Raw genomic sequence first — 111384 nt, forward strand, 5'->3', positions numbered from 1 at the left:
CCGCCGCCCCCTCGGCGCCGGCCAGCGCGGGCTGCCCGAGCCTGACCAGCAGCGCCTCGGCCAGCCCCGCGCCGTCCTCCGGCTGAACGAGCGCGCCGACTCCCCCGGACACCAGCTCGGTGAGCCCGGGCACCGCGCAGGCGACCACGGGCCTGCCCGTGGCCAGGGCCTCGAGCGCGGTGAGCGGCAGGCCTTCCCAGCGCGAGGGCAGCACCACGACGTCGGCGGCGGCGTACCAGGGCCGGACGTCGGTCACGCCGCCGGCGAAGTGGACGCCGGGCACGGCCCGCGACCGCAGCGTGCGCAGCAGCGGGCCGTCGCCGACGATGGCCAGGCGGGCCCGCCCGTCGCGGGCGGCGACGCGCTGCCAGGCCGACAGCAGCAGGTCCTGGCCCTTCTGGCGGGTGACCCTGCCCACGCAGACCGCCAGCGGCGTGTCCTCGGCGATGCCGTGGCGGGCACGCGCCTCGGCTCGCTCCCGCGGACCGGCGGGCCTGAAGCGGCGCAGGTCCACGCCGTTGCGCACCACGACGAGGTCGCCGGGCACGCCGTGCCGCCTGGCCAGCGCCGCCTCGCCCTCGCCCACGCAGATCACCCGGTCGGCCCAGCGCGCGGCCAGCCGTTCCCAGGCCAGCGCGGCGGTGGCGACGGCGCCCCGGGCGGCCAGCCAGGACCAGCCGTGCGGCTGGAAGAGCGTGGGCACCCGGCCCCTGAGCGCCGCCCTGCCCGCCAGCCCGGCCTTGGACGAGTGCAGGTGCACCGCGTCGGGCCCGAACTCGCGCACGATCCGCCGCAACCGCGCCGCCTGGACGACGTCGCCGAGCCCGGGCGCGCGACCGGCCGCCCAGTCCAGCCGGGGCACGCCCAGCCGGTCCAGCTCGCCGGCCAGCGGGCCGGCCAGGAGATCGGGCGGCGGGCAGGCGACCGCGACCCGCCAGCCCCGCCGTGCCTGGTCGGCGGCGGCCATGGCCACGTACGCACCCACTCCGCCGTCCACCGGCTGCGTGACGTGCAGGACGCCCGGCCTCATCGCCATGCCGAGATCCTCCGCGCCAGGCGCGGGCAGCGCCTCTTCAGCAGTTCGCCGCCCGACCTGCGCACGCCCGCCATCGCGGCGTAGGCGGCCGCGCGGGTGCCGCGCCCGAGCAGCACCCGCCGGTTGACCACCGCCTCGGCCTCCCACCTGGCCTTGTGCGGCTCGGCGCCGCGCAGCATGCTGAGCACGGGCTTGCCCAGCCGGTGCGTCAGCGCCAGGTTGGTACGCAGCAGCATGGTGATCAGGTCGGCCCGGGCCCGCAGGTCCGGGTGGACCCCGTACAGGTAGCCGCCCACGAAGTCCTTGCCGATCACCGAGAAGTCGCAGGCCAGCAGCCGCCCGTCCACCCGGTACTCCCACAGCGCCGCGTGGTTCTCGGCCACCAGCGCCTGCGCGGCCCCGGCCAGGTGGTCGAGGAAGCGCGGCTGCGTGTGCTGGGTGTTGATCGCCCGGCTCTCCCACTGCATGGTGTGCAACCGCAGCAGCTCGGCCGTCGCCGCCCTGACCCGGTCCGCCTCGACCGCGGTCACCGACAGGTTCAGCGCGTCGAGCTTGCGCAGCGCGGCCCGCACGTGCTGGGCCCGGCGGCCCTGGAGCCCGGCCAGGACCTGCTCGATGGGGCGTCCGGGCAGCTGGAGGCAGGTGGAGGCGGGCAGCGTCCAGGCCCTGCCGTCCCAGATCTCGGCCAGGCGGCGGATCGCCGCGCCGGGCCGCGCCTCGGGCAGGTCGATGACGTCCCAGCCGGGCTGGGCGAGCAGCCCGGCGCGCAGCTCGCGCAGTCCCGCGTCGCCCTCGGAGTCGTCCACCACGATGTCGGTGAAGTCGGACTGCGCTCCCCCGACGGGTGTCAGCACCCGGCAGCCGAGCCGGTGCTCCAGCCTGAGCGGCGCCGCCGCGACCAGGCGTCCGTCCCGGTGCGCCAGGAACACCCGCAGCCGCCCCTGAGTGCCGTAGACCCGCCACCAGGAGCTGAGCCAGGCGTAGGTCTGGAACGGCGTGGCGGCCGAGCTGCGCGCGTACAGATCCGCCCATTCCGCCGACAACGCGGCCAGCTCCGCGCCCTCCCTGACGACCCGCAGCGTGAGCCCCGCGCGCGAGGTCCCCGGCCGGGCGGCCCTCATGCCGGCGCTCCGGTCAGCGCCGCCGGTTCAGGCCGCGCCTGGGGGCGGGCCTGCGGCGCGGCCAGCCGTACGAGGCCGGCCGCCAGGGCCGCCCCGCAGGCGCCGATGGCCACGCTGAGCAGCGGCAGCGGGGACGAGGGACGGAGCGGGGGCACCGCGGAGGCGAAGGGGGCCAGCCGCACGCGGGTGTCGGCGGCATGGGCGTTGGCGTAGGCGACCAGCCCGGCGGCCGCCCGGTTGACGCGGTCGGCGGCCTCCCGCGCGCCGGTCGCCACGGAGGTGAGCCGCACCAGCGGGGCGTCGGGCGAGGCCGCCGCCCGCAGGCTGTCCGGCTCGTCCGCGGCGCCGATGAGGAACCCGGGATGACTGGAGATCCGGGCGTAGGCGGCGGCGAAGCCGGCCGCCTGCGCCGGGTCGCCGCCGGCCACCACGACGTAGGCCTCGGCGGCGTAGACGGCGTCGCGGGCCAGCGCGTAGGCGGTCCCGCCCAGCGCCCCGAACGCCAGGGACAGCGGAAGCCACCATCGCACGAGCAGGCCCGTGATGCGGACCCAGGTCCATGTCATCGTCACTCCTCGGTGGGTGCGGCGCCCAGCAGGCGCAGGTAGAGCCGCTCCAGCTGGTCCGCCTGGCGGCGGACGTCGTAGAGCCGGACGGCTTCGGGCGGAGGCAGCCTGAGCGGCGGGCGGGCGGCGAGGCCGGACAGCTCCGCGGCGAGCCGGTCCGCCGCGACGCGTCGTGCTCCCGGGGCCGAGCCGGGCGGCAGATCCTCGACGGCCGGGCAGGTGTCGTACAGGACGGGCAGGCCGGACGCGAGCGCCTCGACGACGGCCACGCCGAACGTCTCCTCCACCGAGGGCGCGGCCAGCACGTCCATCGCCGACATCAGGGCACCGACGTCGGGCGACTCCCCCGCGAAGATCACCCTGTGCTCGGCCCCGGCCTCGCGGGCCAGCTCCCGCAGCCGCGGCTCGCAGGAGCCGGAGCCGACCAGGAGCAGGACCGCGTGTTCGAGCGGCGGCAGCGCCCTGATCAGCGTGTCGAAGCGCTTGCTCGGCTCCAGGCGGCCGACGCCGCCGATCACGAACGCGCTCTCGGGCAGGCCGAGCCGCTCCCGGGTGCGGCGGCGCAGGGCGGCGTCGAAGCCGAACGCCGCGCCGTCGACGCCGTTCGGGACCACCACGATGCGCGAGCGGGGCACGCCCCACCTCGACAGCCGGTCGGCCACGGTCGGCGAGACGGCCACGGTCAGGTGCCCGAGCAGCTCGCTGGCCAGGTACAGCGCCCTGATCGAGCGGGTCAGGCGGCGTCCCTCGACGTGCTCGCGCCCGATCGAATGCTCGGTCGCCACGATCGCCGGCACGTTCGCCAGCCGCGCGGCCAGCCTGCCGTACACGCAGGCCCGGTACAGATGGGTGTGCACCACGTCGTAGCGGCGCCCGCGCATGAGCCGGGCCAGCCGTCCGACGGCGCGCAGGTCCCGGTTGCCGCGCATGCCGACGTGGTGGACGGGCACGCCGGCGCGCTCGATGGCGTCCGCCACCACCCCGTGCCCGGTGAGCACCGCCACCTCGCACCGCGCCCGCAGGTACGGAAGCAGGGACCGCAGCTGCTGCTCCGCGCCGCCCGCGGCCAGGCCGGTGATGACGTGCAGGACCTTCACCAGCCCCACCGGACCCGGTGCCGCGCCCGCTTGGCGTGCAGCCGCAGCGCGCCGTCCCGCTCGCCCACGTACGTGCGCGGCAGCGCGTACGTCCCGGTGAGCTCGGACTTCCAGATGGCGCAGGCGTAGGAGTAGCCCGCCTCGCGGACGGCGTCCAGCTCGCGGGCGTTGACGTGCCCGTACGGGTAGCAGAACCCGTTCACCTGGCGGCCCAGCAGGTCCTCCAGCACCGCCTTGCTGCCGGCCACCTCCTGCCGGAGCTCGTCGTCGCGCAGCCCGGACAGCGAGTAGTGCCCGGCCGAGTGCGAGCCGATCTCCATGCCCTGCCGCGCGGCCCAGCGCAGGCCCTCGGCGTCCATGAGCCGCTTGCGCGGGGAGCCGGCGTCCCAGGCGTTGTGCTCGCCGATCAGGCCGGTGACCGCGAAGACCGTGGCCGTGAACCCGTGTTTGCGCAGGACGGGCACGACCTCGCTGAGGAAGTCGCCGTACCCGTCGTCGAAGGTGAGCCCGACCAGGCCGCGCGTGCTGCGGGCACGCGTGAGCTCCAGCATCGAGACCCCGGACAGGCCGCGCCGGGCCAGCCAGCGCATCTGCCGGGCGAAGCGGTCGGGCGAGACCGTGACATGAAGCGGGTCGCTGTCGTATTTGTCCACGGAGTGGTACATGAGCACCAGCGGCATGGCGGTCATGAGCGACCTCGCATCCTGATCAATTGGGTGATCTTGGTGGTGTCGGTGAGCGTGGCCGCGGCTCCCGAGAGGGCCGCGACGGCGCAGAAGGTGACGGCGATCGCGGCGCCGGTCGACGCCAGGACGATCGGCGGCGGCAGGCCCGCCAGCAGCGTCCGCGCGCCCCAGCCCGCGCCGGTGGCGGCCGCGGCGGCCAGCAGCAGGCCCCCGAGCGGGGCCGGCGCCATGTGGACGGGCAGGGCGACGCCCTGCCGCCGCAGTCCCGCGAGCAGCAGCGCGGCGGTCAGCGTGATCCCGGCCGCGTTCGCCGCGGCGATTCCCGTCACGCCCCACTCGGGGCGGGCCAGCACGACGGTCGCGGCCAGCCCAGCGCCCATCGCGAGAGCCGGGTACCAGGACGCGCGGGCGGTGCAGAAGTAGACGCGGCAGGCGACCCCGACCACGGCCTGGCCGAGCAGACCCAGCGCGTACACCCGCATGATCCGCGCGGTGGCGGCGGTGTCGGCCTCGGTGAACGCGCCGTACTGCAGCAGGAGGGCCACGACGTCCGGGGCGCAGACGAGCAGCGCCGCGGTGGCGAGCAGCACGATCGCCGAGGCGGAGACCAGGTCGTCGGCGAGCCTGCGCCGCGCCCGCGCGGTCTCGCCCGCGGCGAGGGCGCGGGCGAGCTGCGGGAAGCTCACCGTCGCCACGATCAGCGACAGGACCATCGGCACCTGGGCAATCTTCTGCGCGTAGTTGAGGTGCGAGATCGATCCTTCGGCGAGATTCGAGCCGACGAACCTCTCGACGAAGACCTGGCTCTGGCGGGCGAGCGTGAAGACCGCGATCGGCAGGAAGGCGCCGATCGGCAGCGGCACGCCGCGCGTGGGCCGCCGGGGCGGCCCGAAGCGCCGGACGAACGCCGGGGCCTGGGCCAGCACCATGCCCGCCCCGCCCGCGGCCACCCCGATCGCCGCCGCGTACGCGCCCTGGTCGCGCAGGGCCCACACGCAGGTGACGATCCCCAGGTTGTAGGCCACGTAGATGGCGGCCGGCGGCGCGAACGCCTGGTGCGCCCGCAACGCCGCGCTCAGATACCCCGCCAGCCCGAACGTCAGGATCGTCACCGACGCCACCCGCATGCAGTCCACGGCGAGGTCGGGCCGTCGGATCCCGGGGGCGAGCACGCCGACCAGCCACGGCGCGCCCGCGACGGCCAGCGCGGTCAGCGCCAGCAGCCCGAGACACAGGTACGGCAGCGTCGACGACACCAGGCCCCTCAGGTCGTCGCCCGCCTCCATGGCCCGGCTGAACAGCGGGACCAGCACGAACGCCATCGCCCCTTCGATCAGCAGGGGCGCGGCGGTCTCCGGGATCGTCCAGGCGACGAGGAAGGCGTCGGTGCCGGCGTCGGCGCCGAAGAAGCGGCCCATCAGCAGGTCGCGGACGAAGCCGAGCAGCGAGCCCAGCCCGGTCAGCAGGGCGGTGACGCCGACGGCCCGCGCCATGGGCGAGGTGGCCTGTGAGGTGGACGGGGTCATCGTGCCACGCCCAGCGCGGCCGGAGCCCCGCTCGCCCAGCCCGTCGACGACGGCCGGGCGACGAGCGACAGGACCAGCCCCAGGACGACGGACGTGACCACGGTCGAAGGCCCGCCGATGTCGCCGTAGAGGAAGTCGATGCTCTGCCAGGCCAGCAGCCCGGCCGCGGCGGGCACGGCCGCCCGCACGGCCCACCAGGCCATGGACCCGAAGCACGCGCACAGCGCGGCCAGCCCGAGCAGGCCCTGCTCGCTGAGCGTCAGCAGGTACATGTTGTGCGGGGAGAGCAGCGGCAGGCGCCGGAAGCCGTTCACCGGGTCGTCGGTGTCGCTGCCGGAGGACAGCTCGATCGGCGCGTAGGCGTCGCGCAGCTCAGCGAACCTGCGCGGCCCGGCCCCGGTCAGCGGGTGATCCAGCCAGATCCTCGTGGCGGTGAGCCACAGGCTGTAGCGGTCGCTCACCGACTGGTCGGGCTGCGAGACGGCGGAGGTGATGGAGGCCAGCCGCCGCCCCAGCAGGTCAGAGCCCGCGCCCGGGCCGAGGGCCAGCACGGTCGCCGCCGCGGCGCCGAGCAGGATCACCCTGGCCGCCAGCGCCCGGCTGTGCACGAAGAGCACGACCAGCGAAGCGCCCAGCAGGGCGAGCCAGGCGCCGCGGCTGAGCGACAGGGCGAGCGGCACGCAGAGCAGGCCGGCGGCCCCGAGCGCGGCGGCCCGGCGCCCGCCCCGCCAGGCCAGGCCGGCCGCCAGCAGGATGATCGCGCCGTAGCTGACCACGCTCGCCATGCCCATGACGTCGAGCGCGCCGAACGTGCCGACGGCCCGTACCCGCTCCCCGGCGTACGACGCGCCGGTGCCGGTGAGCGCCTGGACGCAGCCGACCAGGCCCTGCAGGGCGGCCGCCCCGGCGAGCGCCCCGCCCACGATCAGGGTGTCGGTACGGTCCCGGACCGCCACCAGGACGGCCAGCGGGACCAGCACGAACACCTGGAGGTACCTGACGTGGCCAGGCAGGCTCGCCAGGACGTCGGGGGAGGCCAGCATTGCGATCCCGGCCGCTCCCGCGACGGGAGCGAGCACCAGGGCCCGCGCGGGCACCACGGCGGAGACGACCGACAACGCCCGCGCGGGCACCACGGCGGAGGCGACCGCCAGGGCACGGGCGGACGGCACTGCAGGGCCGGGCAGCGGGCGTGTCGACCGGCTCGCGAGCACGAGGGTCGCCGCGATGGCGACCAGCAGGAGCGAGGCCAGGTCGGCGGCCGTCACCTGGACGCCCGAGGACGGGTCCTGGCGACCCGCCGGAAGGCAGGTCAGGAGCACGGTGGCGGCGGCCGCCAGACTGGGCCGCCGGCAGAGGGCGCGCATGTCTAGCCCCCGCCCGGCCGCAGCAGGGACCACACCGTCTGCAGCATGATCTTGAGATCGGCTCGAAGGGTCCATCCGTCGATGTAGTGGTTGTCGAACCGGGCGCGGTCCTCGATCGAGGTGTCACCGCGCAGCCCGTGGATCTGGGCCCAGCCGGTGATGCCGACCGGCATCCGGTGGCGCAGGCCGTAGCCCGGGACCGTCCGGGAGAACTTCTTGACGAAGTGCGGGCGTTCGGGCCGCGGGCCGACGATGCTCATGTCCCCTTTGAGAACGTTCCAGAGCTGGGGAAGCTCGTCGAAGGAGGCCTTGCGCAGCAGCCGGCCCACCGGCCCGATCCGGCTGTCGTGGGCGATGCTCCACAGGGTCTCGGACTCGTGCGCGTCCGCGGGCTTCAGCGTCCGGAGCTTGATCAGTTCGAGCGGCTCGCCCCGGTAGCCCACGCGCCGCTGCCGGAACAGCACCCCGGGGCCGGTCTCCACCCGGATCAGGGCCGCGCAGACCGCGAGGATCGGCGCGCTGACGACGAGGCCGGCCAGCGCGACCGCGATGTCCAGTGCCCGCTTCAGCGGCCAGGACAGGCCGCGCTGCGCCTCCGGGCGCATCCGCACGAGCGGGAAGCCGCGTACGTGCTCGCGCAGCGTCACGAAGTCGATGATGAGCTCTCCCAGGTCGGGCGCGAGGTAGACGTCGCAGCCGAGCGACCTCGCCGTCCTGGCGATCGACTGCTGGCCCTGCCCGGCGATGACCACCGCGCGCACCCCGTGGTTCTGGACGACGCGGACGACGTCGCCGGGCCTGCCGAGCACGGGGACGCACGGCTCCTCGCCGGGCGTCTCGTCCAGGAAGCCGAGCGGGAGCAGGCCGTACTCGGGGTAGGCGAGCAGATCCCGCGCCAGCCGGTGACCGTGCGCCCCCGCGCCGACCACCAGGGCGGGCACGGCCCTTCCGCGCCGGCGTGCCCTGCGGATCAGGAAATAGAGGACGCTTCTGCCGCACACGGCGAGAAAGGTGAAGAGCAGCGCGACCAGGACGACCACGATGAGCGACGCCGTCTCCCGGAAGGCGGCGAGCGCGCCCACGAGTCCCGCCCCGGCGAGCCAGAAGCCCCGGTCCAGACTGGAGGGCAGGACGCGCGGCGCGTACACGCGGCCGAGGCCGCATATCGCGACGACCAGGATTCCCGCGAGCGCGATGCGCGGCACCGCCTGGCCGGCGTTGGCCGCGGCGAACGCCATGCACAGCAGATCGATACAGATCAGGCCAAGTGGTTGGACAGCCTTCCAGAGCCTGGACCTCTGCTGCCCTCCCCACCGCCTGACCCAGCGGTGGCCCCCAACGCTAACAGCCACTACTTCTCCGGAAATAAGCTAGTTTGACTGGATCGACATGGAGATAGTCGATCTAATCCCCCCAAAAAGCCAATAGTCTCCCTTCGGGCAATTTGCAGCGCCATATTTACGTAGCAAGGTTTTTCCTACGGAATACGCGAACAATCGCCCAACGAAGCCTTGAGCGTAGTCGTGCGCCGCGCGGAAATCGAGAACGTTGCGGGCTGGAATCCCTTGTTGTCGCGCAAGATTTCATTGGTCCCGCGTTGGCGATATGGAGGTGGTTACCGGGTTTAGGGTCGGCTTTGGGTAGAGAGTCCGGATTGAGAGAGATGCTCCGGGTGGTGTCCGGATCCGGGGAGCCCGTTCGTCATGCTGGTGACAGCACGACACGCGAGGAGCGATCGATGAAGTACATGATGTTCGTCTGCACCGACGCCGAACCGGACACGGACTCGACCGGCAGCGAGGACATCGACAAGTGGGTGGCCGACAATGACAGCCGCGGCCGGCGGCTGGACGGCGACGCGCTGGGGCCGGTGTCGGCCGCCACGACGGTCCGCGTCCGCAACGGCGAGCTGCTGGTCTCCGACGGGCCGTTCGCCGAGACCAGGGAGGTGATCGTGGGCTACGACATCCTCGAGTGCGCCCATCTCGACGAGGCGATCGAGGTGGCGCGGGCGCACCCGATGGCCCGCTACGGGCGGCTGGAGCTGCGGCCGTTCGCCGGCCGGTGACGACGCGACGCGCGGCGCGCTCCCCCGCGGCGGCACAGCCCGCCGCGGGGGCGGGCGCGGCGGCACAACCCGTCGCGGGGGCGGGCGCGCAAACCGGCGCGCAAACCGGCGTGGCGGCCATCGCAGGGACCGGCGCGGGAGCCAGGGCCGGGACTGCCGCGGAGGTTGTCGCGGCGGTCGGCGCGGACGCCTGCACCCGGATCGTCGCCACCCTGATCCGCGTCACCGGCGACTGGACGCTCGCCGAGGACAGCGCCCAGGAGGCGCTCGCGCAGGCCCTGGAGAGGTGGCCGCGGGACGGCGTGCCGGACAACCCCGGCGGCTGGCTCATGACCGTGGCCCGCAACCGCGCCACCGACGTGCTGCGCCGCGCGTCCGTCGAGCGCCGCAAGCTGCACGAGCTGGCGGAGCTCCCGCCCACCGCCCCGGCCGCGGACGACCCGGAGGAGGAGGTCGTGGACGACCGCCTGCGGCTGATCTTCACCTGCTGCCACCCGGCGCTGGCCCTGGAGTCTCGCGTGGCGCTCACGCTGAGGACCGTCTGCGGGGTGCCGACCGCCGACATCGCGCGGGCGTTCCTGGTCCCCCACGCGACCATGACGCGGCGGCTGACCCGGGCCAAGACGAAGATCGCGGACGCGCGGATCCCGTACCTCGTCCCGAGCGGCCCGGCGCTGGCCGAGCGCCTGCCCGGCGTGCTGGCGGTCCTGTACGTGCTCTTCACCCGCGGCTACGACCCCGACGGCGAGCCCGGCTTCGCCGACGAGGCGGTCCGGCTGGCCCGCCTGCTCCACCAGCTGCTCCCTGACCAGTCCGAGGTGGCCGGACTGCTGGCGCTGTTGCTGTTCCAGCACTCCCGGCGCGAGGCCCGCCGCGACGGCCGGGGCAACCTGCTCACGCTCGACAAGCAGGATCGCGCCCGCTGGGACCGCGCGGCGATCCACGAAGGGCTGCGGACGCTGGCGGCGGCGCCGGCCGACGGCCCCTACGTCCTGCAGGCGCGCATCGCCGCCTGTCACGCGACCGCGCCGGAACCGGACGCGACGGACTGGCGGGCCATCGCCCGCTGGTACGACGAGCTCGTGGAGCTGCACCCTTCACCGGTGATCGCCCTCAACCGCGCGGTGGCCCACGGCTACGCGCACGGCCCGGCGGCCGGGCTGGCGCTGATCGACCAGGTGCTCGCCACCGGCGCGCTGAAGGACTATCCGCTGGCCGTCGCCGCGCAGGCCGACCTCACGGCCCGCCTCGGTCACCGCGACCACGCCGCCGCGCTGTTCCGCCGGGCGGCCGCCCTCGTCTCCCCCGGAGCCGAACGGCGCGCCCTCCTGGACCGCGCCGACGGCCTCACCTCCGGTTAGTGGCGCCACCGGGGATCGCCTGAGACGCTGAAGCATGGACATGAACCTCGTGGTGTCCGGCGCCGGGCGGGCCCTGGCGCTGGGCGGCAAAGCGGTGATGACGGTCAAGGAGGACGGCTCCCGCACCCGGGGAAACCTCATGGTCGCCGAGATGGTGATCCAGCCCGACTTCGGCGCGCCGCTCCAGCACCTCCATCGCGCTCACGAGGAGGCGTGGTTCGTGCTGGACGGCGAGATCGAGTTCACCTCCGGCACCCGCGTGGTGCGCGCCGGGGCGGGCGACTGGGTGCTCGTGCCGGTCGGCGTGCCGCACACGTTCGGCAACGCCGGCGACGTGCCGGCGCGATTCCTCGCCGTCATGACCCCCGACCTCTACCTCGGCTACTTCGACGAGCTGAGCCGGGCGATGGCCGGAGCGACGGGCAGGGCGACGGGCAGGGCGACGGGCAGGGCGACGGGCGGCGCGACCGGCGGCGCGACCGGCGGGGCGATGGGCGGCGCGACCGGCGGGGTCACGGACGAGGAGCGGGGCCGGATCTCGGCCGAGCTCATGGCCGCGTATCCGACGGAGGTCGTCGACCCGCTCGCCTGGGAGCGGGAGCACCGGCCCGGCTGAGCGTCACATGTAGTCCTTCTTGAGCAGGCGATCGAGCTTGATGCCCAGGTCGAGCAGCTCGGACCGCATGGCGTTGAACTCCTGCGCGATCTCGGCCCGGACGCTCGCGAACTCGTCGGCGATCTGCGTCGGGATGTAGTCCTCGTCATCCCCGGCGGCCACGGCGAGGTGGGTGTTGATCTCCCGCCGGATGGCCGCGATCTCGACGTCGACGGCCGCGAACTGCTCGATCGTCTCGGTGCGGGCCGTCGCCGTCTCGGCCTTCATGGCGGCGAGCTGCGTCTCCAGGCGCTTGGCGCGGTCGTTGATCTCACGGAGCAGGTCCAGCTCCCCGCCGCCCCCCGGCGTGGCGTCGCCGAGCCGGTCGCACGCCTCGAGCCCATCGACACGGAGCTTCAAGTCGTGAATCTCCGCCTGTACGTCCACGGGTTTACCTTTTCGCTTGCTGATGGTGCGGCCGTCCCCCTCGACGACCGCTTTCGGTCACCACATGGTTGCAGTCGGTGAGCAATTTTGGCCAGACCTCGACGAAATCGGGGCTGATTCTTTGCCGGGCGGGGTCAAGACGCTAGCGGCGGTCCTCGATCTCCCAGAGGTGGTCGATGACGTGCCAGGCGATGCGGCGCAGCGCGTAGCGGGGCGGCCAGCCGGTCGTCTGGGGCGGCTCCCAGGCGCGTGACAGCACGTCGGCCAGCTCCGTCCGCATCGCGTCCCGGTCGCCGGGCTCCTTGTAAGGCTTGTGCCGCACGTCCACCTTCCTGGCGAAGGCGCGCTCGGCCTCCTCGACGTGCCTGACGACCCCCGACAGGTCGCGGCCGCCTCCGCGCGGGCCCTTACGCAGGTCCTCGGGCGAGGTGGCGGCGGTCTCGTCGAACATGGCCCAGGCCGCCCGCAGGAGGGCGACCCCGCGGGCCGCCTCGGACGCCGGCAGGGGCTCCTGGTCCAGGTCGGGCACGGTGTACGGGGCACCGAAGTCCGTGATGTCGCTGCCCGGAACGCGGGCCACGACCACCGGGTCACCCGGCGAGAAGTCCAGCCCGGCCCGCGCGGCCACCGCGCCGTAGCGGGGGACGTAGTCCATGAGCAGGTCGAGGGCCGCCTCCTCGCCCTTGGCGACCCGGCACCAGCCGGGCCAGTCGAGCGAGCAGGCGAAGACCTTCTTCGGGCCAATCTCCAGGTAAACGCGGGTCATGGCGTCCAAGGGTGCCACCCGTACCTGTCAGAAGGGGTCAGGTTCAGATGAGGTCGATGAGGTCGGCGACCGAGTCGACCACCAGCGAGGGACGGTAGGGGAAGCGGTCGATCTCGTCGCGCTGGGTCACGCCCGTGAGGACCAGGATCGTGAACAGGCCCGCCTCCATGCCCGACACGATGTCGGTGTCCATGCGGTCGCCGATCATGGCGGTCGTCTCGCTGTGGCCCTCGATCTCGTTGAGCGCGCTGCGCATCATGCGGGGGTTCGGCTTGCCGACGAAGTAGGGGGCGACGCCGGTGGCCTTGGTGATGAGGGCGGCCACGGCGCCGCAGGCCGGCAGGGAGCCCTCGGTGGAGGGGCCGATGGGGTCAGGGTTGGTGGCGATGAAGCGGGCGCCGCCCTCGATGAGGCGGATGGCCCGGGTGATCTGCGTGAAGCTGTAGGTGCGGGTCTCCCCGAGCACGACGTAGTCGGGGTCGAGGTCGGTGAGCACGTAGCCGACCTCGTGCAGCGCCGTCGTCAGGCCCGCCTCGCCGATGACGTACGCCGAGCCGCCCGCGCGCTGGTCGTCGAGGAACTGGGCGGTGGCCAGGGCGGAGGTCCAGATGGACTCCGGGGGCACTTCCAGGCCCGCCCCGGCCAGGCGCGCCGACAGGTCGCGCTGAGTGTAGATCGAGTTGTTCGTCAGCACTCTGAACTTCTTGTCCGACTCTCTGAGCCGCTTGATGAATTCGTCCGCACCGGGGATCGGACGACCCTCGTGGACGAGAACGCCGTCCATGTCGGACAGCCAGGAGTCGATCCGTTTACGCTGAGTCACCCGGACATCGTACCGAGCGCGCCTTATCGACTTCCTGCCCGGTCGATGAACAATGTTCCTCATGTCCTTCACTGAATCCGCCCGTGACATGCGGGACGAGCTCATCCAGCTCAGGCACTCGTTGCACACCACCCCGGAGCTCGGCCTGCACCTGCCGCGCACGCAGGAGAAGGTCCTGGCCGCGCTGGACGGGCTGCCGCTGGAGGTGAGGACGGGCACCTCGCTCAGCTCCGTCACCGCCGTGCTGCGGGGCGGCCGGCCGGGACCGGCCGTGCTGCTGCGCGGGGACATGGACGCGCTTCCCGTGGCCGAGAAGAACGACCTGCCGTACGTCTCCCAATTGCCCGGCCAGATGCACGCGTGCGGCCACGATCTGCACACCGCGATGCTGGCGGGGGCGGCGCGGCTGCTGAGCGCGCGTCGGGAGGAGCTCGCCGGTGACGTCATCTTCATGTTCCAGCCGGGCGAGGAGGGTTTCGAGGGCGCCAAGCACATGATCGCCGAGGGGGTGCTCGACGCGGCGGGCGCGCGGCCCGTGGCCGCGTACGGGATGCATGTGGTGTCGGCGATGTTGCCGCCGGGGCTGTTCGCGTCGCGGCCGGGGCCGATCATGGCGGCGGCGGACACGTTCCTCGTGACGGTCAAGGGGCGCGGCGGGCACGGCTCCAGCCCGCACCGGTCGCTGGACCCGATCGCGGCGGGCTGCGAGATGGTGACGGCGCTGCAGACCATGGTGACCAGGGGGTTCGACGTGTTCGACCCGGTCGTGGTGACGGTGGGCAGCTTCCACGGCGGGTCGGCGGACAACGTGATCCCCGATGAGGCCAGGTTCGAGGCCACGGTGCGCACGTTCAGCAAGGACAACCGGACGAAGATCAAGCGCAGGCTGGTGGAGGTCGTGGAGGGCATCGCGGCGGCGCACGGGCTGGAGGTCGAGGCGTCGTTCGGGATGGGCTATCCGGTGACGGTGAACGACGACAGCGAGGCGGCGTTCGTGGGTAAGACGGCCGACGAGCTGTTCGGCCCGGGGCGGTATTTCGTGTCGCCGCAGCCCGTGATGGGTTCCGAGGACTTCTCGTACGTGCTGGAGGAGGTGCCTGGCGCGTTCGTGTTCCTGGGAGCCTGCCCGGCCGACCGCGACCCGGCCACGGCGCCCTACAACCACTCCCCCGAGGCCGTCTTCGACGACGCCGTCCTGGCCGACGGCGCCGCGCTCTACGCCACGCTCGCGCACGCCAGGCTGTCGTGACCATGCGGGCGTGGGTCGTGGCCGAGCCGGGGCCGATGGCGACGCGGCCGCTGGAGCCCGTCGAGCGGGACGTGCCCGAGCCGGGCCCCGGCGAGGTGCTGGTGCGGGTCGAGGCGTGCGGCGTGTGCCGTACCGACCTGCACCTGGCGGAGGGCGACCTCCTGCCGCGCCGGCCGCGGACCACGCCCGGCCATCAGGTCGTCGGGCGCGTCGAGGGCACGGGCGAGCGGGTGGGGGTGGCCTGGCTGCGCTCCACCTGCGGCGCGTGCAAATACTGCCTGAGGGGCATGGAGAACCTCTGCCCCTCCTCGGGCTACACGGGGTGGGACGCCGACGGCGGGTACGCCGAATACCTCACCGCGCCCCGCGACTACGTCTATCCGCTGCCCGGCGACGTGCCCGCCGAGCGGCTGGCGCCGCTGCTGTGCGCCGGGATCATCGGCTACCGGGCGCTGCTGCGCTGCGATCTGCCGCCGGGCGGGCGGCTGGGGATCTACGGGTTCGGCGCCTCCGCGCACCTGACCGCGCAGGCCGCCATCGCCCGGGGCGCGGTCGTGCACGCGGTGACCAGATCCGCGGCCTCCAGGGCGCTCGCGCTGGAGCTGGGAGCCGCCTCCGCCGGGGACGAACCGCCCGAGCCGCTGGACGCGGCCATCCTATTTGCGCCGGTAGGTACCCTGGTCCCAGCAGCGCTCGAAGCGCTCGACCGTGGCGGCACGCTGGCCATCGCCGGCATCCACCTGACTGACGTGCCCGTCCTGAACTACGACAGGCACCTCTTCCAGGAGCGCACACTCCGCAGCGTCACGGCCAACACCAGGGCCGATGGGCGCGCCTATCTGGAGCTGGCGCTGGCACACCCGCCACGCGTGGCGACGAGCCTCTACCCGTTCGGAGAGGCTGCCCAGGCGCTCACTGATCTGGCGAACGACCAGGTCAGAGGGGCTGCCGTCTTGGTAATGGAATGACGTTTTACTTGACGGCGCTTAGCTCCACTCCGCACACTGATGAAGGAAAGTTACATTAGCCTCACAACCTCTGGAGATTATTGACGCGAGTGAGGCACGATCGTAGTGTCCGGTCAATCCCTACAGAGATCTTCGACAGGTCCGAACACTCCCCGGAGCGGCAAATGAAACGACTGGCAGCGGTAGTCGCGTTGCTGGGCCTTGCCACCGCGACAGCGGCGTGCAGCGGTGGTTCCACCAACAGTTCCGGCGGCTCGGGCGGCGGGGGCGGGCTCTTCACCACGGTCGACGTGCTCAAGCCCGGCCTCGACGCGAGCGGCCCGGCCAACCCATGGGCGCCCAAGGGCAACTCTTTCCTGGGCTACAACGCGATGAAGCTGGGCTGGGTCAAGAACCACCTGACCGATCCCAACCAGTTCTACCCAGGTATCGCCGCCAGTTGGGAGGTCGCTCCCGACAACTCCTCGATCACCATCCACATCCAGCCGAACGCCAAGTGGTCCGACGGCAAGCCGGTGACGGCCGATGACGTCAAGCTCTCTCTCGGGCTGGCCTCCACCACCGGCAGCACCGCGTTCGCGGTCACGCCGGGCGCGGCGGGCGTGGCGTCCGACGTCCAGGTGGTCGACCAGAAGACCGTCAAGGTCTCCCAGGACATGAAGAACCCGAGCATGAAGTTCGCCCGCGGCATCATGGACAACTGGGTCGTGCCCGCGCACGTCTGGAGCAGCCTGCTGCCGGCCGACTTCTGGGACAAGCTGAAGGCCGCCAGGGAAACCGGCGCCGACGCCGACAAGGCCCGCGAGGAGATCCTCGCCATCGGCCAGAAGGTGCTCGCCTTCGCGCCGCCGAAGGACGTCTCCGCCGGCCCGTTCACGCTGGAGCGGGTGAACCCGGGCGAGGCCCTGCTGGTCAAGAACAAGAACTTCTACAACGCCGCGAACGTCGCGCCGGCGCAGGTGAAGCTCCTCAACTACAACGGCAACGAGCAGATCTGGAACTACCTGAGCGCCGGCAAGCTCGACCAGGCGGGCTTCACGGCCATGCCCACCGACGTCATGACCCGGATCAAGAACGCCCCCGGCTCCAACGTCATCAGGGGCTTCTCGCCGGTGGCCGTCGGCATGGCCTTCAACCAGTCGAAGAAACCGTACGACAACGTGCACGTGCGGCGCGGCCTGGCCTACCTGATCGACCGTGACCAGGTGACCAAGGTGGCCTCGCCCGAGGGCGGCACGCCTGCCGTGACGACCTCCGGCATCCACCAGAAGCCCGCCCAGGAGTGGATCGGCTCCGAGCTGGCCAGCCTGAACCCGTACAAGCACGACGTGGCCAAGGCGGAGGAGGAGTTCAAGGCGGCCGGTCTGAAGAAGACGGGCGGCAAGTGGACGCTGGCCGACGGCAAGCCGTGGAAGCTCACCATGCACGCGCCCGCGCCGTTCTCCGACTGGATCTCCGCCGAGGAGAACATCAAGAGCCAGCTCATCGCCGGCGGCGTGGACGCCGAGGTCGTGACCGTCGCCGACTTCCCCGTCTACCTGTCGGAGATAGCGGAAGGCAAGTACGACGTCGGCCTCTGGCTGATGGCGCTCGGCCCCGCGCCGTACGACATCTTCCAGCGCCTCTACGGCGCCTCCAACGGCTGGACCAACGTCGCCGGCAAGGTCGCGCACAGCGCGCCCGGCAAGGCCGGCAACTGGATGGGCAGCGCGGAGGAGATCGACGTCGAGGGCGTGGGCAAGGTCAACCCGGGCGAGCTCACGGCCAAGCTGAACGCGGCCACTCCCGAGCAGGCCAAGCCGATCATGGCGCAGCTCGCCAAGACGGCCAACCAGGACCTGCCGGCCATCCAGCTCTGGGACTACGTCAACACGCAGTTCACCAACACCAGCCGCTTCACCGGCTGGCCGGAGCAGGACAGTGACCTGCTCCGCCTGAACGCCGGCGTCTGGATCCAGCTGGGCCTCATCAAGGCGAAGCAGTAGAGAAAGAGCCTATGGTAGTCATCGCACGGCGACTCGCGGGCCACCTGGCCCGCGGGGTCGTCATGATCCTCGTCGTAGCCACGATCAGCTTCTTCATCGTCAGGAGCATCCCCGGCGACCCGGTGGCCGCGAACGTCCAGAAGCTGGTCCAGCAGGGCATGGATCAGCAGGCAGCCGAGCAGGCGACGCGCGTGCTCTACGGGTTCCAGCCCAGGGGCTCGCTGTGGGAGCAGTACACCCAGTACATGTCGGGCCTGCTCCGCTTCGACCTGGGCCAGTCGGTCACCCACGCGGGCGCGCCGGTCACCCAGGTGCTGGGCGAGGCGGCCAAGTGGACCGTTCTACCGGTGCTGGCGGGAACGCTGCTCAGCTTCCTGGTCGGCATCCTGATGGGCGTCTACGCGGCCATCAAGCGCTCGGGCAAGCTCGGCGACGTCCTGGCCATCTCGGGATCGCTGCTGCACGGCGTCCCGCAGTACGTGCTGGGGCTGCTGCTCAGCGCCGTCTTCGCGACGCTGATCCCGATCCTGCCGGCCGACGGGCCTGTGGACATCCTGTTCGAGCCCGGGTTCAACGCCGGCTACATCGGCTCGCTGGCCCAGCACGCGGTGCTGCCGGTGCTGACGTACGCGCTGGCGGCCTACGGCGGATGGATCCTGGCGATGAAGTCGAGCGTGGTGACGGTGCTCGGCGACGACTTCATCCTGGCGGCGGAGCTGCGCGGGATGAAGCGGTCGATCATCTTCCGCTACATCGCGCGCAACGCGATCCTGCCGCTGTTCACGATCCTCGCGCTGTCGCTCGGGCTGCTGCTCGGCGGCGCGGTGTTCATCGAGCGGATCTTCAACTATCCGGGACTCGGGCTGCTGCTGCTCGACAGCATCACCATGCGTGACTACGCGCTGATGGGCGGGGCGTTCCTGCTGATCACGGTGTCCATCATCGTGGCGAACATCCTCGCCGACCTGTTCTACTCCGCGATCGACCCGCGGGTCCGCAGCGGGGAGGAGGTGTCGTCATGAGTGTCCTGCTCGAGACCTCTTCGACCAGCGCCGCCATGCGCCGCAACTTCTGGGCGGGCGTCTGGCGGGTGATGAAGCGCAAGCCCAGCCGCATGGTGGGTGTGGCGCTCGTGCTCGGGTTCGTCTTCATGGGCGTGTTCGGGCCGATGTTCTATCCCGCGCAGCTGCCCCTCGACCCGACCCAGATCACCAGGCCGCCGAGCTGGCAGCACTGGCTCGGCACCGACGACCAGGGCAGGGACGTGGTCGCCCTGGTGGTCACCGGGTCGCGGTACGTGCTGCTGGCCGCCCTGGTGACCGCGGTCATCACCGTGGTCGTGGGCACCGGCATCGGGCTGTTCTCCGGCTTCAAGCGGGGCCGCTGGGACAACGTCCTCATGCGGCTCACCGACATGAAGCTGACCATCCCCGGCCTGCCGCTGCTGCTGGTGCTGTCCACGGTGTGGAAGTTCAGCAGCGCGATCCAGATGGGCCTGGTGCTGGGGCTGCTCGGCTGGGGCGGCGTGGCGCGGGCGGTGCGCTCGCAGACGCTGTCGCTGCGCGAGCGGGGCTTCATCGAGGCGGCGCGCGGGCTCGGCCTGCCCACCACGCACATCGTGGGCAAGGAACTGCTGCCGAGCATGGCGCCGTACATCGCGATGAACATGCTCATCGCGGTCACCGGCGGCGTCTACGCGCAGGTCGGCCTGTTCTTCCTGGGCGTGTTGCCGTACGAGTCGAACAACTGGGGGCAGATGCTCAACACGGCCGTGTTCCGTTCCGGCGCGCTCCAGGTGCCGAGCGCGCTGGGCTTCCTCATCGGGCCGCTGCTGGCGATCCTGTTGCTGACGCTGGCCATCGTGCTCGTGGTGGACGCCATGGACGAGATCTTCAACCCCCGGCTGCGGGAGGAGTAGCAGTGACCGAGCGAAACGAGGGCACCATCGGACACAGCACTCTGAGTCAGGTGTCCGGAGGCCACCTGACTCGGACAGCGCCGGGAGTGCGCATCGACGGCCTCACGGTCGTCTACAAGACCCCCGCGGGCGAGCTGCCCGCCGTCAGGGACGTCACCCTGACCCTGGAGCCGGGCACGATCACCGGCATCGTCGGCGAGTCCGGTTCGGGCAAGTCGACGATGGCCCTGTCGCTGCTCAACGCCGTCCAGCCGCCGGGCAGGATCGCGGCGGGCAGCGTCGAGATCGACGGGCTCGGCGACGTGGTCGGCATGAAGGGCGAGCACCTGCGCAAGGCCAGGGGCAAGCACATCGGGTACGTGTTCCAGGCCGCCCAGAACTCCCTGAACCCGCTCAAGACGGTCGGCAAGCAGCTGCTCGACCTGGGCCGCTCGCACGGCGTCGACGACCTGCGCGGCCTGGTGCGCGAGGCCAAGGAACTACTGGGCCGGATGGGCCTCGACGGGGCCCGGGTGCTCGACTCGCACCAGCACGAGCTGTCCGGCGGCATGCGCCAGCGGGTCGGCATCATGCTGGCGCTGGTCCTCAACGCCCACCTGGTGGTGCTGGACGAGCCGACGACCGCCCTCGACATGATCACTCAGGCCAACATCCTGAAGATCGTCCGCGAGGTGCACGCGGAGCGCGGCCTCACCACCCTCGTCATCACGCACGACATCGGCGTGGTGGCCGAGGTCGCCGACCGGCTGGCCGTCATGTACGGCGGGCGGCTGGTCGAGCAGGGCCCCACCAGGGAGGTTCTCGGCTCGCCGCGGCACCCGTACACCAGGGGCCTGATCCAGGCCATCCCCCGGCTCGTCGGCGACATCGACGAGGCCAGGGCGCTGCCCGGCCGGCCGCCGACGCTGGCGACCGTGCCGAAGGAGGGGTGCGTGTTCAGGGAGCGCTGCTCGCTGCGCATGGACGTGTGCGACACCGTCGACCCTCTGGCGGCCGGCGACGGGTCGCGGATCGTGGCCTGCCACGCCGTGACCGCGAACGTGAAGGAGCTCGCATGATCACTGGGACCGGCGTCGTCAAGACGTTCAAGCAGCGCGGCAAGATGCTGGGCGCCCGCGAGGTGCGTGCGCTGCGCGGCGTGGACTTCGCGATCCCGAAGGGCGGCGCGGCCTCGTTCATCGGCGAGTCCGGGTGCGGCAAGACCACGCTGGGCCGGATCATCGCCGGGCTGGAGACGTACGACGAGGGCGAGATCCTGATCGACGGCGTCTCCATGTCGCCGCTCAAGCCGAAGCAGCGCCAGCCGCACTTCCGCAAGATCCAGCTGATCCACCAGGACCCGTACTCGGCCCTGAACCCGACCAGGACCATCCACCAGACCCTGTTCGCCCCGCTGTCCCTGCGGGCCGGGCAGACCGGGCGGTCGCGGTCGTGGGTCGAGGAGCGGGCGGCCGAGGTGCTGTCGCTGGTGGGCCTCGACCCGGGCACGGTGCTGTCGCGCTACCCGCACCAGCTGTCCGGCGGCATGCGGCAGCGCGTGGTCATCGCCCGCGCGCTGACCGTCGACCCGGAGATGCTCGTCGCGGACGAGGCCGTATCGATGATCGACGTGTCGCTGCGGCTGGGCATCCTGGCGCTGCTGAAGGACCTGCGCGAGCGGCTCGGCGTGAGCGTGCTGTTCATCACGCACGACGTGGCCACCGCCCGCTACATCGGCGACGACGGCGAGCTGTACGTCATCTACCGCGGCCAGGTCGTCGAGCGCGGCGCGGTGGACACGGTCATCGCCGACCCCGTGCACCCGTACACGCAGTCGCTGCTGTCGGCGATCCCGGTGCTGCACGGGCTGGAGCAGCCCGGCGAGCAGCCGGTGACGCCGCTGGAGTCGCTGGACGAGAGCCAGGCGGACGAGGGCTGCCTGTTCGCCCGTCGCTGCCCGTTCAGGGGCGAGCGGTGCACGAGCGAGCGGCCGCTGCTGCAGCTGACCGAAGGGGTGCCGCAGGAGCACGCGTGCTTCTACCCCGAGCGCCGCAGCGTGATCGCCCGCCCGATGAGCGAGGTGTGATGTCCCACGCCGTGCGGGCCTTCATGCCCGCCGCAGGGTCCGCCACCGGGGCCGTTTCAGGGTCCGTCAGCGGGTCCGGGCTCGCCGAGGCGGCCGAGGTCGCCGCCGCCGCGCTGACGCTGGACGCCGCGGAGGCCGCCCGCCTGGTCGGCTACCTGTCGCGCCCGCCCGCGGAGCGGCGCTGGAGCGCGCTGGCCACCGACGGCGGCGTGGTGATGGCGTCCCTGTCGGCCACGGACCCGGCGGTCGGGCACATCGACCTGCTGGCCGTGCACCCCTCCGCGCAGGGGCGGGGGCGCGGGCGGGCGCTGGTGCGGGCCGCCGAGGAGTGGCTGAGGGGCCAGGGCGCGCGGCAGACGCGCTTCGCCGGCAACCCGCCGTGCTACCTCTGGCCGGGCATCGACGTACGCTACACCGCGGCCGCCTGCCTGGCCGAGAGCCTCGGCTACGAGCGCTACGACATCGCCTGGAACATGACGGCCGACCTGAGCACCGACCTGTCGGTGGAGGACGACCTGCCGCGGCTGGAGCGGTCCGGCGTGCGCGTGCACGCGGCCGGCGACACCGCGGACCACCCGGCCCGCGCGCACGTCGCCGCGTTCGTCCGGGAGCAGTGGAACGAGCGCTGGGCCTGGGAGGCCGCCCACGCGGCCGGCCTGCACTACGCCGAGCGCGACGGTCACGTCCTGGGCTTCGCCGCCTGGGGCGCCCGGCCGGGCTGGTTCGGGCCCATGGGGACCTCCCCGGACGCCCGCGGGCTCGGCGTCGGACGGGTGCTGCTGCGCAGGTGCCTGGCCGACCAGCGGGCCGCTGGACAGTCCAGCGCCCAGATCGGGTGGGTGGGGCCGTTGCGGTTCTACTCGCACGCCGTGGGCGCGCGAGCGGAACGCGTCTTCTGGCTCTACCGGCGCGATCTGGCGTGATGTCAGTCGTAGATGAGTCGTCCTTCCGGCTTTCCCGGCGGCGGGCAGAGGCCCCGGGGGTCCTCGCCGGCGTCCAGGCTGCGGGTCAGGGTGTCGGAGCCCCACAGGTGGTCCATGAACAGGTCGGGGCCCCACCAGCGCAGGTCGTCCGGGTAGAGGGTGCGGGCCACGTACAGCATGGACAGGCCCGTCAGGACGGGCCTGAACGCCTCGCGGTCGTGCACGTGGAGCTGGACGCCGCGCACGGCGACGCCCGCGTGCTTGTGGAAGGTGGGCGTGAACCACGCCTCCCTGAACCGCACGCCCGGCAGGTCCAGCGCGGCCAGCGCCGGGGCGAACCGCGCGTCCGCGTACGGGGCGCCGACCAGCTCGAACGGCCTGGTCGTGCCGCGCCCCTCGGAGAAGTTCGTGCCCTCGAAGAGGCCCGTGCCCGGGTAGACCAGCGCGGTGTCCGGGGTCGGCATGTTGACCGAGGGCATCACCCAGGGCAGCCCCGTCTCGGCGAACGTCATGTCGCGCCGCCAGCCCTCCATCTCGACCACGCGCAGGTCCACATCGAACCCGAACAGCCTGGCCAGCTCCCCCGCCGTCCTGCCGTGCCGGACCGGCAGCGGGAAGCGGCCCACGAAGCTCGCGAACGCCGGGTCGAGCTCCGGCCCCTCCTGGACGGTCCCGCCGAGCGGGTTGGGCCGGTCCAGGACCACGAATCTCAGCCCGAGCCGGGCGGCCGAGGCCATCAGGTCGTACATCGTCCAGACATAGGTGTAGAAGCGCGTGCCCACGTCGGCGATGTCGAACACCAGCGTGTCCACGCCCGACCCCGCGATCGTCCGGTCGAGCGCCTCGCCCTCGAGCTTGTGCGTGTCGAAGACCGGCAGCCCGGTCCTCTCGTCCACGGTGTCGGCCTCGCTGCCGGCCGCCTGGGCCGTGCCGCGCATGCCGTGCTCGGGGCCGAACAGGGCCGTCAGGTTCACGCCCGCGGCCAGCAGCGCGTCCGCGGTGGGAGTGAGATCGGGCAGGACTCCGGTGGGGTTCGTGATCAGGCCGAGGCGGGTTCCGCCCGCGAGTGCGGTATCCACGGCCAGCCGTTCGGCTCCGGTGCGTACGTGTGGCATGAAAGCCATTGTCTGAAAGATATTTACAAGTGTGAAGGAGAGGGTGGAAATTAGCGTCATGATTGATCCGCTACCCGAGCTGTCCACCGAGCAGAGCGATCCCCGCTACAGCCAGATCGACCGGCTGCCGACCGATCAGATCGCCCGGCTCATGAACCAGGCCGACGCCGCCGTGCCCGCCGCCGTCGCGGTGGCCATCCCGGCGATCTCGGCCGCCATCGACGCGATCTCCGCCAGGATGGCAGAGGGCGGCCGGCTGCTGTACGTCGGGGCCGGCACGTCGGGCCGGCTGGCCGTGCTCGACGCCAGTGAGTGCCCGCCCACGTTCGGCACCGATCCGTCACTGGTGCAGGGCATCATCGCGGGCGGGCCCGACGCGCTCACCCGGTCGGTCGAGGGAGCGGAGGACGACGCCGAGGCGGGCGCCGCCGCCTTGAAGGACCTGCAGGTGGGACCGCTCGACTCGGTGGTGGGCGTGTCCGCCAGCGGCCGGGCTCCTTTCGTCCTGGGCGCGCTGGCCGAGGCCGCCTCCCTGGGCGCGCTCACCGTCGGCCTGTCGTGCAACGACGGCGCGCCGCTGTCGGCCGCCGCCGAGCACGCGATCGAGGTGGTCGTCGGACCCGAGGTGGTGACCGGCTCGACCCGGCTCAAGGCGGGCACGGCCCAGAAGCTCGTGCTCAACATGATCTCCACGATCTCGATGGTCAAGCTCGGCCGGACCTACGGCAACAAGATGATCGAGATGTCGGCGATGAACAACAAGCTGGCCGGGCGCGCGCTGCGCATGGTCAGCGACATCACCGGCGCCGACCTGGAGACGGCCGAGACCGCGCTGGACGCGGCCGGCGGGCAGGCGAAGATCGCCGTGCTGATGATCCAGCACGGACTCGACGCGGAGGGGGCACGAGCGCTGCTGGAGTCGCACGGGGAGCGCCTCAGCGACGCGCTGAGCGGCTGAGGGGAACGGGGATGTCCGACCGGCTGGGGGCGGTCCTGGCGGGCGCGGTGCCGCGCGTGTGCCCGGCCGCGGTCGCGCTGATCGCCGTGGACGGCTCCGTGGCCGCCGCGGCCGCCACCGGCGAGCTCGTACGCTACGCCGACGCCGAGGGGACCCTGGCCGCGCAGCGCCCGCCCGCCGGCCGCGACTCGATCTTCGATCTGGCCTCGATCAGCAAGCTCTTCACCACGGCCGTGCTGCTCTCGCTGGCCGAGGAGGGCGCGGTCGGCCTGGACGAGCCGGTGGCCGCCTGGATACCGGGGCTGGACCCGAGGGCCACGCCGCGCCGCCTGCTCACGCACACGGCGGGTCTGCCCCCGACCCGCCGCATCGACCTGGAACTGCCGGGCGCGGACGCCTCCGAACGCATGGAGGCCATGCTGCGCACGCCGATCGCCCATCCGGTCGGCGGCCCGTACCTCTACAGTGACGTCGGCCTGGTCATCGCCGGCCGGGTCGCCGAGCTGGCCGGCGGCGCGCCGCTGGGCGCGCTGGTCCGCGCCCGGGTCACGGACGTGCTCGGCCTGCCCGACACCGGCTACCGGCCCGCCACGCCGTCACGGTCGGCCACGCTTCCAGGGCCGGCCACGCTTCCACGGGCCGCCGCGCTTTCGCGGGTGGCCGCGACCGAGTGGAAGCCGGAGCGGCCCGGGCCCGGCTGCGTGCGCGGGGAGGTGCACGACGAGACGGCGTACGCGCTGGGCGGCGTGGCGGGGCACGCGGGGCTGTTCGCCACGGCCGGGGACCTGCTGGCCTTCGGCGAGGCGCTGCGGCTGGCCGCGATCGGGCAGGGCGACGCCGTGCTGCGCCCGGAAAGCGTGGCCGAGATGCTGCGCGACCAGGGCGCCGAGGGGGCCGCCTTCCGCCACGGGCTGGGCGTGCGGATCGGCGATCCGGCCATCGTGGGGCCCCTGAGCGGGGCCTTCGGGCATTCCGGCTTCACCGGCACCTCGCTGGTGGTCGATCCGGCCCGCGGGCTGACCGTGGTGCTGCTGACGAACGCCGTCCACCCCGTACGGGGACGGGACGGCATCCGCGAGCTGCGCCACGCGGTGGCCGGGGAGGCGCTGCGGCTGCGCGAGCTGCAGCCCCTGACATAGCCTGCAGGTATGTCCGTCCAGCTGAACCACACCGTCGTGCAGGCGAAGGACAGGGACGAGACCGCCGCGTTCCTCGTGGACGTGCTCGGCCTGGAGCCCGCGCCCGTGTACGGGCCGTTCCGCGTCGTCTCGCTCGGCAACGACGTCTCGCTCGACGTCGTCCAGGCGGGTGAGGCCGTGGTGCCGCAGCATTACGCGTTCCTGGTCAGCGAGGAGGAGTTCGACCAGATCTGGGACCGGATCAAGAGCCGCGGCCTGACGTACTGGGCCGATCCGCACCACACGCAGCCGGAGCGGATCAACACCCACGACGGCGGCCGCGGCCTCTACTGGTCCGACCCCAACGGCCACAACCTGGAGATCATCACGGTCCCCTACGGCGGCTGGGGCCAGCGTTCCTGAGGAAGTCGTTCATCAGGGCGGGCATATGACGTCCGGCGGCTCCGGCGGCCGGCCGCGTCGCTCGTCCTCGCTCAGGTCGCGTCCGAGGACGTCGTCCCGATGACGCTGCCAGAGTGCGGGATCGAGCCGGAACAGCTCCACCCGCCCGCCGCCCACGGGGCTCCTCAACAGGGTCTTCCCCTCGTCTGCCGATGCCAGGAAGCCCTGCTTGTCCGCGAAGTCGTAGGACTCGATGTCGATGCGGCCGGCATCCGCCACGTTGATGAAAGGCTTCCAGCCCTCGGTACGGGCACCCGTGGGCGGCGCGGTCGGTGCGGGCCTGCTTCCAGGCGCCCGTGTCGGCGTCGATGATCCCGACCGCGCCCAGCGCCTTGCGCAGGGGCGTCCACCGCGGGAAGCTCTTGCCGCTGACCATGTCGCGCACGGTCGCCACGCCGGTGCCCGCCGCGGCGGCCACGTCCAGGTAGCCGCCCTCGAACTCCTCGGACAACCGGCGCAACACCGCGTGCAGGTCCGCACGACCGTTGATCCTGGCCGGGTCGACCATCAGCCCTTCCGCTGGAGGCGTCTTCCGGTTCGCCATGACGGCCACGATCCTCACCACGATCGGCGCGACCGTACTGATCCTTCAGGCTGCCGCCCGCATCCCGCCCGCCGTCACCGACCTCCTCCGCGCTTTCGTCCCCTTACGCGAGGCGCTACGCGAACTTCTGCGCCGACCGGACTCGACTCGGCGGCTACGCCCATGACCGCTCGCCGTCCTCCGGTCACCAGGCCACGCGTGGCGAGTCGCCCTCGCTCGGATGCTCGGCGACAGTGATCGGCACCGAAGTGGGCTCATCGCATCGGCGAAGCGTTACGCGATAACACGATTTAGTTGGGCTACATTATGCAGTCTTGACAGCATTTGACGTCAACGATAATTGTGGAGGCATTCGTCCAGCGGTTTACGGTCCTTTTCGTCGACACGACAGGGAGATTTTCTGCATGTCGGAATTCATCAACGTCCTCATCGCCATCGACGCGGAAACCATTCTCGAAAGGTTCGGCAGGAACAACGATCCGAACGGGCCGACGTCGATCCCCGACAGCAGCAACCTGATCTACATGACCACCAGGCAGAACCAGCTCGGGAGCACACCGGGCAGCGAGCTGACGATCAACGCCTCCCCCATGGACGTCATCAGGTGGCGCGAGACGACGCTGTCCCTGAACTCCGAGTACACCGGAATCCTCTACAAATTCAACTCCCTGGCCGGACAGGATCTGATCAGCACCCCCACGCCGAGGTCGGTGGTTCTCAGCGAGCCGCAGCCGAACAGTCACGACCCGCTGAATCCCACCACCCAGAAAATCAACAGCTATTACTGGGAGTGCGAGATCTTGGACACGGGGACGGTCACCTACAACTTCAGCTTCATGATTCTCAATCACAAGGGCGAGAAGCAGGGTTACTACTGCTGGGACCCCTTCATCAATATTCAGCCCTGACCCGCTCGGCGAGGCACTTGAGCGTGGGCCGTGGGTAAAGGCCGGCCACCCGCGCCGGGTCGCCGAGGCGGACGTGCGGCCAGGCCGAGCATGTCGCCATGAGGCCGCGCCGATGACGGCCGGGCCGCGTCGTGTGTCGCGGCGCAGGCCCGGTTGGCCGGGCGCGGGATCCCGTGTGCCCGGCCGCTCGCCCCCGGTGGTCGAGGTCGGTTCGCCGGCCGTGCACGCCGAGGCCGAACGCCTCCGCCGAGCGAACGCCTGACACCGGCAGGCGAGCTCCCCCGAACGCGCACCCCCGTGTCGGCCCGGCGCTCACACGCTCTTGGCCCCGATGCGCTTGATCCGGTGCCGGCAGTAGACGCAGGCGGTCGGCCGTGGCGGCGGGAATAAGGGCCGCCCGCAACGGGACCTATTGAGGAGGCCGCAGGATGGGGGCGGCGGATGGCGCGTCAGCTAGGGGGCCAGCGCCTCCAGTGCCTCCTCGGCGCGGCGCATCGCCTCCTTGGCGTCGAGCGTGACGAACTCGCGGTCGAAGTTGAGGTCGTGGAAGACGTCCGTGACGCCGCCGGCGGCCAGCGCGTCCACGTCGCTCCTGATCTTGTCGTACGGGCCCGTCAAGGGGCGGTCGCCGGCCTCCCGGACCTGCGTGACCCCGCGGCAGACGAAGCGGAACGCGGCCGCGTCGCGCCCCGACTCCGCCAGCGTCTCCTTGATCAGCCCCACCCGCCCGGCGATGGCGGCCAGGTCCTCCCTGCTGGAGCTCACCCACCCGTCGGCCAGCCGGGCGGCGCGGCGCAGCGCGACCTCGGCGGTGCCGCCCAGCAGGATCGGCGGCGGCCCCGGCACCGGCTTGGGGTCGATGTGGGAGGCCGGCACCCGGTAGAACTCGCCGCGGTGCTCGACCACGTCGTCGGCCCAGGCCTTGCGCAGCACCTCGACGAACTCCTCGCCCCTGCGTCCCCGCCGGTCCATGCCGGCGCCCGCCGCCTCGAACTCCTCCGGCAGCCAGCCCAGCCCGAGCCCCGCCGTGAGCCGCCCGCCGGACACGGTCTGGAGCGTGGCCAGCTGCTTGGCCAGCACGACCGGCTGCACGTACGCGTTGACGACGGCCACGCCGAGCCGGATCCGCTCCGTCACGCCCGCGAGGTGGGCCAGCGTGATCAGCGGGTCGTGCACGCTGCGGTACGTCGGCCCCATCGGGTGCCCGACCGGGTACAGCAGCCGCTGGAACGTCCACAGCTCGTGGTAGCCGAGCTCCTCCGCCCTCCTGGCGACGCGGCGCATGTTCTCGGGGGTCGCCCATGGGCCTGACTGGGGCACTGCGAAACCGATCCTCATGCCCTCTAGTCTGACCGACGTGAATCCGCGCCCTGTAGGAGCCTTCAACCTGCAAGGAAGAACGAGACGAGCCACCCACGCGCCCATTCCGCCGACATCCGCCGGGAGCTGGGTGAGGTTGGGGTGAGTGAACGTCCGGAGGCCGTTCACGTTGTAGAGGTCGGGGAAGACAGAGACCGGGCTGCTCACCGTGAAAGGGCCGGCTGCCGAACGTCGTATGCGGGAACGAGCGCGGTCAGCCAGATCACCCTGTCTTCCTGCTCGGCCAGCACCGGAGCCACAGGCGGAGAGAACCGCCATCCAGTCCCGTCGAACAGCTTGGCGTCGTTGCCAGTCTCGGCTGTCAGCCCACCCGTGATGCTGTAGACGGCCAGGCGGGATTGGCGAGATGGGACACCACGAGCTTCGCTCACCACTGGCACGCCCAGGTGCGTGATGCTCTTGCCTGATGGCAGGGCGGCCTTTGCGCACGCCATCTGCCGATCTAGCGAGGGCCGCCTGTCGGCCTGCTCGGGCAGGACGGTCGCGCACGTCAGCTTGGACAGGTCTTCACGCCGTAGCACGGCCGGAGCGGGCGACGGAGTGCCGCCGCCGCAGTTGATCGTGATGTCGTCGGCGTTGTTGATGATCGTCATGGATACTCCGAGTAGGTCGGGCCCTGGCCGGCAGACGGATCGCGGTGATGGTCTACCGCTGGTCCGGCGGCAGGTCCGGGCGTGCGGTGTGCTTGGCCACGTAACGGGACACGTACGCGATCAGGCCCGGCAGCAGCGGAATCGTCAGCGACTCCACCCAGTCGGGCAGCCACGCGATGAGGTCCAGGTCGGCGTTCACCGTCTGCAGGACGGCCAGGACCGCCGGCAGGGCCCGCTCGCGAATCCGTGGGTCAACTCATCGACCTGATGCCTCACAAGTCGTAGTCAGCCATGGACATATCAGTTACCGTCCCGAATGTGACCACCCCCGACGGGCCGACCGTTCGGCTGCCACCTCCCGCACCACCACCGGCCAGCACGCCATCAGCGCAGATGACTCCGAAGCGGGTGACAAGAACGTTCCGGAAGCTCGCCCGGGCTGCACCACAGCCAGCCCCGCTCCCACCACCGCCCCACCCAACACAACAACGCCTGCTACAGGGACGGAAAGCCCGGGTACCTCCGCCTACGCAAGAGGAGCTCAACGCCTTATCAGTGGAGAAACGGCAAGAATTGTACGACGCTCACCGGGAGAGGCCATGGCAGCGCCTCACCTCGCTCGGAGTACTGCTCGGACTGATCTTTACCGGTGGTGGCCTGATCTACACAGCCCGAACTTGGGAACAGGGCAGGAAACCCTCAGAGCCACCCAGCAGCAGCAGATTACAGACCGATACACGAAGGCCGTCGAACAGATCGGCTCAGACAAGTCGGTAGAGGTGAGGGTGGGGGGCCTGTATGCCCTAGAACGAATTGCCAAAGATTCCCCGGCAGATGCCGCGACTATTGCACAGGTTATGGTGGCGTTCATCTTAGGTCATGACAGAGAAGGAGAGACCAAGGCATCCCCGTCTCCAACTTCACCCAAGTCCGGATCCACACCTCTCTGGCGGCCTGGCGCCGACGTTTCTACTGCCGCGAGAGTACTTGGGATACTAAAAGCCCCTGGCCTGCCGGAACGCAGCCTTTCCACTGCCGACTTTGCAGGCGCAGATTGGGCCCGGGTAGATCTGCAGCATGCCTATCTGCCCAATGTGAGCCTATCTGGCGCGGACCTAACTGCCGCGGACCTCACTGGCACGAACCTATCTGGAGCCAACCTTATTTCCGCAGACCTGTCCGTTGCGAGCTTACAAACTGCAAATCTGGCCAACGCGGGCCTGAAAGGCACGAAATTTTTCTCCGCAGACCTAAAACACGCAGACTTGACCAATGCGAACCTGAACGCCGCAGACTTAACCTTTGCCGACCTGAAGGACGCGAACTTGACCGACGCCTTCCTGCTTGAGGCGACTTTGGGCGCCACCAATCTGAGAGGCGCAGACTTGACAGGCGCGAACCTGACCGGTGCAGACCTTACCGGCGCCGACCTGAGAGATGTCAAAGGCATCACACCGGAGCAAGTTCGAAAGGTTGCGATAACAGACAAAGATACCCATTTCTGAGTCGCCGCTCAGTCCATGCGCAGGAGCCTGGGCCACGTCTTCGGCCCACACTCGCCCTCTGCCTTCAGTCCGGCCACCTTCTGGAAGGCACGCAGCGCCTCCTCTAAAGGCTTCTCGAACACCGAATCGTCGATACCGCGCCAGGCCATAGCCGCGGGCGTGCAGCAAGTAGAACAGTGCCGTCACATCATCGACGAGGCACCGCACCGTCACCGCGGCGCCGTAGATCGGCCCATACGCGCCGTCCCCCTCGAACGGCTCGATCATGACCTCATGCCTGAGTAGCCAGTCAGGAGCATCAGGCATCACCAGGCCGTCGTGTCGAACGCGTACCCCGCCGACAGCAACCCTGCGGTATGCGGACGCGTCCGGCGCGTGCCGGGCCGGATCCGCCTCACCGCCACCGGCCCGCCCCAGCCGCACCGAACCGATCTGGATGTCCTTGAATGCGCTGGCCACACCGTACGGGTCGCCAGTCGCGATCATCCATGCGGCGTGCGCGCACGTCGCACGCATGATCGGCGTCCCGCTCCTTCAGGTCGGTCGGCATGTCCTGCTCGTCGGTGGCGTACATCGCGCCGATAAGCAGCTCGTCGATCCGTTCACTGGCGCGGGCCAACGACGCCTCGATCCCGTCCGGGGCAGTCTTGGCGGTGTAGGCCGCGTAGTCGCCGGCCGTCGCGTACACCACCACCACGCGAAATTTTGGAGTCAATGCAGCTTCGATCAGGCCACATTCAAAGGCGATGCCCAGTTCGGCAAATCGCACCACATGGACGAAGCCTCGTTCATGGAAAGCAACTTCGCCGGACGAACTTACTTCACAGAATCAACTTTTGAGCGTGGAACCCTCTGGATAGGAACGCAGAGACTCGCTTCGATGGGGTACATTTCTCGCGAAGAGCCATTTTCGACGGGGCAAGCTTCTTGAGCTTCACTCCTTTCCAAGAGGCAATGGCGGAGTGCTACAGCACATTACATCGTGAAGGGCTTTTCCGGTTGCGGACAGTGGAGCCCTGCTCGACGACGCCGAGCCAGCCGTGCTCACGCAGCCATCTGACCCAGCGCTTCACGGTCGCCTTGGACAGGCCAGTGCGCTCGCAGAAGCCAGCGATCGTCGGCCGGGAGCGCATGGTCGTCCAGTCAGTCACCCATGCGATCACCTGGGCGACGCGGAGCAGGTTGCCGTACCCGTCGTAGCGTAGGGCCGGCATGTCGGGGTCCTCTCGCAGGGCGCGCAGGAACGATTGCTGGTGGGGGGGACGGCGCATCCCGCGCGGCACGGACGCGAGGACGAGCGGGTTCGAGGGCGACAGGACTTCGGCCCCGCCAGCCTTCCGCGTCACTCCGGCACCCCTGCATAGGGAGCCGCGGGGGACGGCAAGATCGTTCCGCGCATATTCCGCGAGGGGCGGCACCCGCGGGCATCGACTGGCACACGATGGCACACGCCGAACATGGGCGGGCCGCCGTCACCGCGGGTCTGGTCGGGGGTTTGGTCCGATCCGTCGATCGCGTCCGGCGGCATGCACCGCCCATACCGCCGAATACTCTGTACGAGTGGGTCTGGAGGAGGAGCTGGCGGGGATCGCCGGGGCGTACGGAGGAGCGGGCGAGCCCGTGCTGCATCCGACGCGCACGGACGTCGTGGTGTTACGCAGGGGCGAGGTCGTGGTCAAGGCCCACTCGCGGCGCGACGACGTGGAGTCGTTGCGGATCCGGTTGCGGGGCGCGGCGTCGGCGGCGGTGACCGGCGTGATGCTGGCCCCGCTCGACCCCGAGGTGCTGTCGGTCGCGGGCCGCGCGGTGACGGTCTGGCCCGCCGGCCGCCCCGTCGCGCAGGAGGATCCGGACTCCGCGCCCTGGGAGGAGGGCGCCAGGCTGCTGGCCAGGCTGCACGCCGTCCCGCTCACCCTGCTGCCCGGCCTTCCCGCCGCCGGCGGGCCCGCGCGGGCCGCCAGGGCGGTGGGCCGGATGAGCGGCGACGGCCCGGTGGAGCAGCTCATCAGGCGGACCTTCAAGGAGCTGCCCGAGCCCGACCCGCTGCCCGGCCTGCTCACGCACGGCGACTGGCATCTGGGCCAGCTCGTCCACCGCGACCACTGGCTGCTCATCGACGTCGACGACCTGGGCGTCGGCGACCCGGCGTGGGACCTGGCCAGGCCCGCCGCCTGGTATGCCGCCGGGCTGCTCGATCCGGCCGTCTGGGAGCGGTTCCTGGGGGCCTACCTGGCCTCCGGCGGGCCCGCGCTCGGCCGGGGCGACGACCCGTGGCGGCGGCTCGACGTGCCCGCCAGGGCGCTGACCGTCCAGCTCGCCGCCGTGGCCGTGGTCAACGCCGAGCGCGACGGCCGGGAACTGGACGAGGTCGAACATTCGTTGGTCGAATCGTGCAACAGAATCGTCCGAGCGTGACGGGGTTGCGCGCGGTAGGTTTCAACCCTGAGACCTCGAAGCCAAGGAGAGCGACCTAGATGCAGTGCCCAAAGTGCCGCGGCAACATGCGGACCTATGAGCGCAACGGCGTTCACATCGAGCAGTGTGACAACTGCCGTGGGATCTTCCTCGACTACGGCGAGCTCGAGACCCTCACCCGGATGGAGTCCCAGTACCACACGTCTCCTCCTCCGCCCCCCGCCCCCGGCCCCGCCTGGGGCGCCCCGCACGGCGGCGGCCACTACGGCGGCCACCACCACCGGCAGCGCAGCTGGGTGGGCATGCTGTTCTCGACCTGACCGCGACGAAGGCCGCGCACCGGTGGGGGTGCGCGGCCTTCGTGCCGTTCCGCGGGGGTTCAGGGGGTGCGCGGTCAGCCCGGGAAGTCGTCGGGGTCCACGGGAGAGGTGCGGGCGTTACCGCCCGCGATCGCGTGCAGCGTGATCCGCCAGTCGTGCCAGCGGATCTGCGTAGCGGTGAACGTCGTCTTGAACTTCACCGACTTCTGGAACCTCTCGAAGCTGCAGTTGCGCGTGAACGACTTGATCTTGCCGTCCCAGTCCACGCCGTGCGTGAAGTAGACCTTGTAGCTGCCGTCGCGCACGCCCTTGACCTTGAACTTGGCGTTCTTGCGCACGTACACGCTGAACGACTTGCTCCCGCCCTTCATGATGGTCACCACGGCGTCGCGGGTGCCGCCGTTGTCGATCTCCAGCGAGCTGCGGCCGTTGAAGGTGGCCCTCTTGATGAACGAGCCGTTCTTCAGCCGCCGGGTCTGCTTCTTGCCGGCCTTCACGCTCACGACGTCGGCCGGGTAGTCGCCGGCGCTCTGCAGGGCCGCCCCCGCCTTGTCGAGCGCGGCCAGCTTGTCGTCGAGGTCGACGAGGACGGCCGAGGACGTGCACAGGTTCCGCGCGCCGACCTTGCCCGCAGTGGAGCCCAGCTCGCCGGCGAAGTCGCGCAGGCTGGCCACGTACGCGTCGTGCTGGGCCCGTACGGCGTCGGGCGGGGTGATGGCGCCCAGGGCGTCCGCCGCCCCGCTCAGCGCCTCCTCAGCGCGGCCGACGCGCTGATCCAGGGCCTTGACCCCGCGCGCGCCGGCCAGGGCGCTGATGGCGTCCGCCATCGACTTGTGCCTGCTCTGGAGCTCGCCCTTGTAGGCCTCGGCCGTGAGCGCGGCCGGGCTCGGGGTGCCCGCCACCGTGCCGCCGCCGGCGGGCACGCCGCCGCCGTTGCCGCCGGCGACCCCGCTGACCTTCGGCTCGCCTCCGGTCGGGGACGGTAACGCCGAGGAGCACGCGCCGAGCGTGAGGGTTGCCAGGGCGAGAACGCAGGAGATCAACCGGGGTCCAGCCACCTGTCACACTATCGTCCGATTGATCCCTGCCCGTCAATCAGGATTCGGACAGTCCGGCATTGCGATCCTGTCGCAGCCACCGGGTGATCCCGATCGTCTCCAGGAACGGCACGTCGTGGCTGGCCACGACGAGCGCCCCCCGGTAGGCGTTGAGCGCCTGGGAGAGCTGGCGGACGCTGGCCATGTCCAGGTTGTTCGTCGGCTCGTCGAGCAGGAGCAGTTGGGGCGGCGGCTCGGCCGACAGGAGCGCGGCCAGCGTCGCCCGGAAGCGCTCGCCTCCCGACAGCGTGCCGACGGCCTGGTTGACCCGCTCGCCCCTGAACAGGAAGCGCGCCAGGCGGGCCCGGACGTCGTTCACGGAGGCGGACGGGGCCACGGCCCGCACGTTGTCCACCACGCTCAGCGCGTCGTCCAGGAGGTCGAGGCGCTGCGGCAGGTACCGCACCGGGACGTGGGCGCCGTGCTCGACGATCCGCCCGAGCAGCGTGGTCTTGCCCGAGCCGTTGGGCCCCAGCAACGCGATCCGCTCGGGACCCCGCACCACCAACGTCTCCAGCACCACGCCGCCCGCCTCGACGCCGCCCACCTCGACGCCGCCCACCTCGACGCCGCCCACCTCGACGCCGCCCACCTCGGCGCCGCCCGCCTCGTTGCCGCCCGCCTTGACGCCGGCGTCGGGGGTGCCGCCGGCCTGCGGGGCGTGGCCCGGGGGCGGGGCGAGGGGGAGGGTCAGGACCGTGCGGCCCGCCGGGACCTCGGTGCCCGGCAGCTCGATGCGGATCTCCGCGTCGTCCCGCACCCCCTGCTCCGCCTCCGTCAGCCGCCCCCGCGCCTCCTCCAGCTTCTCGATGGCCAGGTTGCGCTGCTTGCCCGCCGTCACCTGGGCCTTCCGCTTGAGCGCGTTGGCGACGATCTTCGGCGCCTTCTTGTTCTCGAACGCCTTCCTGCCGGCCCGCGCGCTCCGCTCGATCCGGGTACGGGCCTCGATGAGCTCCCGCTGCTGCCGGCGGATCTCGCCTTCCGCGGTCCGTACCATCCGCTGGGCGGCCTCCTGCTCGGCGGCGACCTGCTCCTCATAGGCGCTCAGGTTGCCCCCGTACATGCGCACGGCGCCGTCGCGAAGCTCGGCGATCTGGTCCACCAGCTCCAGCAGCGCGCGGTCGTGGCTGACCACCACCAGCACCCCCGGCCAGGCGGCGACCGCGGCGTAGAGCCGCTCCCGCGCGTCGAGGTCGAGGTTGTTGGTGGGCTCGTCGAGCAGCAGCACCTCGGGCCGTTTCAGCAGCTGGGCGGCGAGCGCGACCATGATGGTCTCGCCGCCGGACAGCGTGCCGACCGTGCGGTCCAGGCCGACGTGGTCCAGCCCGAGCCGGTCGAGCTCCGCCCGGGCGCGCTCCTCGACGTCCCAGGCGTCGCCGACGGCCGCGAAGTGCTCCTCGGCCACGTCCCCGCTCTCGATGGCGTGCAGCGCGGCCCGCGTCGCGCTGATCTCCAGCAGGTCCGACACGGTACGGCGGGCGCCGAGCGGGACGTTCTGCGGCAGGTATCCGATCTCTCCGGACACGGACACGGATCCGGGCCGAGGGGCCAGCTCCCCCGCGATGATCTTCAGCAGGGTGGACTTGCCCGACCCGTTGATCCCGATGAGCCCGGTGCGTCCCGCCGGGAAGGCGGCGTCGAGCCCGTCGAGCACCTTGGTGCCGTCCGGCCAGCCGAAGGACACGTGATCTACGACAATGGAAAAAGACATAAGGCGGCTCCCGTCACAAAGATCGAAATTTCGTGACTTGGCGGGAATCACCGCAAACGCGCGCAGCACAAGCAGAGGATCAGGGGCGAAAGAGGATCGCCAAGAGGTCCAGGTGTGCGCGCATGCCCACGACAGGGCGGAACGGCGCGGTGCCCGCGACCTCAGATCCTCACGTCAACAGCCCCCACGGCTCGGCGATATGACGCCCAAAGGGTATGCGAAGGGTCGATCACCGCGCAAGGCCACGCGCCCGATGCGCCGCGACGTTGACCCTGTTCGCGCAGGCGGGCGAGCAGAACCGGCGCCGCCCGTTGCGGGAGGTGTCGACGAAGACGATCTCGCACCCGTCGCGGTCGCACCGCCCCAGCCGGTGCCTGCCCGCGAACGACATGGCCATGGCCAGCCCGCCGGCCGTCGTGTCCTTCGCCCTGGACACGACGTCCGCGCTGGGCTCGAAGAAGTGCAGGTGCGGCTCGCGCCCGTCGTGCGCGCTGACGTACGGCTTGGACGCGGTGACGTCGAGCAGATCGTTGATCAGCTTGATCTGCGTGTCCTGGTCCGGCTCCCCGAACACCGGCGACAGCCGCCCAGCCCACACCCGCAACTCCTCGGCCTGCTCGGCCGTGACGACGGTGCGGAGCAGGCGATGCTCGGTCAGCATCGCCTGCACCGACTCGGGACTGAAGTCGGTCGCGTTCACCAGCGCCGCCGCGAGGGCCGCCCCGTTGCCGCCGTAAGCGTTGAAATGCATAAGGCCATTACAGCAGATTGGAAACATGCACTCCGGACACCTGCACGACCCCCTGGCCCTGGCCGTCGTCTCCTCCCACCGCACCTCCGAGGGCACGGTCTCCTACCTGCGGTGTGCCTGCGGCGTGTGGGAGGTGCGCACCTCGGCCATGGTCGCCACCGTCCCGCCCCACCGCCGCAGCTGACGCACCGGGGCCCTGGCTGGATCGATCGCGGCTCAGCTCAGCCGGGACCGGTAGACCGCCCTGGCCTGTTCCAGCAGGGACACGTGGTCGCCGAACTGGTAGGTACCGGCCAGGCGGCCGTGCTGCCTGATCAGGTCCTCCAGCAGGTCGAGCCACTCCAGGCACCACTCGACGTCCTCCCGCCGGGCGACCCGCCGCCCGTCCACCTCCACGTAGACGGGGCTGGTCAGGGCGTACCCGGTGGAGGTCATGGTGCGGGGGTGCCGGTCGCACAGGACCTCGGCCATCACGTACGTGGACTCGTCCACCGTGAGGTCGGCCGTCGCGATCAGCGGCTCGTCGAGGGCCCGCCCGGGTTCGTTCGTCAGCCGCTCGGCCCCGGCCCGCACGCCCTCCGCCGTGCGGATGCGCACCGCCGCGGCCTCGGGACCGATGGCGGTGGCCGTGACGCGGACGCGCTGCCCCTTGCGGGCCTGGATCACCTGGCCCGGGCCGTGACCGGCCACGGTCAGCTCCAGCCAGGGGCCGGTGGTGGCGAACGTCCGGCCCGCGCGTACGGCCGCCGCGAACGACCTTGCGGTCAGCTCGCCCTCGACCTGGGCGTAGACGCGGGCCCAGCCGGGCGGGTTCGACTGGTTGTCGGAGCGGGTGAAGGAGATCATCGCGTCCGTGCCCGCGGTCACGGCGAGCCGGTTGCCCGCGCCGATCAGCCGCCGGTACACCGCCGCCGTGGACGGGATCGAGGCGTGCGTGAGCACGTCGAGGCTGTCCACGAGCCCGAGCGCGACGTCGGCGACCAACTCGCGGGCGGCGCAGTTGCGCCACACGGGCGACACGATGCCCTTGGGCGGGTCGCCGTCGCCGATCGGCGTGCGGAAGGGGTGGCTGTAGCCGACGAGCGCGCCGAGCCCGCGCAGCTCCCGCAGCCCGTCGGCGTTGGGCGGCCAGTCGGCGTCGCCCGCGAACCCGGTGTGGCAGCGACCCGGCGCGGCGCGCGGCGCGAACGCGTAGACGTGACCGAGCAGGTCGTTGCGGTATTCGACGCCCATCCTGGCCACGTGCGTGGCGTCGGACCACGGCAGGTCCACGTCCGTCCAGTGCTCCAGCGCCTCGCGGTCGTAGACGCGCCTGCCGGAGACGTTGGCCGCCAGGAGATTGAGCACGTGCAGGTCCTCGCCGTGCTGCGCCGCGGCGGCGTCCGCGGGCGCGCCGACGAGGTCTCCCGCCCAGTTGAGGTGTACGTGCATGTCGGCGCCGTACCAGCCGCGCGCCGCCGCGTCGTAGATGCGCCGCGGGGCGAGCTCGACCAGGCGCTCCTCGCCCGGCCGCGGTACGAGCTCCACCTTCGCCTCGCCGTACTCCATGCCCCTCGCGACCGTGATCGTCAGGGGCACGCAGGGCACCTCCAGGACGATGTCGTCGCCGTGGAAGTAGGGGCGGCCGTGGTAGTCGTACCGGTTGGGGGTGTCGTCCGGGAACCAGCCGCTGCCGTCCTCGCTCGTCACGCTCCACCGGCACGGCATCCCCGCCACCAGCCGCAGCCGGGCCGCCTGGGTGGGGCGCAGGAGGGTGTCCAGCTCGATCCGCACTCCGTCCACCGTGACCGAGCTGTCGTGGTCCACCTCCACCAGCCACGCGCCGCCGGGGTCGAGCCGCCGCTGCGTCTCGTCCACGCTGACCAGGCAGGCCTCGTCCCGCCCCGAGTCGATCAGCAGTGACATCCGCTCCTCGCCGCGTCCGGGCGGCGGCTCGGCGGGCGGGACGAACGGGAGCCTGCGCGTCCACCGCAGACCCTTCCTCGTGCGCCGGTTCGGGCGCGACGGGAGCAGCACCATCCGCGGCGTCCCTTCGAGCCGGACCTCCTCGGGCCCGACCCGCACGGCGGCGAGATGCCGGGGCAGCTCGCCGCCGAGGGTGTCGCGCAGGACCCTGTCGTAGTCGGGCTCGGCCAGGTGGGCCCCGAGCCGGTCGTGCGGCTCGCCGGGACGGCTCTCGGCGACCGCCTCGACGACCAGCCGCCAGAACCGGTCGTACAGCGCGACCGGCAGCACCCTGCGTCTGGCGAAGAACTTCACGTAGTGACTCCTCCGCTCCTTGAAGCAAGCAGCTTCTCGCTAAGCCGCTTGCGCAGCCTCACGAAGGGCAAGCCCTGCCCTCAAGATGTTGATCGCCGCGTTCACGTCGGCGTGGCGCAAAACCCGCACGCCGTACATCGGAAGACGGCCTGGGCGACACGGTTCTCCTTCGCGCAGTGCCCGCAGCGCGAGCAGGTACGGGAGGTGTTGGCCACCGTCACCGTCCTTGGGCCACTCGACCGTGTCGAACCGGCCCCGCCCCTTGAAACGCGGGAAGCCTGGGGCGTGCCCGGCTTTGACGCGGGCGAAGAACGCCCGGTACGCCTTGTCCAGCCTGCGCAGCGTGGCCTGCTGGGAGGAGAACGACCACCGGCCCTGACCGTCGGGGTCGTCGGCGCGGATGTGCTTCAGCTCCGCCGGCTGCTCGCCGTAGCGCACCCTCACCCCGGCTTTGCGGTAGGCCGTACGGCGGTGTTCGAGAGCCGCGTTGTACAGCTCCCGGTGGTCTTGCAGGCACTGCGCGAGCGCGGCGGCCTGCTTGCTGGTGGGGCGCAGCAGGAACTTGAACGACCTGCGCACACCCCACCCCCCACGCTCGGTAACGAGACCACCACGGTATCGCCCTGCACCGGCAAAACCCGGAAGGACATTTGTGACCCGCGGACCTGACAGGTCAAGGCACGCTCGGGCCTTGGCGGCCCTCCCGCTCCCGATTCCCCCGTCGCCTGAAGACGACGGTTTCCTCGGGAGACTCTGATGGATCTCCGGCTCACCCCAGGTGATGCCGTGCTCGGCCAGCAGCCGCCCGTACTCCTCCAACGCCCCCGCCACGCTTTCGGGCAGCACTGGCTCGGCACACATACGCGCCCCTCCCTGTCGCTCGCGCGTCATCGTGACATGGGTCACGGAAGGCAAGCCCTTGAGGGGAGTGCCAGGGATCGGAAACCTTCTCCTGCGGTAGAAGATTTGTACTTCCGAGTATTCCGTTAGGCGCACTGAATACGGCAGAAAGCGCTCTACCGCGATTTTCGGCTCGCCGGCATGTGTCCCTTGCTGGAGCAGTCGAGGGCGGTCTATCGGTCCCGGCTGGGCTGAGGCGCGAAGCCCCGGGCATCGCCGCTTCTGGCCGCACGTGTTAAGTTTTGGCCATGCGGTCAAAAAATGAGCCGGACGGCCAGAAGCGGCGGTCGTTCATCGAGGAGGCCAGGCGCGCGCAGATCGTGGCGTCGGCCGTGGAGGTGATCGCCGACGTCGGGTTCGCCCAGGCGTCCCTTGCGCGCATCGCCAAGCACGCGGGCATCAGCAAAGGCGTCATCTCCTACCACTTCGCCGGCAAGGACGAACTGATGGAGGAGGTCGTCACCCGCGCCTACACGGAGGCCGCCGATCATGTGATGGCCGCGATGGAGGGCGTGGAGGGGGCCGGCGCGCTGCTGCGGACGTACTTCGTCGCCAACGCCGCGCACATGCGCAAGCACCGCTCGAAGATCCTGGCGCTCGGCGAGATCTTCAACAACCTGCGCACCGCCGACGGCAAGCCCCGCTACGGCGTGCACACCAGCGAGGAGATCTACCGGGCACTGGAGATGATCTTCCGCCTCGGACAGCGCACCGGCGAGTTCAGGGACTTCGACCTCCGCGTCATGTCCGTCTCGGTGTCGGCCGCCCTGGACAGCATGTTCGGCTACTGGGCCGCCTATCCCGACCACGACCTCGACGCGCACGCGCGCGAACTCGCCGACCTCTTCGAAAGGGCATGCAGGAGATGAAGACCGAGCCGCGGACCCGGCTCCACTCGATCGACAACCTGCGGATCGTGCTGACCGCGCTGGTGGTGGCCCACCACGCCGCGGTAACCTACGGGAACATCCCCCTGTGGTTCTACACCGAGCCCGCCAAGGACCCGTCAGGGCAGGCGCTCGACATCCTGGTGGTGTTCAACCAGGCGTTCTTCATGGGGTTCTTCTTCCTCATCTCGGGCTTCTTCACCCCCGGCTCCTACGACCGCAAGGGCTCGCGCGCCTTCGTGCGGGACCGGCTGGTGCGGCTGGGCGTCCCGCTGCTCGTCTTCCTCGTCCTGCTGCGGCCGCTGGTGAACTTCGGCGGGCTCGCGCAGCGCCCGGACATGCCGTACTGGATGTACTACCTGGGCTCGTGGGACCCGGGGCCCATGTGGTTCGCCGAGGTGCTGATCGTCTTCGCGCTGGCGTACGCGTGGTGGCGCCGCCGGCGGCCGGCGCCCGACCCCAACCCCGCGCCGCTGCGGCTGCGGTCGGTCGTGCTGTTCGTCCTCGGACTGTCCCTCGCCACGGTCCTGTGGCGCTTCCGGGTGCCGACCGGCACGTACGTGCCGGTGCTCGGGCTGCCGACGCCGAACTACCTGCCGCAGTACGCGGCCATGTTCGTGCTCGGGTGCGTGGCCTTCAGGCGCGGGTGGTTCGAGACGCTGCCCGCGCGGGCGGGGTCCCTCGGGTTCGTCGTGGCGGGTGTGTCGAGCGCCGTGCTGGTGCCGCTCTCGTCCATGACCAGCGGGACGGTCAGCTCGGCCGTGACAGCCGTCTGGGAGTCCACCTTCGCGGTCTGCATGATCATCGGGCTGACGGTGCTCTTCAGGGAGCGGTTCGCCGCGCAGGGGTCGCGCGGGAGGTTCCTGTCCGACCACGCCTTCACCGTCTACATCGTCCACCCGCTCGTGCTGGTCGCCGTCGGCTACGCGCTGCGCCCGCTGGAGGCGATCGCGGTCGTCAAGTTCGCGATCATGCTGGTGGTGGCGCTGCCGCTGTGCTGGTCGCTGGCGTACCTGGTGCGGTCGCTGCCGGGGGCGAAGCGGGTCCTGTGAGCATCTTCGGGAGCGGGGCGGCGCGGCCGTCGCGGACGCACACGTACGTGACCGTGCCGACGGCCACCAGCTCGTCCCCGCGCCGCATCGTGAACGTCATCGTGATCGACGTGGTGCCCACCCTGGCGGGCGCGCTCTCCACGGCCAGCACGTCGCCGAGGCGGGCGGGCGCGTGGTGCTCGCACCCGCTCGCCTTGACCACCAGGTCGGCGCCCTCCCGCCGGAGCCGGTCGTAGCCGCCGCGGGCCCCGATCCAGTCGAGGAACGCGTCCTCGATGTACTCGTAGTAACGGGAGGCGTGCATCATGGCCTGGGCGTCGCAGTGCCTCGGCCGCACCGGCAGGTGGGAGATCATGGCGGGAGCGGTCACCCGTCGTAGAAGGAGTCGAGGGTCTTGCCGTGGCGCTCCTCGACGGCCTTGCGCTTGATCTTGAGGCTGGCCGTCAGCTCGCCCGTCTCCACGGTGAAGTCCTCGGCCAGGATCGCGAACTTCTTGACCGTGGCGTAGCTGGCCTCGCCGGCGTTGACCTGGTCGATGGCCCGCCCGACCTCCTCGCGCACGCGCGGATGCTCGCGCAGCTCCTCGGGGTCGGACGGCAGCCCCTCGGCCTGGGCCCACGGCTTGACCACGTCCATGTCGAGGGTGACGAGCGCCGTGACGTAGTTGCGCCGGTCGCCGTGCACGAAGACGTGCGAGGCGTACGGGCAGGCCGCCTTGATCCGGCCCTCCAGGTACGTGGGGGCGACGTACTTGCCGCCCGAGGTCTTGATCAGCTCCTTCTTGCGGTCGGTGATGCGCAGCCGCCCGGCCTCGTCGAGTTCGCCGATGTCGCCGGTGTGCAGCCAGCCGTCTTCCAGCGCCCCGCCCGTCTCCTCGGGCAGCCCGTGGTAGCCGCGCATGATGCCGCGCCCGCCGATGAGGATCTCGCCGTCGTCGGCGATGCGGACCTCGGTGCCCGGCAGCGGCGGACCGACCGTGCCGAACTTCACCGACTCCGGCCGGTTGAGGAAGCTGCCCGCCGACGACTCGGTCAGCCCGTACCCCTCCAGGATGGTCAGTCCCGCCGCGTCGAAGAACTCGGCGATGTCCTGCGAGAGCGGGGCGGCGCCGGAGATGAAGAAGCGGATCCGGCCGCCGAACCGGTCGCGGAGCTTGGCGAAGACGAGGCGGTCTGCCAGGGAGTGCTCGATCCGGGTGGTGACCGGGATGTCCGCCCCGCGCTGGCGGGCCCTGACGACCCGGATGCCGGTCTGCTTCGCCCAGTCGAAGATGCGCAGCTTGATCCCGCCCTCGCGGCGCACCGTGGCCACGACCGTGTTGTGGATCTTCTCGAAGATGCGCGGCGCGGCGGCCATGAACGTCGGCTTGAGCACGCCGAGGTTCTCGGCGATCTTGTCGAGGCGGCCGTCGATCGCGGTCGCCACGCCGATGTCGATCATGACCACCTCCAGCAGCTTGCCGAACGAGTGCGACAGCGGCAGCCACAGGAAGTGCAGGTCGGACTCGGAGATCATGCCGAGCTCGCGGACCGCCTGCGAGACGTAGAGCCAGTTGTCGTGGGTCAGCTCCACGCCCTTGGGGCGGCCGGTGGTGCCGGAGGTGTAGATGAGGGTGGCCAGGTCGTCCTGGGCGATGGCGTCCACCATGGCGTCGTAGTCGCCCTCGCCGCTGAGGGAGGCGAGGGTGACCACCCAGCCGTCGTCGCTGGGCGAGCCGTCGATGACCACGACGCGGGTGACGTCGGGCAGCTCCTTCTGGACTGATCTGAGCTTGGCGACCTGGTCGTCGTTCTCGGCGATGACGATCGTGCTGCCGGAGTCGGTGATGACGAACGCCGACTCGGCCGCCGTGTTGGACGGGTAGATGGTGGTCGTGGCCGCTCCGGTCGCCAGCACCGCGAGGTCGGCCAGGATCCACTCGAAGCGGGTCGAGCAGAGGATCGACACGCGCTTGCCGGGCCCCGCCCCCAGCCCGGCCAGGCCCAGGGCGAGCCCGCGCACGCGTTCGCCCACCTCGCGCCACGACAGGGAGGCCCAGCCGTCGTCCGAGGGGAATCGGTACGCCTCGGCGTCGGGGGTCGCCGCGATCCGGTCGCGCAGCAGGGACGGAATGCTGGCCATGCCTGAACCTCCTGGACGGTGTTGACGCCGACTCTAAAAGCAATCCCGCCATTTGGGATAGACCAGCGCGCCGCGTGCCGTCCGTCTCAGGGGCGTTTGAAGGCGGACAGGAGCCGGTCGGCGGCGAGCGCGGGCGTCAGCTCGCCCGCCAGGACCTCCCGCTCGACCTCCTCCGTGATCGCCGCGACCTCGGGGTCGTTGCGCAGCTCGGACAGCAGCCGCTCCCGCACCAGCGTCCACGTCCACCCGACCTGCTGCCTGCGGCGCTTGGCGGCCAGGTCGATCGACTCCTGGTGGCTCAGCACGTTCGCCCAGAGCTTGTCCAGCCCGTCGCCGGTGAGCCCGCTGCACGTGAGCACCGGCGGCGGCGTGGAGTCGGAGCGGAGCATGCGCAGCGCGCCCGCCAGCTCGCGCGCGGCCTTCCTGGCGGGCAGCTCGTGCTCGCCGTCGGCCTTGTTGACCGCGATGACGTCCGCGAGCTCCAGCACGCCCTTCTTGATGCCCTGGAGCTGGTCGCCGGTGCGGGCCAGCGTGAGCAGCAGGAACGTGTCCACCATGTCGGCCACCGCGGTCTCCGACTGGCCCACGCCGACGGTCTCGACCAGCACGACGTCGAAGCCGGCGGCCTCCACGACGACCATGGCCTCCCTGGTCGCCTTGGTGACCCCGCCCAGGGTGCCGGAGGTGGGCGAGGGGCGGATGAAGGCGGCGGGGTCGACCGACAGGCGGGCCATGCGGGTCTTGTCGCCGAGGATGCTGCCGCCCGTCCTGGTGGAGGAGGGGTCGACGGCCAGCACGGCCACCTTGTGGCCCTGCGCGGTCAGCATCGTCCCGAGCGCGTCGATGAACGTGGACTTCCCCACGCCGGGCACGCCGGAGATCCCCACCCGGCGCGCGTGGCCGGCCAGCGGGGTGAGCTCGACGAGCAGGCGCTGCGCCAGGACGTTGTGGTCGGGCCTGGTCGACTCGACCAGCGTGATCGCGCGGGCGATCCACGTACGGGACCCGGCCCGTACGCCTCGGGCGTAGTCCTCCAGCGAGTGCACCCGGCTTACCCCTTTCTTCCCAGTTGATCAGTTAATCTCTGACAAGTCTTGACTTTTGCCAGTAGGGTGCTGGAGTTCTGATCTCAGCCGTCACAGGAGTCACTCCCCTCATGCCCAACGTCGAACCCCTCCGCGAGGGCGACCCGGCAACGGTGGGACCCTACCGGCTGGTCGGTCGGCTCGGCGCGGGCGGCCACGGTGTCGTCTACCTCGGCCAGGCCCGCAACGGCACCCCGGTCGCCGTCAAGGTGCTGCGCGAGGGGCTCGCCGTCGGCGGCCGCCTCGCCACGGAGATCGCCGCCGCGCGCAAGGTCGAGCCCTTCTGTCTCGCGCAGGTGCTCGACGCCTCGACCAGCGGCAGGCCGTACATCGTGTCCGAGTACGTGGACGGACCCTCGCTCGAGCAGGTCGGCCGGCTCGGCGGGGCGGAGCTGCAGCGGCTCGCCGTGGCGACCGCGACCGCGCTGGACGCCATCCACCAGGCCGGCGTCGTCCACGGGGACTTCAAGCCGGCGAACGTCCTGATCGGGCCCGACGGGCCGCAGGTGGTGGACTTCGGCATCGCCGGGGCGCTCGGCACCGGCGTGAAGGCGACCGGCACCTTCGTCGGCACACCCGCGTACATGGCGCCCGAGCAGCTCGCCGGGAAGGCGGCGGGGGCGGCGGCGGACGTGTTCGCGTGGGCGTCGGTGATGGTGTCCGCGGCCACGGGGGTGCCGCCGTTCGGGGACGACTCGCTGCCCGCGGTGATCAACCGCATCCTCAAGGACGAGCCGCGCATGGGCGAGCTGCGCGGGCCGGTACGCGAGATCCTGCTGGCCTGCATGGCCAAGGATCCGGACTCCCGCCCCGCGATGCGCGACGTGCTGCTGCGGCTGACCGCGCCGTCCCGCCGGCAGACGGCCCCGCACCAGACCCAGCCGCACAGGCCCGACCCGCCGCTGGCGGCCTGGCAGGACACGCCCGACGCGACCCTCGACCAGGACACGCCACCGCGCCGGACCCGCGCCCAGGAGCCGGCCGCGGACCAGCCCGCGGCCCCGCTGCCGCGCAGGACCTCGCGCCAGGGCCACGGCACCGACCCCCAGCCCCTCGGCCGGCCCGTGGCGGGGCAGCCCGCTCCGCCCGTGCACCCCGCCGGCCAGAACCCGCACTTCGGCCAGGGCACGCCCGCGCACCTCGACCAAGGAGCGGCCGCACACCAGCAGGCCGCACACCAGCAGGCCGCACACCAGCAGGCCGCACACCAGCAGGCCGCGCACCAGCAGGCCGCGCCTCATGGGCAGGGCTCGATCGGGCAGCACGGCCAGGGGCCGGGGACGTTCCCGATGGCGGCTCCGGTGGAGGCCGCGGCTCCGGCCGCCTTCCCGCACCACGCGCCCGCCGAGCCGCAGCCGGGGTTGCCGCCCGCCGAAGGGCCGGGCGAGCGGCCGGGCGCCGAGCAGGTGGTGGCCGAGCCGTCGGTGGCCCAGCACTCGGCGCTGGTCGACCTCCTCGTGCCGGGCGAGCCGCAGGCCCCGCCGCCCCAGGCGCCCGGGCCGCCGCGGCGGCCCGGGCGGCGGCGGGCGAAGAACGTGCTCATCACGGGCGTCGCCGGCGTGTCCGTGCTGGCGCTGGCCGGCGCCATCATGTGGCTCACCCCCACCACGCCCACCCCCAAGGCCAAGAACGTCGCCGACGTGAGCAGCGCGCCCACCACTGAGGCGGCGAGCACGCCCACGACGCGCCCGAGGCGCTCGCGTACCCCCAGGCCCAGCCCGCAGACCGAGGGCACGCCGAGCAACGTCCCGACCACCGATCCGACGACGGGAGCGACGGCGGATCCGACGGCCGGTGCCACGCCCGCCGCCGGCCGGCTCAGGCTCGTCTACGTCCGCCCGGGCGGCGCCAGGGACGGCGACTGCTGGACCGGCGGCGAGGTCACGCTCCAGGCGCTGGTGCAGCGCACGGGCCAGCCGGTGAACTTCCGCTACACCTGGTACATCGACAGCGTCGCCGTGGGCCGCTCGTCGGCGCTCGTCACCGAGAACGGCCAGCGCTTCCTGACCTCGCCGCAGAGCCTCAAGAGCACGGGCGGCGTCCATCGCGTCACGCTCCGGATCACGTCCCCGATCGCCACCCAGCGGACGATCTCCGTCACGATGTGCGACCGGGGAACTTACTGACGGTTCCTCAGCTGGTCCAGCAGGTCGAGGGCGGCGTCGGCGATCACCGTGCCGGGCGGGAAGATCGCGGCGGCGCCCGCGGCCCGCAGCTCGTCGTGGTCGCCGGGCGGGATGACGCCGCCGACCACGATCATGACGTCGCCGGCGTCGAGGTCGGCCAGCGCCCGGCGCAGCGCGGGCACCAGCGTCAGGTGCCCGGCGGCCAGCGACGACACGCCCACGATGTGCACGTCGGCCTCGACCGCCTGTCTGGCGACCTCCTCCGGCGTCTGGAACAGCGGGCCGACGTCCACGTCGAAGCCGAGGTCGGCGAACGCGGTGGCGATCACCTTCTGGCCGCGGTCGTGCCCGTCCTGGCCCATCTTGGCCACCAGGATGCGCGGGCGGCGGCCCTCGGCCCGCTCGAAGTCGGCGCACGCCCGGCGGGCGCGCTCGATGTTGGCGGAGGGTCCTGACTCGTCGCGATACACCCCAGAGATGGTACGTACCTGCTCGGCGTGCCGGCCGAACACCCGTTCCAGCGCGTCGGAGATCTCGCCGACGGTCGCCTTGGCCCTGGCGGCGTCGACGGCCAGCTTGAGCAGGTTGTGCTCCAGGCCCGGCGCGGGGTTGTCGGCGGCCTTGGTGAGCGCGTCGAGCGCGCGCTGCACGGCGCCGGGGTCGCGTTCGGCCCTGAGCCGGGCCAGCTTGTCGAGCTGCTGGGCGCGTACGGCGCTGTTGTCGACCTTGAGCACCTCGACGGCCTCGTCGCTCTCGGCGCGGTACTTGTTGACGCCGATCACCGGCTGGCGGCCCGAGTCGATGCGGGCCTGTGTACGGGCGGCCGCCTCCTCGATGCGGAGCTTGGGCAGGCCCGCCTCGATGGCCCTGGCCATGCCGCCGGCGGCCTCGACCTCCTGGATGTGGGCCCAGGCGCGTTCGGCGAGGTCGTGGGTGAGGCGCTCGACGTAGTAGGAGCCGCCCCACGGGTCGATCACCTTGGTCGTGCCCGACTCCTGCTGGATGAGGAGCTGGGTGTTGCGGGCGATGCGGGCGGAGAAGTCAGTGGGCAGCGCGAGCGCCTCGTCGAGGGCGTTGGTGTGCAGGGACTGCGTGTGGCCCTGGGTGGCGGCCATGGCCTCGAGGCAGGTGCGGGCCACGTTGTTGAAGACGTCCTGCGCGGTCAGCGACCAGCCGGAGGTCTGGGAGTGCGTACGGAGACTCAGCGATTTCGGATTTTTCGCGTTAAATCCAGAAACCAGCTTGGCCCACAGCAGCCGGGCGGCCCTGAGCTTGGCGACCTCCATGAAGAAGTTCATGCCGATGCACCAGAAGAACGACAACCGCGGCGCGAACCGGTCGACGTCCATCCCGGCGGCGACCCCTGCCCGCAGGTATTCGACGCCGTCGGCCAGCGTGTAGGCCAGCTCCAGGTCGCAGGTCGCCCCGGCCTCCTGGATGTGGTAACCAGAAATGCTGATGGAGTTGAATTTCGGCATCTTCTCGCTCGTATAAGCGAAAATATCCGAAATAATCCGCATCGACGGCGCCGGGGGATAAATGTAGGTGTTGCGGACCATGAACTCTTTGAGGATGTCGTTCTGGATGGTCCCCGCGAGCTGCTCCGGCGCGACACCCTGCTCCTCGGCCGCCACGATGTAGAGCGCGAGGACGGGCAGCACGGCGCCGTTCATGGTCATCGACACCGACATGCGGTCGAGCGGGATGCCGTCGAACAGCTGCCGCATGTCGTAGATGGAGTCGATCGCCACCCCGGCCATGCCCACGTCGCCGGCCACGCGCGGGTGGTCGGAGTCGTAGCCCCGGTGCGTGGCCAGGTCGAAGGCCACCGACAGCCCCTTCTGCCCGGCGGCGAGGTTGCGCCGGTAGAAGGCGTTGGAGTCCTCGGCCGTGGAGAAGCCCGCGTACTGGCGGATGGTCCAGGGCTGGTTGACGTACATGGTGGGGTACGGGCCGCGCAGGTAGGGCGCCACGCCCGGATAGGTGCGCAGGAAGTCGATGCCCTCGAGGTCGTGGGCCGTGTAGAGCGGCTTGACCCCGATGCCCTCCGGCGTCTCCCACACCTCACCGGCGTGCTGCGGCGCCCGCGGCCCGTCCTTGGGCAGGGCGTTGAGCGGGATGCCGGAGAAGTCCGGGATCATCGGGTCACCTCCAGGTCGTCGAAGGTCTCGCGGAGCACGGCCAGCGCGTCGCAGCCCGCGTAGAGGTTTCCGTCCACGCCTTCGTACTCCCCCTTCCCCGCCAGCCAGACTTTCCTCGCACCGGCCTTGCGCAGGGCGGTGGCGACGGCGGCGGCGTGTTGGGCGTAGAGCTTGTCGGTCGAGCACAGGCAGGCGACGGGGGCGCCGCTCACGGCGAAGGCGGTGGCGATCTGCTCGGGATCGGCCCCGGGACCGGCGGTCTCGGTGTCCAGCCCGCCCGCCTGGAACAGGTTGGCGGCGAACGCGGCCCGCGCGGTGTGGGCGGCCACAGGCCCGATCGTGGCGAGGAACACCGTGGGCCGCTCGGGCTGCGCGTCGGCCAGATCGCGCAGGGCCTCGAACTCCTCGGCGTAGCGGACCCGGGGCAGGCCGCCCGTCTCGGAGGCGGCCTGCGCGGGCGTGGGCGGGCGTACCGGCTTCTCGTGCACGTCGGGGAACTCGCTCACGCCCGTGATGGGGAAGCGGCGGTGGGCGACGTCGTCGGCGCGGCGGGCGCGGGTGGCGGCGATCCGGTCAGAAACGAGCCCGGTGGCCCGGGTGATCCCGCCCGCCGCCTCGATCTCCTGGAACCAGGCCCAGGCGCGTTCGGCGAGGTCGGCGGTGCGGCGCTCGACGTACCAGGAGCCGCCGGCGGGGTCGATGACGCGCCCGAGGCCCGACTCCTCCAGCAGCAGCGCCTGCGTGTTGCGGGCGATGCGCCGCGAGAAGGCGTCCGGCAGCCCGAGGCAGGCGTCGAACGGCTGCACCGTGACCGCGTGCGCGCCGCCGACGCCGGCGGCGAAGCAGGCCAGGGTGGTGCGCAGCATGTTCACCCAGGGGTCGCGGGCGGTCATCATGGCCGAGCTGGTCACCGCGTGCTGCCGCTGCCCGCCGGGGCCACCGAAGCCGGGGCCGCCGGGGCCGGCGTCAGCGCCGCACACCTCGGCGACCCTGGCCCACAGCCGGCGGGCCGCGCGCAGCTTGGCGATGGTGGCGAACTGGTCGGCGGTGGCGGCGTACCGGAACTCGATCTGCCCTAGCGCTTGCTCAACAGAGAGCCCGCCGTCCGTGAGCGCCCGCAGCTCGGCGACGCCCTGGGCGATCGAGCAGCCCAGCTCCTCGGCGTCGCTGCCGCCCGCGTCGTGGTACAGGGTGGCGTCGACGGTCACGGCCCCGAGCCCGGGGAACCCGTCGACGCAGCGCCGGGCCAGCTCCAGCCCCGGGCCGTCCACCGCGGAGGCGCCCAGGTTGCCCCGCACCGCGCTCCCGCGCCCGAACAGGACCTCGGCGGCCTCGCGTACCCGCTGCCCGGCCTCCAGCACGACCGGCGCCAGGTCGAGGTAGACGTCCTTGAGCACGGCGCCCAGCCGGTCCACCGGGATCGCGTCGTCCCCGACCACGAGCCACAGCGAGGTGACCCCGTTCTCCAGGTCGGCCAGCACCGCCTCGGGGTCGGCCACGGCGTGCCGCTGGCGCACCTCCCAACCGGGAGTGCCGCGGGCCCCGCGCACGTAGGGGGCCTCGCCGGGCAGCCCGGGATCGCCGGGCAGGTCGTCCAGGTCGTAGAGCGGCGCGACCGTCACCCCGTCGTAGGTGGCGGTGGACAGCGCCTCCTCCGGCGCCTCCGTCTCGATGCCCGACTTGCGGAGGACCTCGACCGCCAGCGCCCGCCAGCCGTCTCGCGAGATGGACTCGAACCCCGTGGCCAGTTCCATGGTCGGATACTAGGCGGAGCCACGAAGGCGCGGTAACCCCGGGGCCACCCCAGGCTCGGTGTGTCGCCGACCCCGGTCGACCCCAGATTCAGGACGCGGGTGACTCCCACGCCAGCCGCCACGTCAGGGGCCCCACGATCCCGTCGTCCTCGATGCCCTGCCGCCGCTGGAACTTGCGGCACGCCTCGCGCGACCCGGCGCCGTAGGCGCCGTCCACGGCCAGGTCGAAGCCGCGTTTGCGCATCTGCGCCTGCCAGGTGCGCACGTCCTCGCCGTACATGACCGGCGGATACTTCAGCAGCCGCCCGGGGAACGGCGGCGTCGCCGGCTCCGTGGGCGGGGTCCCGCCGGGCCGGGGCGCGCCCCGCCGGATCCAGTCGTAGAGCGGGTCGCCGGGACAGTCGGTCGAGTAGCCGTCGCGGTGCCCCTTGATCTCCTTGCCCGCGCGGCCCTTGTCGCGCAGGTACTGGACCGCGTCCAGGATCGCGTGCAGCACCCCGTCGGGCGGCTGGACGAGCCCCGCGTTGCCCACGAGCCCCAGCACCGCGTAGTGGCCGGCGTTGAGCCCCGGGCCGTTGGCGGCGGGCAGGTGGTGGAGCCCCCGGCCCTCGAACACCTTGCGGTGCGGGCAGGCGACCATGGTGTTGCCGGTGAAGTAGACCGTCCCCTCCCGGCGGGCCAGCCAGCTCTGGTTCTCGGTCCGGGGACACCAGATCCGGCCGCGGTAGGTCTCCTTCCGGATTCTCAGGGCCGGCCGGGGCATGACGGACTGCTGCCGCCGGATCGTGGTCAGCCACATGCCCGTCTCGGGCAGGCGGCTCATGGCCGCTCCCGACCCCGACAGCAGCGCGGCGAACATGAACGCCTCCGCCGCCGCCCGGTCCTCGCGCGCGAGCCGGTCGCGCCCGGCGTCGCCCGCCGTCAGGGAGGTCTCCAGGAACAGGGCGAGCTGGGCCCGGGACAGCGACAGGAGGAAGTCGTACGCCGGCACCCCGCCGGGCGCCACCTCGATCAGCTGCCGTCCGGCGTCGGCAGGGAGCAGGAACCGGACGAGATCGTCCTTGACCGCCTCCCTCCATCGGGACGCGCCCAGGGCGGGAGGGCCGAAGACCCCGTGCAGCGCCGCGCGGATGCGCATGAGATGCGCCGGGTCGCGCCGCGACCGGTGGATCGCGACACCGCCGGCGTCCGACTCGCCCTCGGCCGAGAACCACGCGACCAGCTCCACGAAGGCGTCCGACCACTTCGGCTCGGCCGGCAGGTCGGCGCAGGGCGCCGCGACCGGGATGCGGTCGCGGTGACCGATGGTCTCGGTGGTCACCCACAGGCGCCGCGTGCCCTCCCCCACCTGGCGCTCCACGGGCCAGCGGTGATGGGGAGTGGTCAGGGAGGAGTGGGCGGGCCCCTCCATGCGGATCATCTCCCGCTCCATCGCGGGGAACACGCACACTTCCAGCACGGGCTGCCACTCGGACATGCCCGTGTCGTGGTCCAGCGTGAGCGCGACGTCGCCCGCGCTCAGGTCCCGGTACGACTTCCACCCCTGCCGGGTGAGGAGCTCGGTCTCCTCGTCGACGCAGTAGCCGATGTCGATCCAGCCGTTGTCGTCCATGTGGAACGCCTGGATCGACCGCACCAGCGCGACACACCCGCTGTGGTCGGAGACGATGCCGGGCTCGACTCTGCCGCCCGTGTAGTGGACCTTCACTCCCTTGGTGGAGTCGAGCTGCGTGTAGTCGCCGCGCGGCGAGCGGGCGTTCCAGTCTTTGCGTAACACCAGGTCGATGGCCACGGTGAGCTCCGAGAGTCGCTGTCGAGACCACCGAGCGTAACGCGGAGCATGCGGACAGGTCCTGAAGTTGGGTGATTTGACCTAGGGTCTGATCACCCGTCTGTCCGTCACGATCGCGGTGATGAGATCGTGCGGCGTCACGTCGAAGGCCGGGTTCAACGCCCGGGTGCCCTCAGGCGCCACGCGTACACCTCTGACCGTCACCACCTCCTCCGCCCCTCTGTCCTCGATCTCGATGTGCTCGCCGGAGGGGGTGTTGTGGTCGATCGTGGACTCGGGCGCGACCACCACGAACGGCACCCCGGCGCGCTCCGCGCCGAGCGCCAGGGCGTACGAGCCGATCTTGTTGGCGGTGTCGCCGTTGGCGGCGATGCGGTCGGCGCCGATGAGCACCGCGTCCACCTCGCCCTTGGCCAGCAGGTACGGCCCCGCGGAGTCGGCGATGAGCCGGTGCGGCGCGCCCATCCTGGCCAGCTCCCAGGTGGTGAGCCGGGCGCCCTGCAGCAGCGGGCGGGTCTCCAGCGCGAGCACCTCCTCCAGCCGCCCGCGCTCGTGGAGCGTCTGCACGACGCCGAGCGCGGTGCCGCGTTCGACGGCGGCCAGCCCGCCGGTGTTGCACACGGTCATGATCCGCAGCCGGTCGCCTTCGAGCAGGTCGGCCCCGCGCTCCCCCATGGCCACGCAGGCGGCGATGTCGTCGTCACGCACGCGCAACGCGGCCGCGAGCACGGCCTCGCGGCCCTCCCGCAGGTGGGCGGCGGCCCGGTCGACGCCCCAGGCGAGGTTGACGGCGGTGGGCCGGGCGGCGCGGAGCCTGGCGATCTGCGCGGGGTCGCCGTCGGCCAGCACCACGCCGAGCGCCCCCGCCACGCCGAGCGCGGGCGCTCCGCGCACGGCCAGCCGCCGGATGGCATCCACCAGTTCGTCCACGGTGTGGATGCGCAGCATCAGGCACTTGTCGGGCAGCAGTGTCTGGTCGACGAGCTCGACGGCGCCGTCCACCCAGTCAATGGTCCTCACACGGCAAACTGTACGTTTTCAGCGCTCGGCGAGGACGATCACCGAGTCGCCCTTGTTCAGCACGATGGGCTCGGACTTGTCAGGGTTGAGGACGATGCCATAGTGCGGCGGGTCGTTGCGCGCCAGGGCGTTGCGGTAGCCGATGGCGGTCTCGCCCCTGCGCCTGGCCGATTCCACGACCGTGGAGAAGTGCACGCGCGTCCCCGTCTTGACGTAGGAGGCGGCGGGCCGGGGGTAGATCTCCGAGCCGCGCGAGTCGAACAGGTAGCCGAACACGTCCGCCAGGTGCCGGTTCTCGGCGAGCTGGGCGAGCAGCAGGCCGATGACGGTGTCGCTGATCACGATGTCGTCGGCCTCGGTGACCTCGGCCAGGGCCCGGTTGTTCTCGTCGTGCATCTCGCTGACGATCGAGTAGTGCTCGCCGAGCGTGCTCTGCATGTCGCGCAGCTGCAGCAGCGTCATGAGCGTGCGCGTGTCGGCGTGGTGGGCGGCGAAGCGGTCGTCGGAGAGCACGATGACGTGCTGGAAGAGGCCGACCCCGAGCGACTCCAGCGCGTACCTGTCGGTGGTGTCGCAGTCCTTGACGTTCACGGTGAGGTTGCGCAGGCCCGCCAGGCCGGTGCCGGCCTTGGGGTGGTCGGCGGCGACCTCCAGCACCGAGCCGGGCGCCACGTAGCCGTCGAGGTAGCGGACGATCTGCTCGGCCCGGCCGTTCCAGTTGAGCAGGAGCGTGCGCTCGGCCTCGGTGGGCGGCGCCTGCGCCTCGACGATGGCGGACTCCTCCATGGACGGCTTGCCGGCGGCCAGGCGGACGTGGGAGTCGTCGTGGGCGATGACGATGACCTCGTCGTCGGCGTTGATGACGGTGTCCATGGGCGGGTTCAGCACGACGCCGGTCGGCCGGCGCAGGCCGATGACTGAGGCGGTCTGGTAGGCGTGCAGCGCATCGCCGTACGTGACGCCGACGAGCTTCTTGGGCGTGCGCAGGTAGATCTCGCCGCCGTCGAAGTTCAGCAGGTCCATGCAGACGACGGACATGCCCGACTGGCGCGAGGACTGCACGATGAGCCGGGAGGCGGTGTCGTCGGAGTCGACGAGGTGCACGTCCTCGCCGCCGGCCAGGCGGGCGGCGGCGATGTTGCGGCTGGAGGTGAGCCCGGCGACCACCGGCGGGTGGACGCCGCGGCGCTTGGCCAGCGCGAGCAGGATCTTGATCACGTGCGCGTCCGGGTCCTCGCCCTCGGGCGAGAGCACGACGACCGAGCGGGCGGTGGCCAGGTTCATCAGCGCCAGGTCGCGCGGCTCCGTGGGCCGCCCCGTGCGGCAGACCAGCCGGGTCCTGCCGAGGTCTCCGACGGCCTCGCGGATGTCGTCCTCCATGGTCAGCTTGTCGCGTTCGGCCAGCACGGCGATGACCGAGCCCTTCTGGCTGGCGTGCGCCTTGACCAGCTCGGCCACGATCGTGAACACCTGGTCCGACCAGCCGAGCACCACCGTGTGGCCGGACTCGACGATCCGCGAGCGCCCCCTGCGCAGGCGGTCCACCTTCTGCTTGAGCCCGTTGGACAGCAGGCCGACGAGCATGCTGACGATGAACAGGCCGCCGATCGACCCGGCGAACATCACGGCCATGTACGCGGTCGAGCCCTTGTCGCTGGCGAGCTTGCCAGGGTTCAGCGCGTGCATGAGCGAGATCCAGAGCACATGTCCGGGGCCGTTCACGCCGTCGGGCTCGTTCGGCGCCAGCCAGAGCGTGAGCCCGGCCACGACGACGATCAGCCCCACCGACACCATGGCCAGCCAGCCGATCAACGAGGCGGTCCCCCTGGACATGGTGTTGTCGAACCAGTAACGCGTCCGCTCACGGAACGTCGCCTTCGACACTTCCCCGATACCTCCGCTTAAGGTGTGATTTGGCCAACGCCCCAAGGTACCGGTGGATCTTCACCAGCGCATGAAGACCGGTGAGGTATCGGGTCATCGCGAGCCCCCTGCGACCGGACGACCCGCCCGAGCGCGGGCGACCGGCGGACGCGGGCCAGGCCGGCGCGCCACCCGGACGGGCGCCCTCGACAGGAGCCGGCCGATACGCCGAATTTTCTGCAAAACCCTTCGACATGTGACGGCTGGACGCTGGATCATTAACGTTATGTCTGTGATGAGGGAGGTGCCGTTCCCCAGCCGGGAGTCTTCAGAGCTCCCCATGAACATCTGGATCGACGACGCCGACTCCGCCATCGACGTCATCGACGCGCTGGCGCTGTCGCCGTTCGCGACGGGCGCGCAGCCGTGGTCACGTCTGGCCAATCTGGAGCGCGTACGCCCTGACGCCCCGCTGAGCCCCGCCGAGGGCCGCCTGCTGCGCACGGCGCGGGTCGAGGACGGCTCGGAGTCGCGGCTCATCGCCGGCGAGGGCTGGACCCTGCGCGTCGTGCGCCACCGCAACCGCACGGCCACCGTCAGCGTCACGGCCGTGGACGAGGAGCTGGCCAAGAGCGTGCTCGCGGAGAGCATCGAGGGCGCCGAAGAGGCCATGCCGGAGGTGGACCACGTCGAGATGGGCTTCTGGTGGCGTGGCATGCACGGCGGCACGCGCTCGGAGAAGCCGATCACGGCCCAGCCCTGGGACGAGATCAACAAGAACTACTCGGCCAAGGTCCGCCCGGCGCTCGACCGGCTGATGTCGATCACCCCCGACGACGTCAACGGCCGCCTGATCTTGCTGCACGGCGAGCCGGGCACCGGCAAGACCACGCTGCTGCGCACGCTGGCCAAGCAGTGGCACGACTGGTGCCAGGTCGACTGCGTGCTCGACCCCGAGCGGCTGTTCAACGAGCCGGGCTACCTGATGGAGGTGGCCGTCGGCTACGACTCCGACGAGGACACGCAGCGCTGGCGGCTGCTCGTCCTGGAGGACTGCGACGAGCTGATCAGCTCGGGCGCCAAGGCCCAGGCGGGCCAGGGGCTCTCGCGCCTGCTCAACCTGACCGACGGCCTGCTCGGCCAGGGCCGGGACGTCCTGGTGGCGATCACCACCAACGAGGACCTCGCCCGCCTCCACCCGGCCGTCGTCCGCCCCGGCCGCTGCCTGGCGCAGGTGGAGGTCGGGCCGCTGAGCAAGGAGGAGGCCGTCGCGTGGCTGGGCTCCTCCACCGGGGTGAGCACGTCGGGCGCGACGCTGGCGCAGCTGTACGCCCTGCGCGCGGGCCGCGCGTTCACCCCGCAGCCGGGCGACGAGTCCACGGGCCTCTACCTCTGACCGGCGCGCCGGCCAGAGGCGGTCATGTGGTGGTCACGTGGCGGTCACGTCAGGTAGGTGTGCAGGCGGCGGGCCTCGCGGACGAAGTTGTTCGACGCCCGCCGCCCGGCGATCTCCGCCACGCAGGGCACCGGCCCGCGCGCTCCGGCCCACCGGGCGGCGCGCAGCGCGAACGCGAGCACCTGCGTGTGCCGGGTGTGCGGCCGCTCCTCCGGCCCCGGCAGGAACACGGGCAGGAACCCGGTCATGATCCGCCACACCTCCCACTGCGCTCCCTGCTCGGCCGCGCTCTCCAGGGTCTCGAGGACCGGGCCGGGCTTGAGCCACGTCCTGCGCAGCAGCAGCCCGAGCTGCCGGCCGATCCCTTCGGCGTCCTCGTCGCCGCGGGCCGCCAGGTCCACCAGCAGGCGCGCCCGCACCACGGGCAGCTTCGACCAGGACGGGTCGGCCAGGAAGAACGCCAGCACGAGCGCCATCCCCTCGCCCCACGGACCGCCGGCCAGCGCGAGGGCGTACGCCTCGGGCGGCCTGGCTCCCTGCGTCGGCCACCCGTACAGCAGGTGCGGGACGAGGTGCAGCGCGACGACCTCCCGGTCGGACGGCATCACGTACGGCCACCACGGCAGCAGCTCGCCCTGACCTTTCCGCCGCCGGCCGGGCTCGGTGAGCAGCTCGTCGACCAGCGGCAGTCCTGTCGGCGCCACCCGGATCCTGGGCGCCAGATCGGGGGTCCGGGTATCGGCCGCCTCCCGGTCGTCGCGGTATTCGCCGCCGGGATCCAGCCGCCCGGAGGCGAGCCAGCCGACCTCCGTGACCGGCTCGGGGCGTCCGCCGTCCATCCACCGGGCCGCCGCCCGCCCCGCCTCCGAGGTGAGCCGCCGCGCCCGCGCCACCACCTCGGGCGCCACCTCGCGCGGCAGCCGCAGCAGCGCCTGCTGCAGGTCCGCCGGCAGGGCCTCGACACCGCGTCGCTCGTAGCCCGCCAGCCGCGCCACGAGCTCCCCGGCGTCCACGTGCCCGGTGCCCTCGGTGGGCTCGGCCAGCAGGTACGGCGGGAGGGCGCCGGCCTGGAGCGCCGAGTGGACCTCGGCCCAGCGCCGCAGCAGGAACAGGTGCGGCGCCGACACCGAGCCGGCCCGGGGCAGCCCGCCAGCCATGGAGCCGCCCGTCAGGATCAGCCGGGCGATCTCCTCGCACCATTGCCATACGTCCAGCCACGGCCGTTCGTGCGAGCGGGTGCCCAGCCGCCACTCCGACAGCCTCGCCACGAGCCCGTCCCGGTCGTCGTGGTGCAGGCGTACGACGCCCGCCAGCCACAGCTCCGCGGATTCCCATCCGCCCCCGCAGGGCCCCAGCTCCACGGGCGCCGTCACCGGCCCGGGGAACGCCTCGGCGAAGCGCGGCGCCGGCAGCGGGGCGGGTGTGAAGGGCTCGGGGGGCTCCTCGGCGGCCTCCCCGCCGAACACCGCCACGAGGGTCTCCCCGAGCTGGTGCGGCAGCAGCCCGAAGGAGTCGCGCAGGGACTGCGCCCCCACCGGCGTGAACCGCTTGGCGTGCTTGACCGCCATCCGCACCGCCCGGCCCTGCACATCGGCGGACTCGCAGGCGAACGCGTACCCCAGCGCGGGCGCGAGCTCGTCGAGGTCGCCCGGCCAGGCGCGGGCGACGGCGTCGAGCCAGGTCAGCCCGGCCGTCACCAGCTTGCGCTCCGGCCGGAACAGCAGCGCCCGCAGCGCCTCCGACACGTCCGCGGGGTCCAGGTGGTCGAGCCCGCGCAGGTGGCGCAGCGCCATCTCCGCGACGGGTCCCGGCGCGGCGGGCAGCAGCCGCAGGTAGTCGGGGGCGTGCTTGCTCACCTCGTCCGGGGTCGGCTGGAGCAGCTCGTGCAGGTGGACGAAGAAGCGCAGGTCGGCGGCCTCGCCACCGCGCAGGAACCGCCGTACGCATCCGTCGAGCAGCAGGTCGCGGCGGCCCTGACCGGCCAGCTTCGCCAGCGCGGCCAGCCAGGTGCCGCCTGTCAGCGGCTCCGGGCGCTCGCCGCGCAGGACCGCGCCCACGCCCTCCGCCTCGAACAGCCGGGGCAGGAGGTGGTCGAGCAGCGGGTCCTCGCGCTCGGGCGGCCGGCGCACCCAGGCCACCACGAGGGGGTCGTGCTCCGGCGGGACCACGCCGGTGCGGCGCAGCATGGCCAGGGCGAGCCTGTCCATCTCGTCCGAGCGGCGGCGCCGGCGGGGAGCCGGGCGCAGCCGTAGGGCGGCGCGGGTGGCGAAGTCCTCCTGCCACGCGGCCGGGCGGGTGGACAGGACGCGTTGGAGGATCTCCGTGGTGGCGATGCTCACCTCCCGGCGGTCCTGGAACTCGCGGCGGTTGAGCCAGGCCACGACGGCCGCCGCGCCGCCGATGGTGGCCGCGCCCGCGACCCGCAGGGAGTCGACCCAGTTCTCCTCGCGCTCGTGCGGCCAGGGCGGGTTCCAGGGGGTGTTCCACTCCCAGCGCTCGTACTCGTGCACGGTGCGGCCGGCGCGCTCGGCCCGGCGCACGTGCTCGCGCCAGGCGGCCTCGCTCTCGCGCTCCCTCCTGGTGATGCGCTCCAGCTGCCGGTCCTCGGCCCGCCGCTCGGCCACGGCGATGTGGGCGGGGAGCAGGGCGGCCACCTCACGGCGTTCGCGCTCGCCGAGGGCGAGCACGCGCTCGGCGACCCGCTGCGGGTCGCCGGTGTCGAGGGCCGCCACCACCGTCTCCCATGCGGTCATGGAGCGACCTCTACGGCGACGCGGGCGACGATCCTGGCGGCCAGCACGTGCTTGCACGGCCCGCGCGAGCCGCGGTGGTCGAACCACCACTGGCACGTGCACTCGCCCTCGGCGATCCGCACCCGCCGCACCCCGCCGTCGGTCGTCACCTCGGCGCTCTCCCCGAGCAGCCGTACGGCGCCGGAGTCGACCAGCGCGCGGGCGGCCGTCAGCCGGGGGTTGAGCTGGGCGACCTGGTCCCTGTCGTAGGGCAGCTCGCGGTGGAAGTGGGCCGCCTCGTGCAGGTCGTAGCCGACGCGCCCGGCCGTGCCGAGCTGGGTGAGCGCGGCGCGTACGCGTTCGAGCGGAAGCCCGGACCGGTCGGCGAGCAGCCCCAGCTCGACCGTGGGCTCGAAGTTGAGCAGCATGCCCACCACGTCGGCGTCGTCCGCGGCCTCGTCGGTGGCCAGGTCGGACAGCACCGCCCCCTCGCCGGAGAACCCGCGCCACGGCTCGGGCGAGACGGCCAGCGTGTAACGCATGCCGGGCAGCTCCAGCTCCCACCCACTGGCCGTGGAGGAGCCGTCGGCCGGCCCGTAGACCCGCAGCGCCTTGGCGAACCTGAGCAGCGGCAGCAGCGTGGCCACCCGCCCGGTGCCCGACAGGCAGACCCCGCCGCGCGCCGGGCCGGAGGCCACGCGCAGGTCGCGGCCTGAGGGGACGGCCCAGACGGTGGAGCGGGCGCCCTTCGGCAGCGAGCGCAGGAAGCGCACGGCGTGCGGCCCGGCCAGCTCGGCCCGCAGGTCCCAGCCGGACGCGATCACCTGCACCTCGGCGAACCCGCGCAGCCACCGCGACGGCAGCGGCACCTTCTTCTCCACGACCGCGCCGTCGAGCGTGGTGACCGTCAGCTCGTCGGGGCCGACGCCCAGGTGGAGCGGGTCCCGGCCGCCCACCCTGGCCAGGGACTCGCGCAGCGGGCCGTTGACGTCGACGTTGGTGGTGCCCCGGTCGAGCACGTCGCCGTCGAGCTCCAGCACGTCCAGGCGGGCGTAGACGCCGCCGCACGCCGAGAACGACTCGAACCGCAGCCGCCCGCCGTCGCACGTCACCACCGGGTCGCGGGTCCAGCCCGGCCTGGGCTGGTGGTAGCGGGCGAGCGCGACGTCCGCCACCGCCAGCAGCCCGGCCGCGGCCGGCGCCGCGTGGGTGAGCAGCCCGCTGAAGAAGCGCGGGTGCGTCTGCGGCCCCGATAACGCCATGCCACCGGAGGTCGAGAGACCGAGCCTGCCGTCGGTGAGCGTGGAGGGACCCGCATAGGAATATGCCTGTACCGCCTGAGTCATGCCCCGAACCATAGAGATCACCACCGACACAAAATGGGGCCGGTACGTAAACCATCCGATGTGCGACACAGGGTGCGAAACCACAATATGGCTGGTGCTCACCGTCGATCTGGTCCGCGTCGCCTTCGCCCGCTTCGCCGTACCCGCGGGTCCACCGTGGGCAGGCTCGCGGGCAGGCTCGCGGGCAGGCTCGCGGGCAGGCTCGTGGGCGAGTGCGGAGCAGCGGATCGGGTTCCCGGCGACCCAGCTCATACCTTCGTGGACCGCGCGCACCGCGCCGGGCTCGTGGATCGAGGTGTCGCTCCGGGCCAGGACCGAGCGGGGCGATCTCACCAAGTGGTACGTCATGGGCCACTGGTCGGAGCACGGCACCCCCCGCACCTCGGTGCCCGGCCAGGGCGACGAGGACGGGGACGTGGCGGTGGACACGTTCGTGGCCCGGCGGCCGGTCGTGGCCTACCAGGTGCGGGTCGCGGCCTACGGCGCGGACGCGCGGGTGACCGGGCTGGGCGTGATGGCCTCGGCCGTGCCGCGCCGTCCGGTCGCGCCGAGCCCCTTCGGCGCCGCCGGAGCGGTGGAGCTGGCGGTGCCCGCGTACTCCCAGCACGCGCACGCCGGGCACCATCCGCAGTGGGACGGCGGCGGCGTCAACTGGTGCAGCCCGGCCTCGGTGGCCATGGTGCTGGGCTACTGGGGCCGCGGTCCCGGCCCGGCCGAGCTGGCCTGGGTGGGGGACGGCGACCCGGCCCCGGCCGTGGATCACGCGGCCATGGGCACGTACGACGAGAGCTACCAGGGCACCGGCAACTGGCCGTTCAACGTGGCGTACGCGGGGCGCTACGGCCTGGCCGGGTTCGTGACGCGGCTGCGGTCGGCGGTGGAGCTGGAGGCGTTCGTGCGGGCGGGCGTCCCGGTGATCACGTCGCAGTCGTTCAAGGCGGCCGAGCTGCCCGGCTCCTGCTACTCCACCAGCGGGCACATCCTGGTCGTCACCGGTTTCACCGTCGAGGGCGACGTCGTCGTCAACGATCCCGCGGCTCCGGACGACGCCTCGGTTCGAAGGGTGTATCCGCGGGCAGCGTTCGAGAACGTATGGCTCAGGGGCTCGGGCAGCGGGGGCATCGCGTACATCCTTCACCCGCCTGACCATCCACTTCCCCCATGTACGAATGGCAATTGGTGACTTGATGAGCATTCGACCGATCGACGTGGCCCGTACCGACGGCGGCCCGCAGTGGGTGGAGGCGGTGGCCACGCCCTCCGGTGTCGAGGTCTGGTGGGACGAGCCACGCCCGGCCGAGGGCGGGCGCCGCTGCGTGGTCCGCCGCCTCCCGGACGGCACCCGCGTGGACGCCCTGCCGCCGGGCTGGAACGCGCGCAACCGGGTGATCGAGTACGGCGGGCGCTCCTGGCGTCCGCTCCCGGTAGGCGGGCTCGTCTTCACGAACTGGGCCGACCAGCGCCTCTACCGTCTCGCCCCCGGCGAGGGGGCGGAGCCGGTGGCGATCACGCCCGAGGGGCCGTACCGCTACGCGGACCTCTACCTCCCGCCCGGGCGGGACGAGGTGTGGGCGGTCCGGGAGACGGACGGCGTGCGCGACCTGGTGGCGGTGCCCCTGGACGGCGGCCCGGTCACGGTGATCGTCAAGGCCCAGCACTTCCTGATGAACCCCCGCCTGTCCCCCGATGGGCGCCACGTCGCCTGGATCGGCTGGGACCACCCGAACATGCCCTGGGACGGCACCGAGCTGTGCGTGGCCCCGCTGCGCGAGGACGGCACGGCGGGCGCGTACCGCGTGGTCGCCGGAGGCCCCGAGGAGTCGGTGGCCCAGGCCGAGTGGCGCGACCGCGGCAGCCTGTACGCCGTGACCGACCCCACCGGCTGGTGGAACGTCCACCTCGTCCCCCTCGACGGCTCCCCCGCCACGAACCTCACCCCGATCGAGCAGGAGTTCGGCGCCGCCGCGTGGAAGCCGGGCATGTCGTACCTGGCCATCACGGACACGGGCGAGCTCGCTGTCGTGTACGGCACGCCGGACCTGCGCCGCCTGGGCGTCCTGAACCCGGAGACCGGCGACATCAGGGACATCGGCGGCACGGCCACCTACTGGTCCTCGACCGTGTCGGTCGCGGGCGGCAAGGTGGCGGCCGTGGGCGCGACCCCGTACACGCCGCTGGAGGTCACCCTCGTCGACCTCGCCGACGGCACCCACGAGGTCGTTTCGCCGCGCAAGCCGCTGCCGGATCGAGACCTGCTCCCCACCCCCGAGGCGGTGGCCATCGAGGGCGTGCACACGCACCTCTACCCGCCGTCGGGCGGCCGGAGCGGCCCGAACCCGTACGTGATCTTCGTGCACGGCGGCCCGACCGGCAACCTCCCGGTCGTGCTCGACCTGGAGATCGCGTACTTCACCAGCCGAGGGCTCGGTGTGGCCGTGGTCAACTACGGCGGATCGACCGGGTACGGCCGCGCCTACCGCGAGCGGCTGCGCCACCAGTGGGGCGTCGTGGACGTGCAGGACTGCGCCAAGGTGGCGCGCGGCCTGGTCGAGATGGGCAGGGCCGACGCCGCGAAGATCGCCATCCGCGGCGGCAGCGCCGGAGGCTGGACGACGGTGGCGGCGCTCGTGCACAGCGACGTGTTCGCGGGCGGGGTCGCGCACTACGCGATCACCGACCCGGAGAGCTGGGCGGCCGAGACACACGACTTCGAGTCCCGCTACCTGGACGGCCTGGTGGGCCCGCTGCCCGAGACCCGCGACCGCTACACCGAGCGCTCACCGCTCCTGAACGCCTACCGCGCCTCGGGCCCGTGCCTCATGCTGCACGGCCTGGAGGACGCGATCGTGGACGTGAGCCAGGCCGAGCGGTTCACCGCCGAACTGGACAAACATGGCAAAGAGTGGGCCTTGATCACCTACCCCGGCGAGCAGCACGGCTGGCGCAGGGAGGAGACTATCGTCTCGGCGCTGGAGGCCGAGCTGGCCTTCTACGGGCTGATCTTCGGCATGGAGACTCCCGAGGTGCCGCCTTTGACACTGAAGGGGAGAGCGTGAAAAGCGTTGCCGAGATCTGCTCGGATCTGATCAGGTTCGACACCACCAACCCGGGCTCGGGCGAGCGGCCGGCGGCGGAATACGTCGCCACGCTGCTGGCCGACGCGGGGATCGAGCCGGTGGTGTTCGAGTCGGCTCCGAAGCGGACCACCGTCGTGGCCAGGATCGACGGCGACTCCCCTGACGCGCTGCTGATCCACGGCCACCTGGACGTGGTGCCCGCGGATCCGGCCGAGTGGCAGCTGCACCCGTTCTCGGGGGAGATCGTGGACGGCTGCGTGTACGGGCGCGGCGCGGTCGACATGAAGGGCTCGTGCTCGATGACCCTCGCGGCCGTGCTCGACCTGGCCGCCCGCGGCGTGCGCCCGAAGCGTGACCTGGTGCTGGCGTTCCTGGCGGACGAGGAGGCGACGGGCGACTACGGCTCGCGGCACGCCGTCACCGAGCACCGGGAGCTGTTCGACGGCGTCACGGAGGCCATCAGCGAGTCCGGCGGCTTCAGCGTGGCCTCCGGCGAGCACCGGGTCTACCCGATCGCCGTCGGCGAGCGCGGCACCGCCTGGATGAAGCTCACCGCGCACGGCGTGGCCGGGCACGGCTCGCGCCCGCCGGTGGACAACCCGGTCGCCACGCTGGTGCACGCCCTGTCGCGGGTGGCCTCCCACCAGTGGCCCGTACGCCTGACGCCGTCGGTGGCCGCCCTCCTCCAGAGCCTGTCGGAGATCACCGGCCAGGAGATCGACCTCGACCGCCTCGACGCGGAGGCCGCCCGGCTCGGCCCGCTGGGCGGCCTGTTCAAGAGCCAGATCCGCAACTCGGCGAACCCGACGATGCTCGACGCCGGATACAAGGTGAACGTGGTGCCCTCGACCGCCGAGGCGCACGTGGACGGGCGCTACCTGCCGGGGCTGCAGGAGGAGTTCCTGGAGACGATCGACGCGCTGCTCGGGCCGAAGATCACCCGCGAGTTCGTCAACCTGGAGGACGCGCCCGACGCGCCGTACCCGTCGGCGTTCTTCGACACGCTGGCGGGCGCGCTGGTGGCCGAGGACCCGTTCGCCCGGCCGGTGCCGTACGTGATGGCCGGCGGCACGGACGCGAAGTCCTTTGCCAGGATCGGCATCAAGGGGTACGGCTTCGCGCCCCTCATGCTCCGGCCGGACCTGGACTACTTCGGGATGTTCCACGGCAAGGACGAGCGGGTGCCGGTAGAGGGGCTCGAATTCGGCACCCGGGTACTCACCCGACTGCTCGCCTAACCCCTGGGCGGCCCGAACCACGTGGTGAGCGCGTCGGCGACCCCGTCGCGCCCGCCCGCCCACGCGACGTAGCCGTCGGGGCGCACCAGCAGCACCTCCGCGTCCCCGGCGCCGGGCAGGGCCGAGGGGACCGCGTGCGCCACCCGTACGCGGTCGCGGTGGCCCGCCATAGCGGCGTCGAGCTCACCCCCACCGGGCTCTCCCCCACTGGGCCCGCCCTCGCCGGGCCCGCCCGAGAGGGCCAGCGCGAGGCCGCGCCCGTCCCGCAGCAGTTCGGCCAGTGGGACCCCGGGGACCGCCGCCAGGCGCGGGGCGAAGCGGCCGACCAGGGGGTGCGCCGAGCCGGGCGCGTAGTCCACGTCCGTCCCGTCGGCCATCCCCGTGAAGTGCCGCTTGGCCTCCGGCAGCTCGATCACCTCCGCCAGCACCTCCCGCAAGGCGTCCACCTGCGGCCTGGGCCGCATCAGCGCCACCTGGGCCCGGGTGTTGCGCAGCACCCGGGCCGCCACCGGGTGCCGTTCGGCGGTGTAGGTGTCCAGCAGCGCCTCGGGCGCGCGCCCCCGGGCCACCAGGGCCAGCTTCCACCCGAGGTTGACCGCGTCCTGCAGCCCCAGGTTGAGCCCCTGGCCGCCGATCGGCGAGTGCACGTGCGCCGCGTCCCCCGCCAGCAGCACCCGCCCCATGCGGTACGTGCCCGCGTGCCGGGTGTTGTCGCTGTACCGGATGCCGGTCTCCAGCCGCTTGACCACCACGTCGTGCCCCGTCACCCGCCGCAGGCTGCCCTCCAGCTCCTCGGCCGTCATCGGCGCGTCCCGCTCGCCGGGCCCGCCGTCGAACTCGATGGTGGCGATCTCCCCCGGCACCAGGGACAGGTTCACCAGCCCGCCGGGGTGGCGCAGGGACGACGTCACGGCCTCGGCGGAGGCCAGTTCGGCCACGGCGGTCCGCCCCGTCATGGTCGGCGGCGTCCCCTCGAACGCGAACCCCGACCGCTTGCGCACCAGGCTCCGCCCGCCGTCGCACCCCACGAGGTAGGCGGCCCGTACCGTCCGCCCGTCGGCGAGCTTGGCGACGGCGGCGGACTCCTCCTGCGCGACGTCACTGACCGCGCACCCCTGCCGGATCCGCACCCCCATCCCGGCGGCCCGCTCGGCCAGGACGGCCTCCAGCCGGTCCTGCCTGAGCATGAGGTATTCGGCGTCGCCGGCCTCGCCCAGCAGCGGCAGCCCGCTGAAGTGCCCTCTGATCAGCCCCTGCCGGAGCAGTTCCACCATCATGGCGACCAGGTCGGCCCCGGCGGGCTCCCGGCGCGCGGCCAGCTCGTCGAGCATCGCCCACTGCTCGCCCGCCACCGGCTCGACCAGGTCACGCAGGGCCAGCGACTGCACCGTGCGCGCGTTGAGCGAGCGCAGGCCGAGGCTGCGCGTCCGCCGCTCCTCGCCCGTCGCCGCCTCCAGGACCAGCGGGTCGGCCCCGCCCAGCTTGAGCTCGCACGCCAGCAGCAGCCCGACGGGCCCGCCACCGACGACGATCACATCGGTCATCTCCGCTCCTCTACTTACGTCGTAAGCTTACGCAGTAAGTAGAACACATACACCGTAAGCTTTGTCAATCGGGAAAGGAGCACCGGATGGCACGACGGGAGCCGCTGAACAGGGAGAGGGTCCTGGACGCGGCCCTGGAACTGGCCGACAAGGAGGGCCTGGAGGGCCTGACCATGCGACGGCTGGCCAAGGCGCTCGGCGTCGAGGCGATGTCCCTCTACAACCACGTCTCGAACAAGGCCGACATCCTCGACGGCGTGGCCGAGCGGGTGTTCGAGCAGGTCGAGCGGCCGGACCCGGCGCTGCCCTGGCAGGAGCAGGTGCGCGAGCTGGCGCTGAGCATGTACCGGGTGTTCAGCCGCCATCCGGCGGTGCCGCTCGCGCTGGTCACCGACCAGTCCAACCCGACCTCCGTACGGGCGCTGGAGCCGCTCGACGCGCTGGTGGGGGCGCTGTTCCGGGCGGGGTTCGACGAACTGGGCGCGTGGCGGGGCCTGACCGCCGTGAACAGCCTGGTGTTCGGGTCGCTGGTGCTGTCCACGGGCGGGTTCACCGGCGACTCCGGCGTGCACGCGGGCGAGCAGGGCGTCAGCGCGTACGTACGCGAGATGGATCCGGTACGCCTGCCGCATTTCAGCAGGCTGCTGCGGAGCACCCGGGAGGGCGTGGACCCGCCGGCGGACTTCGCGCAGGCCCTGGACATGCTGATCCACGGCCTGGAAGAAGAGGCCCCCGACTAGTGGAACAAAGCATTCCGTTCTGCTATGCTGAAAGCACCACGAAAGGGGGCTCACCAATGAGCGACACCACTGTAAGCGGCTGGGACATCCTCGACGGCTCGCACGAGGCGCTGCGCAAGGTCGTCGGCGCCGTGCCGGCCGGGGCCTGGCACCTGCCCACGCCCTGCGCGGCCTGGAACGTCACCCAGGTCCTCCAGCACGCGGCCGGCGACCAGATCGGCTTCGCCGCCGCGCTGACCGGCGAGCCCGGCCCCGCGTTCAACCCGTTCGAGCCGTCGGGCGAGCCGGAGGCGGACCCGTCGGCCTTCACCGAGGAGGCGCTGGTCCGCTCCGCCCGGGCGTGGGCGGGCGTCGACCGGGGCGCCGCGGAGGTGCCGACGCCGGTGCCGCCGCACAAGATGTCGCCGTGGTCCGGCTCGACGGCGTGCGCGCTGGACGCCGCCGTGCACGCCTGGGACATCGCGGTCGCGACCGGCCAGGCCTCGCCGCTCACCCCGGAGCTGGCCAGGCCCCTGCTGAAGGTGGCCATGGAGATCGTCGAGCCGCTGCGCGCCTGGGGCGCGTACGCCCCGGCGCTGGGCTCGGAGCCGGGCGACGACGACGTGGCGGCGCTCCTGCGCTACCTCGGCCGCGACCCGCGCTGGACCCCCTCCGCCTGACGGCCCGGGATCAGGAGAACTTCGACTTCGGGCGCTCCTGGAGCTCGCCGTCCACGTAGATGTCGAGCTTCTCGTTGTAGAACGCGATCAATCCGGCGACCTTCGCGCTCTCCGGCAGCGGCGTGCGGTACGACCAGGCCAGGTCCTTCTGGCCGTTGACCGTCCAGTATTCAGCCGTGCCCTTGTAGGGGCAGTGGGTGGCGGTGTCGGTGTGTTCCAGCAGGTCGAGCCGTACGTCCGTCTTCGGCAGGTAGTAGCGGGCGGGCAGGCCCGTCTCGAAGAGGATGCGCGGGCTGCGGGAGTCGGCCACGGTCACGCCGTCCACCTCGACCCGCACGTGGCGGGAGCTCGGCAGGATGTCCACCCGCGTGTACGGGTCACGCGGGTGGAAGTAGACCTCCTCGTCCTCCTCGAACCAGGCGTCCATGGCGTCCCACTCGAAGCGGACGTGGCCGCGGATCTGCTCCAGCGGCGAGTCGGGATAGACGAGCGCGGCGTCGGCCGCCTCCGCCGTGCCCGAGGTGACGGTGTGGACCAGGCCGTCTCCCCTGCTCGGGGAGTGCTTGGCCGCGCCGGTGGCCTTGAGCGCGGACTCGTCCACGTCGGCCGGCGGGAAATAGTAGGTGGGGTAGTACGGGACCTCCCACACCAGGAGGGCGGAGGTGGAGTCGGCCACCACCCGGCCGCCGAGATAGGTCCTCACACGCTTGGCCGTGGGCTCGACGCGTACCCGGCCGCGGTTCGTGACATCCATGTCAGCGGCAACCCCGGACGCGGCAGCGCTATTCCGGCCCTGCGTGCGGGGCTCAGCTCAGTCCGAACGCGGCCAGCGTCGCCCACGTCGCGGCCGTGCCGACCACCGCTCCGACGACGACCTGGGGCCAGGTGTGGTGCGCGAGCCGTACGCGTGCCCAGCACACCAGCGCGACCACGGCGGCTCCGGCGATCGCGGCCGGCCAGGCGGGCAGGACGTGGGCGAACACGACGACCGTGCCCGCCGAGACGGCGGCGTGAAAGGAGATCTTCCAGCGCAGCGTCACCGGCACGGTGACGGCCAGCGCGACCAGCATCGCGGTCACGGTGGCGACGAGCAGCGTCGGCGCGCCCATCACCACCAGCAGCGCCAGCGCGACCAGCACGGCCGCCACGGCGGCGAGCAGGGGGCCGGTGCGGCGGGCGCGGTCCACGATGTGGTGGGAGTCGAGGCGGCCCGCGCGCACGCCGACCGCGATCACCGCCGCCGGCACGCCCCCGCAGATCGCCGAGGCCACCAGCCCCCATGCGGCGCCGCCCCAGCCCTGGGCCAGCAGGCCGACGACGGGCGGCATGAGGATCACCAGCACTTGGGGTGCCAGCAGGTTCGTCACGCGCTTCGCCACCAGGTCGGCTGTCATGCCACGGAAGCGTAGTCGATCATGCCCTGCCACCCGCTCCCGCCCGTCCCACCCGCCCCACTGTCACCGGTGCGGCACCGTTCGCCGCGCGGGCCGCATCCGGGGGCGGCCCGTGTAGAAGGCGGGGCGCTTGGTGGCCCGGGTTGTCAGCCCTTGCCGGCCGCGTTCACGATCCGGGTGGTGGAGCGGCCGGGGATGGAGGCCATCTCCCAGCACTCGGCCCCCAGGATCGCCGCGGCGGCGGCGCGGGCGCCCGCGTGCGGGTCGCCGGCCGTGTGCGCCAGCGCCCCCGGCCGCATCGGCTCCAGCAGGTCGATGTAGTCCTCCGGCCCGTGCGCCTCCGGCGGCCCCGTCACGATGAACACGCCGGTCACGAAGCGGAGCGCGGCCAGCACCTCGGCCCGCTCCTCCGCCGGGTTGAGCGGGCGGCTCGGCCCCTTCCAGGCGCGCACCCGGGGATCGTCCTCGACGCCGACGACCAGCGGCAGGCCGCGATCGGCGACCGCGCCCAGGTAGCGCACGTGGCCCACGTGCAGGATGTCGAAGAAGCCAGTCACGACCGCCGCCCCCGCCCGGTCGTACGGCTGCACCCAGACGGCCTCCAGGCTGCTCACGCGACCTCCCACGCTCTCCCCTATGGCCTAGACGACTCGTCGATCGCAGCGTACTCGGTCGGCGTCCGCGGTCGTGCAGCCGACCTCGGGCAAGGTCATTCCTACCTTTTCGCGATAATCTCCGGCCCACCACCGGCGCGTCTCATAACGTCACCGGATTTGGGGGAGGTCGCCGTGGCACCGCCGGACTTTCACAGCGTCGACGGAGGCGACTCCCGTGATCTCGTGGCCCGGCTCCCGGGCGTGCCGTCGCAGGTGGCCAGGGCCCGGGGGCTCGTGACGGCCGCGCTCGGCCGCGACCACCCCCTGTACGACGACGCGGCCCTGCTCACCAGCGAACTGGCCACGAACGCGATCCTGCACACCAGGTCCGGGGCGGGCGGTTCGTTCACGGTGACCGTGAGCAGCTCGGAGACGGCGGTGCGGGTGCTCGTGTCGGACGCGGGGTCCGACGGGCCGCCGTGCGTGTGCCGTACGAGCGCGCAGTCCACCAGCGGACGGGGCCTGCCGCTGATCGAGGCGCTCAGCCACCGCTGGGGCTTCACCCGCGAGGACGGCACGACCACGGTCTGGTTCGAGCTCCTGTGGTCGCACCTCTCGGCGGGGATGGCCGTCTGACTAGACGTCGAGGCGGCACAGGCCCTCGGCCAGGGCCTTGGTGGTCAGGCGGGTACGGCTGTCGCAGCCGAGCTTGGCGAAGATGTGCTCCAGATGGGTCGTCACCGTGCGGACGCTCAGCACCAGCGCGGCGGCGATCTGCGGGTTGGAGTCGCCGGCCGCCACCCGGGTGAGCACGTCCACCTCGCGCCCCGTCAGGTCGTACGGCAGCGGGCACGGCCGCTCGGCCACGACCGCGCCCTGGAGCGCCCCCTGGAACCCGACCCCGGCCCTGAGCAGCCGTAACTCGTGCCAGCGCCCCTCGCGGTCGAGCCAGAGCCCGTGCCTGCTCAGCTCCCGCGAGTCGATGAACGCCCGGGCGAACGCGGCCATCGCCGGATCCTCCCGCAGCACGGCCGACTCCTCGTGACCCGGCACCTCGCGCCGCGTCCCGACCCGGTCGAAGGCGACCGCCCGGAAGTCCGGCGGCAGCCCGACCGGGTCGATCACGCACCTGGTCAGGTCGGTGACGTGGGCGAGCATCGGGCTGATCGCGACGACCAGCGCGCCCGTGAGCCGGGGAAAGGAGTCCTTCGTGGCCAGGTGCAGCAGCCCCGTGTAGCGGCCCTCGCTCAGGAACAGCGGCGCCGTCAGCCCCGCCCGCCAGCCGTAGGGGGCGAGGTGGCGCCGGAAGTAGCGCTCGGTGTCCGGCTCCGGCATGACCACCGGCGCGCGGGTGGCGATGGCCCTGCGGCACGCCTCCAGCCCCGCGTATTCCTCGGCCGCGTCGTGGTCGATGCGCGGGTGGCCGTCGGACACGACGCTGTGGTGCCGCCCCGTGGCCGGATCGAACGCGACGAACTCGTACGCGTCCACCGGGACCACCCGGCGCAGCGCCGACATCGCCGCGTGGGCGCCGCCGCTGCCCGCGACCTGGTAGCCGACCTCGGCGAACGCCTGGAGCTGGCGGAAGTCCAGGGTGATCTCGGCCACTGAGCCTTTATATCATTTGCCAAACCTTGAGGCCGTCTTGAAACTTTTTTTCACGAGCGGCCGGAGGCCCCGGTGAGGGGCACGCGGCGGCCGACCAGGCACCAAGGATCGGGGCGCCGTACGGGCTCGCCGCGGGGCCGGGCGAGGTGGCGAGCGGATTCGCGACCGGTGTTCCGGAGCTAGGAAATCGAAAAGATAACGGCCTCTTCCCTCCGCGCGTTACCGGCTCGTAAAGTCCGCTGCAACGCCGTGTCGGGGGAGGATGTGTCTTGACCGAGCTGAGCGACCGTGAGGCCGAGCTTGTTTCCGCGCACGAACAGGAACGCCCCGCGCGGCAACTCGGCGGGCCTCTACGGCTCGGCGTGTGGATCGTGGGCGGATTGCTTTCGGTTTATTCGCTGGTGGTGGTGTTCCGGCCGGTAGAGGCATTGGAACACCGGATGACGTTCCTGGCGGTGGCGCTGCCGCTGGTCTTCCTCTGCTACCGGTCGGGCTGGTCGTCATCCGTGGCACGGCTGTTCCGGCGCGGCGCCGCGGCGAGCCCGCCCCCCGAGACGCCGGCGGAGGACGACCCGCTCGCGGGCGTGTCGAGGGCCGTGGCGCACCCGGAGGGGACGCGGCGATCCGAGCGGCCGACCGTGGCCGACTGGCTGCTCGCCGCCGCCTCGCTGGCCGTGCTGGTCTATCCGCTGCTCGACATCGACGGGTTCCGCAACCGGGGCTCCGGCGCCGCGCTGACGGACCTCGACATCGTGGCGGGCCTGGCGCTGACGGTGCTGCTCCTGGAGGCGGTACGGCGTACCGTCGGCTGGTCCCTGACCATCATCTGCGTCATTTTCCTGATTTATGCCTATTACGGTGCGTATTTGCCGATTGACTGGACTATCGGGCACCGGGGCTTCGACCTCGGCCAAATCGTGTCCCAGCTCTACACCGGCACCGAGGGCTTCTTCGGCGTCCCCATGCAAGTGGCCGCCAGTTACATCATCCTTTTCACGATTTACGGCGCCGTGCTCGACTATTCGGGCGCGAGCAAGTTCTTCATCGACCTGAGCTTCGCCGCCTTCCGCAAGTCCCGCGCCGCCCCCGGCCGCACCGTCACCACGGCCGGCTTCCTGCTCGGCACCGTGTCGGGCTCCGGCGTGGCCACCACGGTCAGCCTGGGCAGCGTCGCCTGGCCGGTGCTGCGGCGGGCCGGCTACCCGAAGGAGCCGGCGGGCGGCATCCTCGCGGCCGGCGGCATCGGCGCCATCCTGTCGCCGCCCACGCTGGGCGCGGCGGCGTTCATCATCGCCGAGTACCTGAGGGTCAGCTACCTCGAGGTGCTCCTGTACGCGACGATCCCCACGCTGCTCTACTACCTGGGCATCTTCCTGGCCATCGAGATCGACTCGCGCCGCTTCAGCACCCACGCCGTGCAGGTGGACGCGCCCAAGGCGGGCAAGCTGCTGCTGCGCTTCGGCTACCACTTCAGCTCGCTCATCCTCATCATCGTGCTGATGGCGCTGGACCGCTCGGCGTTCCAGTCGGTGGTGATCGCCACCGCCATCGCGTTCGCGCTGTCGTTCCTCGACCCGCGGCACCGCATGGGCCTCAAGCGCACCGGGCAGGCGCTGGCCAAGGGCACGCTGGAGGTGCTGCCGGTGACCGCGGTCTGCGCGGCGGCGGGCATCATCGTCGGCGTCATCACGCAGACCGGCCTCGGCCTGAACCTCAGCGCGATCATCGTGGACTTCGCCGCGGGCAACCTCGTGCTGACCACGGTCATGTCCGGCATCGCGGTCATGCTGCTGGGCCTGGCCGTGCCGGTGACCGCGAGCTTCATCATCGCCGCGGTGATCATCGGCCCGGCGCTCACGACGCTCGGGGTGACGCAGGCCGAGGCGTACATGTTCGTCTTCTACTACGCGGTGCTGTCGGAGGTGAGCCCGCCCACGGCGCTGTCCGCGGTCGCGGCGGCCGCGATCACCGGCGGCAACACGTACAAGACGATGATGATGACCTGGCGCTACACGCTGCCGGCGTTCCTGGTGCCGTTCGCCTTCGTGCTGACGCCCAACGGGCAGGCGCTGCTCGGGCAGGGGCCGATCGCCACCGTGCTGCTGATGACGGCCGTCTCGGCCGTCGCCGTGGCGGCCCTCGCGCTGGCTACCGGCGGCATGAGCGGATGGCCCGAGCGCGTGCTCGCCGCGATCGCCGCGGTGCTGCTGCTCTTCCTCGAACCCGTTCCCATCGTCGCCGGTCTGGCCGTCCTGGCCGTGGCCGGAGCCGTGCACCTCGTCAGAAGTAGGAGAAGGGACCCAGCGTGAAGCGGATCTTTGCGATAGTGGCCGTCGCCGTCCTGACCGCGGCCGGCTGCGGCGGAGGTGGCGCGGGCGGCTCCGGCAACCGGCTGTCGATCGCCACGGGCGGCACGACGGGCGTCTATTACGTGTACGGCGGCGGCCTGGCCAAGCTGCTGTCGGCCAACATCCCCAACACCCAGGCCACGGCGTCGGTCACCTCGGCCTCCGTCGAGAACATCAAGCTGCTGGCCTCCGGCAAGGCCGACATCGGCTTCTCCCAGTCCGACACGGCGGCCGACGCGGTCAACGGCAAGGACACCTTCACCGCGAAGCAGCCCATCAAGGCCATCGCTCGCATCTACGACAACTACACGCAGCTCGTGATCGCGCCCGGCGTCAGGGCGGCCAAGGTGGCCGACCTGAGGGGCAAGCGCGTCTCGCTCGGCCCGGCCAACTCCGGCACCCAGGTCGTGGCCAGGCGGGTCCTGCAGGCGGCCGGCATCAACCCGGACAACGACATCACCAAGCAGCAGCTGTCGATCAACGAGTCGGTGCAGGCCGTCAAGGACGGCACGATCGACGCGTTCTTCTGGGTCGGCGGCCTGCCCACGGCCGGCATCACCGACCTGGCCACGAGCAAGCCGGACGTGAAGGTGCTCGACACGAGCGACGTGCTGACGACCATGCAGTCGACATACGGCCAGCAGTACGTCGGCCTCGACGTGGACCTGTCCGTCTACAAGCTGTCCGGCTCGATCAAGACCGTCGGCATCGCGAACGTGCTGCTGGTGCCCGACAAGATGAGCGACCAGCTCGCCTACGACATCACCAAGACGCTGTTCGAGAAGAAGGCCGAGCTCGCGGCCGTGCACCCGGAGGCCAGGAAGCTCGACCTCATGCTGGGCCAGCAGGTGGCGCCGGTCGAGCTGCACCCCGGCGCGGCGCGCTACTACAAGGAAAAGGGCTGACGAGGCTGCTCGCGGCCCTCGCGGCGGTGGCGGCGCTCTGCTCCGGCGGGAGCGCCGGACGCCTCACCGTGAACGGCCTGCCCGTCGTCGCGGGCGCCTTCTCGATCGGGTACGTGCACTCGATCTACAAGGCGCCCTCCGCGGAGGTGTTCACCGTGGAGGGCCGCCGGTTCACCATGCGGGCGGTCGTCTCGACCAACGAGAGCGTCCTGGAGTACTACGCGCTCGACGGGACGCGGGTGCGGACCCCGGAGGGCACGTGGGTGCTGCGCCTGGCCACGCCCGCCACGTACGAGGAGTTGTCGCTGCTCACCACGTCGATCGGCCGCCGGACCCTCATCTCGGGCGGCCGCTGCCTGCCCCTGTTTCCCGCGGACGGCGCCGCGCGGGTGCGGCTGGCCCTGGAGGAGCGGCCGGACGCGCACGGCGGGCCCTGCCGCCCGCCCTACGACCTGGCCGCGCTGCGCTGGGCCCCGAAGGCGCTCACAGCCAGTCCTTCTTCTTGAACACCACGTACAGACACGCGGACACGCCGGCCACCAGCATCGTGGAGATCCAGAATCCCCACGGCTGGCCCTCGCCCGGGTAGGGCACGTTCTGCCCGTAGTAGCCGGTGATCAAGGTGGGCACGGCGATGATCGCGGCCCAGCTGGTGAGCCGCTTCATGATCTCGTTCAGCCGGAAGCCCTGCTGGGCGAGGCGGGTCTCGCGGACGTTCGCGAGCATGTCGCGGATGGTCTCCACCCATTCCGCCACGCGCAGCACGTGGTCGTTGACGTCCTCGTAGTAGGGGGCCATGGCGGGCTCGGCGATGAAGTCCTGGTCGCGGTGGAGCAGGGTGCCGACCACCTCGCGCATCGGCATCGAGATCTTGCGGAGCCGGGCGGTGTTCTTGCGCAGCTCGTACATCCTGCGCTGCAGCGCCCTGCCGTCATGGGGCCCGTCCTCGTCGAACAGCGACTCCTCCAGCGCCTCCGCCTGCGCGTCGAGGTCCTGCACCAGGTCGAACTGGCTGTCGACCACGTAGTCGAGCAGGCCGTGCAGCAGGAACGACACGCCGTGGCCGGCCAGCCGGGTGTTGGCGTCCCAGCGTTTGACCACGTCGCGGATGTCGAAGTGGTCGTTCTCGCGGACGGTGACCAGGGCGTTCCTGGTAACGAAGATGTTCACCTCGACGGGGTCGAGCTGCCCCTCGTCGAAGTGCACCCCATAAACAGTGAGAAACAAGTGATTGTCGTATATATCGACCTTCGGCCGCTGATGGTCGGACAGCACGTCCTCGACCGCCAGCTCGTGCAGCCCCAGCTCCTCGCTGATCACGCCGAGGTCGGCGGGCGAGGGGCAGCACAGGTCGAACCAGACCGTGTTGCCGGGATCCTCCACATAGTCGGAGACCTCCTCGATCGGGAAGTCTTCCTTTTCGAGGACGCCGTTCCTGTACAGACGTGTGTGCACTAGCCGAGTCTGGCAAATCGCCTCGCGTTACGCACAGCCGCTCCCCCAGGGTCGTTGTTGAAGTAGACGTAGGCGTCCGGCCAGCCCGCCTCGCGCACGCGTCTCGCCCACGTCTTCAGCGCGGTGTCGCCGTACGACCAGTGGGACGGCCCCTCGTGCATGCGCACGTAACCCCACTCCGCGGTGCGCCAGAGCGGGCTCTGCGGCTTGCCCAGCCGGTCGGCCCAGCACAGCGCGGCCTCGTGCGCGCTCAGGAGTTCCCGGACCTCCTCCGTCCACCACGACTCGTGCCGCGGCTCCACGGCCACCCGCACGCCGGCGGGGAAGCAGCGCAGGCACCGGTCGAGCCGGTCCACGTCGACCTTCAGGGTGGGCGGCAGCTGCAGCAGGATCGGCCCGAGCTTGTCCTTCAGCTCCGAGGCGCGGCTCATCAGGCGCTCCACCGGCTCCTCGGGGTCGGCCAGCCGCTTGATGTGGGTCAGGAACCTGCTGGCCTTGACCGCCATCACGAACCCGTCCGGCGTGCGCTCCCGCCAGGCCGCGAACGTCTCGGGGCTCGGCAGCCGGTAGAAGGCGTTGTTGCTCTCGACGGTCGGGAACTCCGCCGCGTACTCCTCCAGCCAGAGCCGCAGCGGGACCTTCTCCGGATAGAGCACTCCGCGCCAGTCCTTGTACTGCCACCCTGAGGTGCCCACCAGCCACGACATGCTTTACGCCTACCCAGCGGGCCGGGGTGCAGTACTGTCTTCAGCCAAGGAGGACGTTTACTTCGATGGGCGCCAATCACGCGCATCCCCCCAGCTCCCGGCGTACGGTGATGGCCGGTCTGGCCGTGCTGGTGCCGCTGGCGATCATCACCCTGGCCGGCCTGCTGTGGCTCTGGCCCGACGGGACGGTGAGCACCGGCACCGCCGGATCCGGCGAGCAGTCCAGCGTGCAGCGGGTGACCGGGACGGTCACCGGGATCACGCTCAAGAAGTGCCCCGCCGTCACGGACGGCGCGCCCCAGCCCGACCCAGCCACCTGCGGCAACGCCGACGTCCGCGTGGAGGGCGGCCAGACCGTCACGCTCCGGCTGCCCAGCGGGCCCGGGGCCCAGCACTTCGCCGCGGGCGACGACGTGATCCTGCTGCGCGACGCGGACGGCAACCACCAGATCTCCGACCACGACCGGTCGACGCCGCTGTGGCTGTTCGGGGCGGCCTTCGCCCTGGCGGTCATCGCCTTCGGCCGCTGGCGGGGGGTGACGGCGCTGGTGGGGCTGGCGGTGACGTTCGTGCTGCTGCTGACGTTCGTCATCCCCGGCATCCTGGAGGGCGAGCCGCCGCTGCTGGTGGCCATCGTGGGGGCCTCGGCGATCATGCTGCTGGTCCTCTATCTCACGCACGGCTTCTCGCTGGCCACGTCGATGGCCGTGCTGGGCACGCTGGCCAGCCTGGCGCTGACGGGCCTGCTGTCGTACGGCGCTCTGGGGTTCGCCCGGCTCAACGGCATCACCGACGACAGCGCGCTGGCGCTGGACATGAGCCTGAAGATCGACACGCAGGGCCTGCTGCTGGCCAGCATCATCATCGGCGCGCTGGGCGTGCTGGACGACGTCACGGTCACGCAGGCCGTCACGGTGGCCGAGCTGGCCCATGCCAACCCCTCGTACGGCTTCGCCCGCCTCTACCGGGCGGCCGGCCGCATCGGCCGGGCGCACATAGCGTCGGTGATCAACACGATCATCCTGGCGTACGCGGGGGCGTCGCTGCCGCTGCTGCTGCTGTTCAGCATCGGGCAGCAGCCGCTGGGCGAGGTGCTGACGACGCCGGTCATCGCCCAGGAGATCGTCCGCAGCATCGTCGGCACGCTGGGGCTCATCGCCGCCGTGCCCATCACCACGGCGCTCGCGGCCCTGACTGCCTCCCGTCACCACCCGGAGGAGGACGCCCAGAAGCCTGCCGCCCGTCAGGACGCGGCGGAGAGCTTCTTCACGCCGCACGCCCACCAGCACGGCCCCGCCCAACCTCCAGCTGAGCGCCCGGCCCGGCACCGCCGCCGGGCGAGCACCTGAGCGCGGCCGCCCGTCAGAGGGCCTCGGCGCTCCCGTCCACCCGCAGCTTGCGCCGGGCCCGCTCGTAGAACGTGGTGCCCAGCCGCACGACCTTCGCCGCCCCCGGCCACGCGGCCACGGTGACGGTGTCTCCGGGGCACAGGTGGGCCACCACGGCCCCGTCGACCTCCACCGCCAGCCGCCCGCTGGTGGGCAGCACCTCCAGCGTGACCTCCTCGTCGGCGGGCAGCACCAGCGCCCGGTTGAACGACGAATGGGCGGCGGCGGGCACCACCAGCACCGCCTCCACCCGGGGCGAGACGATGGGCCCGCCGGCCGAGAAGCTGTAGGCGGTCGAGCCGGTGGTGGTCGCCACGATCACCGCGTCGGCCGCGTAGCGCACGAAGTCGCTGCCCGCCGCAGTCACGGAGATCGCGGCCAGCCCTTCCCCGGGGATCCGGACCAGCGCGATGTCGTTGAACGCGGTCACGTCCTTGCCGAAGAGCCGGCTCTTGATCGCCATGCGCGGCTCGATCGTGTAGCGGTGGTCGTCGATGGCCGACAGCGTGCCGGCCAGCTCGTCAACGTCGATCTCGGCCAGGAAGCCGAGCTTGCCGAGGTTGACCCCCAGGATGGGCGTGGGCCGGCCGGCCAGCAGCCGCATGGTCCGCAGCATCGTGCCGTCGCCGCCCAGCCCGACCAGCAGGTCGGCCCGCTCGACGAGGGCGTCGGCGTCCACGGGCACGGCGGTGCAGTCGATCCGCCCCACTTCCTCGGGCAGTCCGAGCACGGTGGCGCCCTTGTCAGCGGCCCAGCGCAGGATGGTGTCTATCGCCTTCTTGGAGTCGCGCTGGGGATGCAACACCAGCCCGACCGTACCGACCATGCCCATGAGGCCAACACTAGGCCAGCCGCCATGGGCCGGTCGGCATGGACCCTGCAGAATTGGACTCTGCAGTAATGGACCCTGCAGTAATGGACCCTGCAGAAAGGGACGCTGCCGAATCCGTCAGCGGACGAGGCAGGGCCGCTTCGGGTCGAAGACCCAGTCCTTCACCAGATACCGCATGGCCACGGCGTCGTCGCGGGCGCCGAGTCCGTGGCGGAGGTAGAGCTCGTGGGCCTCGGCCAGGGCCGCGCGGTCGAGCTCGACGCCGAGCCCGGGGGTCGTCGGCACCTCGATCGCGCCGTCCGTGATCCGGAACGGGCTGGTCGTGAGGGCCTGGCCGTCCTGCCAGATCCAGTGCGTGTCCAGCGCCGTGATCTCCCCCGGGGCAGCCGCTCCGACGTGCGTGAACATCGCCAGCGAGATGTCGAAGTGGTTGTTGGAGTGAGAGCCCCAGGTCAGCCCGAAGTCGTGGCAGAGCTGGGCGACGCGGACGGACCCGGCCATGGTCCAGAAGTGCGGGTCGGCCAGCGGGATGTCCACCGCGCCCGCGCGTACGGCGTGGGCCATCTCCCGCCAGTCGGTGGCGATCATGTTCGTCGCGGTGGGCAGCCCGGTGGCCCGCCGGAACTCGGCCATCGTCTCCCGGCTGGAGAAGCGGCCCTCGGCCCCGCACGGGTCCTCGGCGTAGGCCAGGACGCCGCCCAGCCCCCGGCACAGCCGTACGGCGTCGGCGAGCAGCCAGCCGCCGTTGGGGTCGAGGGTGATGCGGGCCTCGGGGAAGCGGCGGGCCAGCGCCGTGACCGCCTCGATCTCCTCCTCGCCCGTCAGCACCCCGCCCTTGAGCTTGAAGTCGGCGAAGCCGTAACGCTCCTGGGCGGCCTCGGCCAGCGCGACCACCGCGTCGGGCGTGAGCGCCTCCTGGCGGCGCAGCCGGGACCAGCGGTCCTCGCCCGCGTCGTCCACCCGGTAGGGCAGGTCCGTCCTGCCCGGGTCGCCGACGTAGAAGAGGTAGCCCAGCATCGGCACCCGGTCCCGCTGGCGGCCCTCGCCGAGCAGGTCGGCCACCGGCAGGCCCAGGTACTGGCCGTGCAGGTCGAGCAGGGTGGACTCCAGGCCGGTGACCGCGTGCACAGTGGTGCGCAGGTCGAAGGTCTGGGCGCCGCGCCCGCCCGCGTCGCGGTCGGCGAACCGCTCGGACACCGACCGCAGCAGGCTCCGGTACCGGGCCACGGGCTCGCCGGCCAGCAGCGCGCCCGCCTCCTCGACGGTCCGCCGGATCGCCTCGCCGCCGGGCACCTCGCCGAGGCCGGTGCGCCCGTCGGAGTCGGTGGTGATGACGACGTTGCGGGTGAAGAACGGGCCGTGGGCGCCGCTGAGGTTGAGCAGCATGCTGTCGTACCCGGCCACCGGGACGACCTCGACGCGCTGGATGGTGGGAGACATGGGAACCTAGCTGATCTTGTTGATGAGGGCGGTCAGCTCGGCCTGCTCGCCGTCGGTGAGGTTCTGCAGCGGCGGCCGGACGGGGCCGGCCGGGCGCCCGACGGCGGCCAGGCCCGCCTTGATGATCGAGACGGCGTACCCCTTCTGCCTGTCGCGGATGTCCAGGTACGGGATCAGGAACTCCTTGATCCGCCGGTAGACGGCGTCGCGGTTCTGGGCGCGCACGTCGGCGTAGAAGTCGAGCGCGTACTGCGGGACGAAGTTGAAGATCGCCGAGGAGTAGGTGCTCATGCCGAGCTGCAGCAGCGGCAGCGCGAACGTCTCGGCCGTGGGCAGGCCGCCGATGTAGGTCAGGCGGTCGCCGACGGTGGCATAGATGCGCGTGAGGTGCTCGATGCTGCCGACGCCGTCCTTGAACCCGACGAGGTTGGGGTTGCGGTCGGCCAGAGCCTCGACGGCGCGGTCGTGCAGGATCGCGTTGGCCCGGCTGTAGACGATCACGCCGAGGTTGGTGGCGCGGCACACCGCGGAGACGTGCTCCACCAGGCCCGCCTGCCCGGCCTCGGTGAGGTAGGGGGGCATGAGCAGCAGCCCGTCGGCCCCGGCGGCCTCGGCGGCCTGGGCCTGCGCGACGGCGTTCGCGGTGCCGCCGGTGGCGGGGGCCACGACCGGCAGCCTGCCGTTCACCTCGCCGACCGCCGCCCGCACCACCTGGTCGATCTCGGCGGGGGTCAGCGAGAAGCCCTCGCCGGTGCCGCCCGCGGCGAACAGACCGGCCACGGGGTACGCGCTCAACCAGGACAGGTGGTCACGGTAACCCGCCTCGTCGAACTCCAGCTCCTGCGTGAAATGGGTGACAGGGAACGACAGCAGGCCGCTCTTGAGCTGGGCGGCGAGCTCCTGGGGCGAGAAATTCGGCATGAACGTCCTCTGTTGACACGCGGCCCGTGGGATCCCCCGCACCGCCGGTAAAGGTTGATGCCGTCAGGCTAGGAACAAGGGTGGATTCCTGTCCAAGCCCGATTCTGTATCTGGCGATACCGAACGAGCATCGTTCCGCCCGGGGCCGGGCAGCAGCTCCAGGACCCGCCACAGCGCGGGGTTGGTGGAGCCGTGGTCCCAGATGACGTGCAGCTCCACCGGCTTGCCCGCGACGCCGTCCCCTTCGTCGAGCGGGTCGCCGCCGCCCCGCACCAGGTCGCAGAAGACGATGCCGTCGATGCCGAGCGAGCGGGCGCTGGCCGGCGCCAGCGCCACGCCGCGGCCGGCGGCCACGAGCAGGGCGGCGGTGAGGATCTGGTGCACCTGCTGCTCGATCCTGGGGTGGGCGTTGGTGAGGAAGCGGATGGTCAGCTCGTGGAAGTAACGCGACTGCACGGGGTTGTAGCTGATGACCGGCAGGCCGTCGAAGTCGTCGGGTGCGAGCGGCCGGCCCAGGTCGGCCAGCGGATGGCCGAGGGGGACCACGGCGCACAGCGGCTCGCGGTAGACCACGCGGGAGCCGAGCGTGGCGATGTCGAAGGGCGGGCGGGCCAGGCCCAGGTCGAGCTCGCCGCGCAGGATGCCGTCCACCTGCCCGGCGGTCACCCGCTCGTGGAGGATGACGTCGATCTCCGGCAGCTGCTCCGTCAGACGGCGCAGGATCGTGCCGAGCATGCTGATGGCCGAGACGGCGGTGAAGCCGAGCCGTACGGTGCCCGTGGCGCCCTTGGCGATGCGGCGCGCCCGGTCGCCGGCGGTGTCGACGAGCGAGAGCATGCGCCGCGCGTCCTCCAGGAAGCCGCGGCCGGCGTCGGTGAGCACGACGCGGCGGTTGTCGCGTTCCAGAAGGGTCACGCCGATCGAGCGCTCCAGCTTCTGGATGTGGCGGCTGAGCGGCGGCTGCGTCATGCGGAGCCGATCAGCGGCCCGGCCGAAGTGGAGCTCCTCGGCCACCGCCACGAATGCCCGGATCTGATCCAGTGTTAGCATGATGCTCGCAGAGTATCACCTGATACCGAATTGAGCCTGGACAGGCATCGAGGCAGGTCCATAGTCTCCGGAGACTACAGAGCGGAAACAACCCCGTAACCTCCATAGACGCCGCTCGCATTTAAGGAGAAGTCCATGCCGACATCACGGATGACCCGCCGCCGCATTCTCGCGGGTGTCATCGGCGGCGCCGCCGCGCTCGCGCTGACGGCGTGCGGCGGCGTCAAGACCACGTCCTCCGGCGGCGGTGGCGGTAAATATCCGACGGGCAACATCGAGTTCAGCGTCGGCGCGTCCGCGGGCGGCTCCACCGACCTCATCACCCGGGCGCTGGCCCAGGGCATGGGCAAGGAGCTCGGCGTCTCCGCCCCGGTGCTCAACAAGCCCGGCGCGAACGGCGCGCTCAACGCCAAGGAGCTCCAGGCCGCGAAGCCCGACGGCTACAAGATCGCCGTCCAGAACGCGTCCCTGTTCACCATCACGCCGCTCACGGTCTCCCCCGCCGAGGCCACGAAGATCGACTCGTTCGACGTCATCACCGGCGTCTCGCGTGACGACTACGTCATGGCGACCAACTCCCAGTCCGGCTACAAGTCCATCGAGGACATGAAGAAGGCCGGCAAGACCATCCGCTACGGCACGACCGGCGTCGGCACGGGCGCCCAGCTCGCCTCCGCGCTGACCTTCAAGACCGCCGGCATCGAGGCCACGGCCGTGCCCTTCGACGGCGGCGCCCCCGCGCTGACCGCCCTGCTGGGCAACCAGGTGGACGTCTCCACCATGCAGATCGGCGAGGCCATCGAGAACATCAAGGCCGGCAAGCTCGTCCCGCTCGCGGTCTTCTCGGACAAGCGCATCCCCTACCTGCCGGACGTGAAGACGGCCAAGGAGCAGGGCTTCGACGTCCTGGTGACGCAGTACCGCTTCCTGACCGCGCCCAAGGGCACGCCCGAGGACGTCAAGGCCCGCCTGCTGGAGGCGGCGAAGAAGACGTTCGCCACGCCGGAGTACAAGAAGTTCAACGAGGACAACTCGCTCACCCCGATGGAGGTCTCCCCGCAGGAGGTGCTCTCTTCCCTGCAGAAGGACACCGCCACGTACAAGGAGCAGCTGAGCAAGTACGGCATCAGCCTGGCCGGATAGTCCCAAGGAGCGAGCATGTCCATGTCTGACCCTCTTGAGGCTGGCCCTCTCGAGTCCGGCCCTCTTGAGGAGGTCGCCGACGACACCCGGCCACCGCACGCCGGCCCTCTCTCGCAGATCTCGGCGGCCCTGGTGGCGCTGGCGGTCGGAGTCGCCGGGGCGATCGGCTCCCTCGCGCTCGGGCTCGGCCGCCTGACCCAGCCGGGCCCCGGCCTGTGGCCGTTCGCCATCAGCGTCGTCATCGTGGTGCTGTCGGCGGTGCTCGTGTTCACCGGCCGCAGGCTCGAGGACACCGAGCGCTTCTCCAAGGCGAGCCTGCTCACCGCTGCCGGCCTGGTGACGCTCATCCTGCTGGCCTGGCTGCTGCCGCTGATCGGCTTCGAGATCCCCTCCCTGCTGCTGGTGTTCGTCTGGCTGCGCTGGCTGGGCAAAGAGTCGTGGCGCACCTCCATCGTGGTCAGCGTGTTGACGGTGGCGGCGTTCTACCTGCTCTTCGTCGTGCTGCTCCAGGTCCCGCTCCCGCGCCTCATCTGAGAAGACCCCATGGACATCTCCCCCATCCTCAACGGCTTCGGCGTCGTCCTGGAGCCGGCCAACCTGCTCTACTGCCTCATCGGCGTGATCATCGGCATGCTCATCGGCGTGCTGCCCGGGCTCGGGCCCGGCGCGACGATCGCCATCCTGCTGCCGATCACGTACGGCATCGGGCCGGTCTCCGCGATCATCATGCTGGCCGGCATCTTCTACGGCGCCCAGTACGGCGGGACCATCACCTCGGTCCTGCTCCGCCTCCCCGGCGAGGCGTCCTCCGTCGTCACCGTCTTTGACGGGTTCGCCCTGGCCAGACAGGGCAAGGCGGGCACCGCACTGGGCATCGCCGCCATCGGCTCCTTCGTCGGCGGCACCGTCTCGATCGTCGGCCTGACGCTGCTGGCCCCGATCGTCGCCGGCTTCGCCCTCGACTTCGGGCCGCCCGAGTACGCGGCGCTGGGCGTGCTCGGCGTGCTGCTGATCTCCTCGGTCGGCAACGGCAACAAGCTCAAGGCGATCATCGCGGCCTGCGTCGGCCTGCTCATCGCGACCGTCGGCCGCGACACCTTCACCGGCGCCGAGCGGTTCACCTTCGACAGCCTGAACCTCGCCGAGGGCATCGACTTCATCCCGATCGCCATGGGCCTGTTCGGCCTCAGCGAGATCCTCTACAACCTCGAGGAGCGGCACAACCAGGTGCACGCGCCGGCCAAGGTCGGCAACGTGTGGCCGTCGCGCCAGGACCTCGGCCAGGCCAGGGGCGCGATCGGGCGCGGCTCGCTCATCGGGTTCGTGCTGGGCGTCCTGCCCGGCGGCGGCGCGGTGCTGTCCTCGCTGGCGGCGTACGCCTTCGAGAAGCGCCGCGCCAAGCAGCCCGAACGCTTCGGCAAGGGCGCCGTCGAGGGCGTGGCCGCCCCCGAGACCGCCAACAACGCCGCCGCCACGTCGTCGTTCATCCCGCTGCTGACGCTCGGCATCCCGGCGAACGCGACGATGGCGCTGATGTTCGGGGCGCTGCTCATCCAGGGCATCCAGCCGGGGCCGCAGCTCGTCACCGAGCACCCCGACGTCTTCTGGGGCGTCATCAACTCGATGTACATCGGCAACATCCTGCTGCTCATCATGAGCATCCCGATGGTCGGCGTCTTCGTGAAGATCCTGCGCGTGCGCCCCGCCATCCTGGCCCCGATCACGGTGCTCATCACGCTGCTCGGCGCGTACACCGTGAACAACAACGTCTACGACATCTTCCTGGTCATCGCCTTCGGCCTGCTGGGCTACCTGATGAAGAAGTTCGGGTTCGAGCCCGGGCCGCTGGTGCTCGCGTTCGTCCTCGGATCGATGATCGAGAACTCGTCGCGGCAGGCGCTGCTCATCTTCGGCGGCGACCCGACCGGCTTCTTCACCCGCCCGATCTCCGGCACGGTGCTCGCCCTGGTGGTCGTCGTCGCCTTCCTGCCGCTCATCCGCAAAGCCGTACGCCGCAAGACCGCCGCCGCGGACCGCGTTCCAGTTGAGGAGAAGACGCCATGACGATCCTCGTCGGTTACCTGCCCACCCCCGAGGGCGAGGCCGCGGTCGACGCGGGCCTGCGCGAGGGCGCGCTGCGCTCCGAGCGCGTGATCATCGTGAACTCCCCGCGCCGCGGCGCCCCCGTCGACGAGCACAAGATCGACGACGACGCCTCGGCCGCGCTGCTCGCCCGGGCGCGGGCCGCCGGCGTGGAGGCGGAGGTACGCCAGCCGCTCCACGACGACGACCTGCCGGAGACGTTCGAGGAGCTCGTCAAGGAGACGGGCGGCACGCTCATCGTCATCGGGCTGCGGCACCGGTCGCTGGTGGGCAAGTTCATCCTGGGCAGCGAGGCGCAGCGCATCCTCATGGAGGCCAGCGTGCCGGTGCTGACGGTGAAGGCACCCCGATGAGCTTTCAGGACGGCGGGCGGATCAGCCGCGTCTCGGTCACGCCGGTCGCCTTCCGCGACCCGCCCCTCCTCAACGTCGTCGGCGTCCACCAGCCGTTCGTGCTGCGCGCGATCGTCCAGGCGCACACCGACTCGGGGCTGGTGGGGCTGGGCGAGACGTACGCCGACCAGGCCCACCTCGACCGGCTCGACGCCGTGGCCGCCGCGCTGCCCGGCCTGGACGTCTTCGACGCCCACGGGCTGCGCCGCGTCGTCGAGGAGACGCTCGGCCGCTCCACCGGCGGCGCGGGCGCGAGCTTCGGCGGCATGCTCGAGGTCTCCAGCGCCGTGGACACCGTGGCGGCGCCGTTCGAGGTGGCGCTGCTCGACCTGCAGGGCAAGACGCTCGGCCGGCCGGTGAGCGACCTGCTCGGCGGCGCCGTACGCGACCGGGTGCCGTTCTCGGCGTACCTGTTCTACAAGTGGGCGGGCCACCCGGGCCAGGACGAGGACTCGTGGGGCGAGGGCGTCACGCCCGAGCAGATGGTCGCCCAGGCCCGGCGGATGGTCGACGAGTACGGCTTCACCGCCATCAAGCTCAAGGGCGGCGTCTTCGAGCCCGGCCACGAGGTCGAGACCGTCGAGGCGCTGGCCGCCGCCTTCCCGGACCACGCCCTGCGCATCGACCCCAACGGGGCCTGGACCGTGGACACCTCGATCAAGGTGGCGCACCGGCTGGCCGGGGTCCTGGAGTACCTCGAGGACCCCACGCCCGGCATCGACGGCATGGCGCAGGTCGCCAAGCACACCGACCTGCCCCTGGCCACGAACATGTGCGTCATCGCCTTCGAGCACCTCAAGCCCGCCGTCGCCGCCGACGCCGTGCAGGTCGTCCTCTCGGACCACCACCTGTGGGGCGGCCTGCGCCGCTCGGCCCTGCTGGGGGGCATCTGCGAGACGTTCGGGATGGGGCTGTCGATGCACTCCAACTCCCACCTCGGGGTGAGCCTGGCCGCGATGACCCACCTGGCCGCCGCGACCCCGAACCTCACCTACGCCTGCGACACCCACTACCCCTGGAAGACCGAGGAGGTCATCAGGGCGGGGGTGCTGGAGTTCCGCGACGGCAGCGTGGCCGTGCCCGCCGGGCCGGGGCTCGGCGTGGAACTGGACGAGGACGCCCTGGGGGCCCTGCACGAGCAGTACGTACGGTGCGGGCAGCGGGGGCGCGAGGACACGGCGTACATGCGCACGGTCGAACCCGGCTTCACCCCCAACACGGCCCGCTGGTAACCCGACACCCACCGACCCTGGAGACGGGGCCCGGCGGGCCTGCCTGCCCCCAGGCCCACGAGTCGGGACACCCGCACATCACGGCCCGCCCGCAACGGATCCCGAAAGCGGGCCCCAAGCCGGGCAGCCGCAATCACGTCACCGGCCCGCCCGCAACCGCCCACCACGGATCCCGAAAGCGGGCGGCGCAAGCCGGACAGCCGCAACCACATCACCGGCCCGCCGGCAACCGCCCACCATGGAGCCCGCGGGTCGGGACAGCCGCAGCCGCACCACTCGCAGGTCCCGCCCCTACCGAGCCTGCGACCGACCCGGGACACACGCGCCACCCACGGCCCGTCGCGCCCGCAGAGGCCCGCTACGGAGCCTGGAGGCGGGCGCGCGAGTTGGACAGGTGCAGCCGCATCGCGGCCCGCGCCGCCGCGGCGTCCCGGTCGGCGATGGCGCGGTAGATGTTCTCGTGCTCCAGCGTCACCCGCGTGAGGTGGGTGGCGTTGGACACCGAGTACGCGTGCTCCAACCGGGTCCGCGGCAGCATGATCACCATGGGCCCGAACGACGCCAGCAGGTCGGAGTAGAACCGGTTGCCCGAGGCCAGCGCGATCTTGAGATGGAACTGGAAGTCGGCCTCGACGGCGCTGCTGGGCTGCTCGCCCGAGCGCCCGAGGTCGACCAGGGCCCGCTCGATGGCCTTCAGCTGCAGGTCGGTGCGGCGCTCGGCGGCCAGCCCCGCCGACTCCGACTCGACGCCGATCCGGAAGTCGATCATGTCGAGGACATCGCGATGGGTGCGGATCTGAGAGGGCTCCACCGAGAAGGCCGTGGAGGCGGGCAACGCCAGCACGAACGAGCCGCGCCCCTGGAACGTCTCGACCAGCCCGGCCGCCTGGAGCCGCGAGATGGCCTCGCGGACCACCGTACGGCTCACGCCGAACTCCTCGACGAGCGAGGACTCGGTCGGCAGCTTCTGGCCGGGCTCGATCTCACCGGCGAGGATGCGCTCCTTGAGCCGTTCGACGAGCTCATGCGCGAGCCCGCGCCCGCTGTCGCGGTCGAGCCTCTGATCTGGCGGCACGGCTGACAACCTACCCGGCGTCCGCGCGGAACTCGACCCGACCGAGTCCCCCGCCCGCAACCGCACCGAACTCGACCTGATCAGAGCGCCGGACACCAACCGCACCCGACTCGACCCGACCGGACCGCCCGCCCGCGGCCGCACCGTACTCGACCTGCTCGGACCGCCCGCCCGCGGCCGCACCGTACTCGACCTGCTCGGACCGCCCGCCCGCGGCCGCACCGTACTCGACTTGGTCGAGCCGCCAGGCCGTCGCCGCGTCGGCGAGGGTGAGGCCGAGCCCGGGGCGGTCCGGGACGCGCATGCGCCCTCCCTCGATCTCCAGCCGCTCCTCGAACAGGGGCGACAGCCACTCGATGTGCTCCACCCAGGACTCGCGCGGGTAAGCCGCGGCCAGGTGGACGTGGATCTCCATCACGAAGTGCGGCGCGACCTGCAGGTGCGCGTGATCGGCCAGCGCGGCGACCTTGAGGTAGGGCGTGATGCCGCCCACCCGCGGCACGTCGGGCTGCAGGAAGCCGACGGCGCGGAGGTCGATGAGCCGCACGAGGTCGGGCACGCTGGAGAGCATCTCACCGGTGGCGATGGGCGTGTCGAGGGCCGCGGCCAGCTGCGCGTGCCCCTCGGCGTCGTAGGCGTCCAGCGGCTCCTCGATCCAGACCAGCCCGAGCTCCTCCACCGCCCGCCCGAACCGCAAAGCCGTCGGCCGGTCCCACTGCTGGTTGGCGTCCACCATCAGCGGCACGTCGTCACCGAGGTGCTCGCGCACCGCGGCCAGCCGCCGCAGGTCCTCCTTGGTGTCGGGCTGGCCCACCTTGATCTTGATCCCGCCGATGCCGTCCTTGAGCGACTGGGTGGCGCGGGCCTTGACCTCCTCGATCGGCGCGTGCAGGAAGCCGCCGGAGGTGTTGTACGTGCGGACCGAGTCGCGATAGGACCCCAGCAGCTTGGCCAGCGGCAACCCCGCCCGCTTCGCCTTCAGGTCCCACAGCGCGACGTCGACCGCGGCCAGCGCCTGCGTGGCGACACCGGACCGACCGACCGACGCCCCCGCCCACAGCAGCATGTCGTACAACCTGCCGATGTCGGACGGATCCCGGCCGAGGAGGAGCTGCCCCACCTCTTTCGCGTGGGCGAAGTGCGCGCGGCAGCCCGCCCGCGTCGTGTACGAGAACCCGAGCCCCGCCAGCCCGTCGTCCGTCGTGATCTCGCAGGTCAGCACGTCGATCTGGGACAGGGGCCGCTGGCGCCCCGTGGCGACCTTGGCGTCGCTCACCGGACGCGCCAGCGGCACGGCGTAATGGCCGAACCGCACCGACGCGACGCGGTCACCCATCGCTCTCAGGCCTTCCCGAACTCGACGCTGTCCACGGTCCACTCGCGGCACTGCTCGCTGAGCGTGAACCCGAGCCCCGGCCGGTCGGGGACGATCATGCGGCCGTCGCGGGTCTCGAGCCGCTCGTTGAACAGCGGGTTGAGCCATTCGAAGTGCTCGACCCAGGGCTCGCGCGGGTAGGCGGCGGCCAGGTGGAGGTGGATCTCCATGGCGAAGTGCGGCGCCAGCTGCAGCCCCGCGTGGTCGGCGAGGGTGGCCAGGCGCAGGAAGGGCGTGATGCCGCCGACGCGCGGGGCGTCCGGCTGGATGATGTCGGCGGCGCGGGCCTCGATGAGGCGGACGTGCTCGGCGACACTGGAGAGCATCTCGCCGGTGGCGATGGGCGTGTCGAGGGCCGCGGCCAGCTGCGCGTGCCCCTCGGCGTCGTAGGCGTCCAGCGGCTCCTCGATCCAGACCAGCCCGAGCTCCTCCACCGCCCGCCCGAACCGCAAAGCCGTCGGCCGGTCCCACTGCTGGTTGGCGTCCACCATCAGCGGCACGTCGTCACCGAGGTGCTCGCGCACCGCGGCCAGCCGCCGCAGGTCCTCCTTGGTGTCGGGCTGGCCCACCTTGATCTTGATCCCGCCGATGCCGTCCTTGAGCGACTGGGTGGCGCGGGCCTTGACCTCCTCGATCGGCGCGTGCAGGAAGCCGCCGGAGGTGTTGTACGTGCGGACCGAGTCGCGATAGGACCCCAGCAGCTTGGCCAGCGGCAACCCCGCCCGCTTCGCCTTCAGGTCCCACAGCGCGACGTCGACCGCGGCCAGCGCCTGCGTGGCGACACCGGACCGGCCGACGGAGGCGCCCGCCCACAGCAGGGTGTCGTACACCTTGCCGATGTCGGAGGGGTCCTGGCCGATCAGGTTGTCGCCGACCTCCTTGGCGTGGGCGTACTGCGCGGGCCCGCCCGCCCTCTTGGAGTAGCTGAACCCGGTGCCCTCGTGACCGTCCTCGGTCGTGATCTCGGCGAAGAGGAAGGCGATCTCGGTCATCGGCTTCTGCCGCCCGGTGAGCACCTTGGCGTCGCTGACGGGGACGTCGAGCGGGAGCGTGACGGAGGAGAGCGAGACGTGGCGGATGCGGTCGGCGGCCATGGGCGGTCCAAGAGGCTAGGCGGCGATGTTGTCAGTCATCATACGAAGCCATCATTCGTATGACAACCTGACCTCAGTCCGTCGCTGACCATGACAGCGTCTCCACGGATCTCCGATACCGTCGAGTGCATGCGGCTTCACGTGGGATGCGCGATGTGGACTCATGCGCGCTGGCAAGGCCGGTTCCTCCCCGGCCACCTCCCGCCCGGCGAGCGCCTGCGCTCGTACGCGACCTGGTGCGACGCGGTGGAAGGCAACACCACCTTCTACGCGACCCCCACGCGCGCCACGGTGGAGTCGTGGGCCGGGCAGACCGCCCCCGACTTCCGCATGGTCGTCAAGCTCCCCAAGCCCATCACCCACGAGCACCGCCTGACCGGCGCCGACGAGCACCTCCACGCCTTCCTGGACGCGATCGAGCCGCTGGGCCCGCGAGCCCACGCGCTCTGGATCCAGTTGCCCGGCTCCTTCTCACCGGCCGACCTCGGCACCCTCGCGAGGTTCCTGCACCGGCTCCCCCGCTCCCACAGGTACGCCGTCGAGGTCCGCCACCGCGCCTTCTTCGAGGACGAGCGGTCCGAACTGCTCCTGGAGCGCGTCCTCGCGACCGGGGACGCCGAGTGGGTCCCGTTCGACACCACGACGCTCTTCCAGAGCCCGCCGACCAGCGACGCCGAGCGCGACGCGTGGACAAAGAAGCCCCGCGTGCCCCGCCGCACGCGCGCCCTCACCGGCCACCCGATCGTCCGCTACCTGGGCCGCGACGCCGAGGCCCGCACCGCCGAGGGCTGGCGGCCGTGGCTGGACACGGTCACGGAATGGCTGCGGGAGGGCCGCTCCCCCACGTTCTTCGTCCACACGCCGGACAACGCCGACGCGCCGAAGCTGGCCCGCGACTTCCACGAGGCCGTACGCGCCCGCCTCCCCGGCCTGACCCCGCTCCCCGAACCCGAGCCCGCGGACCCGCTGACCCTTTTCTGACGGCTGGCGTGGCCGGCTCGGTGGGGACCCGCCGTCTTTCTCCTCGGTCGCCTTTTACGAAACGGTCGCCTTTCACGAAAATCGGCGCCGCGACGGCCTGTCGCCCGCCGACGTCCTTCGCGCCGCGCGACGATGGATGCGCTCGACGTCCAGCGGGAGCCTCAGCAGGAGAGCACCCGACCGGCCGGGTGGGCGGCTTGCCGCCACATCGGACGCTGACGGGAGGAGGGCCCATGGAGGACGCCGCCACGATCGAACTCGCCGACCGCCTGCTCGCCGAGCTGCCCGCGCTGCTCAACCCCGGAGAAGTGGCCGCCACGGCCGAAGAGCTGTCCGCCCTGATCGAACGGGGGCGCGACGGCGAGCCGGTGGACGAGGAGTTCCTCGGCTTCCTGCACCGCCACCCGTCCCTTCACGGGCGCGCCACCGAGCTGGCCGGCAGCGAACGCGACCTCGGCCTGCAGCCACCCCCGGGTCCCGGCCGCGCGCCCATGCCGCCCCGGTACGTCTGCCCGCGGGACGGCTACGAGTGGTTCCGCCTCGACCTGGCCGAACCCGTCCCCGCCTGCCCCAACGACGGCACGCCCCTGGTCCGCGACCACGAGGGCGGGACGAGCCCGTGAACCCGATCGGCCAGAGCCTGGGCACCAGCCTCGCCGAACAGCTCGCCCCGCGCGTGCTCACCCCGGCCTTCGCCTTCTGGGCCGGCGGCCTGCTCGCCCTGTGGACCTCCGGGTACGGCAGGATCTGGGCGACGGGCCTGGCCGCCCTCCCGACGGTGCTGCAAGTGCTCCTGCTCGCCGCGGTGCTCATGCTCGTCGCGGCCTCGGCGGTCCTCGCCGAGCACCTGACGCTGCCCGTAGTCCGCCTGCTCGAGGGCTACTGGCCCCAGCGCCTGGCGGCCCCGCTGCGCAAACGGACCGTACGCCGCCGCGAGCGCATCGAGCGGAGCCTGCGGGAGCTGACCGCCAAGGCGTTCCACGGCGAGGCCGGCCCCGAGGACGAGCGCCTGCGGAGGATCGCCGAACAGCGGCTCTTCGACCTCCCGGCGGAGCCCGCGTCCGCCCTGCCCACCCGCCTGGGCAACATCCTGCGCGCCGCCGAGGACCGCCCCCGCTCCCGGTACGGCCTCGACCCCGTCCTGTGCTGGCCCCACCTGTGGCTCTCGCTGGACAAGGAGCCTCAGGAGGAGCTCGCCCAGGCGCGCAAGGGCCTCGACGACGCCGCCCGGCTGTGGCTGTGGTGCCTGCTCTTCGCCGTCTGGACGCCCTGGAGCCGGTGGGCCCTGCTCGTCACACTCATCGGCTGCCCCGCCGTCTACTACGGCGCCATGCTCGCCAGGGCCCGCGCGTACGGGCTGCTCATGCAGTCCGTCTTCGACCTGTACCGGCGCCGCGTCTACCGCGGACTCGGCTGGCCGGCCCCCACGGACGCGGCCGGCGAGCCCGCGGCGGGCCAGGAGGTCACGACGTACCTGTGGCGCGGCATCGCCCCATCGGGCCTGCGCTTCGCCACGGACGACAAGGATTGACCTGCATCGAAGAGCTGCCGAATGAACCCCATCGGCATCTGCGCTGACCGCTCTCGACCCGTCTCCGCCGCACGAAGCTCGCGGCTCCCAGGCCCACCTCGACAGCCCCTCTCCCTAGCGGAGGAGGAAACCTTGTGGTTGTCTGTCCCCGGTGCAGGGTGATCTGCTCGACCTCGTCCTGATCGCACTCGTCATCGGCTTCGGCGTCACCGGCTACCGCCAGGGCCTCATCACCGGCGTGATGCGCTTCGTCGGCTTCATCGGCGGGTGCGTCTTCGGCATCTTCCTCGCCCCGCCGGTCGCCCAGCTGGTGAACGGTGCCGTGGCGCAGGCCCTGGTGGCCCTGGTCGTCGTGCTCGTGATGGCGGCCCTGGGCCAGCTGGCCACCAACGCCCTGGCCTCGGTCGTACGCGCCCATGTGACCTGGGAGCGCGCGAAGGCGATCGACGCGGCGGGCGGCACCGTGGTCAGCGCCCTGTCCGTGCTGGTGATCGCCTGGCTGGCCGGCAGCCTCCTGGTCTCCAGCTCCTTCGCCCCGGTGGTCGAGCAGATCCGCGGCTCCGCCGTGCTGACCACCATCGACGCTGTCATGCCCGAGTCAGCCCGCTCGTGGCAGAAGCCGTTCAAGCAGTTCATCGACCATTCGGACTTTCCACCCGTACTCGACGCCATCGGCGGCGCCCCGCGCGTCGACGTCCCCGCCCCGAGCGCCGCCGTACTGCGCAGCCCCGGCCTGGCCCAGGCCATGACCGGAATCGTGCGCGTCGTGGGCGTCGCGCAGTCCTGCAACAAGCAGATCCAGGGCACCGGCTTCGTGTACGCCCCCGAGCATGTCATGACCAACGCCCACGTGGTGGCGGGCGTCAACGCGAACCTCGAGATCACCGACCACACCGGCCAGTCGCACGCGGCGACGGTCGTCCTCTACAACCCGCGCCGTGACGTGGCCGTGTTGCACGCCCCCGGCCTCAACCTGCCCCACCTGACCTTCGCCTCCGACGTCCGCAAAGGCGACGACGCGATCATCGCCGGCTACCCCCAGGACCGCGGCTTCACCGCCCGTCCCGCCCGCATAGCCGAACTCCAGGCCGCCACCAGCCCCGACATCTACCGCCGCACCGAGGTGACCAGGGACGTCTACTACATCCGCGGCCCGATCGAACAGGGCAACTCCGGCGGCCCCCTCCTCACCCCCGCCGGCCAGGTCTCGGGCGTCATCTTCGCCGCGGTCTCCAGCCAGGTCGAGACGGGGTACGTCCTGACCGCCGGCGAGGTCGCCGAAGACGCCCGCACCGCAGCCACCTCTACCCGCCCGGTGAGCACCCAAGTCTGCGACTGACGCACGCCCGATTCGCCGGGACCTCCACCCCTGCGTGATCACGCAGCCTTGCCTCGGACGGTCCCAGGCGTGGACAGGGGCACCCTCCGCGCGGACCCGCAGCCCCGCTGTCGGACCTGCCGCCTATGATCTGCGCAGCACGACCAGAGCGGGGCATGAAGGCAGGGGGCGATGGTGGACGGCTCGTCGGGGGTGGACGGCGGCTACCGGGCGCATCGGGCGGCGTTCGTGGCGTTCGCCGAGCGGTCGCGGAAGGGCGACCACCGGGCGGCCTTGGCCGCTGCGCACGCCGCCCACGACCAGGTGCTCGCCGCCGGGCATCCGGACCTGCGCGGCATGGCGCTCAACTGCGTCGGCCTGGCCCGGTTCGAGCTTGGCGAGTTCGCCGCCGCGGCGGAGTCGCGAACACCCCGCCGTGATGCCGGCGGCTCCCGGCTTGTCCGGCAGGAGGCTCGACCAGCGCTCCGTTCGGCTCCCGCAGATCGGAAAGGGGCGCCAGACGATCTCTGGCACCCCTTCTGACCGGTCGGGACGACAGGATTTGAACCTGCGACCCCTTGACCCCCAGTCAAGTGCGCTACCAAGCTGCGCTACGTCCCGGTCGCCCCTGCTGGGGCGGAACGTCACAACCTTAGCGCACATCCGAGGTGCGGGATCATGGACGGCCACGCTGTAACGCCCCGCTCGCGCAGTGATGAACACCGTGACGGCGTCGCGCGCGAGGAGGACCCGGCGGAATGTCCTGGCGGAGCTCGCCGGCCGAGATCATCGTCACCGCGTTCCTGCCGGGATCGCTCTGCGGGTGCGGAGACGGGGAGGTGGACCCGCCGGCGTCGGCAGCGCCGGTCGCGTCGAAGGCCGGCACTCCGGGCGCGCCGGTGAAGAAGGGCGAGCGCACCCCCGGACAATGCTGCTCCTGCTCGTCCGCGACGACCGTTACCACCCCGTGCCGCCGGTGAGCGAGAAGGACTGGCGGGACGCGGGGGCCGTGCGTACGTCCTCCCGCAGAACGACCACATCCGCATGGAGCTGCTGCCGGGCAGGCAACCCGCCAGGGGAATGTGATCAGATGGCGGCCTGGTAGGCGCTGGCGCGCATGCCTGCCAGCAGTCCAGCCGTCTGCTCCGGCGTGTAGCGGCGTACCGGATCGTGGTGGAGCAGGCCCTCGATGAGCGGCCGCATCACCCCGGCCCGCCGGGGCGGCGGGTACGGGCCGCTGCGGGCCATGCCGAGCACCGTGGCCGCGTCCTGGCCCGGGTAGGGCGGCTGGCCCTCGACGGCGCTGTAGAGGGTGGCGCCGAAGGACCACATGTCGGCCTCCTTGCTGGCCGGCCCCCCGTGCAGCCGCTCGGGCGCCATGAACGCCGGAGTGCCCCGCAGCCGCCGCGACCTGGTCATCCGGATGTCGCCCTCGGCGGTCGCTATGCCGAAGTCGGTCAGCACCACCCGGTCACCGGTCAGCATCACGTTGGCGGGCTTCACGTCGCGATGCAGCACTCCGGCCTGGTGGGCGGTGCGCAGCGCGGCGAGCAGATGCTGCCCGATCGCGGCGACCGACTGGGCCGGTAAGGTGCCCACCTGGGAGAGCAGCTGGTGCAACGAGAGCCCGTCCAGGTATTCCATCACGATCCAGAGCTTGCCGCCCTCTTCGATCAGGTCGTGGACCGTGACGATGTTAGGGTGCGTCAGGCCGGCAGCCATCCTGGCCTCACGCAGCACCCGGCGGCGCACCATCTCGGCCTCACCGGCCAAGGTCAGCTCCTTCAGTGCCACCGTACGGTGGAGGAGCTGATCGAACGCACGCCAGACGACTCCCATACCCCCACGACCGGCCTCCTCGTTCAGGAGGTACCGTCCGCCGATCTCCCGCATACCATCCCCTCTTGCTCGGGGATAATCATGTCACTTCAGCACAGGCCGTAGGGTGCCTAACGTGATCCTGATATGTCGGAAAGTGCAGGTGCGCTGGTCAACGGCCTAGAAATTCGATCAGACAACGCGCGCCACACCAGTCCGACACCCCCCAAACATACTCCAGTGGCGCCCACGAGGACGGCACCAAGCCCCGCAAACTCGGCCACAACGCCTCCCAGAGCCGCGCCGAGCGGCATCCCACCCATCCCGACGAGGCGGTATGCCGAGTTGACCCTCCCGAGCAATTCGGCCGGGATCAGCCGCTGCCGGGCCGAGATCACCAGGACGTTGCCCGCCGCGCCCGCCACGCCCCACAGCACGGCCGTCGGGTAGAGCGTCCACGGGGAGGGCACGATCACCGGCACGATGAGCAGGAGGCTGGTCATCAGCCAGCACCCCACGAGCGCGCGCAACTCCCCGAAGCGCCCCGCGGCCCACCCCGCCAGCAGGGACCCCGGCAGCGCCCCGACGGCGAACGCGGTCGTCATCAGGCCGTACTCGCCCGGTTCCAGCCCGATCCGCGACCCGTCGCCGACCGCCCACAGCACGAAGACGGCGAAGTAGGCGGCGTTGGCGAGATTCAGCAGCCCGGCCGTGACGGCCAGGCTCCGCAGCACCCGATGGGACCACAGGTACCGCAGCGCCTCGCCGATGTCCCGCCGCAGCGGCCGCCCCTGCGCGCGGGGGACGTCCATGCGGTACGTGCCGCGCATGCCCAGCAACAGCAGGCCAGCGGCGCCGTACAGGAGGGCCGGGGCGCCGAAGACGACGGCGGGGAGGGCCACGACGAGCAGGCCCGCCAGCGGGGCCCCGACGAAGTCGTTGCCGATCATCTGGGCGGTGGAGACGCGGCCGTTCGCCCTGGTCAGGTGGTCCTGAGGCACGGTCATGGGCAGGATCGACTGCGCCGAGGTGTCGGCGAAGACCTCGGCCATCCCCGCCAGGAGCACGGCCGCCAGCAGCACCCACAGGTCGAGCAGGCCGAGCAGGGCCGCCAGCCCGGCGAGGGTGAGCACCGCGGCCCTGGCGACGTTGGCCACGACCATGATGCGGCGGCGGTCGAGCCGGTCGGCGATGGCCCCGGCGTGCAGGGCGAGGAGCAGCCACGGCGCCGTCGCGGCCGCCCCCGCCAGCGACACCAGCGTGGGCGAGCGGGTCATCGACACGGCCAGCAGCGGCGCCCCGACCTTCAGCAGGCCGTCGGCCAGGTTCGACAGCGCGGTGGAGGACAGCAGGAATCCGAACGAACGCCCCACGGCTCACTCCGATAGTGTGTAAGAGAAAGTGTGCATAGTTTTCTTTGCAAAGATAGGCTTGCATAGGATGCAGAGCAAGAGCTACTCCGCCCGAACGCTCGACGCGAACGCCCTGAAGTCCTTCGCCCACCCGCTGCGGCTGCGGATCTACGAGCTGCTGGATGAGCACGGCCCCTCGACGGCCACCAAGCTCGCCGCCCTGCTCGGGCAGAACACCGGCGCCACGAGCTACCACCTGAGGGAGCTGGCCGGGCACGGCATGATCGAGGTCGTGCCGGGGATGGGGCGCGGCAAGGAGAAGTACTGGCGCATCACGCCCGGCGGCTTCTCCTACGGGGAGGCGGGTTCCGACCCCGAGACGGCCGGCGCGATGGAGTTCCTGCTGGACGACCTGGTGCGCCAGCGCGGCGCGGAGCTGGCCCGGTGGCGCGAGGAGGAGGGGCGGGCGCCCGAGGAGTGGGTGCGCGCGAGCGGCTACGGGCGGCGCTCGCTGCGGCTCACGCCCGAGGAGACCGTGGCGCTGCGGGATGAGGTGTTCGAGGTGCTGGAGCGCTATCGCGCGCTGTCGGACCGCAGGGAGGCCGGGTCGCCGGACTCCCGCGATCCCTCGACGGGGCGCGTGGTCGTCCACTTCGACGTGCTGCCGGTGGGCGCCGGTCAGGAGAGCACGCCTTAGGGCCGCCCGCGGCCGGAAGGCCGGGGCGGCCGTCATGCGGAGTAGTACACTGACCGCCGTGGCGCTCTACGCTCGCATCGAGAAGGTCAGTGAGGACGCCGTATGGGCCCGCTATCAGTACTCCGAGACCGACGGGGTCGTCATCGGCCACGTGATCCTCGACAAGGCCGCCGAGACGTTGTGGACGGAGGACGGCGAGGAGACCTACCTCTCCCGAGCCGTGGTCCGGAAGATCGCGGTCCACTGGGCGACCCATGGCGTGGCGCCCGAGGGACTCATGGTGCAGTCGTAGCGGCTCAGCCGATGAGCTTGAGGGCCAGCTCCGTCAGGCCCTCCGGCGCCGTCCTGGGCGATCCGGCGTCGAACGGCGGATGCGGGTCGTACTCGATCACGAGCTGCACCGACTGCGCGGTCGTCTCGTCGGTGGCCTGGGCCAGCAGCGTCAGCGCCATGTCGATCCCCGCCGAGACCCCCGCCGCCGTCACGACCCGGCCCTGGGTGACGACGCGCTCGCTCACCGGCTCGGCCCCGTACTGCGCCAGCATGTCGAGCGCGGCCCAGTGGCTGGTCGCCTTCAGCCCCTCCAGCAGCCCCGCGGCCGCCAGGACGAACGACCCGCTGCACACCGAGGTCGTCCACCGGCTGTGCTCGTGGGCCTGCCGGAGCCAGCCCAGCAGCGCCTCGTCGGACATGACGTCGAACGTCCCCGGGCCGCCCGGGACCACGATCACGTCGGGGCGGGGCAGGTCCTCGTAGGAGGCCGTCGCGGTGAGGGTGAGCGTGCCCTGGTCGTCGGTGACCGGCCCGGGCTCGGCCGCGACGAACGTGACCGTCCAGCCGGGTGCGAAGGCCAGCACCGTGTACGGCCCGACCGCGTCGAGCGCGGTGAAACGCGGATAGAGCAGGATCGCCACATGCATCGCTTACTTCTCCTTCGATCGGAACCTGCGACGGTGGTCGCCGGGTGAGATCCGCCAGTGGCGGCGGAAGACGCGGTAGAGGGTCTCCGGCGTGCCCAGCCCCGATTCCCTGGCCACGCGGTCCAGCGGATGGGCGGTGACCTCCAGGAGGCGCCTGGCGGCCTCGGCGCGGCTACGTTCGACGTAGCGGCCGGGCGACAGGCCGGTCTGCTCGGTGAAGACGCGGGAGAAGTGGCGCTCGCTCATCCCCACCCGGCCGGCGAGGGCGGGCACGCTCAGGTCGGCGGCGGGGTTCGCGTCGATGTAGGCCTGCAGCTCCCTCAGCGGCTCGCTGCGCGGCGTCATGGCCCGCATCGGGGTGCTGAACTGGCTCTGCCCGCCGGGCCGGTGCAGGTACACCACGAGGCCGCGGGCGACGTCGCGGGCGAGCGCGTGGCCGTGGTCCCTGGCCACCAGCGCGAGCGCGAGGTCCACGCCGGACAGCACGCCGGCCGAGGTCCAGACGTTGCCGTCCTCGATGTAGAGCGGGTCGGGGTCCACCTCGACGCACTCGTAGCGGGCGTCCAGCTCGCCGGCGGAGAGCCAGTGCGTGGTGGCCCGCCGGTGGTCCAGCAGCCCGGCCTCGGCCAGCAGGAACGCCCCGTTGCACACGGACGCCACCCGCCGCGCGCCCCCGGCCAGCCGGGTGACGGCCTCGACGAGCTCCCGGTCGCCCAGCTGCTCGGGGAGCGACATCCCGCCCACGACCATCAGCGTGTCGACGGGCCCGGTGACCTCGCCGAGCGCGCCGGCCGTGACGGCGATCCCGTTGCCGGAGGGCACGGGCCCGGCCCGCACGGCCGCCACCTCGACCAGGTAGCCGTCCTCGGGCGCCAGCAGTGCCGCCGTGGCGAACACGTCGGCGGGACCGGCCAGGTCGAGCAACTGGAAGCCGGGGAAGACGACGATCAGAACCCGTCGCTGCATGTCTTCATGCTGGTGGCGGACCTGTCAAGGCGTCAACGACACGAATATTGCACATTACGCCATGAGCCCCCCGGGGCAGGACCGGGGGGCTCATGGGCCGGGCTGGGCTGAAAAATCAGCCCATGTGCGGATAACGGTGGTCGGTCGGCGGCACGAACGTCTCCTTGATCGTGCGGGCGTTCACCCAGCGGATCAGGTTGAAGATCGAGCCCGCCTTGTCGTTGGTGCCCGAGGCGCGGGCGCCGCCGAACGGCTGCTGGCCCACGACCGCGCCCGTCGGCTTGTCGTTGACGTAGAAGTTGCCCGCCGCGAAGCGCAGCCGGTCGGACGCCGACGCGATGGCGTACCGGTCCTGGGCGATGATCGAGCCGGTCAGCGCGTACGGGGCGATGCCCTCCATCTGGTCGAGCACCGCGTCGAAGTCGCGGTCCTCGTAGACGTGCACGCCCAGGATGGGCCCGAAGTACTCCTTGACGAAGATCTCGTCAGTGGGGTCGGCCGACTCCAGGATGGTCGGCTTGACGAAGTAGCCGACGCTGTCGTCGTACGAGCCGGTGAGGACGTCGATGTTCGCGGCCGCCCGCGCCCGGTCGATGGCCTCCTTGTGCTTGGCGAAGGCCCGGGCGTCGATGACCCCGCCCATGAACGTCGACAGGTCGCCCGAGACGTCGCCCACGGTCAGCGACTCGGCCGTGGCCACGAAGTCGTCGCGCATCCGGTTCCAGACCGAGCGCGGCACGTACGCCCGCGAGGCCGCCGAGCACTTCTGCCCCTGGTACTCGAAGGCGCCCCTGACCAGCGCCGTCGAGAGCACGGCCGGGTCGGCGGACGGGTGGGCCAGCACGAAGTCCTTGCCGCCGGTCTCGCCGACGAGGCGCGGGTAGCCGTGGTAGGAGGCGATGTTCTGGCCGACGGTGCTCCACAGGTGCTGGAACGTCGCCGTGGAGCCGGTGAAGTGGATCCCGGCCAGGGCCGGGTGCGCGAGCGCCACCTCGGAGACGGCCTGGCCGTTGCCGGTGACCATGTTGATCACACCGGGAGGCAGCCCCGCCGCCTCCAGCAGCCGCATCGTGAAGTGCGCGGCGAACTGCTGGGTGGGCGACGGCTTCCAGACGACGACATTCCCCATCAAAGCCGCAGAAGTCGGCAGATTTCCGGCGATGGCGGTGAAGTTGAACGGCGTGATCGCCAGCACGAAGCCTTCGAGCGGCCGGTACTCCATCCGGTTCCACACGCCGGGCGACGAGATCGGCTGGTCGGCGTAGAGCTGGCGCGCGTAGGCCACGTTGAAGCGCAGGAAGTCGATCAGCTCGCAGGCCGAGTCGATCTCCGCCTGCTGCGCCGACTTCGACTGGCCCAGCACGGTCGCCGCGTTGAGCGTGGCCCGCCACGGCCCGGCCAGCAGGTCGGCGGCCTTCAGGAAGATCGCCGCCCGCTCGTCGAACGACAGGGCCCGCCACGCGGGCGCCGCCCGCAGCGCCGCGTCGACGGCGTCCCGCACGTCCCGGGCCGTAGCGTCGTTGGTACGGCCCAGGACGGCAGCGTGGTTGTGCGGTTGCACCACGTCGATGGGGGCGCCCGCGCCGAGGCGCTGCTCGCCGTCGATGGTCATGGTCAGGTCGATCGACGACCCGGCCAGCTCCTTGATGCGGTCCTCCAGCGCCGACCGCTCGGCGCTGCCCGGCGCGTAGCCGTAGACGCGCTCGTTGGCCGGAACGGGAACGTTGCTGATGGCATCCATTACTTACCCCCAAGGGCGCGAAGGAAGAAGGCGACGTTGGCGGGGCGCTCCGCGAGGCGGCGCATGAAGTAGCCGTACCAGTCGTCGCCGTAGGGGACGTAGACGCGGACCGTGTGGCCGGCCCCGGCCAGGGACTCCTGCAGGTCGGTCCGGATTCCGTAGAGCATCTGGAACTCGTGGTCGCCGATCGTCCGCCCGAACCGGTCGGCGAGCACCTCCGTGATCGCGATCATGCGATCGTCGTGCGTCGCCACCATGGGGTACCCCTTCCCCGCCATGAGGATCCGCAGGCATCGCACGTACGCCTTGTCCACGGGGCCGCGGCCCTGGTGCGCGACGGAGGCGGGCTCGCGGTAGGCGCCCTTGACCAGGCGCACCCGGGAGCCCTCGCCGGCCAGGTCGCGGCAGTCGTCCTCGCTGCGGAACAGGTACGCCTGGATCGCCACCCCGGTCGACGGATAGTCCTCGCGCAGCTTGCGCAGGATGGTCAGCGTCGAGTCGACGGTGGTGTGATCCTCCATGTCGAGCGTGACGGTCGAGCCGTTGCGCGCCGCCGCGGCGCAGATCTCGCGGGCGTGCTCCAGCGCCATCGCGTCGTCGAGCCGCTGGCCCACGGCCGACAGCTTCACCGACACCTCGCCCCGGGTGCCGAGGTCGAGCGGCCGGACGGCGTCGAGCAGCGTGAGGTAGGCGTTCGCGGTGGACTCGGCGGCCCGCGCGTCGCGCGTCTCCTCGCCGAGGTGGTCGACGGTGACGGCGAGTTTCATGTCACGCAGGCGCTCGATGGCGTCGCGGGCCTCCTGGACGCTCTCGCCCGCGACGAACCGATCGACCACCTTCCTGGTGAGCGGAAAGCCCGACACGGCACGACGTACGACGCCGCTCCCGGATGCGGCGAGGAGCACTTGACCCAGCATGCTTCAAGTCTAAAAACGCAGCTCAGCGGGGGCCATCGACGTGCGTAACGGCCGATGTGGCAGGCTGTCATACAAATGCACAACACGGCAGACCTGCAAGAGATCGTCGACGAGATCGCCGCCCGGCTGGGGGCGTCCGCGACGCTGGAGGACCGCTCGTTCCGGCTGCTGGCGTACGGGGCGCAGCACGGCGACATCGACACGGTCCGCCAGGAGTCGATCCTGCGCCGGCGCGCCACCGGAGAGGTGCGCGACTACTTCGAGCGCTACGGCATCGCCAAGGCCCCCGGCCCGGTCCGGATCCCCGCCGACGCCGAGCTCGGGGTCCTGGCCAGGGTGTGCTGGCCGCTGCGCCACGGCGACGTCGCCTACGGCTATCTCTGGCTGCTCGACTCCGGCTCGCTCACGGCGCTCGAATCCGTCGCGCCGCTGGTGGCCAGGGCCGCCGCCGCCCTCGCCCAGGAGGCCAGGAGCCGGCAGGACCTCGGCCGCGGCCTGCTCGCCCTCTTCTCGGCCGACCCGTCCGAGCGGGCGGGCGCGGCCATCGAGGTGCCGGGCCCCGTCACGGCGATCGCCGTGCGCGAGTCGGCCGAGCGCCTCGCCGCCCTCTGGACGCTGCCGCGCGGCGTCCTGGCCCGCCCCGGCTCACCCGTCGCGCTGCTCGCCCCCGCCCACCTCGCGGGCGAGGTGGCGCAGACCCTGCAGAGCGCGTACGGCACCGCCGCCGGCATCGGCGCGCCCCGGGCGGACCCGGCCGACGCCTGGCTGAGCTGGCGCGAGGCCCGCCACGCCCTGCGCGTCGCCGAGCACTTCCCCCGGTACGCGCCCATCGCCCGCTGGGAGGACCTGGGCGTGCACCGCCTGCTGGCCAGGCTCGGCCAGGCGGACCTGCGCGAGCTGGCGGCCGAGACCGCGGTCCTGGACGGCGAGCTGGCCGAGACCGTGGAGGCCTACCTCGACCACGGCGGCCACGCCCAGAAGACGGCCGCCGAGCTCGGCATCCACCGCCAGACGCTCTACTACCGGCTGGGCAAGGCCGAGCGCCTCACCCACCGGGATCTTTCGGACGGCGACGACCGCCTGGCGGTGCACCTGGGCCTCAAGGCCGCCCGGCTCTGCGGGTCCTGACCACCTGAACATGGTGCCGGCAGGCGGCTTCTGCCGCCTGCCGGGGTTTCGGTGGTTCAGGCGCAGGCCGCCTCGTACACCCGTACCAATTCCTGGCTGACCCGCTCCCAGGAGTAGCGCGAGCGCGCCCGGTCGGCGCCGGCGTAACCCAGCGCGGTCCGCAGGGTCGGGTCCCACAGCAGCTCGCGGGCCAGCCGTGCGGTGCGCGCCGGCCGGTCCGGGGGCACCAGCAGCCCGGTGACGCCGTCGATGACGGAGTCCAGGTGGGCGCCGACGGCCGAGGCGATCACCGGCACGCCGCAGGCCATCGCCTCCAGCGCGACGATGCCCGTCACGGCCTCGCGCGGCACCGACACCACGGCGTCCGCGCTGCGCATGAGCTTCGGCACGGCGGACCGCTTGACCTGTCCCAGCAGCGTCACCTGGTGGGCGACCTCCAGCTGCTCGGCCAGCGCGCGCAGCCGGCAGGCGTCCTTGTCGGTGGCGAGGTCCTCGGGCTCGGGGCCGCCCGCGATGACCAGCTCGACGTCGCCGAGCCCCGGCAGCGCCCGCACGATGGTGTCCGCGCCGCGATCCACCGTCAGCGGCCCGACGTGCAGGAGCCGCTTGCGCGTGCCCTTCGTGGCCACCGCGCCGCGGCGCTGGAAGCGCTCGGTGTCGACGCCGTACGGGACGACGGCGATGTGGTTGCGCGGCACGCCCAGCCGGATCAGCGCCGACTCCTCGTCACCGGAGCCCGCGATGACCGCGTTGGCCCGGCGGCCGAGGGCCAGCTCCAGGTCCTTGTGCGAGGCGTCGACCGTGTGGAACGTCTGCGTGACCGGGACCCCCAGCCCGTTGGCGCCCGCCACCGCGACCAGACCGCCGGTCCAGGAATGCGCGTGGATCACGTCGGGCCGGTCCTGGCTCCACCGCCGCATCAGCTGCTCGCCGACGTCGTTGAGGTACGGCACGACGCCGTCGGCCGTCAGCTCCTCGGCGGGGCCCACGTCGATCTGCTCCAACGTGACCCCCGGGGCCACCCGCGTCTTGGGCTTGCCCTCAATGCTGTCACGACGGGAGTAGACGGTGACGTGGTGTTCGCGGCCGAGCTCGCGGGCGACGGAAAGGATGCGGTCACGCCGGTTGCTCTCGGTGGAAGCGACAATCGCGATATTCATGGCACACCTCAGCGAAGAAAGACTGAAAGGTGCGCCTGCGTCTTAGGCACATGTCTACGCTTTCGACCATACCCAACTTTGACTCGCCCGCAAACCCCCAAAAATTAGACATCCTGACTTCGCAGGTCAGACGCCCCTGAGCGCGAGGATCACGATCTCGTCCCACACCTGGCCGCCCGAGAACGCGTGCCGGTCCGCCTCCAGCGCCTTGACCACGGTGGACGGCGACTGCCCCGCGCACCGGCCGAGCACGTCGGCCAGCCGCTCCTCGCCGTACGGCTCCCCCAGCTCGTTCCTGGAGGAGATCAGCCCCTCCGAATACAGCACCAGCGTCTCGCCCACGGCCACCGTCAGCCGCTCCACGCTGGTCTCCGCCTCGGGAGCCAGGCCCAGCGGCACGCCGCCGCCCGCGGCGAAGCGCACGCCGCCGTCGGCCTGCAGCAGCGCGGCGGGATGGTGCCCGGCCGAGGACAGCGTGATCTCGCGCCCCTTCACGAAGCCCGCCGCGGCCATCACGAACATGCCGGCGCCCTGCGCGACCAGGGCCTCGTTGACCTTGCGCATCACCAGGTCGGGGTCGGACTCCCAGACGCCGAGCACCCGCAGGCCGCCGCGTACCATCGCGCTGACCGACGCGGCCTCCTCGCCCTTGCCGACGGCACCGCCCAGCGCGAACCCCCAGCCGCAGGACACCGGGAACACGTCGTAGAACTCCGCGCCCACCGACGCCCCGGGGTGGTAGACGGCCGCCGCCTCGTAGCCGGGCACGTCGGGCAGCTTGCGGGGCGCGACACTCGCCGACAGCGCGTCCGCCGCCCGCGAACGGTCCTGGAAGCTGGTCTGGGCCCGTACCGCCAGCCCGAGCTGCAGCCCCACCTCCTGCATGACGGCCAGGTCGGCCAGCGCGAACGGGCGCCGGTCGTGCGCGCGCACCAGCGTGAGCACGCCGTCGCCGGAGCCGATCGGCACGCACAGCATCGAGCCCGCGCCCATCGCCGTCAGCAGCGGCCCGTCCGCGCAGAACCCGAGCAGGCTGTCGTCGTCCAGCATCTCCTGCACCACGCCGGAGCCGCGCTCCAGCACCTGCATCACGACCTGGCTGCCCACCGGATCCGCGGATTCCACCTGGCGGACCAGGTCGCCCAGCGGCTGGTTCTTCGGCGCCACCACGACCGAGCGGCGCGGCAGCCCGCCGCGCACCATGTCCGCGATCACCCAGTCGGCCCACTCGGCCGCCAGCAGCCGCGTCGCCCTCGGCAGCGCGACCGGGCGCAGCAGCGTCTCCTCCTCCAGCAGCAGATTGGCCATCTTGACCAGCAGGTCCTGCCGCTTGGCCGCCGCCACCAGCAGCGCCCCGTCGGACTGCTCGGGCCGGCGCGCGCCCGGCTCGGGCAGCTGCACCTCGGTCGGCAGCGCCACCGCCGCCACCATCTGCTGCGGCTCGCCCGGCATGGTCAGCCTGGTCAGCGCCAGCTGGACGGTGTGCGTGCGCCCCTGGTGCGCCAGCCGCGTCTCGAACGCCGACGGCTGCCCCGTCTGCAGCACCGCCGTCAGATGCGACCGGAACGCCGCCCGCCGCGACACGTCCACCAGCAGCGGGAACGACCGGCCCACCAGATAGCCGTCGGGGCTGCCGAGCACCCGCGAGGTCTCGGGGTTGATCCGCCTGACCACGCCACCGCTGTCCAGCACGATGACCGGCACCGGAAAGGCCCGGAACACCTGACGCAGCAGCTTCAGCTCCCGCTGCGCGCCGTCCTTCTTGCCGCCCGCCCGCTTGGGCGCCTTCTGCAATGCCTCGCGGGCCTCGGCCAGCAGCTCGGCGGCGGTGTCGAGCTCGGCCAGGGCGGCGTCGAGCGTGGGCGCGAGATCAGCGGGATAGGCGGTCCTCGCCTCGCGAAGCGAGGACACCCGTCCGGCCAACGCGTCCAGCGCTTGTTCGAGGTCCGGCATGGTCACCCTCTGACGCTACGTCACAGGGGATACGGGGGGCCATATCGGGTAGGGGCTTCTTGCTATGAAATCAACTGCGATGATCACCCCCGGTCTCGCCCGCGACCTCGCCGCACTGGGCCGGCTGGGCGAGGACACCTCCACGGAACGCGTGCTGCGCGACCTCACCACGGCGCTGGCCGCCGGCGTACCGGGCTGCTCGGGAGCCTCGGCCGAGCACTGGCGCGACCACCGGGTGCTGGTGTCCGGCTCCCACAGCGAGCTCATCATGCTCGTCGAGGGCGAACGCGCGCTCGGCGAGGGCCCGTCCGTGGAGGCCCGGCAGAGCGGCGGCCGCGCCGGCGTGACCGATGTGCTCAACGAGCCCCGCTGGCCCCGCTACGACGCGCTGGCCAGCCGCTGGGGCGTGCGATCCGTGCTGGTCGTCCCCATCGACGTGGCGCCCGCCCTGCTGCTGGTCGGCCTCTATTCGGTACGGCCGGGGGCGTTCTCCCCGCAGGCCGCCCACTCGCTGGCCGACATGCTGACCGAGCAGGTCGGGGTGGCGATGGCCAACATGTGGGAGTTCGAGGAGGTGCGTACAGACGCCGCGCAGCTCCAGGAGGCCCTCGCCGGACGGGCGGTGATCGACCAGGCCAAGGGCATCATCATGCAGACCAGCGGATGCACCGCCGAGGCCGCGTTCGAGGAGCTGCGCAAGATCTCCCAGCACCACCAGGTCAAGGTGGCCGACCTGGCCAGGCTCCTGGTCGACGAGCACCAGCGCAAGTCGAAACGCTGACCTACGCCCCTCTTGCCTCCGTCCCTCGTGCTACGCCCCTCTGCCTCCGCCCTCAGCCGATGGCCGCCAGCGCGTCGTCGAGCGTGTCGTAGAGGGGCAGCCGCTGCGCCAGCCCGGTGATCCACATCACCTTGGACTTGGAGTATTCGACCCCGATGAGCGCGAACCTGGCGCCCGACGCCAGGCTCGTCTGCCAGTGGTGGACGATGAGCCCGAGCGCGCGAGAGTCCATGAACGTGACCCCGGCGAGGTCAAGTATCAGGTCCGACCCCGCCAGGGACAGGTAGTCGGCGAACTGCTCGCGGGTCGTGGCATCGAGGACGCCGTCGACCTTGATCACGGTGATCTCGTCCACCGTCGACGACGTCAGGCTCAGGGCCGCCATGGACCCCTCACCGTTATCCGGCATTGTCACGGAGCAACCCTACTGTCACCACGGGAGGGAGGAATACTTCCCGCGAAACGGGGGACACTTGAGGCGGAGTCCAGCAGCGGGCTTTCGTCTCGAGAGTTGAGCGAGGCGTGCCTCTGCCTGGGCTTTTTTGCTGGTGGAGGGCGCCTGCGACCCATAAGAGGAGCAGCGATGGCTGTGCAGGAATACGTCCTCGAGGAGATGACAGCGGAAGAACTTCTGGCCGAAATGGTCCGGGAAGAGACCCTCGACAGTCACAGAGAGCGACTGCGGGAGCGCATCGTCGAGATGCACCGGCCGCTCGCCATGGAGATCGCCCGGCGCTACCGCTACCGCGGCGAGCCCCTGGAGGATCTTCTCCAGGCCGCGTACGTCGGCCTGATGAAGGCCGTCAACGGCTTCGACCCGACCCTCGGCCACGCGTTCAGGGGCTACGCGGTCGTCACGATGACCGGCGAGGTCAAGCGCCACTTCCGCGACCGTACCTGGGCCATCCGGGTACCGCGCCTCTACCAGGAGCGCCGCTCCGAGCTCAACCGGCTGGTCGCCGACCTCAGCCAGGACCTCGGCAGGTCGCCCACCGTGGCCGAGCTGGCCGCCAAGATGAACATCAGCGAGGAGGACGTCCTGCTGACGCTCGACGCCTCCGCCGCCTACAGCACCCTGTCGCTCGACGCGCCGCTCGGCACCGACGACGACGCCGCCTCCCTCGGCGACGTCATCCCCGAAGACGACGACACGCTGAGCACCATGGTCGACAGGGAGGCCGTCAAGCCGCTCATCGACGCACTGCCCTCCCGCGAGAAGCACATCCTGCTGCTACGGTTCTTCGGCAACATGACGCAGGCCGAGATCGCCGCCGAGTTCGGCATCTCCCAGATGCACGTCTCACGTATCCTCCGCAAGGTTCTCGACCAGCTGCGCTCCGAGCTGGTCGGCTGAGAAGAAGGTCGCCGGGTGAACGAGGACACCGAGCCTCAGTCGGGCTACACGAGCCCGCCGCCCGGCGCGCCCGTGAAAGAGCTCCGCTTCCGGCTGCCGGACCTGCCGCAGGTCCGGCAGTTCGCTGAGGACGAGGCCCGCGACGCCGGCATGCCCGAGGACGTCATCGGGGACTTCGTCATCGCGGTCAACGAGGTGGCCACCAACGCCGTCACCCATGGCGCCGACCGGGCCGCCATGCGTACCTGGACGGTGAGCGGCGACCTGATCGTGGAGGTGCACGACGAGGGCGCCTGGAAGCCCGGGCCCAGACCGGGCGCGGTGGGCGGGATGGGGCTGTGGGTGGCCCGCCTGGTGTCGTCGGACCTGACCGTACGGGTCGGCAACGGCGGCAGCACGGTCATCATGCGCTTCCCCGGGAAGGAGTGACGGGAGGCCGCCGTCCTCGGCGACCTCCCGTTCCCGGCCTCACCGGTTGGGGCCTTTACCGGCGGGCCCTTGGCTTCTGCCTTATCTGCGTGCCCGGCCTATCT

Annotated in this window: 107 protein-coding genes, 1 tRNA gene and 1 pseudogene (1 of these 109 only partly in view); 49 read left to right on the forward strand and 60 right to left on the reverse strand. The window is 71.7% G+C overall.

The annotated features are described in order from the left end of the window. The 8 genes from ACFKCF_RS36640 to ACFKCF_RS36675 all read right to left on the reverse strand — a co-directional run. The coding region (locus tag ACFKCF_RS36640; protein WP_394499891.1) for a glycosyltransferase at positions 1 to 1036 on the reverse strand (1036 nt) is incomplete at its 3' end. Further along, positions 1027 to 2157, reverse strand: a complete 1131-nt coding sequence (locus ACFKCF_RS36645; protein WP_394499892.1) for a GNAT family N-acetyltransferase — start codon at positions 2155 to 2157, stop codon at positions 1027 to 1029. The genes ACFKCF_RS36640 and ACFKCF_RS36645, both read right to left, overlap by 10 nt. After that, positions 2154 to 2723, reverse strand: a complete 570-nt coding sequence (locus ACFKCF_RS36650; protein WP_394499893.1) for a hypothetical protein — start codon at positions 2721 to 2723, stop codon at positions 2154 to 2156. The genes ACFKCF_RS36645 and ACFKCF_RS36650 overlap by 4 nt, the downstream gene beginning before the upstream one ends. A 2-nt stretch (positions 2724 to 2725) precedes the next feature. Next, positions 2726 to 3820: a glycosyltransferase gene (locus ACFKCF_RS36655; RefSeq protein WP_394499894.1), complete on the reverse strand. Its 1095-nt coding sequence runs from the start codon at positions 3818 to 3820 to the stop codon at positions 2726 to 2728. Next, positions 3817 to 4509 (reverse strand): polysaccharide deacetylase family protein, encoded by a 693-nt coding sequence (locus ACFKCF_RS36660; protein ID WP_394499895.1) that lies wholly within the window; start codon positions 4507 to 4509, stop codon positions 3817 to 3819. Before ACFKCF_RS36660 ends, ACFKCF_RS36655 begins: the two co-directional genes overlap by 4 nt. Then, positions 4506 to 6032, reverse strand: coding sequence for a lipid II flippase MurJ (locus ACFKCF_RS36665; RefSeq protein ID WP_394499896.1), 1527 nt, complete (start codon positions 6030 to 6032; stop codon positions 4506 to 4508). Before ACFKCF_RS36665 ends, ACFKCF_RS36660 begins: the two co-directional genes overlap by 4 nt. Next, complete coding sequence (locus ACFKCF_RS36670; protein ID WP_394499897.1) at positions 6029 to 7399, reverse strand: O-antigen ligase family protein; 1371 nt, start codon at positions 7397 to 7399, stop codon at positions 6029 to 6031. Before ACFKCF_RS36670 ends, ACFKCF_RS36665 begins: the two co-directional genes overlap by 4 nt. A gap of 2 nt (positions 7400 to 7401) precedes the next feature. Beyond that, complete coding sequence (locus ACFKCF_RS36675; protein ID WP_394499898.1) at positions 7402 to 8637, reverse strand: sugar transferase; 1236 nt, start codon at positions 8635 to 8637, stop codon at positions 7402 to 7404. Positions 8638 to 9137: 500 nt separating this feature from the next. On the opposite strand from ACFKCF_RS36675, the gene ACFKCF_RS36680 reads away from it, so the two are divergent. Genes ACFKCF_RS36680 through ACFKCF_RS36690 form a run of 3 tightly spaced genes read left to right on the forward strand, consistent with a single transcriptional unit; the run spans position 9138 to position 11444 of the window. Further along, positions 9138 to 9467: a YciI family protein gene (locus ACFKCF_RS36680; RefSeq protein WP_394499899.1), complete on the forward strand. Its 330-nt coding sequence runs from the start codon at positions 9138 to 9140 to the stop codon at positions 9465 to 9467. Next, a complete protein-coding gene (locus tag ACFKCF_RS36685) occupies positions 9464 to 10828 on the forward strand; it encodes an RNA polymerase sigma factor (RefSeq protein ID WP_394499900.1) in 1365 nt (454 codons plus the stop codon). Before ACFKCF_RS36680 ends, ACFKCF_RS36685 begins: the two co-directional genes overlap by 4 nt. A gap of 34 nt (positions 10829 to 10862) precedes the next feature. Beyond that, positions 10863 to 11444 carry a cupin domain-containing protein gene (locus ACFKCF_RS36690; RefSeq protein ID WP_394499901.1) on the forward strand — a complete coding sequence of 194 codons (582 nt, stop codon included), beginning with the start codon at positions 10863 to 10865 and terminating at the stop codon, positions 11442 to 11444. A 3-nt stretch (positions 11445 to 11447) separates the two neighbouring features. Here ACFKCF_RS36690 and ACFKCF_RS36695 read toward each other — a convergent pair whose 3' ends face one another. From ACFKCF_RS36695 to ACFKCF_RS36705, 3 genes are all read right to left on the reverse strand, one after another. After that, on the reverse strand, positions 11448 to 11843 hold the full coding sequence (locus ACFKCF_RS36695) for a hypothetical protein (protein ID WP_394499902.1): 396 nt from the start codon (positions 11841 to 11843) through the stop codon (positions 11448 to 11450). Positions 11844 to 12012: 169 nt separating this feature from the next. Beyond that, positions 12013 to 12636, reverse strand: coding sequence for a hypothetical protein (locus ACFKCF_RS36700; RefSeq protein ID WP_394499903.1), 624 nt, complete (start codon positions 12634 to 12636; stop codon positions 12013 to 12015). 43 nt (positions 12637 to 12679) lie between these two features. After that, positions 12680 to 13459 (reverse strand): HAD-IIA family hydrolase, encoded by a 780-nt coding sequence (locus ACFKCF_RS36705; RefSeq protein WP_185073261.1) that lies wholly within the window; start codon positions 13457 to 13459, stop codon positions 12680 to 12682. Between the two features lie 61 nt (positions 13460 to 13520). Here ACFKCF_RS36705 and ACFKCF_RS36710 point away from each other — a divergent pair, with 61 nt between their 5' ends. The 8 genes from ACFKCF_RS36710 (at position 13521) to ACFKCF_RS36745 (ending at position 22567) form a co-directional block, all read left to right on the forward strand. Then, positions 13521 to 14708: a M20 family metallopeptidase gene (locus tag ACFKCF_RS36710; RefSeq protein WP_394499904.1), complete on the forward strand. Its 1188-nt coding sequence runs from the start codon at positions 13521 to 13523 to the stop codon at positions 14706 to 14708. Between the two features lie 2 nt (positions 14709 to 14710). Continuing rightward, positions 14711 to 15676 (forward strand): zinc-dependent alcohol dehydrogenase family protein, encoded by a 966-nt coding sequence (locus ACFKCF_RS36715; RefSeq protein WP_394499905.1) that lies wholly within the window; start codon positions 14711 to 14713, stop codon positions 15674 to 15676. Positions 15677 to 15840: 164 nt separating this feature from the next. Further along, positions 15841 to 17661, forward strand: a complete 1821-nt coding sequence (locus tag ACFKCF_RS36720) for an ABC transporter substrate-binding protein (RefSeq protein WP_394499906.1) — start codon at positions 15841 to 15843, stop codon at positions 17659 to 17661. 11 nt (positions 17662 to 17672) lie between these two features. Then, positions 17673 to 18683 carry an ABC transporter permease gene (locus tag ACFKCF_RS36725; RefSeq protein WP_394499907.1) on the forward strand — a complete coding sequence of 337 codons (1011 nt, stop codon included), beginning with the start codon at positions 17673 to 17675 and terminating at the stop codon, positions 18681 to 18683. Next, positions 18680 to 19579: an ABC transporter permease gene (locus ACFKCF_RS36730; RefSeq protein ID WP_394499908.1), complete on the forward strand. Its 900-nt coding sequence runs from the start codon at positions 18680 to 18682 to the stop codon at positions 19577 to 19579. The genes ACFKCF_RS36725 and ACFKCF_RS36730 overlap by 4 nt, the downstream gene beginning before the upstream one ends. Before the next feature lie 2 nt (positions 19580 to 19581). Beyond that, positions 19582 to 20637, forward strand: coding sequence for an ABC transporter ATP-binding protein (locus ACFKCF_RS36735; RefSeq protein ID WP_394499909.1), 1056 nt, complete (start codon positions 19582 to 19584; stop codon positions 20635 to 20637). Next, on the forward strand, positions 20634 to 21644 hold the full coding sequence (locus tag ACFKCF_RS36740; RefSeq protein ID WP_394499910.1) for an ABC transporter ATP-binding protein: 1011 nt from the start codon (positions 20634 to 20636) through the stop codon (positions 21642 to 21644). The genes ACFKCF_RS36735 and ACFKCF_RS36740 overlap by 4 nt, the downstream gene beginning before the upstream one ends. Then, a complete protein-coding gene (locus ACFKCF_RS36745) occupies positions 21644 to 22567 on the forward strand; it encodes a GNAT family N-acetyltransferase (protein ID WP_394499911.1) in 924 nt (307 codons plus the stop codon). Before ACFKCF_RS36740 ends, ACFKCF_RS36745 begins: the two co-directional genes overlap by 1 nt. A 2-nt stretch (positions 22568 to 22569) precedes the next feature. On the opposite strand, the gene ACFKCF_RS36750 is transcribed toward ACFKCF_RS36745, so the two are convergent. Next, entirely contained in the window at positions 22570 to 23682 is a 1113-nt protein-coding gene (locus tag ACFKCF_RS36750) for an exo-beta-N-acetylmuramidase NamZ domain-containing protein (RefSeq protein WP_394499912.1), read from the reverse strand. A gap of 58 nt (positions 23683 to 23740) precedes the next feature. Between ACFKCF_RS36750 and murQ the strand changes: the two genes are divergently transcribed. Genes murQ through ACFKCF_RS36765 form a run of 3 tightly spaced genes read left to right on the forward strand, consistent with a single transcriptional unit; the run spans position 23741 to position 26181 of the window. Beyond that, positions 23741 to 24640, forward strand: coding sequence for an N-acetylmuramic acid 6-phosphate etherase (gene murQ / locus ACFKCF_RS36755; RefSeq protein WP_394499913.1), 900 nt, complete (start codon positions 23741 to 23743; stop codon positions 24638 to 24640). Between the two features lie 11 nt (positions 24641 to 24651). Beyond that, positions 24652 to 25779, forward strand: coding sequence for a serine hydrolase domain-containing protein (locus ACFKCF_RS36760; protein WP_394499914.1), 1128 nt, complete (start codon positions 24652 to 24654; stop codon positions 25777 to 25779). Between the two features lie 9 nt (positions 25780 to 25788). Next, complete coding sequence (locus ACFKCF_RS36765; protein ID WP_394499915.1) at positions 25789 to 26181, forward strand: VOC family protein; 393 nt, start codon at positions 25789 to 25791, stop codon at positions 26179 to 26181. Between the two features lie 12 nt (positions 26182 to 26193). Here the strand turns inward: ACFKCF_RS36765 and ACFKCF_RS36770 are convergent, their stop codons facing one another. Next, positions 26194 to 26439 (reverse strand): hypothetical protein, encoded by a 246-nt coding sequence (locus ACFKCF_RS36770; RefSeq protein ID WP_394499916.1) that lies wholly within the window; start codon positions 26437 to 26439, stop codon positions 26194 to 26196. A gap of 729 nt (positions 26440 to 27168) precedes the next feature. Here ACFKCF_RS36770 and ACFKCF_RS36775 point away from each other — a divergent pair. Continuing rightward, positions 27169 to 27672 carry an inclusion body family protein gene (locus tag ACFKCF_RS36775; RefSeq protein ID WP_394499917.1) on the forward strand — a complete coding sequence of 168 codons (504 nt, stop codon included), beginning with the start codon at positions 27169 to 27171 and terminating at the stop codon, positions 27670 to 27672. Between the two features lie 453 nt (positions 27673 to 28125). On the opposite strand, the gene ACFKCF_RS36780 is transcribed toward ACFKCF_RS36775, so the two are convergent. The 3 genes from ACFKCF_RS36780 to ACFKCF_RS36790 form a co-directional block, all read right to left on the reverse strand. Beyond that, positions 28126 to 29010, reverse strand: a complete 885-nt coding sequence (locus ACFKCF_RS36780; RefSeq protein ID WP_394499918.1) for a TIGR03619 family F420-dependent LLM class oxidoreductase — start codon at positions 29008 to 29010, stop codon at positions 28126 to 28128. Positions 29011 to 29195: 185 nt separating this feature from the next. After that, positions 29196 to 29645, reverse strand: a complete 450-nt coding sequence (locus ACFKCF_RS36785) for a hypothetical protein (RefSeq protein WP_394499919.1) — start codon at positions 29643 to 29645, stop codon at positions 29196 to 29198. A 52-nt stretch (positions 29646 to 29697) separates the two neighbouring features. Beyond that, positions 29698 to 29844: a hypothetical protein gene (locus ACFKCF_RS36790; protein WP_394499920.1), complete on the reverse strand. Its 147-nt coding sequence runs from the start codon at positions 29842 to 29844 to the stop codon at positions 29698 to 29700. 478 nt (positions 29845 to 30322) lie between these two features. On the opposite strand from ACFKCF_RS36790, the gene ACFKCF_RS36795 reads away from it, so the two are divergent. Next, positions 30323 to 31150 (forward strand): pentapeptide repeat-containing protein, encoded by an 828-nt coding sequence (locus ACFKCF_RS36795; RefSeq protein WP_394499921.1) that lies wholly within the window; start codon positions 30323 to 30325, stop codon positions 31148 to 31150. An 8-nt stretch (positions 31151 to 31158) separates the two neighbouring features. Here ACFKCF_RS36795 and ACFKCF_RS36800 read toward each other — a convergent pair whose 3' ends face one another. The 3 genes from ACFKCF_RS36800 to ACFKCF_RS36810 form a co-directional block, all read right to left on the reverse strand. Then, a complete protein-coding gene (locus tag ACFKCF_RS36800; RefSeq protein WP_394499922.1) occupies positions 31159 to 31299 on the reverse strand; it encodes a peptidoglycan-binding protein in 141 nt (46 codons plus the stop codon). Positions 31300 to 31544: 245 nt separating this feature from the next. Beyond that, positions 31545 to 31919: a hypothetical protein gene (locus ACFKCF_RS36805; RefSeq protein ID WP_394499923.1), complete on the reverse strand. Its 375-nt coding sequence runs from the start codon at positions 31917 to 31919 to the stop codon at positions 31545 to 31547. A 196-nt stretch (positions 31920 to 32115) separates the two neighbouring features. After that, entirely contained in the window at positions 32116 to 32496 is a 381-nt protein-coding gene (locus ACFKCF_RS36810) for a hypothetical protein (protein ID WP_394499924.1), read from the reverse strand. A gap of 214 nt (positions 32497 to 32710) precedes the next feature. On the opposite strand from ACFKCF_RS36810, the gene ACFKCF_RS36815 reads away from it, so the two are divergent. Next, entirely contained in the window at positions 32711 to 33565 is an 855-nt protein-coding gene (locus tag ACFKCF_RS36815) for a phosphotransferase (RefSeq protein WP_394499925.1), read from the forward strand. A gap of 59 nt (positions 33566 to 33624) precedes the next feature. Beyond that, positions 33625 to 33885: a zf-TFIIB domain-containing protein gene (locus tag ACFKCF_RS36820; RefSeq protein WP_394499926.1), complete on the forward strand. Its 261-nt coding sequence runs from the start codon at positions 33625 to 33627 to the stop codon at positions 33883 to 33885. 74 nt (positions 33886 to 33959) lie between these two features. On the opposite strand, the gene ACFKCF_RS36825 is transcribed toward ACFKCF_RS36820, so the two are convergent. The 3 genes from ACFKCF_RS36825 to ACFKCF_RS36835 all read right to left on the reverse strand — a co-directional run bounded on the left by ACFKCF_RS36825 (position 33960) and on the right by ACFKCF_RS36835 (position 37444). Next, positions 33960 to 34943 (reverse strand): hypothetical protein, encoded by a 984-nt coding sequence (locus tag ACFKCF_RS36825; protein WP_394499927.1) that lies wholly within the window; start codon positions 34941 to 34943, stop codon positions 33960 to 33962. 37 nt (positions 34944 to 34980) lie between these two features. Then, entirely contained in the window at positions 34981 to 36693 is a 1713-nt protein-coding gene (locus tag ACFKCF_RS36830; RefSeq protein WP_394499928.1) for an ABC-F family ATP-binding cassette domain-containing protein, read from the reverse strand. Positions 36694 to 36922: 229 nt separating this feature from the next. Continuing rightward, the gene (locus tag ACFKCF_RS36835; protein ID WP_394499929.1) at positions 36923 to 37444 is read right to left on the reverse strand and encodes a CGNR zinc finger domain-containing protein; all 522 of its coding nucleotides are present in this window, start codon (positions 37442 to 37444) and stop codon (positions 36923 to 36925) included. 25 nt (positions 37445 to 37469) lie between these two features. Between ACFKCF_RS36835 and ACFKCF_RS36840 the strand changes: the two genes are divergently transcribed. After that, positions 37470 to 37628, forward strand: a complete 159-nt coding sequence (locus ACFKCF_RS36840; RefSeq protein ID WP_394499930.1) for a hypothetical protein — start codon at positions 37470 to 37472, stop codon at positions 37626 to 37628. A 32-nt stretch (positions 37629 to 37660) separates the two neighbouring features. Here ACFKCF_RS36840 and ACFKCF_RS36845 read toward each other — a convergent pair whose 3' ends face one another. The 3 genes and pseudogenes from ACFKCF_RS36845 to ACFKCF_RS36855 all read right to left on the reverse strand — a co-directional run. After that, the gene (locus tag ACFKCF_RS36845) at positions 37661 to 39703 is read right to left on the reverse strand and encodes a CehA/McbA family metallohydrolase (RefSeq protein WP_394499931.1); all 2043 of its coding nucleotides are present in this window, start codon (positions 39701 to 39703) and stop codon (positions 37661 to 37663) included. 101 nt (positions 39704 to 39804) lie between these two features. Next, positions 39805 to 39924, reverse strand: a complete 120-nt coding sequence (locus ACFKCF_RS36850) for a zinc ribbon domain-containing protein (RefSeq protein WP_394500051.1) — start codon at positions 39922 to 39924, stop codon at positions 39805 to 39807. A gap of 241 nt (positions 39925 to 40165) precedes the next feature. After that, positions 40166 to 40594, reverse strand: a pseudogene (locus ACFKCF_RS36855) (helix-turn-helix domain-containing protein); the annotation flags it as partial. A 257-nt stretch (positions 40595 to 40851) separates the two neighbouring features. On the opposite strand from ACFKCF_RS36855, the gene ACFKCF_RS36860 reads away from it, so the two are divergent. Next, the gene (locus ACFKCF_RS36860; RefSeq protein WP_394499932.1) at positions 40852 to 41472 is read left to right on the forward strand and encodes a TetR/AcrR family transcriptional regulator; all 621 of its coding nucleotides are present in this window, start codon (positions 40852 to 40854) and stop codon (positions 41470 to 41472) included. After that, a complete protein-coding gene (locus ACFKCF_RS36865) occupies positions 41469 to 42542 on the forward strand; it encodes an acyltransferase (RefSeq protein ID WP_394499933.1) in 1074 nt (357 codons plus the stop codon). The genes ACFKCF_RS36860 and ACFKCF_RS36865 overlap by 4 nt, the downstream gene beginning before the upstream one ends. Here ACFKCF_RS36865 and ACFKCF_RS36870 read toward each other — a convergent pair. From ACFKCF_RS36870 to meaB, 3 genes are all read right to left on the reverse strand, one after another. Then, the gene (locus tag ACFKCF_RS36870; RefSeq protein WP_394499934.1) at positions 42460 to 42912 is read right to left on the reverse strand and encodes an acyl-CoA thioesterase; all 453 of its coding nucleotides are present in this window, start codon (positions 42910 to 42912) and stop codon (positions 42460 to 42462) included. The genes ACFKCF_RS36865 and ACFKCF_RS36870 overlap by 83 nt on opposite strands. Further along, positions 42909 to 44663: an AMP-dependent synthetase/ligase gene (locus ACFKCF_RS36875; RefSeq protein ID WP_394499935.1), complete on the reverse strand. Its 1755-nt coding sequence runs from the start codon at positions 44661 to 44663 to the stop codon at positions 42909 to 42911. The genes ACFKCF_RS36870 and ACFKCF_RS36875 overlap by 4 nt, the downstream gene beginning before the upstream one ends. Before the next feature lie 86 nt (positions 44664 to 44749). Further along, the gene (gene meaB, locus ACFKCF_RS36880; RefSeq protein ID WP_394499936.1) at positions 44750 to 45709 is read right to left on the reverse strand and encodes a methylmalonyl Co-A mutase-associated GTPase MeaB; all 960 of its coding nucleotides are present in this window, start codon (positions 45707 to 45709) and stop codon (positions 44750 to 44752) included. Between the two features lie 110 nt (positions 45710 to 45819). Here meaB and ACFKCF_RS36885 point away from each other — a divergent pair, with 110 nt between their 5' ends. Next, the gene (locus tag ACFKCF_RS36885) at positions 45820 to 47874 is read left to right on the forward strand and encodes a serine/threonine protein kinase (RefSeq protein WP_394499937.1); all 2055 of its coding nucleotides are present in this window, start codon (positions 45820 to 45822) and stop codon (positions 47872 to 47874) included. On the opposite strand, the gene scpA is transcribed toward ACFKCF_RS36885, so the two are convergent. The 5 genes from scpA to ACFKCF_RS36910 form a co-directional block, all read right to left on the reverse strand. Next, positions 47868 to 50015, reverse strand: a complete 2148-nt coding sequence (gene scpA / locus ACFKCF_RS36890; protein ID WP_394499938.1) for a methylmalonyl-CoA mutase — start codon at positions 50013 to 50015, stop codon at positions 47868 to 47870. The genes ACFKCF_RS36885 and scpA overlap by 7 nt on opposite strands. After that, complete coding sequence (locus tag ACFKCF_RS36895) at positions 50012 to 51769, reverse strand: methylmalonyl-CoA mutase family protein (protein ID WP_394499939.1); 1758 nt, start codon at positions 51767 to 51769, stop codon at positions 50012 to 50014. The genes scpA and ACFKCF_RS36895 overlap by 4 nt, the downstream gene beginning before the upstream one ends. Before the next feature lie 88 nt (positions 51770 to 51857). Continuing rightward, positions 51858 to 53561 carry a peptidoglycan-binding protein gene (locus tag ACFKCF_RS36900; protein ID WP_394499940.1) on the reverse strand — a complete coding sequence of 568 codons (1704 nt, stop codon included), beginning with the start codon at positions 53559 to 53561 and terminating at the stop codon, positions 51858 to 51860. 81 nt (positions 53562 to 53642) lie between these two features. Then, positions 53643 to 54581, reverse strand: a complete 939-nt coding sequence (gene mtnA, locus ACFKCF_RS36905; protein ID WP_394499941.1) for an S-methyl-5-thioribose-1-phosphate isomerase — start codon at positions 54579 to 54581, stop codon at positions 53643 to 53645. An 18-nt stretch (positions 54582 to 54599) separates the two neighbouring features. Continuing rightward, positions 54600 to 56465: a potassium transporter TrkA gene (locus tag ACFKCF_RS36910; protein ID WP_394499942.1), complete on the reverse strand. Its 1866-nt coding sequence runs from the start codon at positions 56463 to 56465 to the stop codon at positions 54600 to 54602. Positions 56466 to 56730: 265 nt separating this feature from the next. Here ACFKCF_RS36910 and ACFKCF_RS36915 point away from each other — a divergent pair, with 265 nt between their 5' ends. After that, positions 56731 to 57840, forward strand: a complete 1110-nt coding sequence (locus ACFKCF_RS36915; protein WP_394499943.1) for a DUF5925 domain-containing protein — start codon at positions 56731 to 56733, stop codon at positions 57838 to 57840. Positions 57841 to 57884: 44 nt separating this feature from the next. Here the strand turns inward: ACFKCF_RS36915 and ACFKCF_RS36920 are convergent, their stop codons facing one another. Together ACFKCF_RS36920 and ACFKCF_RS36925 are read right to left on the reverse strand one after the other, a co-directional pair. Further along, positions 57885 to 60593, reverse strand: a complete 2709-nt coding sequence (locus tag ACFKCF_RS36920) for a hypothetical protein (RefSeq protein ID WP_394499944.1) — start codon at positions 60591 to 60593, stop codon at positions 57885 to 57887. Further along, positions 60590 to 61918 carry an SWIM zinc finger family protein gene (locus tag ACFKCF_RS36925; RefSeq protein WP_394499945.1) on the reverse strand — a complete coding sequence of 443 codons (1329 nt, stop codon included), beginning with the start codon at positions 61916 to 61918 and terminating at the stop codon, positions 60590 to 60592. Before ACFKCF_RS36925 ends, ACFKCF_RS36920 begins: the two co-directional genes overlap by 4 nt. Before the next feature lie 94 nt (positions 61919 to 62012). Here ACFKCF_RS36925 and ACFKCF_RS36930 point away from each other — a divergent pair, with 94 nt between their 5' ends. From ACFKCF_RS36930 to ACFKCF_RS36940, 3 genes are read left to right on the forward strand one after another with little or no spacing between them, the layout of a single operon-like run. Next, on the forward strand, positions 62013 to 63101 hold the full coding sequence (locus tag ACFKCF_RS36930; RefSeq protein ID WP_394499946.1) for a C39 family peptidase: 1089 nt from the start codon (positions 62013 to 62015) through the stop codon (positions 63099 to 63101). A 4-nt stretch (positions 63102 to 63105) separates the two neighbouring features. After that, positions 63106 to 64974 (forward strand): prolyl oligopeptidase family serine peptidase, encoded by a 1869-nt coding sequence (locus ACFKCF_RS36935; RefSeq protein ID WP_394499947.1) that lies wholly within the window; start codon positions 63106 to 63108, stop codon positions 64972 to 64974. Continuing rightward, complete coding sequence (locus tag ACFKCF_RS36940) at positions 64971 to 66233, forward strand: M20/M25/M40 family metallo-hydrolase (RefSeq protein WP_394499948.1); 1263 nt, start codon at positions 64971 to 64973, stop codon at positions 66231 to 66233. Before ACFKCF_RS36935 ends, ACFKCF_RS36940 begins: the two co-directional genes overlap by 4 nt. Here the strand turns inward: ACFKCF_RS36940 and ACFKCF_RS36945 are convergent. Continuing rightward, positions 66230 to 67777, reverse strand: coding sequence for an FAD-dependent monooxygenase (locus tag ACFKCF_RS36945; protein WP_394499949.1), 1548 nt, complete (start codon positions 67775 to 67777; stop codon positions 66230 to 66232). The two genes, ACFKCF_RS36940 and ACFKCF_RS36945, sit on opposite strands and share 4 nt — an antisense overlap. Before the next feature lie 86 nt (positions 67778 to 67863). Between ACFKCF_RS36945 and ACFKCF_RS36950 the strand changes: the two genes are divergently transcribed. Beyond that, positions 67864 to 68517 (forward strand): TetR/AcrR family transcriptional regulator, encoded by a 654-nt coding sequence (locus ACFKCF_RS36950; protein ID WP_394499950.1) that lies wholly within the window; start codon positions 67864 to 67866, stop codon positions 68515 to 68517. Between the two features lie 56 nt (positions 68518 to 68573). Further along, positions 68574 to 69176: a TIGR03086 family metal-binding protein gene (locus ACFKCF_RS36955; protein ID WP_394499951.1), complete on the forward strand. Its 603-nt coding sequence runs from the start codon at positions 68574 to 68576 to the stop codon at positions 69174 to 69176. Between the two features lie 10 nt (positions 69177 to 69186). On the opposite strand, the gene ACFKCF_RS36960 is transcribed toward ACFKCF_RS36955, so the two are convergent. From ACFKCF_RS36960 to ACFKCF_RS36970, 3 genes are all read right to left on the reverse strand, one after another. After that, positions 69187 to 69930 (reverse strand): DUF427 domain-containing protein, encoded by a 744-nt coding sequence (locus ACFKCF_RS36960; RefSeq protein WP_394499952.1) that lies wholly within the window; start codon positions 69928 to 69930, stop codon positions 69187 to 69189. Between the two features lie 52 nt (positions 69931 to 69982). Continuing rightward, positions 69983 to 70570: a hypothetical protein gene (locus ACFKCF_RS36965; RefSeq protein WP_394499953.1), complete on the reverse strand. Its 588-nt coding sequence runs from the start codon at positions 70568 to 70570 to the stop codon at positions 69983 to 69985. A gap of 146 nt (positions 70571 to 70716) precedes the next feature. Next, positions 70717 to 71184: an adenylyltransferase/cytidyltransferase family protein gene (locus tag ACFKCF_RS36970; RefSeq protein ID WP_394499954.1), complete on the reverse strand. Its 468-nt coding sequence runs from the start codon at positions 71182 to 71184 to the stop codon at positions 70717 to 70719. A 174-nt stretch (positions 71185 to 71358) separates the two neighbouring features. On the opposite strand from ACFKCF_RS36970, the gene ACFKCF_RS36975 reads away from it, so the two are divergent. Then, positions 71359 to 71802, forward strand: a complete 444-nt coding sequence (locus ACFKCF_RS36975) for an ATP-binding protein (RefSeq protein ID WP_355192081.1) — start codon at positions 71359 to 71361, stop codon at positions 71800 to 71802. Here ACFKCF_RS36975 and ACFKCF_RS36980 read toward each other — a convergent pair whose 3' ends face one another. After that, the gene (locus ACFKCF_RS36980; RefSeq protein WP_394499955.1) at positions 71803 to 72774 is read right to left on the reverse strand and encodes a response regulator transcription factor; all 972 of its coding nucleotides are present in this window, start codon (positions 72772 to 72774) and stop codon (positions 71803 to 71805) included. A 269-nt stretch (positions 72775 to 73043) separates the two neighbouring features. Here ACFKCF_RS36980 and ACFKCF_RS36985 point away from each other — a divergent pair, with 269 nt between their 5' ends. Genes ACFKCF_RS36985 through ACFKCF_RS36995 form a run of 3 tightly spaced genes read left to right on the forward strand, consistent with a single transcriptional unit; the run spans position 73044 to position 76533 of the window. After that, a complete protein-coding gene (locus ACFKCF_RS36985) occupies positions 73044 to 75083 on the forward strand; it encodes a TRAP transporter permease (protein WP_394499956.1) in 2040 nt (679 codons plus the stop codon). Continuing rightward, positions 75080 to 76027, forward strand: a complete 948-nt coding sequence (locus ACFKCF_RS36990) for a TAXI family TRAP transporter solute-binding subunit (RefSeq protein ID WP_394499957.1) — start codon at positions 75080 to 75082, stop codon at positions 76025 to 76027. Before ACFKCF_RS36985 ends, ACFKCF_RS36990 begins: the two co-directional genes overlap by 4 nt. Positions 76028 to 76053: 26 nt before the next feature. Beyond that, entirely contained in the window at positions 76054 to 76533 is a 480-nt protein-coding gene (locus ACFKCF_RS36995; protein WP_394499958.1) for a DUF1850 domain-containing protein, read from the forward strand. On the opposite strand, the gene ACFKCF_RS37000 is transcribed toward ACFKCF_RS36995, so the two are convergent. Further along, positions 76511 to 77482, reverse strand: coding sequence for a magnesium transporter CorA family protein (locus tag ACFKCF_RS37000; protein ID WP_394499959.1), 972 nt, complete (start codon positions 77480 to 77482; stop codon positions 76511 to 76513). The two genes, ACFKCF_RS36995 and ACFKCF_RS37000, sit on opposite strands and share 23 nt — an antisense overlap. Then, positions 77482 to 78189, reverse strand: coding sequence for a DUF72 domain-containing protein (locus tag ACFKCF_RS37005; RefSeq protein WP_394499960.1), 708 nt, complete (start codon positions 78187 to 78189; stop codon positions 77482 to 77484). Before ACFKCF_RS37005 ends, ACFKCF_RS37000 begins: the two co-directional genes overlap by 1 nt. Positions 78190 to 78254: 65 nt before the next feature. Between ACFKCF_RS37005 and ACFKCF_RS37010 the strand changes: the two genes are divergently transcribed. Next, on the forward strand, positions 78255 to 79538 hold the full coding sequence (locus ACFKCF_RS37010; protein ID WP_394499961.1) for a YibE/F family protein: 1284 nt from the start codon (positions 78255 to 78257) through the stop codon (positions 79536 to 79538). 13 nt (positions 79539 to 79551) lie between these two features. Here the strand turns inward: ACFKCF_RS37010 and ACFKCF_RS37015 are convergent, their stop codons facing one another. From ACFKCF_RS37015 to ACFKCF_RS37030, 4 genes are all read right to left on the reverse strand, one after another. Continuing rightward, positions 79552 to 80409: an NAD(+)/NADH kinase gene (locus ACFKCF_RS37015; protein WP_394499962.1), complete on the reverse strand. Its 858-nt coding sequence runs from the start codon at positions 80407 to 80409 to the stop codon at positions 79552 to 79554. 117 nt (positions 80410 to 80526) lie between these two features. Then, positions 80527 to 81849, reverse strand: coding sequence for an enolase C-terminal domain-like protein (locus ACFKCF_RS37020; RefSeq protein ID WP_394499963.1), 1323 nt, complete (start codon positions 81847 to 81849; stop codon positions 80527 to 80529). A gap of 6 nt (positions 81850 to 81855) precedes the next feature. Next, a complete protein-coding gene (kdgD, locus tag ACFKCF_RS37025; RefSeq protein ID WP_394499964.1) occupies positions 81856 to 82770 on the reverse strand; it encodes a 5-dehydro-4-deoxyglucarate dehydratase in 915 nt (304 codons plus the stop codon). Positions 82771 to 82833: 63 nt separating this feature from the next. Further along, entirely contained in the window at positions 82834 to 83820 is a 987-nt protein-coding gene (locus tag ACFKCF_RS37030; RefSeq protein ID WP_394499965.1) for a LysR substrate-binding domain-containing protein, read from the reverse strand. Positions 83821 to 83955: 135 nt separating this feature from the next. On the opposite strand from ACFKCF_RS37030, the gene ACFKCF_RS37035 reads away from it, so the two are divergent. The 5 genes from ACFKCF_RS37035 to ACFKCF_RS37055 are packed head-to-tail and all read left to right on the forward strand — an operon-like array spanning position 83956 to position 88690. Then, on the forward strand, positions 83956 to 84963 hold the full coding sequence (locus tag ACFKCF_RS37035) for a tripartite tricarboxylate transporter substrate binding protein (protein ID WP_394499966.1): 1008 nt from the start codon (positions 83956 to 83958) through the stop codon (positions 84961 to 84963). Between the two features lie 21 nt (positions 84964 to 84984). Continuing rightward, on the forward strand, positions 84985 to 85497 hold the full coding sequence (locus ACFKCF_RS37040) for a tripartite tricarboxylate transporter TctB family protein (protein WP_394499967.1): 513 nt from the start codon (positions 84985 to 84987) through the stop codon (positions 85495 to 85497). A 9-nt stretch (positions 85498 to 85506) separates the two neighbouring features. Continuing rightward, complete coding sequence (locus ACFKCF_RS37045) at positions 85507 to 87027, forward strand: tripartite tricarboxylate transporter permease (RefSeq protein ID WP_394499968.1); 1521 nt, start codon at positions 85507 to 85509, stop codon at positions 87025 to 87027. Further along, a complete protein-coding gene (locus tag ACFKCF_RS37050) occupies positions 87024 to 87419 on the forward strand; it encodes a universal stress protein (protein WP_394499969.1) in 396 nt (131 codons plus the stop codon). The genes ACFKCF_RS37045 and ACFKCF_RS37050 overlap by 4 nt, the downstream gene beginning before the upstream one ends. After that, positions 87416 to 88690 (forward strand): glucarate dehydratase family protein, encoded by a 1275-nt coding sequence (locus ACFKCF_RS37055; protein WP_394499970.1) that lies wholly within the window; start codon positions 87416 to 87418, stop codon positions 88688 to 88690. Before ACFKCF_RS37050 ends, ACFKCF_RS37055 begins: the two co-directional genes overlap by 4 nt. A 358-nt stretch (positions 88691 to 89048) precedes the next feature. Here ACFKCF_RS37055 and ACFKCF_RS37060 read toward each other — a convergent pair whose 3' ends face one another. Genes ACFKCF_RS37060 through ACFKCF_RS37070 form a run of 3 tightly spaced genes read right to left on the reverse strand, consistent with a single transcriptional unit; the run spans position 89049 to position 92234 of the window. Beyond that, complete coding sequence (locus ACFKCF_RS37060; protein ID WP_394499971.1) at positions 89049 to 89765, reverse strand: FadR/GntR family transcriptional regulator; 717 nt, start codon at positions 89763 to 89765, stop codon at positions 89049 to 89051. A gap of 10 nt (positions 89766 to 89775) precedes the next feature. After that, positions 89776 to 91101 (reverse strand): mandelate racemase/muconate lactonizing enzyme family protein, encoded by a 1326-nt coding sequence (locus ACFKCF_RS37065; RefSeq protein WP_394499972.1) that lies wholly within the window; start codon positions 91099 to 91101, stop codon positions 89776 to 89778. A gap of 5 nt (positions 91102 to 91106) precedes the next feature. Continuing rightward, on the reverse strand, positions 91107 to 92234 hold the full coding sequence (locus ACFKCF_RS37070; RefSeq protein ID WP_394499973.1) for a mandelate racemase/muconate lactonizing enzyme family protein: 1128 nt from the start codon (positions 92232 to 92234) through the stop codon (positions 91107 to 91109). Positions 92235 to 92363: 129 nt separating this feature from the next. Here ACFKCF_RS37070 and ACFKCF_RS37075 point away from each other — a divergent pair, with 129 nt between their 5' ends. The 5 genes from ACFKCF_RS37075 to ACFKCF_RS37095 all read left to right on the forward strand — a co-directional run bounded on the left by ACFKCF_RS37075 (position 92364) and on the right by ACFKCF_RS37095 (position 96607). Next, a complete protein-coding gene (locus ACFKCF_RS37075) occupies positions 92364 to 93215 on the forward strand; it encodes a DUF72 domain-containing protein (protein WP_394499974.1) in 852 nt (283 codons plus the stop codon). Between the two features lie 233 nt (positions 93216 to 93448). After that, the gene (locus ACFKCF_RS37080; RefSeq protein WP_394499975.1) at positions 93449 to 93838 is read left to right on the forward strand and encodes a hypothetical protein; all 390 of its coding nucleotides are present in this window, start codon (positions 93449 to 93451) and stop codon (positions 93836 to 93838) included. After that, positions 93835 to 94746 carry a hypothetical protein gene (locus tag ACFKCF_RS37085; protein ID WP_394499977.1) on the forward strand — a complete coding sequence of 304 codons (912 nt, stop codon included), beginning with the start codon at positions 93835 to 93837 and terminating at the stop codon, positions 94744 to 94746. The genes ACFKCF_RS37080 and ACFKCF_RS37085 overlap by 4 nt, the downstream gene beginning before the upstream one ends. A 151-nt stretch (positions 94747 to 94897) precedes the next feature. Beyond that, positions 94898 to 96085, forward strand: coding sequence for a MarP family serine protease (locus tag ACFKCF_RS37090; protein ID WP_394499978.1), 1188 nt, complete (start codon positions 94898 to 94900; stop codon positions 96083 to 96085). Between the two features lie 171 nt (positions 96086 to 96256). Beyond that, on the forward strand, positions 96257 to 96607 hold the full coding sequence (locus tag ACFKCF_RS37095) for a hypothetical protein (protein ID WP_394499979.1): 351 nt from the start codon (positions 96257 to 96259) through the stop codon (positions 96605 to 96607). A gap of 4 nt (positions 96608 to 96611) precedes the next feature. Here the strand turns inward: ACFKCF_RS37095 and ACFKCF_RS37100 are convergent. From ACFKCF_RS37100 to ACFKCF_RS37110, 3 genes are all read right to left on the reverse strand, one after another. Continuing rightward, a tRNA-Pro gene (locus ACFKCF_RS37100) sits at positions 96612 to 96685 on the reverse strand. A gap of 465 nt (positions 96686 to 97150) precedes the next feature. After that, positions 97151 to 97957: a serine/threonine-protein kinase gene (locus ACFKCF_RS37105; RefSeq protein ID WP_192792411.1), complete on the reverse strand. Its 807-nt coding sequence runs from the start codon at positions 97955 to 97957 to the stop codon at positions 97151 to 97153. Positions 97958 to 98013: 56 nt separating this feature from the next. Next, positions 98014 to 99255, reverse strand: a complete 1242-nt coding sequence (locus ACFKCF_RS37110; RefSeq protein WP_394499980.1) for an MFS transporter — start codon at positions 99253 to 99255, stop codon at positions 98014 to 98016. A gap of 67 nt (positions 99256 to 99322) precedes the next feature. Between ACFKCF_RS37110 and ACFKCF_RS37115 the strand changes: the two genes are divergently transcribed. Further along, entirely contained in the window at positions 99323 to 99931 is a 609-nt protein-coding gene (locus ACFKCF_RS37115) for an ArsR/SmtB family transcription factor (protein WP_394499981.1), read from the forward strand. Between the two features lie 58 nt (positions 99932 to 99989). After that, entirely contained in the window at positions 99990 to 100223 is a 234-nt protein-coding gene (locus ACFKCF_RS37120) for a hypothetical protein (RefSeq protein ID WP_394499982.1), read from the forward strand. 4 nt (positions 100224 to 100227) lie between these two features. Here the strand turns inward: ACFKCF_RS37120 and ACFKCF_RS37125 are convergent, their stop codons facing one another. The 4 genes from ACFKCF_RS37125 to ACFKCF_RS37140 form a co-directional block, all read right to left on the reverse strand. Then, on the reverse strand, positions 100228 to 100851 hold the full coding sequence (locus ACFKCF_RS37125) for a DJ-1/PfpI family protein (protein ID WP_394499983.1): 624 nt from the start codon (positions 100849 to 100851) through the stop codon (positions 100228 to 100230). Positions 100852 to 100854: 3 nt separating this feature from the next. Continuing rightward, on the reverse strand, positions 100855 to 101817 hold the full coding sequence (locus ACFKCF_RS37130; RefSeq protein ID WP_394499984.1) for a GlxA family transcriptional regulator: 963 nt from the start codon (positions 101815 to 101817) through the stop codon (positions 100855 to 100857). A 115-nt stretch (positions 101818 to 101932) separates the two neighbouring features. Then, complete coding sequence (pruA, locus tag ACFKCF_RS37135; protein WP_394499985.1) at positions 101933 to 103558, reverse strand: L-glutamate gamma-semialdehyde dehydrogenase; 1626 nt, start codon at positions 103556 to 103558, stop codon at positions 101933 to 101935. Beyond that, complete coding sequence (locus tag ACFKCF_RS37140) at positions 103558 to 104475, reverse strand: proline dehydrogenase family protein (protein WP_394499986.1); 918 nt, start codon at positions 104473 to 104475, stop codon at positions 103558 to 103560. The genes pruA and ACFKCF_RS37140 overlap by 1 nt, the downstream gene beginning before the upstream one ends. 75 nt (positions 104476 to 104550) lie before the next feature. Between ACFKCF_RS37140 and ACFKCF_RS37145 the strand changes: the two genes are divergently transcribed. After that, the gene (locus ACFKCF_RS37145) at positions 104551 to 105603 is read left to right on the forward strand and encodes a PucR family transcriptional regulator (protein WP_394499987.1); all 1053 of its coding nucleotides are present in this window, start codon (positions 104551 to 104553) and stop codon (positions 105601 to 105603) included. A gap of 56 nt (positions 105604 to 105659) precedes the next feature. Here ACFKCF_RS37145 and ACFKCF_RS37150 read toward each other — a convergent pair whose 3' ends face one another. After that, a complete protein-coding gene (locus ACFKCF_RS37150) occupies positions 105660 to 106763 on the reverse strand; it encodes a glycosyltransferase (protein ID WP_394499988.1) in 1104 nt (367 codons plus the stop codon). A 126-nt stretch (positions 106764 to 106889) separates the two neighbouring features. After that, positions 106890 to 108716, reverse strand: coding sequence for a SpoIIE family protein phosphatase (locus ACFKCF_RS37155; RefSeq protein ID WP_394500052.1), 1827 nt, complete (start codon positions 108714 to 108716; stop codon positions 106890 to 106892). Positions 108717 to 108795: 79 nt separating this feature from the next. Here ACFKCF_RS37155 and ACFKCF_RS37160 point away from each other — a divergent pair, with 79 nt between their 5' ends. Next, positions 108796 to 109497: an ANTAR domain-containing protein gene (locus tag ACFKCF_RS37160; RefSeq protein WP_394499989.1), complete on the forward strand. Its 702-nt coding sequence runs from the start codon at positions 108796 to 108798 to the stop codon at positions 109495 to 109497. 52 nt (positions 109498 to 109549) lie between these two features. Here the strand turns inward: ACFKCF_RS37160 and ACFKCF_RS37165 are convergent, their stop codons facing one another. Continuing rightward, positions 109550 to 109906, reverse strand: a complete 357-nt coding sequence (locus tag ACFKCF_RS37165) for an STAS domain-containing protein (RefSeq protein ID WP_394500053.1) — start codon at positions 109904 to 109906, stop codon at positions 109550 to 109552. A gap of 174 nt (positions 109907 to 110080) precedes the next feature. Here ACFKCF_RS37165 and ACFKCF_RS37170 point away from each other — a divergent pair, with 174 nt between their 5' ends. After that, positions 110081 to 110851, forward strand: a complete 771-nt coding sequence (locus ACFKCF_RS37170) for a SigB/SigF/SigG family RNA polymerase sigma factor (protein ID WP_364849249.1) — start codon at positions 110081 to 110083, stop codon at positions 110849 to 110851. Positions 110852 to 110866: 15 nt separating this feature from the next. After that, the gene (locus ACFKCF_RS37175) at positions 110867 to 111280 is read left to right on the forward strand and encodes an ATP-binding protein (RefSeq protein WP_394499990.1); all 414 of its coding nucleotides are present in this window, start codon (positions 110867 to 110869) and stop codon (positions 111278 to 111280) included. A 98-nt stretch (positions 111281 to 111378) separates the two neighbouring features. Here ACFKCF_RS37175 and ACFKCF_RS37180 read toward each other — a convergent pair whose 3' ends face one another. Further along, a protein-coding gene (locus tag ACFKCF_RS37180) for a hypothetical protein (protein ID WP_394499991.1) crosses the window boundary here: on the reverse strand, positions 111379 to 111384 show its 3' portion. It continues 192 nt past the right edge of the window; only the last 6 of its 198 coding nucleotides appear in the window; the start codon falls outside the window, past its right edge; its stop codon occupies positions 111379 to 111381.

Source organism: Nonomuraea sp. JJY05, assembly GCF_043496855.1.
Classification (GTDB): Bacteria; Actinomycetota; Actinomycetes; order Streptosporangiales; family Streptosporangiaceae; genus Nonomuraea.

Coding starts and splice junctions, on each gene's coding strand:
- ACFKCF_RS36645 (WP_394499892.1), bottom strand. CDS start 2,157: ATGAGGGCCGCCCGGCCGGGGACCTCGCGCGCGGGGCTCACGCTGCGG.
- ACFKCF_RS36650 (WP_394499893.1), bottom strand. CDS start 2,723: ATGACATGGACCTGGGTCCGCATCACGGGCCTGCTCGTGCGATGGTGG.
- ACFKCF_RS36660 (WP_394499895.1), bottom strand. CDS start 4,509: ATGACCGCCATGCCGCTGGTGCTCATGTACCACTCCGTGGACAAATAC.
- ACFKCF_RS36665 (WP_394499896.1), bottom strand. CDS start 6,032: ATGACCCCGTCCACCTCACAGGCCACCTCGCCCATGGCGCGGGCCGTC.
- ACFKCF_RS36670 (WP_394499897.1), bottom strand. CDS start 7,399: ATGCGCGCCCTCTGCCGGCGGCCCAGTCTGGCGGCCGCCGCCACCGTG.
- ACFKCF_RS36675 (WP_394499898.1), bottom strand. CDS start 8,637: ATGGCGTTCGCCGCGGCCAACGCCGGCCAGGCGGTGCCGCGCATCGCG.
- ACFKCF_RS36680 (WP_394499899.1), top strand. CDS start 9,138: ATGAAGTACATGATGTTCGTCTGCACCGACGCCGAACCGGACACGGAC.
- ACFKCF_RS36690 (WP_394499901.1), top strand. CDS start 10,863: ATGGACATGAACCTCGTGGTGTCCGGCGCCGGGCGGGCCCTGGCGCTG.
- ACFKCF_RS36700 (WP_394499903.1), bottom strand. CDS start 12,636: ATGACCCGCGTTTACCTGGAGATTGGCCCGAAGAAGGTCTTCGCCTGC.
- ACFKCF_RS36710 (WP_394499904.1), top strand. CDS start 13,521: ATGTCCTTCACTGAATCCGCCCGTGACATGCGGGACGAGCTCATCCAG.
- ACFKCF_RS36715 (WP_394499905.1), top strand. CDS start 14,711: ATGCGGGCGTGGGTCGTGGCCGAGCCGGGGCCGATGGCGACGCGGCCG.
- ACFKCF_RS36720 (WP_394499906.1), top strand. CDS start 15,841: ATGAAACGACTGGCAGCGGTAGTCGCGTTGCTGGGCCTTGCCACCGCG.
- ACFKCF_RS36725 (WP_394499907.1), top strand. CDS start 17,673: ATGGTAGTCATCGCACGGCGACTCGCGGGCCACCTGGCCCGCGGGGTC.
- ACFKCF_RS36730 (WP_394499908.1), top strand. CDS start 18,680: ATGAGTGTCCTGCTCGAGACCTCTTCGACCAGCGCCGCCATGCGCCGC.
- ACFKCF_RS36740 (WP_394499910.1), top strand. CDS start 20,634: ATGATCACTGGGACCGGCGTCGTCAAGACGTTCAAGCAGCGCGGCAAG.
- ACFKCF_RS36745 (WP_394499911.1), top strand. CDS start 21,644: ATGTCCCACGCCGTGCGGGCCTTCATGCCCGCCGCAGGGTCCGCCACC.
- ACFKCF_RS36750 (WP_394499912.1), bottom strand. CDS start 23,682: ATGCCACACGTACGCACCGGAGCCGAACGGCTGGCCGTGGATACCGCA.
- murQ (WP_394499913.1), top strand. CDS start 23,741: ATGATTGATCCGCTACCCGAGCTGTCCACCGAGCAGAGCGATCCCCGC.
- ACFKCF_RS36760 (WP_394499914.1), top strand. CDS start 24,652: ATGTCCGACCGGCTGGGGGCGGTCCTGGCGGGCGCGGTGCCGCGCGTG.
- ACFKCF_RS36765 (WP_394499915.1), top strand. CDS start 25,789: ATGTCCGTCCAGCTGAACCACACCGTCGTGCAGGCGAAGGACAGGGAC.
- ACFKCF_RS36775 (WP_394499917.1), top strand. CDS start 27,169: ATGTCGGAATTCATCAACGTCCTCATCGCCATCGACGCGGAAACCATT.
- ACFKCF_RS36780 (WP_394499918.1), bottom strand. CDS start 29,010: ATGAGGATCGGTTTCGCAGTGCCCCAGTCAGGCCCATGGGCGACCCCC.
- ACFKCF_RS36785 (WP_394499919.1), bottom strand. CDS start 29,645: ATGACGATCATCAACAACGCCGACGACATCACGATCAACTGCGGCGGC.
- ACFKCF_RS36800 (WP_394499922.1), bottom strand. CDS start 31,299: ATGGCCTGGCGCGGTATCGACGATTCGGTGTTCGAGAAGCCTTTAGAG.
- ACFKCF_RS36820 (WP_394499926.1), top strand. CDS start 33,625: ATGCAGTGCCCAAAGTGCCGCGGCAACATGCGGACCTATGAGCGCAAC.
- ACFKCF_RS36830 (WP_394499928.1), bottom strand. CDS start 36,693: ATGTCTTTTTCCATTGTCGTAGATCACGTGTCCTTCGGCTGGCCGGAC.
- ACFKCF_RS36835 (WP_394499929.1), bottom strand. CDS start 37,444: ATGCATTTCAACGCTTACGGCGGCAACGGGGCGGCCCTCGCGGCGGCG.
- ACFKCF_RS36840 (WP_394499930.1), top strand. CDS start 37,470: ATGCACTCCGGACACCTGCACGACCCCCTGGCCCTGGCCGTCGTCTCC.
- ACFKCF_RS36860 (WP_394499932.1), top strand. CDS start 40,852: ATGCGGTCAAAAAATGAGCCGGACGGCCAGAAGCGGCGGTCGTTCATC.
- ACFKCF_RS36865 (WP_394499933.1), top strand. CDS start 41,469: ATGAAGACCGAGCCGCGGACCCGGCTCCACTCGATCGACAACCTGCGG.
- ACFKCF_RS36875 (WP_394499935.1), bottom strand. CDS start 44,663: ATGGCCAGCATTCCGTCCCTGCTGCGCGACCGGATCGCGGCGACCCCC.
- ACFKCF_RS36885 (WP_394499937.1), top strand. CDS start 45,820: ATGCCCAACGTCGAACCCCTCCGCGAGGGCGACCCGGCAACGGTGGGA.
- scpA (WP_394499938.1), bottom strand. CDS start 50,015: ATGATCCCGGACTTCTCCGGCATCCCGCTCAACGCCCTGCCCAAGGAC.
- ACFKCF_RS36895 (WP_394499939.1), bottom strand. CDS start 51,769: ATGGAACTGGCCACGGGGTTCGAGTCCATCTCGCGAGACGGCTGGCGG.
- ACFKCF_RS36915 (WP_394499943.1), top strand. CDS start 56,731: ATGTCTGTGATGAGGGAGGTGCCGTTCCCCAGCCGGGAGTCTTCAGAG.
- ACFKCF_RS36920 (WP_394499944.1), bottom strand. CDS start 60,593: ATGACCGCATGGGAGACGGTGGTGGCGGCCCTCGACACCGGCGACCCG.
- ACFKCF_RS36925 (WP_394499945.1), bottom strand. CDS start 61,918: ATGACTCAGGCGGTACAGGCATATTCCTATGCGGGTCCCTCCACGCTC.
- ACFKCF_RS36935 (WP_394499947.1), top strand. CDS start 63,106: ATGAGCATTCGACCGATCGACGTGGCCCGTACCGACGGCGGCCCGCAG.
- ACFKCF_RS36945 (WP_394499949.1), bottom strand. CDS start 67,777: ATGACCGATGTGATCGTCGTCGGTGGCGGGCCCGTCGGGCTGCTGCTG.
- ACFKCF_RS36950 (WP_394499950.1), top strand. CDS start 67,864: ATGGCACGACGGGAGCCGCTGAACAGGGAGAGGGTCCTGGACGCGGCC.
- ACFKCF_RS36955 (WP_394499951.1), top strand. CDS start 68,574: ATGAGCGACACCACTGTAAGCGGCTGGGACATCCTCGACGGCTCGCAC.
- ACFKCF_RS36960 (WP_394499952.1), bottom strand. CDS start 69,930: ATGGATGTCACGAACCGCGGCCGGGTACGCGTCGAGCCCACGGCCAAG.
- ACFKCF_RS36965 (WP_394499953.1), bottom strand. CDS start 70,570: ATGACAGCCGACCTGGTGGCGAAGCGCGTGACGAACCTGCTGGCACCC.
- ACFKCF_RS37005 (WP_394499960.1), bottom strand. CDS start 78,189: ATGTCGTGGCTGGTGGGCACCTCAGGGTGGCAGTACAAGGACTGGCGC.
- ACFKCF_RS37010 (WP_394499961.1), top strand. CDS start 78,255: ATGGGCGCCAATCACGCGCATCCCCCCAGCTCCCGGCGTACGGTGATG.
- ACFKCF_RS37015 (WP_394499962.1), bottom strand. CDS start 80,409: ATGGGCATGGTCGGTACGGTCGGGCTGGTGTTGCATCCCCAGCGCGAC.
- ACFKCF_RS37020 (WP_394499963.1), bottom strand. CDS start 81,849: ATGTCTCCCACCATCCAGCGCGTCGAGGTCGTCCCGGTGGCCGGGTAC.
- kdgD (WP_394499964.1), bottom strand. CDS start 82,770: ATGCCGAATTTCTCGCCCCAGGAGCTCGCCGCCCAGCTCAAGAGCGGC.
- ACFKCF_RS37030 (WP_394499965.1), bottom strand. CDS start 83,820: ATGCTAACACTGGATCAGATCCGGGCATTCGTGGCGGTGGCCGAGGAG.
- ACFKCF_RS37035 (WP_394499966.1), top strand. CDS start 83,956: ATGCCGACATCACGGATGACCCGCCGCCGCATTCTCGCGGGTGTCATC.
- ACFKCF_RS37040 (WP_394499967.1), top strand. CDS start 84,985: ATGTCTGACCCTCTTGAGGCTGGCCCTCTCGAGTCCGGCCCTCTTGAG.
- ACFKCF_RS37045 (WP_394499968.1), top strand. CDS start 85,507: ATGGACATCTCCCCCATCCTCAACGGCTTCGGCGTCGTCCTGGAGCCG.
- ACFKCF_RS37050 (WP_394499969.1), top strand. CDS start 87,024: ATGACGATCCTCGTCGGTTACCTGCCCACCCCCGAGGGCGAGGCCGCG.
- ACFKCF_RS37055 (WP_394499970.1), top strand. CDS start 87,416: ATGAGCTTTCAGGACGGCGGGCGGATCAGCCGCGTCTCGGTCACGCCG.
- ACFKCF_RS37065 (WP_394499972.1), bottom strand. CDS start 91,101: ATGGGTGACCGCGTCGCGTCGGTGCGGTTCGGCCATTACGCCGTGCCG.
- ACFKCF_RS37070 (WP_394499973.1), bottom strand. CDS start 92,234: ATGGCCGCCGACCGCATCCGCCACGTCTCGCTCTCCTCCGTCACGCTC.
- ACFKCF_RS37075 (WP_394499974.1), top strand. CDS start 92,364: ATGCGGCTTCACGTGGGATGCGCGATGTGGACTCATGCGCGCTGGCAA.
- ACFKCF_RS37080 (WP_394499975.1), top strand. CDS start 93,449: ATGGAGGACGCCGCCACGATCGAACTCGCCGACCGCCTGCTCGCCGAG.
- ACFKCF_RS37095 (WP_394499979.1), top strand. CDS start 96,257: ATGGTGGACGGCTCGTCGGGGGTGGACGGCGGCTACCGGGCGCATCGG.
- ACFKCF_RS37105 (WP_192792411.1), bottom strand. CDS start 97,957: ATGCGGGAGATCGGCGGACGGTACCTCCTGAACGAGGAGGCCGGTCGT.
- ACFKCF_RS37115 (WP_394499981.1), top strand. CDS start 99,323: ATGCAGAGCAAGAGCTACTCCGCCCGAACGCTCGACGCGAACGCCCTG.
- ACFKCF_RS37125 (WP_394499983.1), bottom strand. CDS start 100,851: ATGCATGTGGCGATCCTGCTCTATCCGCGTTTCACCGCGCTCGACGCG.
- ACFKCF_RS37130 (WP_394499984.1), bottom strand. CDS start 101,817: ATGCAGCGACGGGTTCTGATCGTCGTCTTCCCCGGCTTCCAGTTGCTC.
- pruA (WP_394499985.1), bottom strand. CDS start 103,558: ATGGATGCCATCAGCAACGTTCCCGTTCCGGCCAACGAGCGCGTCTAC.
- ACFKCF_RS37140 (WP_394499986.1), bottom strand. CDS start 104,475: ATGCTGGGTCAAGTGCTCCTCGCCGCATCCGGGAGCGGCGTCGTACGT.
- ACFKCF_RS37145 (WP_394499987.1), top strand. CDS start 104,551: ATGCACAACACGGCAGACCTGCAAGAGATCGTCGACGAGATCGCCGCC.
- ACFKCF_RS37150 (WP_394499988.1), bottom strand. CDS start 106,763: ATGAATATCGCGATTGTCGCTTCCACCGAGAGCAACCGGCGTGACCGC.
- ACFKCF_RS37155 (WP_394500052.1), bottom strand. CDS start 108,716: ATGCCGGACCTCGAACAAGCGCTGGACGCGTTGGCCGGACGGGTGTCC.
- ACFKCF_RS37160 (WP_394499989.1), top strand. CDS start 108,796: ATGATCACCCCCGGTCTCGCCCGCGACCTCGCCGCACTGGGCCGGCTG.
- ACFKCF_RS37165 (WP_394500053.1), bottom strand. CDS start 109,906: ATGCCGGATAACGGTGAGGGGTCCATGGCGGCCCTGAGCCTGACGTCG.
- ACFKCF_RS37170 (WP_364849249.1), top strand. CDS start 110,081: ATGGCTGTGCAGGAATACGTCCTCGAGGAGATGACAGCGGAAGAACTT.